64 protein-coding genes and 5 pseudogenes are annotated in these 82,954 nt (G+C 59.5%); 34 read left to right on the top strand and 35 right to left on the bottom strand.

Annotated features, from left to right (window positions below; translation table 11 throughout):
* Positions 1 to 7: 7 nt before the first annotated feature.
* From bcsR to bcsB, 9 genes are all read right to left on the bottom strand, one after another.
* Positions 8 to 205, bottom strand: a complete 198-nt coding sequence (bcsR, locus tag AB4Y44_RS28165; RefSeq protein WP_368701443.1) for a BcsR/BcsP family cellulose biosynthesis protein — start codon at positions 203 to 205, stop codon at positions 8 to 10.
* 11 nt (positions 206 to 216) lie between these two features.
* A complete protein-coding gene (bcsG, locus tag AB4Y44_RS28160) occupies positions 217 to 1,803 on the bottom strand; it encodes a cellulose biosynthesis protein BcsG (RefSeq protein WP_368701442.1) in 1,587 nt (528 codons plus the stop codon).
* 39 nt (positions 1,804 to 1,842) lie between these two features.
* Complete coding sequence (gene bcsA / locus AB4Y44_RS28155; RefSeq protein ID WP_368701441.1) at positions 1,843 to 4,437, bottom strand: UDP-forming cellulose synthase catalytic subunit; 2,595 nt, start codon at positions 4,435 to 4,437, stop codon at positions 1,843 to 1,845.
* On the bottom strand, positions 4,434 to 5,240 hold the full coding sequence (gene bcsQ, locus AB4Y44_RS28150; RefSeq protein WP_368701440.1) for a cellulose biosynthesis protein BcsQ: 807 nt from the start codon (positions 5,238 to 5,240) through the stop codon (positions 4,434 to 4,436). Before bcsQ ends, bcsA begins: the two co-directional genes overlap by 4 nt.
* Positions 5,237 to 5,440, bottom strand: coding sequence for a hypothetical protein (locus AB4Y44_RS28145; RefSeq protein ID WP_069265761.1), 204 nt, complete (start codon positions 5,438 to 5,440; stop codon positions 5,237 to 5,239). Before AB4Y44_RS28145 ends, bcsQ begins: the two co-directional genes overlap by 4 nt.
* A 9-nt stretch (positions 5,441 to 5,449) precedes the next feature.
* On the bottom strand, positions 5,450 to 7,303 hold the full coding sequence (gene bcsE, locus AB4Y44_RS28140) for a cellulose biosynthesis protein BcsE (RefSeq protein ID WP_368701439.1): 1,854 nt from the start codon (positions 7,301 to 7,303) through the stop codon (positions 5,450 to 5,452).
* 72 nt (positions 7,304 to 7,375) lie between these two features.
* Positions 7,376 to 11,509: a cellulose synthase subunit BcsC-related outer membrane protein gene (locus AB4Y44_RS28135; RefSeq protein WP_368701438.1), complete on the bottom strand. Its 4,134-nt coding sequence runs from the start codon at positions 11,507 to 11,509 to the stop codon at positions 7,376 to 7,378.
* Entirely contained in the window at positions 11,491 to 12,699 is a 1,209-nt protein-coding gene (gene bcsZ, locus AB4Y44_RS28130; protein WP_368701446.1) for a cellulose synthase complex periplasmic endoglucanase BcsZ, read from the bottom strand. The genes AB4Y44_RS28135 and bcsZ overlap by 19 nt, the downstream gene beginning before the upstream one ends.
* Positions 12,700 to 12,830: 131 nt before the next feature.
* Entirely contained in the window at positions 12,831 to 15,248 is a 2,418-nt protein-coding gene (gene bcsB / locus AB4Y44_RS28125) for a cellulose biosynthesis cyclic di-GMP-binding regulatory protein BcsB (protein ID WP_368701437.1), read from the bottom strand.
* A gap of 469 nt (positions 15,249 to 15,717) precedes the next feature.
* Here bcsB and AB4Y44_RS28120 point away from each other — a divergent pair, with 469 nt between their 5' ends.
* A complete protein-coding gene (locus tag AB4Y44_RS28120) occupies positions 15,718 to 16,386 on the top strand; it encodes an O-methyltransferase (RefSeq protein ID WP_342923027.1) in 669 nt (222 codons plus the stop codon).
* A gap of 107 nt (positions 16,387 to 16,493) precedes the next feature.
* Here AB4Y44_RS28120 and AB4Y44_RS28115 read toward each other — a convergent pair.
* Positions 16,494 to 17,066: pseudogene (locus tag AB4Y44_RS28115) on the bottom strand (TonB-dependent receptor); the annotation flags it as partial.
* A gap of 368 nt (positions 17,067 to 17,434) precedes the next feature.
* Between AB4Y44_RS28115 and AB4Y44_RS28110 the strand changes: the two are divergent.
* Both AB4Y44_RS28110 and AB4Y44_RS28105 read left to right on the top strand, forming a co-directional pair.
* Positions 17,435 to 18,166, top strand: a complete 732-nt coding sequence (locus tag AB4Y44_RS28110; protein WP_342923025.1) for a PIG-L deacetylase family protein — start codon at positions 17,435 to 17,437, stop codon at positions 18,164 to 18,166.
* Positions 18,163 to 18,858 carry a 4-carboxy-4-hydroxy-2-oxoadipate aldolase/oxaloacetate decarboxylase gene (locus tag AB4Y44_RS28105; protein WP_368701436.1) on the top strand — a complete coding sequence of 232 codons (696 nt, stop codon included), beginning with the start codon at positions 18,163 to 18,165 and terminating at the stop codon, positions 18,856 to 18,858. Before AB4Y44_RS28110 ends, AB4Y44_RS28105 begins: the two co-directional genes overlap by 4 nt.
* Positions 18,859 to 18,962: 104 nt before the next feature.
* Here the strand turns inward: AB4Y44_RS28105 and AB4Y44_RS28100 are convergent, their stop codons facing one another.
* Positions 18,963 to 20,090 carry an alanine--glyoxylate aminotransferase family protein gene (locus tag AB4Y44_RS28100; RefSeq protein WP_368701435.1) on the bottom strand — a complete coding sequence of 376 codons (1,128 nt, stop codon included), beginning with the start codon at positions 20,088 to 20,090 and terminating at the stop codon, positions 18,963 to 18,965.
* A gap of 224 nt (positions 20,091 to 20,314) precedes the next feature.
* Positions 20,315 to 21,457: pseudogene (locus tag AB4Y44_RS28095) on the bottom strand (ATP-binding protein); the annotation flags it as partial.
* A 631-nt stretch (positions 21,458 to 22,088) separates the two neighbouring features.
* On the opposite strand from AB4Y44_RS28095, the gene AB4Y44_RS28090 reads away from it, so the two are divergent.
* Complete coding sequence (locus AB4Y44_RS28090) at positions 22,089 to 22,499, top strand: hypothetical protein (RefSeq protein WP_368701434.1); 411 nt, start codon at positions 22,089 to 22,091, stop codon at positions 22,497 to 22,499.
* A gap of 86 nt (positions 22,500 to 22,585) precedes the next feature.
* On the opposite strand, the gene AB4Y44_RS28085 is transcribed toward AB4Y44_RS28090, so the two are convergent.
* From AB4Y44_RS28085 to AB4Y44_RS28070, 4 genes are all read right to left on the bottom strand, one after another.
* Positions 22,586 to 24,025 (bottom strand): UvrD-helicase domain-containing protein, encoded by a 1,440-nt coding sequence (locus tag AB4Y44_RS28085; RefSeq protein WP_368701433.1) that lies wholly within the window; start codon positions 24,023 to 24,025, stop codon positions 22,586 to 22,588.
* Complete coding sequence (locus AB4Y44_RS28080) at positions 23,988 to 25,691, bottom strand: ATP-dependent endonuclease (protein WP_368701432.1); 1,704 nt, start codon at positions 25,689 to 25,691, stop codon at positions 23,988 to 23,990. The genes AB4Y44_RS28085 and AB4Y44_RS28080 overlap by 38 nt, the downstream gene beginning before the upstream one ends.
* Before the next feature lie 215 nt (positions 25,692 to 25,906).
* Positions 25,907 to 26,170, bottom strand: a complete 264-nt coding sequence (locus AB4Y44_RS28075; protein ID WP_368701431.1) for a helix-turn-helix domain-containing protein — start codon at positions 26,168 to 26,170, stop codon at positions 25,907 to 25,909.
* A gap of 106 nt (positions 26,171 to 26,276) precedes the next feature.
* Positions 26,277 to 26,729: a helix-turn-helix domain-containing protein gene (locus AB4Y44_RS28070; RefSeq protein ID WP_368701430.1), complete on the bottom strand. Its 453-nt coding sequence runs from the start codon at positions 26,727 to 26,729 to the stop codon at positions 26,277 to 26,279.
* A gap of 687 nt (positions 26,730 to 27,416) precedes the next feature.
* Between AB4Y44_RS28070 and AB4Y44_RS28065 the strand changes: the two genes are divergently transcribed.
* The 7 genes and pseudogenes from AB4Y44_RS28065 (at position 27,417) to AB4Y44_RS28035 (ending at position 31,751) form a co-directional block, all read left to right on the top strand.
* Positions 27,417 to 27,905: a hypothetical protein gene (locus AB4Y44_RS28065; RefSeq protein WP_368701429.1), complete on the top strand. Its 489-nt coding sequence runs from the start codon at positions 27,417 to 27,419 to the stop codon at positions 27,903 to 27,905.
* Positions 27,889 to 28,296 carry a hypothetical protein gene (locus AB4Y44_RS28060; RefSeq protein WP_368701428.1) on the top strand — a complete coding sequence of 136 codons (408 nt, stop codon included), beginning with the start codon at positions 27,889 to 27,891 and terminating at the stop codon, positions 28,294 to 28,296. The genes AB4Y44_RS28065 and AB4Y44_RS28060 overlap by 17 nt, the downstream gene beginning before the upstream one ends.
* A gap of 382 nt (positions 28,297 to 28,678) precedes the next feature.
* The gene (locus AB4Y44_RS28055; protein ID WP_368701427.1) at positions 28,679 to 29,239 is read left to right on the top strand and encodes an HAD domain-containing protein; all 561 of its coding nucleotides are present in this window, start codon (positions 28,679 to 28,681) and stop codon (positions 29,237 to 29,239) included.
* Positions 29,240 to 29,659: 420 nt separating this feature from the next.
* Positions 29,660 to 30,076 (top strand): hypothetical protein, encoded by a 417-nt coding sequence (locus AB4Y44_RS28050; protein WP_368701426.1) that lies wholly within the window; start codon positions 29,660 to 29,662, stop codon positions 30,074 to 30,076.
* An 801-nt stretch (positions 30,077 to 30,877) separates the two neighbouring features.
* Positions 30,878 to 31,138 carry a type II toxin-antitoxin system Phd/YefM family antitoxin gene (locus AB4Y44_RS28045; RefSeq protein WP_368701425.1) on the top strand — a complete coding sequence of 87 codons (261 nt, stop codon included), beginning with the start codon at positions 30,878 to 30,880 and terminating at the stop codon, positions 31,136 to 31,138.
* A pseudogene (locus tag AB4Y44_RS28040) lies at positions 31,135 to 31,401 on the top strand (Txe/YoeB family addiction module toxin). The gene AB4Y44_RS28045 and the pseudogene AB4Y44_RS28040 overlap by 4 nt, the downstream one beginning before the upstream one ends.
* Positions 31,401 to 31,751 (top strand): SOS response-associated peptidase family protein, encoded by a 351-nt coding sequence (locus AB4Y44_RS28035; RefSeq protein ID WP_368701424.1) that lies wholly within the window; start codon positions 31,401 to 31,403, stop codon positions 31,749 to 31,751. Before AB4Y44_RS28040 ends, AB4Y44_RS28035 begins: the two are co-directional and overlap by 1 nt.
* Before the next feature lie 78 nt (positions 31,752 to 31,829).
* On the opposite strand, the gene AB4Y44_RS28030 is transcribed toward AB4Y44_RS28035, so the two are convergent.
* Both AB4Y44_RS28030 and AB4Y44_RS28025 read right to left on the bottom strand, forming a co-directional pair.
* Entirely contained in the window at positions 31,830 to 32,480 is a 651-nt protein-coding gene (locus AB4Y44_RS28030) for a hypothetical protein (protein ID WP_368701423.1), read from the bottom strand.
* Positions 32,481 to 33,014: 534 nt separating this feature from the next.
* Complete coding sequence (locus AB4Y44_RS28025) at positions 33,015 to 33,635, bottom strand: hypothetical protein (RefSeq protein WP_368701422.1); 621 nt, start codon at positions 33,633 to 33,635, stop codon at positions 33,015 to 33,017.
* 356 nt (positions 33,636 to 33,991) lie between these two features.
* Between AB4Y44_RS28025 and dcm the strand changes: the two genes are divergently transcribed.
* Positions 33,992 to 35,407, top strand: a complete 1,416-nt coding sequence (gene dcm / locus AB4Y44_RS28020) for a DNA (cytosine-5-)-methyltransferase (protein ID WP_368701421.1) — start codon at positions 33,992 to 33,994, stop codon at positions 35,405 to 35,407.
* A gap of 415 nt (positions 35,408 to 35,822) precedes the next feature.
* On the opposite strand, the gene AB4Y44_RS28015 is transcribed toward dcm, so the two are convergent.
* The 6 genes from AB4Y44_RS28015 to AB4Y44_RS27990 form a co-directional block, all read right to left on the bottom strand.
* The gene (locus AB4Y44_RS28015) at positions 35,823 to 36,983 is read right to left on the bottom strand and encodes an NAD-dependent formate dehydrogenase (RefSeq protein WP_368701420.1); all 1,161 of its coding nucleotides are present in this window, start codon (positions 36,981 to 36,983) and stop codon (positions 35,823 to 35,825) included.
* 187 nt (positions 36,984 to 37,170) lie between these two features.
* The gene (locus AB4Y44_RS28010) at positions 37,171 to 42,822 is read right to left on the bottom strand and encodes an AAA family ATPase (protein ID WP_368701419.1); all 5,652 of its coding nucleotides are present in this window, start codon (positions 42,820 to 42,822) and stop codon (positions 37,171 to 37,173) included.
* 210 nt (positions 42,823 to 43,032) lie between these two features.
* The gene (locus AB4Y44_RS28005; RefSeq protein WP_368701418.1) at positions 43,033 to 43,332 is read right to left on the bottom strand and encodes a hypothetical protein; all 300 of its coding nucleotides are present in this window, start codon (positions 43,330 to 43,332) and stop codon (positions 43,033 to 43,035) included.
* Between the two features lie 187 nt (positions 43,333 to 43,519).
* The gene (locus AB4Y44_RS28000) at positions 43,520 to 44,176 is read right to left on the bottom strand and encodes a response regulator transcription factor (RefSeq protein ID WP_368701417.1); all 657 of its coding nucleotides are present in this window, start codon (positions 44,174 to 44,176) and stop codon (positions 43,520 to 43,522) included.
* A gap of 669 nt (positions 44,177 to 44,845) precedes the next feature.
* Positions 44,846 to 45,232 carry a response regulator transcription factor gene (locus AB4Y44_RS27995; RefSeq protein WP_368701416.1) on the bottom strand — a complete coding sequence of 129 codons (387 nt, stop codon included), beginning with the start codon at positions 45,230 to 45,232 and terminating at the stop codon, positions 44,846 to 44,848.
* Positions 45,233 to 45,443: 211 nt separating this feature from the next.
* The gene (locus AB4Y44_RS27990; protein WP_368701415.1) at positions 45,444 to 46,073 is read right to left on the bottom strand and encodes a response regulator transcription factor; all 630 of its coding nucleotides are present in this window, start codon (positions 46,071 to 46,073) and stop codon (positions 45,444 to 45,446) included.
* Positions 46,074 to 46,469: 396 nt separating this feature from the next.
* Between AB4Y44_RS27990 and AB4Y44_RS27985 the strand changes: the two genes are divergently transcribed.
* On the top strand, positions 46,470 to 51,551 hold the full coding sequence (locus AB4Y44_RS27985; protein ID WP_368701414.1) for an AAA family ATPase: 5,082 nt from the start codon (positions 46,470 to 46,472) through the stop codon (positions 51,549 to 51,551).
* 98 nt (positions 51,552 to 51,649) lie between these two features.
* Here AB4Y44_RS27985 and AB4Y44_RS27980 read toward each other — a convergent pair whose 3' ends face one another.
* From AB4Y44_RS27980 to AB4Y44_RS27970, 3 genes are all read right to left on the bottom strand, one after another.
* Complete coding sequence (locus tag AB4Y44_RS27980; RefSeq protein WP_368701413.1) at positions 51,650 to 52,549, bottom strand: SDR family oxidoreductase; 900 nt, start codon at positions 52,547 to 52,549, stop codon at positions 51,650 to 51,652.
* Between the two features lie 93 nt (positions 52,550 to 52,642).
* Positions 52,643 to 52,813: a hypothetical protein gene (locus AB4Y44_RS27975; protein ID WP_368701412.1), complete on the bottom strand. Its 171-nt coding sequence runs from the start codon at positions 52,811 to 52,813 to the stop codon at positions 52,643 to 52,645.
* Between the two features lie 87 nt (positions 52,814 to 52,900).
* Positions 52,901 to 53,203 (bottom strand): aldo/keto reductase, encoded by a 303-nt coding sequence (locus tag AB4Y44_RS27970; protein ID WP_368701411.1) that lies wholly within the window; start codon positions 53,201 to 53,203, stop codon positions 52,901 to 52,903.
* Positions 53,204 to 54,461: 1,258 nt separating this feature from the next.
* Here AB4Y44_RS27970 and AB4Y44_RS27965 point away from each other — a divergent pair.
* Both AB4Y44_RS27965 and AB4Y44_RS27960 read left to right on the top strand, forming a co-directional pair.
* Positions 54,462 to 56,117 (top strand): hypothetical protein, encoded by a 1,656-nt coding sequence (locus tag AB4Y44_RS27965; protein ID WP_368701410.1) that lies wholly within the window; start codon positions 54,462 to 54,464, stop codon positions 56,115 to 56,117.
* A gap of 322 nt (positions 56,118 to 56,439) precedes the next feature.
* Positions 56,440 to 57,726, top strand: a complete 1,287-nt coding sequence (locus AB4Y44_RS27960; RefSeq protein WP_368701409.1) for an EI24 domain-containing protein — start codon at positions 56,440 to 56,442, stop codon at positions 57,724 to 57,726.
* A 225-nt stretch (positions 57,727 to 57,951) separates the two neighbouring features.
* Here AB4Y44_RS27960 and AB4Y44_RS27955 read toward each other — a convergent pair whose 3' ends face one another.
* On the bottom strand, positions 57,952 to 58,185 hold the full coding sequence (locus AB4Y44_RS27955; protein WP_368701408.1) for an SEL1-like repeat protein: 234 nt from the start codon (positions 58,183 to 58,185) through the stop codon (positions 57,952 to 57,954).
* Positions 58,186 to 58,311: 126 nt separating this feature from the next.
* On the opposite strand from AB4Y44_RS27955, the gene AB4Y44_RS27950 reads away from it, so the two are divergent.
* From AB4Y44_RS27950 to AB4Y44_RS27940, 3 genes are all read left to right on the top strand, one after another.
* Positions 58,312 to 59,406, top strand: coding sequence for an IS630 family transposase (locus AB4Y44_RS27950; RefSeq protein WP_368701407.1), 1,095 nt, complete (start codon positions 58,312 to 58,314; stop codon positions 59,404 to 59,406).
* Positions 59,403 to 59,645, top strand: a complete 243-nt coding sequence (locus AB4Y44_RS27945; RefSeq protein ID WP_368701406.1) for a DUF6429 family protein — start codon at positions 59,403 to 59,405, stop codon at positions 59,643 to 59,645. The genes AB4Y44_RS27950 and AB4Y44_RS27945 overlap by 4 nt, the downstream gene beginning before the upstream one ends.
* A 149-nt stretch (positions 59,646 to 59,794) precedes the next feature.
* The gene (locus tag AB4Y44_RS27940) at positions 59,795 to 60,163 is read left to right on the top strand and encodes a hypothetical protein (protein WP_368701405.1); all 369 of its coding nucleotides are present in this window, start codon (positions 59,795 to 59,797) and stop codon (positions 60,161 to 60,163) included.
* Positions 60,164 to 60,194: 31 nt separating this feature from the next.
* Here AB4Y44_RS27940 and AB4Y44_RS27935 read toward each other — a convergent pair whose 3' ends face one another.
* Entirely contained in the window at positions 60,195 to 60,569 is a 375-nt protein-coding gene (locus AB4Y44_RS27935) for a hypothetical protein (protein ID WP_368701404.1), read from the bottom strand.
* Here AB4Y44_RS27935 and AB4Y44_RS27930 point away from each other — a divergent pair, their 5' ends adjacent.
* The 7 genes from AB4Y44_RS27930 to AB4Y44_RS27900 all read left to right on the top strand — a co-directional run bounded on the left by AB4Y44_RS27930 (position 60,570) and on the right by AB4Y44_RS27900 (position 66,163).
* Positions 60,570 to 60,959 carry a transposase gene (locus tag AB4Y44_RS27930; RefSeq protein WP_368701403.1) on the top strand — a complete coding sequence of 130 codons (390 nt, stop codon included), beginning with the start codon at positions 60,570 to 60,572 and terminating at the stop codon, positions 60,957 to 60,959.
* On the top strand, positions 60,947 to 61,345 hold the full coding sequence (gene tnpB, locus AB4Y44_RS27925; protein ID WP_368701402.1) for an IS66 family insertion sequence element accessory protein TnpB: 399 nt from the start codon (positions 60,947 to 60,949) through the stop codon (positions 61,343 to 61,345). The genes AB4Y44_RS27930 and tnpB overlap by 13 nt, the downstream gene beginning before the upstream one ends.
* Positions 61,346 to 61,627: 282 nt before the next feature.
* Positions 61,628 to 62,281 (top strand): hypothetical protein, encoded by a 654-nt coding sequence (locus AB4Y44_RS27920; RefSeq protein ID WP_368701401.1) that lies wholly within the window; start codon positions 61,628 to 61,630, stop codon positions 62,279 to 62,281.
* A 60-nt stretch (positions 62,282 to 62,341) separates the two neighbouring features.
* Positions 62,342 to 63,010, top strand: a complete 669-nt coding sequence (locus tag AB4Y44_RS27915; RefSeq protein WP_368701400.1) for a hypothetical protein — start codon at positions 62,342 to 62,344, stop codon at positions 63,008 to 63,010.
* On the top strand, positions 63,007 to 64,377 hold the full coding sequence (locus AB4Y44_RS27910) for a hypothetical protein (protein ID WP_368701399.1): 1,371 nt from the start codon (positions 63,007 to 63,009) through the stop codon (positions 64,375 to 64,377). The genes AB4Y44_RS27915 and AB4Y44_RS27910 overlap by 4 nt, the downstream gene beginning before the upstream one ends.
* The gene (locus AB4Y44_RS27905; RefSeq protein WP_368701398.1) at positions 64,378 to 65,730 is read left to right on the top strand and encodes a hypothetical protein; all 1,353 of its coding nucleotides are present in this window, start codon (positions 64,378 to 64,380) and stop codon (positions 65,728 to 65,730) included. It abuts the gene before it with no gap.
* A gap of 10 nt (positions 65,731 to 65,740) precedes the next feature.
* Positions 65,741 to 66,163, top strand: coding sequence for a hypothetical protein (locus AB4Y44_RS27900; protein ID WP_368701397.1), 423 nt, complete (start codon positions 65,741 to 65,743; stop codon positions 66,161 to 66,163).
* A 283-nt stretch (positions 66,164 to 66,446) separates the two neighbouring features.
* Here AB4Y44_RS27900 and AB4Y44_RS27895 read toward each other — a convergent pair whose 3' ends face one another.
* Together AB4Y44_RS27895 and AB4Y44_RS27890 are read right to left on the bottom strand one after the other, a co-directional pair.
* On the bottom strand, positions 66,447 to 67,607 hold the full coding sequence (locus tag AB4Y44_RS27895) for a HoxN/HupN/NixA family nickel/cobalt transporter (protein ID WP_368701396.1): 1,161 nt from the start codon (positions 67,605 to 67,607) through the stop codon (positions 66,447 to 66,449).
* 69 nt (positions 67,608 to 67,676) lie between these two features.
* Positions 67,677 to 68,708, bottom strand: coding sequence for a DUF4331 family protein (locus AB4Y44_RS27890; RefSeq protein WP_368701395.1), 1,032 nt, complete (start codon positions 68,706 to 68,708; stop codon positions 67,677 to 67,679).
* Positions 68,709 to 69,226: 518 nt separating this feature from the next.
* Here AB4Y44_RS27890 and AB4Y44_RS27885 point away from each other — a divergent pair.
* From AB4Y44_RS27885 to AB4Y44_RS27870, 4 genes are all read left to right on the top strand, one after another.
* Positions 69,227 to 69,580: a BON domain-containing protein gene (locus tag AB4Y44_RS27885; protein WP_368701394.1), complete on the top strand. Its 354-nt coding sequence runs from the start codon at positions 69,227 to 69,229 to the stop codon at positions 69,578 to 69,580.
* Positions 69,581 to 70,161: 581 nt separating this feature from the next.
* The gene (locus AB4Y44_RS27880) at positions 70,162 to 70,899 is read left to right on the top strand and encodes an SDR family oxidoreductase (protein ID WP_368701393.1); all 738 of its coding nucleotides are present in this window, start codon (positions 70,162 to 70,164) and stop codon (positions 70,897 to 70,899) included.
* Between the two features lie 432 nt (positions 70,900 to 71,331).
* Positions 71,332 to 72,276: a helix-turn-helix domain-containing protein gene (locus AB4Y44_RS27875; RefSeq protein WP_368701392.1), complete on the top strand. Its 945-nt coding sequence runs from the start codon at positions 71,332 to 71,334 to the stop codon at positions 72,274 to 72,276.
* Positions 72,277 to 72,546: 270 nt separating this feature from the next.
* Positions 72,547 to 72,942 carry a DUF3331 domain-containing protein gene (locus tag AB4Y44_RS27870; protein WP_368701391.1) on the top strand — a complete coding sequence of 132 codons (396 nt, stop codon included), beginning with the start codon at positions 72,547 to 72,549 and terminating at the stop codon, positions 72,940 to 72,942.
* A 196-nt stretch (positions 72,943 to 73,138) separates the two neighbouring features.
* Here AB4Y44_RS27870 and AB4Y44_RS27865 read toward each other — a convergent pair whose 3' ends face one another.
* Entirely contained in the window at positions 73,139 to 75,460 is a 2,322-nt protein-coding gene (locus AB4Y44_RS27865) for an FdhF/YdeP family oxidoreductase (RefSeq protein ID WP_368701445.1), read from the bottom strand.
* Between the two features lie 305 nt (positions 75,461 to 75,765).
* On the opposite strand from AB4Y44_RS27865, the gene AB4Y44_RS27860 reads away from it, so the two are divergent.
* The 4 genes from AB4Y44_RS27860 (at position 75,766) to AB4Y44_RS27845 (ending at position 79,303) form a co-directional block, all read left to right on the top strand.
* On the top strand, positions 75,766 to 76,590 hold the full coding sequence (locus AB4Y44_RS27860; protein ID WP_368701390.1) for an alpha/beta fold hydrolase: 825 nt from the start codon (positions 75,766 to 75,768) through the stop codon (positions 76,588 to 76,590).
* A gap of 57 nt (positions 76,591 to 76,647) precedes the next feature.
* A complete protein-coding gene (locus AB4Y44_RS27855; protein WP_368701389.1) occupies positions 76,648 to 77,154 on the top strand; it encodes a hypothetical protein in 507 nt (168 codons plus the stop codon).
* Positions 77,155 to 77,561: 407 nt separating this feature from the next.
* Positions 77,562 to 78,017, top strand: coding sequence for an MEKHLA domain-containing protein (locus AB4Y44_RS27850; RefSeq protein WP_368701388.1), 456 nt, complete (start codon positions 77,562 to 77,564; stop codon positions 78,015 to 78,017).
* Positions 78,018 to 78,826: 809 nt separating this feature from the next.
* Positions 78,827 to 79,303: a DUF1348 family protein gene (locus AB4Y44_RS27845; protein ID WP_368701387.1), complete on the top strand. Its 477-nt coding sequence runs from the start codon at positions 78,827 to 78,829 to the stop codon at positions 79,301 to 79,303.
* Between the two features lie 382 nt (positions 79,304 to 79,685).
* On the opposite strand, the pseudogene AB4Y44_RS27840 reads toward AB4Y44_RS27845, so the two are convergent.
* Together AB4Y44_RS27840 and AB4Y44_RS27835 are read right to left on the bottom strand one after the other, a co-directional pair.
* Positions 79,686 to 80,154, bottom strand: a pseudogene (locus AB4Y44_RS27840) (IS3 family transposase); the annotation flags it as partial.
* A gap of 553 nt (positions 80,155 to 80,707) precedes the next feature.
* Entirely contained in the window at positions 80,708 to 81,760 is a 1,053-nt protein-coding gene (locus AB4Y44_RS27835) for an alpha/beta hydrolase (protein WP_368701386.1), read from the bottom strand.
* 372 nt (positions 81,761 to 82,132) lie between these two features.
* Here AB4Y44_RS27835 and AB4Y44_RS27830 point away from each other — a divergent pair, with 372 nt between their 5' ends.
* On the top strand, positions 82,133 to 82,363 hold the full coding sequence (locus tag AB4Y44_RS27830; protein WP_368701444.1) for a LysR family transcriptional regulator: 231 nt from the start codon (positions 82,133 to 82,135) through the stop codon (positions 82,361 to 82,363).
* Between the two features lie 122 nt (positions 82,364 to 82,485).
* Here AB4Y44_RS27830 and AB4Y44_RS27825 read toward each other — a convergent pair.
* Positions 82,486 to 82,818 (bottom strand): annotated as a pseudogene (locus AB4Y44_RS27825) (DUF4148 domain-containing protein); the annotation flags it as partial.
* Positions 82,819 to 82,954 lie beyond the last annotated feature (136 nt).

The raw sequence follows: 82,954 nt of genomic DNA, 5'->3' as shown, positions 1-82,954 counted from the left end.
CGCTAACTCAGCCCTTTTCCCCTTCAACCGGCAGCTCCAGCACGGCGGCCACCAGCGGCCAGCGCTGCGCGGCCGTCTGCCAGGCGTCCTCGGCTTGAACGTCGAGATAGCGGTCGCGGTCCACGCCGTCGACGAGACGCGCGAGCGCATCGATATCGCTCGGCAGCGCGGGACCACTGCGCGAACGCCGGCCGGACCCCCACAAGCGCATCGCCATTACTTGCCCTCCACCCACACGCCGTCCGGCGTATGGATCACATAGCCGGTGGGCGTCGTCATCGTCACCGTGCCTTCGTTTTCGCCGACCATGCGCGTTTGCGGCAGGTTGTTCGCATACTGCGCGAGCGGCGGCGCGCCGGTGGCGAACGGGCTGTGCGCCACGAGATTCGACAGCAGCTGCGCGAGCGCGAGATAGCTCGTGGGCGTGTCGATCGTCGTCACGCCGCCGGTGTGCTCGCTGCCGGCCGGCAGGCCCACCACCTTCACGCCCACCGGTACGTGGACGATGTTCGGCGTGGGGATCTCACGCATGCCGGCAATCTGGTTCTCTTCGCCCTGCAGCGCGGCGCCGTGTTCGGGTACGAAGACGATCACCGCCTTGCGGCCCGACTGCGCGACGAGGTCGATCAGCTTGTCGACGTCTCCGAGCAGCCGCTGCAGGCGAATCGGGTAGGACTGCAGGCTCGTGAGCTTGTCGTTCGGCGCGGGCAGCCGGTTGCCGTCGTGCATCGAGACCGTGTTGTAGTAGAGCGCGACTGGCCCGCCTCCAGCGGCAATGCGCTGCTTGTACCAGCGCGAAAGCACATCGTAGTCGTCGGCCAGCGCGGAACCGTCGAACTCCTTCATGAACTCCGGGAAGCCTTCGTTCGCCGGCATCGTCACGCCCGGCACGCCGATTTCACTGATCACCGTGCTGCGGAAATTGTCGAAACGGCCGTTGTGGTTGAGCAGCGCGTTCGGCGTGTAGCCGGCCTGCGCGAGCTGCGCGAACAGATGGCACTCGGCAGGCGCGGGGTCGTAGAGCGCCTTGTGCGGCTCCTGCCCGCAGGTGGCGCGCAGCACGCGGATCGCGGCGGGCCCGCTATAGCTGGCACCCGAGCTGAAGTTCTGGAAGATGTAGTCGAAGCGCGAGAAGAGCGGGTTGTTGCGCATCTTCACGACATCCATGTCGTTCCACGAGAGCGAGCAGATGTGCACCATGATGATGTCGAACTGCGCGCTCGCATCGGTGGTGAGCGGCGTGAAACTCACGTGCCGGCCTTCCTCGTTGGCGCGGAACGCCGCGAGCTGCTGGTCGTAGCTGCCCGACTGCTCGTCGCGCTTCTTGCCGGTGCCGCCGTCCTCGTCGCCGTTGCTGGCGAGTGAAGCGTTGGCGGTCGCATTCGCCACGAACGAGCCCACGCCCTGCCAGACCGGCATGACGACGAGCGCGATCAGCACGAGCGTCGTCACGCGCACCCAGCGGTTGATGAGGAAGTAGAGCAGCACGGCGATCACGGCCGACACGGCCATCGAAAGCGAAATCACGCGCCGCGTGAGCTCGAACATGTACGAGGGCGTGAAGGTGAGGAGCACGGGGATCTGCGAGATCGCCCGGCCGATGTCGGGCATGCTGGACTCGTGGTACGCAATGGCGATGCCCACGATCACGGCGATCCCATTGCGCGCGGTACGCAGCCACCGGTTGTGCAGCGGCACGAGCAGCAGGATGACGAAGGCAAAGTTCATCCACCACTCGGGCTTGAGCGTGCCGATCGAGTAGAGGTACAGCTTGGCGAGGAAGTAGAGATTCCAGAGACCCATAGTGTTTCGCGTTCCAGGGTGTAGCGGTGGTTCCGGTTATCAGGGCTGGCGGACCTGGCCGGCCCGGCGTCGCGTGAAGAAGTTTTCCAGCGCGTCGAAGAACGCGTCGATGAGGCGCATGTAGCCTTGCCAGCTCAGCTCGATCAACTGAATGAGGCCGTGCAGCGGCGCGTCGGAGGGCGGCACATCCTCCCATTCGAGCCACGCATCGGCGCGGCCGAACGTGCATTCCACGAGCTTGCGCTCCATCTCCATCGTCATGCCGACGAAGCGCACGCCGAGGCGCCGGTCGGCCAGACGCGCGACCACGGCGGGGAAGTCGTGCTCCAGCACGCCGCGCGCGAGCGTCACGTTGATGCGCTCACCGGGCTCGAGCTTCGCGACGGCGTCGGCGGGCAGCATGAGGCCGAGGCCGCCCATCGAATAGTTCTCGGTCTTGCAGGCGAGCGTGCGGCCGTCGGGCAGCGTGAGCATGGCGGGCACGCGCAGCGGAATGCGGTGCGCCACGCGCACCTGCTTCGCTTCTTTGGCCACGCCGAGCGCGAGCCCGAGAATGGTGAGATTCACGCCGGCCCAGAAGAGGTTCATGAACACGGTGGCGGGCTCCTCGGACCGCCAGATCGTGAGGCGGCCGATGCCGGCGAGCACAGAGCACACATTGATCGCGAGCAGCACGAGGTAGGGCTTCGAAATCGTCCAGTCGAGATACTCGTGCTCGATATGGCCGCCCTTCGAGGTCACGTTGAACTTGCCGAGCTTCGGATTGATGAGCGCCATGGTGGTGGGCAGCACGATGTACCACGCGAGCACGGACTCGTAGGCTTCGGCCCAGAACGAGTGCCGGTAGCGTCCCTGGATGCGCGAGTTGGCAATCGCGGCAATCACCAGATACGGCACCACGTAGGCGAGGATCACGGGCGCGGGCGTGTTGATCACGTGCAGTCCGAAATACAGGTACGCGCCGGGCATCACGAGGAAGATGAGCCGCGGGAAGCCGTAAAAGAAGTGCAGCATGGCGTTGCTGTAGCACATGCGCTGGAAGAACGAGAGCCCCTTGCCGATCCACGGATTGTCGACGCGGAAGATCTGCGTCATGCCGCGGGCCCAGCGGATGCGCTGACCGATGTGGTCGGCGAGGCTGTCGGTGGCGAGGCCCGCCGCCTGCACGGTACGCAGGTAGGCCGACGTATAGCCGTGTCGATGCAGGCGCAGCGAAGTGTGGGCGTCCTCGGTCACGGTCTCGGTGGCGATGCCGCCAATGTGCTCGAGCGCCGAGCGCTTGATGACCGCGCACGAGCCGCAGAAGAACGTGGCGTCCCAGAAGTCGTTGCCGTCCTGGATCAGCCCGTAGAACAGGCTGCCTTCGTTGGGCACGCGGTGGAACGTGTCGAAGTTGCGCTCGAACGGATCGGGCGAGAAGAAGTGGTGCGGTGTCTGCACCATCGCGCATTTTTTATCGGCGAGAAAGACGCCTATGGTCGTTTGCAGGAAGGAGCGCGTGGGGATGTGGTCGCAATCGAAAATCGCGATGTACTCGCCCTGCGTGAGCGGCATCGCGTGATTGATGTTGCCGGCCTTCGCATGCGTGTGCTCGTCGCGGCGCAGGTAGCCCACGCCCGCCTCGCGCGCGAAGTCGCGGAATTCGTCGCGGTCGCCGTCGTCGAGAATGTAGACGCGCAGCTTATCGCGCGGCCAGTCGATCGAGCTTGCCGCGAACACGGTTGGCCGCACCACCGAAAGCGGCTCGTTGTAGGTCGGAATGTAGAGGTCGACGGTCGGCCAGTCGGCGGGGTCGTCGGGCAGCGGCTGCGGCTTGCGGCGCAGCGGCCAGGCGGTCTGCACGTAGCCGAAGATCAGCACGATCCACGTGTAGAGCTCGGCCGCATAGAGGATGTAGCCGACGATGGCCTCGGCGGGGCTCGAAAGATGCAGCGTTTGCGTGCTGCGCCACCAGACGTAGCGCCCCGTCATGAGGATCGAGAGCATCACCATGAGCATGGTGGCGAGGCGCCCCGGCAGGCGGCGCGCGATCATCACCACGACGTACACGAGCAGGAACAGCAGCACCTGGCCGGCGAACGGCAGTGGCGTCGTGCACACGGCGATCGCCGCGATGAACGCGAGCCACAGGAAGCCCTGGCGCAGATAGGGCACGCTGTCGAGCGCCGCCGAAAGTTTTTCGAGTTGCTGCTCGATGCCTTCCCACGGCACGTCGGGCAGGCGGGCGCCGACTGCCGCGCTCGCGCGCGCGGCGCGGCGATAGATGGGTTCGAGCCGCCTGTCGAGCCACGCGCGCAGCGCGAAGCGATGATGGCCTTGCGGCGCCTTGTGAAGCTTGCGCAGATCGGCGGCGAGACGCTGCCGCGCGCGCCGCGGGCGCAGGAAGATGCGCAGGAGCCAGGCGCCGGCGCTGCGGTCGCGGCCCATGTTCAGCCGCTGGCCGATGTCCTTGCCGAGCCGTGCGAAGGCGAGCGCGGGCACGTCGCGCCGGCCTGGGCGCGGCGGCCGGAAGAAGGCGCGCAGCAGCCACTGGCCACCCGGCGCGTCGGGCGCGAGATTGAGCTCGGGCGCGCTCAGGTGGCGCAGTGCCACCCAGAACGCCGTCCACAGGCCGACGATGCGCTCGCGGATCATGGCGTGCTCCCGCGCGCAACGTGTTGCGCGAGCAGTTCGTCGGGTGCGTCGAGGCTCGCCCCCGTGCTCCAGTGCGAGAGCCACGAAGCGATGCCGTGAAGGTCGTGCGCGGCCTGCGAGCTGGGCGCGCTCGCCGCGGGCACACCGGTGTCGGCATGCACGAGAGATGGCAGCATGGCGGCGCCGAGGCGCGCGCGCAGCAGTGAAACGACGTCCATGTGCAACTGGCGCGCGGGCACGACCGCATTGGCGACGAACACGCTGCGCTTCTGTGCGCGCACGAGCGCGGCGATCAGGCGCGGCAGCGTCGCGCAGGCGGTCGCGCAGGGCGTGAGGACGCCGAGCACGAGGTCGGCGGCATCGATCGCCTGGCGCGCGTGCGCCGAGGGCCACGTGCCCGCGTCGACGAGCGCGATCGTTTGCGCCGGCAGGTCCACGCGGGCGAGCAGTTCGCGCAGCCAGCCGGGGCGCGCGTCGAGCAGCGCGCTGGCGTCGTCGTCGCGCGGGTCGTCGGATGCATGGCCGTCCGCGAGGCTGCCCCACGGCAGCACGAACACGCCGTCGTCGCTTTGCAGCGCGGCGCGCGACCAGGCGTCGTCGGCGCCGGGGCCGCCCGCCAGATGCGTGACGAGCCCTTCGCGCGCGCTCTCGCGCAGCCCGAAATGGAGTGCCAGCACGTTGTGCGGGTCGCATTCCGCGGCGAGCGCAACGTGTTCGCGCGCCGCCAGCAGACCGGCGAGCGCGGCGGTGAGGGTGGTGCGGCCCGCACCGCCCACGCTGGTGACGATGGCGATGGTCTTCATCGGCGCGGCCCCGTCTGGCTGAAGCGGCGCTGGCCGCGAATCAGCAGGGCGTCGACCTGTGGCGGGAGCTGGAGCGGGCGCGAGCGCGCGGGGCGCAGCCACATGGGCACGAAGCGCGCGAGACGCAGGCGCCAGCCGATCCAGTAAAGCGGCACGGCCAGTATCAAGCCCCAGACGAAGTAACCGAGGAAGATGTTCATGTCGCTCTCCTATGCTTTGAGCGGCAGCGGCGCGCGCTGCGGCGCGGCGCGCGGTTTCGCGTTGTCGGTGCGCGCGGCGGCGTCGAGCGCGGGCAACAGGTCGCCGTTTATGGGAGCGATGTTGACGGGCACTGCGGGTTCCGGCACTGCGGTTTCCGTCGTGGCTGCCGTCGCTGCGCCCGGTGCAATCGCGGAAGCCGCCGCTGGCGGCACGGTCTGGCCGTTGGCCTGCACCGAGACGGCCGCGGGCGCGGCGGGCTGCCCTTCGTTGATCGCGAGCCAGCCCGAATAGTCGGGCGGCGGCGTGGTGTCGATTTCGTCGCCGAGCGTGGTCAGCGCCTCCGTGATCGCGCGGCCGTCGCCGTAGCGCTCCTCGCCCTGGAACAGTTCGGCGAGCGGCCGCTGGAACACGCGCTGGCACACGGCGTCGGCGTCGCTCAGGCGGCAGGCGAAGAAGAACACGTAGAGGCTGTCGCCGCTCGCCGTCACGATGTCGCCCGCGCGGCGCAGATGGCACGCCTTGAGCGCATCCACGTGCGCGACTTCCGGCATCAGCGCGAGGCGAATCAGCACGCTCGGCAGCTGGATCACGCGGCTGCGCTCCACCGCTGCGCTCACGAGTTCGACGAAGTGCGCAGCGCCCACGTAGCCGCTCTCCTCGCCATGCACCACGGCGGCGAGCGCCGCACGGTAATCGGCGGGCATGGGCCGCGAATACACCTGGCCCTGCAGACTGTCGACGATGGCCTCGACCTGCGCGAGCGGCGTCTGCCGCGCGATCACGCGGTTCGCGCCGAGATTGAGCATGAGCGACTCGTAGCGCATGGCCACGGCGTCCTCGCGCACGATGATCTTGAGCGCTTCGCCGCACTGCAGGCGCAGCGTGTGCACCTGCTCCGCGAGCATTTCGAGGTCGCGGTTGACGCTGAAATCGAGGATCACCGTGGCCGCGACCGAGGTGCGCGCGGCGGCCACCGCGGCCTCGTTGTTATCGACGATCTGCCAGGCGGGCGGCAGGACGCGCTCGTGCAACATCGCGTCACGCGAGACGATCACGCGGCCTTCGTCGGGCGCGAGCAGGCCCGCCTCGCCGATCTCGGTTTCGAAGGTGCCGCCGGAAACCGTGAGCCGGTGATCGGCGGCGGAAAAGCGCAGCGGTACGCTCTGGCTGCCGTGCACGGCATCGCCCGCGCGCCAGAACGCGACTTCCCAGTGATACTGCCCCTGCACCTGGTGCAATTGCGCGGCGCCCGCGAAGCGCGCCTGGAAGGCGGCGAGTTCGGGATGCTCCTGGTCGTCGCCGAGGCCGGGCGGCGCTGCCACCATCAGCACACCGTAACGATGCTGTGCGCACCAGCCCGCGAGCTGCGCGCCCTGCGCTGCAAGCGCGGCGGGGTCCTGCCAGTTGAAGAACGCCTCCGCGCCTTCGATGAAGAACTGGCTTTCGGGCGCGGCGCACTGCTCGGCGAGCGCGTTGAGCGCTTCGATCAGCACCTGCGCGCCGTCGCGCTCCGGCAGCGGGCGCAGTGCGCATACGTTTGCCCACGCATGCGTCGAACCGCTCCTGTCGAGATCGACGCCATGATCGCGCAGCGCGGCCGCGAGACTCGCGCCGTCACGCGTGGAAAGGACGGTGGCGGGACCCGTGAGCGCGGCAGCGGCGGTTTGCCAGAACAGCGCGTCGCGCGCCGGCGAGGTGCTCGCGTAGACCACGTGCACCTGGCCCGCGCCGAGCGAAGCGAGCGAGGCCGGCAGGCCGTCGATCGCGAGTGGCTCGCGGCGCGCGAGCCGCGAGAACAGCGAGCGGCGCGTATCGCGGCCGGCGCCGGCGGGTGCAGCGGAGAGGGTGGCGGGATCGTTCATCGTATTGCTCGTCTCGCGGATTTCATCGTCGCGGATTTCATCGTCGTCATGCGCGCTCGCTTCGTGGCCATGTCAGTAGGCCGAATAAGGGACGACCGGCCGCGGCGGGAACGGCACCGGCCCCTTCTGCGGCGAGAAGAAGTAGCGCAGGTAAAGCACCCCTACGTTCGGCGCGTAGTCGCGCGAACGGTCGAGCCGGAAGCGGCCGCCCACCACGAAGTGCTCCGTCACGCGATATTCGGCCGCCGCTTCGACCGTATAGCTGAAGCCGCCGCCCGAGCCGCCGCCAAAGAACGGCGAACCGAGGTCGTTGGCGCTCATGAACGCGAGCGCCTGGGCCTGCAGACCTGGCCGCGTCGGGTAGAACGGCGACTCGTTCTCGTTGGTGAACGACATGCCCACCGATCCGTCGATCTCCCAGGAAAGCTTCTTGTAGCGGCCGGTCCAGTCGAGCGGAATGCTGACCGAAAAATAGCTTTGCGGACTGTAGTAGCCGCCGTTACCGAACGTGTAGTTGTGTTCGTTCTTCGAGTACTTCCAGTAGTTGAGCGTGAGGCCGCTCGACACGATCTGGTCGGGCCGCTTGAACACCGACCAGTCGTAGCCGCTGCGAACCTTGAACTCCTGGTTGGTCTCCACGTTGGTGCCGGTCAGCAGCCCGAAGCCGATGCTCGTGAAGATCGTGCCGGGCCCGAAATCCTGCGCGCCGCGCACGGTGAAGCCGTTGCGCACCACGCCGCCCCACTTCTCGCCCGTGACCGGATCGATGCCGCCCGCATAGGAAACGAGGCTGGCGGTCACAGGGCGGCGCGAGACGTCGAGCGAAAGCGACGAACCGCTCGGGAAGTCGTGGCGGTACTGAATGCCGCCCAGCACGCTCGTGATCGGGAAGCCCACCGGCGTGCTGCCGATGTCGGCGCGCCAGCTGTTGTTCGCACCGCTGAACTCGTAGCCCGCCGCGAGCGCGACGCCGGTCGCGGTCTCGTTGACGGATCCGAGCCCGGCGTTGCCGAGCGCGGCGATCTTGCCGTACTTGTAGGCGATGTCGAGGTCGTTGCCGGGCAGCGTGCCCGCGTTCAGATAGACCGTATCGGCGTGGAAGAAGTAGTGGCCCGTATAGCCATCAGGAATGCGAACGTATAGCGGGACTTCGGTGGCGTGCAGCTCGGAAATGCCGGGGTCGCCCGAGAGGTTCGACTGATACCAGCCGGTCGCGACCTGCCCCTGCTTGCGGTCTTCCAGGCCCTGCAGCGCGCGGCCGGCCGACGTCGTGCCGTCGGCGTCGGGCTGCGTGCCTTCGGCCACTTCCTGCGTGCGCGAGGTGCGATAAAGGCTCGCGGCTTCGTTGTAGTTGCCGCGCGCCTGCGCAACGCGCCCCGCCTGGATCGTAATGTCCGGGTTGTCCGGATACTGCTCGCGCAACGGATCGACCACGGCGGACGCCTCGTCGTTGAGTCCGAGCGCGGTGAAGCGCCGTGCCACGGCGAGGCGCGTGTCGATGTCGTTCTCCGCGGTGTCGGCCAGCACTGCGCGCACCATGTCGGCGGCCTCCCGGTCTCGGCCCATGCGCTCCAGCATACGCGCAACGGCGAGACGTGCATCGGCGTCGTCGGGTTGCGTCACGAGCACCTTCTGCGCGGAGGCCATTGCGCCCTTGTAGTCGCCCTTCGCTTCGCGCAGATCGACGTCTTCGAGCAGCCAGCGCTTGGTCGTCTTGAGGCGGTCGGGCACGGCGTCGAGCGTATGGCGGGCGCCCGTCAAGTCGCCCGCCTCGATCCGACGGTCGGTTTCGCGCGCGACGAGGCGCAGCTCCTGGTCGTCGAGGCTGGCCTTCTGTTCGTCGATGAGGCCAGGCTGATCGCGCGTCGCGTCGATCCAGTTCGCCCACGCGTCGTCGCGGTCGGCCGCCGCGAGCAGCTCGCCGTAGCGCACGCGCGCGCCGTTCGCCGCCGGGTCGTCGGGGTGCGTCGCGAGCCAGTCCTGCACCAGCTTCAGGCCCCGGTCCGGCTCGCCGATCGCGATCCACTCGCGCCCGACCGTGGCGAGCATCTGCGGGTCGTTGGCCGCGTTCGCGTCGGCGGCGGCGGAATCGAGCAGCGCGCGCGCCTCGTCTTCCTTGCCCTGCGCGATGAGCTGGCGGGCCTGCGCGATTTTCTTCTGCGCGGCGAGATTGCCCATCAGCTCGCGCATGCCTTCGCTGCGCTGTGCTTCGGGCACGGCGTCGAGTTGCGCGGCGGCCGCATCGACGTCGTCCACGGAATTCAGATAGAGCGCTGTGGCGTAGCGCATGTCGGGCGCCTGCGAGACCTTCAGGCCGTCTTCCATGACCTGGCGCCCCAGTGCGGGCAGGCCCAGATCGCGATATTGGCGCGCGAGCCTGAAGCGCGTCCAGGCGTCGTCGGGCGTGAGGCGCACGGCCTCTTCGAGTTTCGCGATGGCCGGGCTCTTGCGGTTATCGGCGAGCAACTGGTCGGCCTGGATCGACAGCAGTTCGGCATGCAGCTGTTTTTGCTCCGCGCTCGAACCGCTCACGCGTGGCGTCGTGGCGGCGATGAGCGGCTCGATCTCGCTTTCGCGACCTGTTTCGCGCAGCACCGTCACGAGACCGCGCAGCGCGTCCATGTCGGGCTTCGGCGCGTCTACGAGCGGACGCAGCACGGCTTCGGCCTCGGGCCACTTCTTCTGCGCGATGAGCGCGTTGCCGAGGATATCGCTGGCGGTCGTGTTGCCCGGATCGAGCTTGAGCGCCTCGCGCGCGAGCGTTTCGGCCTCTTCCGGTTTGCCCTGCGAATTCGCCTCGCGCGCCTTCGCAATGGTGCCCCAGATGGTGGCCGTCTTTTCGAGGCTGCGCCACTTGCCGGCGTTGTCGGGGTCGAGCTTGAGGGCGCGCGCGAACAGCTCGCGCGCTTCGTCGTGACGGCCTTCGCGGAGCCGCACGAGACCGAGGGCGCCGATCGTTTCGCCGTCGTTGGGGTTCGCGCGCTGCGCATTTTGCAACGAGGTTTCGGCGTCCTTGAGATCGCCGCGATCGAGTTGCGCAAGGCCGCGCGCGCGATCGGCGGCGCCGGGGCCGGGACGGGGGCGTGCACGCGCCTGGGTGGACGCTTTTGCGTTGCCTGCGGCGGCGGCCGGCGGCGCGCTGATGACGGCCGATGGGTTCTGCGCCAGGGCTTGCGCCTGCGCCTGGCCCTTCGCGCCGAGCTTCTTGCCGAGTTCGGCGACGGTCTGCTTCGCGTCGGCGTCGTCGGGCACTTCCTGCAGATAGCGCAGATACCACACGTAATAGGCGGGATCGTCGTGCCCGGCGCTCGCGAGCGCGCGGCGCCACAGCTCGAGCGCGAACGCGCGGTTGCTGTCCTGGCGCTGGTACACGTGATAGATCAGGTTGAGGCCTTCCATGCGCGTATCGGCGCGGTCGGTGAGCAGGTCGCCGAGGATCAGCGCGAGGCGTGGATCGTTCGGATTCTGCTTCACGCGCGTGCGCAATTCGCTGATCGCCTGCGCGCGGCCCGCGCTCGTGCCGGCCAGGATGCGGTAGTAGTCGCCCGCGAGATCGCCCGCGGGTGCGCCGTTCGGAAACAGCTTGAGCAGGCGCGCCGAGGCTTCCTCGCTCTTGCCGGCGGCCGAGAGCAGGCGGATCTGCGCCATCTCCATCTTGCCGCTCGTGGCGACGCGGTAGGCGTCGTCGAGCTCTTTCGTTGCGCTCGCACTGGGCGCGATCTTCTTGAGCTGCGCGAGGATTTTTGCGGCTTCGGCCGGGCGATTCGAACGCAGCTCGATTTCGCCGAGCAACGCGAGTGCCTCGGGCTGCTGCGGGTCGAACAGCAGCGCTTTTTGCACGAGCCCGCGTGCGATATCGGGACGATTCTTGCCTTCCCACATGCGCGCGGCCGAGAGCAGCTGCGCGGCCTGGGCGGCGGGCGTGGCGGCGTTGGCCGCCGGCTGCGGGCCTGTCTGCGCGGAGGCCAGATACGGCGAGGCCGCGAACAGCAGCGCGACGATCGGCGCGAGTTTCGGTGCGAGTTTGGGTACGAGTTTGGGTACGAAATACGGTGCGATGTTCGGCAACAAGCGTTGCCGCGGCATGCGTGAAACCGCCTCGCCTCGCAAGGCGTGCGCAGCCGCGCGCCGCGCCTCACGGCGCGCGCTGCGCACATGGGCGGCGCGGCGGGCAGATGCCAGGGCGTTCAGCGCGGCGTGGGGCATGCGCTCGTCCATGCGGGGGCAACGCGGCCTTGCGCGTCGAAATGGTAGAGCCCGTCGAGGTAGCCGAGCCCGAACAACATCAGCACGCTGCTATAGTAGCCAGGCGGCGACTTCTGCGCGAGCGTGCGGCTGCGCTCGACCTGGGCGTTCGCGAGATCGCTGCGGCCGAGCGCAGCCAGATACGGCGCGACCGCGGCGGAAAACCCGCCGTTGCCCTCGTTGGGCCCCGGTGTGCCCGTGGTCGTGTCGACGCGCTCGGGCGGAAAACCATGCGCGCCGACGAAGTCCGCGAGCGGCTTGAAGGTGGCGAGCGTGCTGGCGCGCAGTGGGTCGTCGCCCGCGAGCATACCGGCCCACAGATACACGCGGATCGCGTTGTAGGCGCTTTCGGCGTGCGTTTGCGCGTCGGGGGCAAAGCCGCCTTTCGCGTGATATTCGACCCAGTCGGGCGAGTAGCCCTTGGGTGCGGTCTCGTTGACGAGTCTCGCCGACGAGGCGAGCAACGCCTTCCATTCGCCCGCCTCCGGCAGCGCGAGCATGAAGCGCCGCATGACCTGGAGCGGCACGTAGCTCGGGTTCAGGCGCCAGCCGTCCTTGCCGATCGTAAAGCCCACGGGTCCCGGCAGCACCGTGCGGCCAAGACCCGGCAGCACGGCGGTTTCCTCGCGCACGATGTTGCGGGCCATCACCGTGCCGAGCGCAGTGTAGCGGCGCTCGTTCCAGAGGCGTCCGGCTTCGAGCAGCGTGTAGGCGATCCAGAGGTCGGCGTCGCTGGCGGGGTTGCTGTCGATCACGCCCCACTGCGGTTCGCCGGCATGCGCGGCGCCCGAGGCTGTGGACGCCGCAACCGGCTTGCCGTCCTCGCCGATGTCGCGCCTCCCCCAGATCCATGCGGGCAGATGCGTGGCGAGGTCGCCCTGGGCGAGATTGTTTTCGGTCCACGTGAGGACCTTGTCGAAGCTCGCGCGGTCGTTCGCGACCAGCGCGAAAAAGAGCGCGTAGGACTGTCCTTCGGAAACGGTCACCTGGCGCGGCGTGCTCGCGTCGATCACGCGGCCATCGGCGCTCAGCAGCGTGCTGCGAAACGCGTTCCACGCGGGCCAGGCGCAGGCCGCGGGGCTGGCGGATTTTGCAGCGCTGGCGCTGGCGTTTGCGGCCGGCGCGGCCGCGTGCGCCGTCGCAGCCGGCATCAGCAGCGCCAATGTTGCGAGCGGCACGAGCGGCGCGCAGGCAAACGCGCCTGCCGCGAGCCAGCGCATGAGCCGGGGCGCAAGCCGTGGCGCCAGAGCGGGCGCGAGCGTAGCCAAACCCGGGCGCATCGTCAGGTCCCGGAGCGGCGGGAGGCCATGCGGCCGAGCGCCCAGAACACGGTGAGCGCAACGATCAGACCGGCCAGAATGCCCGCGAGCGCCATCAGCGCCGGGTAGCGCGAGATAAACACCCAGGCGCGCGCATACCACGGCAGATCGCCGACGAAATAGCGATTGCCCACGCGCAGGCCCTCCACCTGGCCTTCGCGCACGAGCGTGAGATCGCCGTGCATCTGCGAGATCTTGCCGCCGTCCTGGAGCGCGTCGAGCACGTCGCCGAGCTGCGCCGACGAAGTGGCGGCGAGCGCCACCACGCTCCTGCCCGACCTGAGCGGCGACTCGAAGCCGATCAGCGCCGCCATCGGTCCGCCGAGCGTGACGATCGAGCGGCCCGGAGGCGTCGGGTCCTCGTCCTCGGTGCCGCCAAGCCAGCCGGGCCAGCCGCTGCGCTGGTCGCGCGTGGTCACCTCGGTCTTGCCGCGCTCGATGAGAAGCGGCAGGTCATTGCCCCACTTCTCGAGCAGTTGCGCGCCCGAGCCCGAACCGATCACGAGCAGGTTGCTGTCGCGCACGCTATCTACCTGGCTGGCGGGCACGATCGTCAGGCGCAGCGAGGGCAGGCCCGTCCACTGGCCCATGTGGCCGAGCAGCGTGAGCACCGCTTCCTGATCCTTCGTGTCGGGCCGGTCCGGAATCACGAGGGCCGTGTCGGAGAGGTCGGCCATGCGCGTGAACGGATAGCCGCTGTTCGCGAAGTAGGCGAGGTTGGGCAGCGCCGTGTAGTGCGCGAAGCCACTGAAGTCGATAATCGAGTCGGGATCGACGGCCGCGCGCGCGACATCGTTGGCGGTGGAGGTGCACAGCCCCGTCTTCTGCGAATCGATATGAAACTGGAACTGGAACTGGTTGTCGCTGCCCACGCGGAATGCGGGGATCTCCAGGCTGGTGGCGGCGCGCGTGTCCGAGCCTGAAAGCAGCGGCACGTTGATGCGCGCTTCGTCGGAGGCGCGCGTGACGGGCCGCAGCCGTTGCGAGCGCACGAGCTGATCGTTGATGCTCACGTTGAGCACCGAGTCGTTCCACGCGGAAGGCGCCGTGTAGCGATAGCGGATGTCGAGCGGCACGTTGCCCCGCGCCCACGCATAGAGGTCGGCGGGCACGCGCAGATTCACGCGGATCGCGGGCGGGTTGTAGCCCGACACCTGCAGCTGCTGCGGGTCCGTCACCAGCTCGCGGAACAGCACGGGGCGGTCGGTGGGCACCCAGTTCGGCGCGTCGTAGGGCTTGCGCGCCGGGCCGAGATCGATCGACTTCACCATCACGCTGTTGCCGGCCATGCCGGCCTGGCCGAGCGCGACCGCATAGGCGGCGTTCAGCAGTTCCTCGGGCGTGCGCCCCGCGAGCACGAGCAGCTTGCGGCCCGACTGCGGATCGGCGGCCGGGTTCGCCATGACCGAGACCGTGGGGCCCTTGATCTCCGGCAGGTTCAGCCCCTCGGGCACCTGGTCCGGCAGCACGAGCGCGATGGCGTTGGCGTCGGGCGGTACGGTGCGCGAGACCGTGAAGCGCGAGCCGCGATAGCTCGCGAGCGCGCCAAGCCATGACGAAACGACGCCCGCCGCGTGCAGCACGGGCACGCCGGCGTTGGCGGCGAGCACGAACGGCACGCGCACGAGGCGGTTGTCGTGGCGGTCGAAGAACGGCACAGGCAAGAGCCCGAGGTTGTCGGGCAGAACGATGCCCGCCGTGTTGAGCGTGAGCGACGTGTCGGGACTGATATCCGCCCAGAGGCTCGAATGATAGGGATCCTCGCAATGATCGAGCGTGTAGTGCGCGATCATCTGCACGGTGATGCGGTTGTAGTCGGTGAAAAGGCGCGGGTCGAGATCGATCTCGCTCGTCACGAGCTGCCCGGCCGTCTCCTTCACGAGCGGAATCGTCGCGACGACTTCACCGTTCACAAACACCCTGAGATGCGAAAGCGAAAAGATCAGCGAGGGCGAGTAGGTGTAGACGAGCTTGAGCTTCGCGCTGGTCACGACTTCGTCGGTGCGCACGTCTACATTCATGCCGCCGGTGGGATCGAGGCCGCGCAGCGGGATCGGCCCGTACGCACCCATCTGGCGCAACGTGAACGTGCGCGTGCGCGGCTGCCCGAGCGGGTTCGACGTGGCAGGCTCGGGAATGACGGAGCCCGGTGCTGTCTGGATGACAACGGGCCCCGTCACGGCGGCCGAAGCAGCGGCCGCAGCGGAGGCCGTAACTGGCGCTGCGGCGGGAACAGAGGCGGGAACGTCGCTTGCTCCTCCCGCGGCCGCCCTGGTCGTCTGCGTAGCGGCGACAGCCGATTTGTCCACCGCGAAAAGGCTCGCCCCCAGCAGCAATCCGGCGACGAGCGCGCCCAGCCCAACTTGAACGGAGAGTCGCATCGCAACAGCCCTTTGTTTTCTTCGCAGTGGCTGTCTTTATCTTGCAAAGACAGCAGCCATGGATATTGGCGGCGTGGTGCCGCCAGGCGTTATCTCGAAACGGCGTCAATGTGTGGTGGAGTTTAGCGGAGAGCCGTGGATCGCGCCCTATGAATGCACGTGTTTATGCCCGTTGCGTAAAGCGCGCAGATGACGGGCTGGCGCGGCTTCGCGGCCGGTTTGACAGTTGGGCGCACGGGTTGGGCCGGCGGGTCGGAGCGCCTGACAATTCCTGCGCGCGCAACGAAAGGCGGCGGCGTTGCGAGCGCGCAACGCGGGCGTCGGAGATCATGCGCCGAGAGCCAGCCTTCCGGTTCATGTAATTACTAAGGATATCGAATCGAAGAGGCGCGCAACGACCGCGTGCTTGTGCAGTGTCGCGAGCGGGTGAGGTAATCCTGGCGGCTCGATCCAGAAACGGAGCAGGGTGATGAACGAGCAAACGTGGCAGGCAGTGGACGACTGGTTCTGCGACCGGCTGATCCGTCCCGACGATGCGCTCGACGGCGCGCTCGCGGCGAGCGCCAGGGCGGGCCTTCGCGCGATCAACGTGGCGCCGAATCAGGGCAAGTTTCTGCATCTGCTCGCGCGCATCCAGGGCGCGCGGCGCATACTCGAAATCGGCACGCTGGGCGGCTATAGCGCGATCTGGCTCGCTCGCGCGCTGCCCGACGACGGCGCGATGGTGTCGCTCGAATTCAGCCCGGAAAACGCGGCCGTTGCGCGCGCGAACATCGCGCGCTCCGGGCTCGATGCGAAGGTGACGGTCATGACGGGCCTCGCGCTCGAATCGCTCGATGCGCTCATCGCGCAAGGCGTGCCGCCGTTCGACTTCGTGTTCATCGACGCGGACAAGAGCAACAACCCGAACTACCTCGAACGCGTGTTGAAGCTTTCGCGTGCTGGCACGGTGATCGTGGCCGATAACGTGGTGCGCGAAGGGCGCGTGGCCGACCCCGCGCATCACGAGGACGACGTGGTCGGCTTGCGTCGCTACTTCGACATGCTTGGAAACGACAAACGCCTGGAGACTACGGCCGTGCAGACGGTGGGCAGCAAAGGCTGGGACGGGTTTGCGATCACGGTGGTGGGCGGGTAACAAACGTCGAGCGCCCATACACATACCCATGCGCCAAGGACAAAAATGGCCTGGCAGATGAACTGCCAGGCCCTTCGTCCGTCTAGCTACGCGCTGACGATCACCGGTCAGAAGTCCGTCGTCATCGAGAACAGCATGGTACGCGGCGCGCCCATCGTCAGATAACCACCGTTGGTCGACGACCAGTACGCCTTGTTGGCCAGGTTATAAACATTGGCGCGGAACGTAGTCGGACGGCCGAACACGTTCGTCGGATAGCGCGCGCCGATGTCCACCGTGTCCCACGCCTTGATCGACATGGTATTGGCCGCATCGAAGTACTGCGGACCCGTATGCGTCCAGCGCGCCGAAAGCGTGAGGCCCTGCACCCCGGGCACGTCGTATTCGGCGCCCAGGTTGAGCAGGAAGCTCGGCACGCCCACCGGCGTCTTGCCGTCGGTCGAACCCCCTTCGGTGTCGAGCTGCACGGCGTTGATCCAGGTTGCGCCCGCGATCAGACGCACGCCCTTGTACACCTCGCCGAACACCGACGCCTCCACGCCGCGATGGCGCTCGTTGCCGTTGGCCACATAGGCGCCCGCGCTGTTGGTATACGTCTGCGGCTTTTCGAGCTGGAACAGCGCGAGCTGCGCGCCGTACTTGCCGTTGTCGTACTTCGCGCCCACTTCATACTGCTTCGTGATGCCTTGGCGCTGCGCGCAGGCTCCGGGCGAATGGTTATGCTTTGCCGGTCAGACAGGGCTCGCGGATCTGGCCCCATGAGCGGCCCGGGAAAGTATGCGGATTGCGTTGCAAATGAGGATGATTGTTATCTAGTGGGCGCCACGCGGGCGCGCGGCTTCGTCCAGCGTCGTTGCGCGCTCAACCAATGCACCGCGCGACGCTTGCCGCCGCATGGGCAAGACGCGGCATGGTCCGTTTTCGAGGCGCGTTCCATGCGGCGCCGATAAGCAGATTCGATGCCTTTCGGCAGTCCTTTCGTTGGTTCGCGCAGTGCGGCCAAACCTACAATGGGGCTTCGTGATGATCGACGTCTGGTGAACCGGAAATGACTGAAAAATCGATGCTCGTGGTGAGCGCACACAGCGCGGATTTCGTATGGCGCGCGGGCGGTGCAATTGCCCTGCACAAGAAGAACGGCTATCGCGTGAAGGTGGTGTGCCTCTCGTTCGGCGAGCGCGGCGAGTCGGCGAAGCTCTGGCGCAAGGGCCCCGACATGACCATCGAGAAAGTGAAGGCCGCGCGCCGCGAGGAGGCGCTCGCCGCCGCCGGGATTCTTGGCGCGGAATGCGAGTTCTTCGATCTGGGCGATTACCCGCTGCGCGTTTCCGATGAGGCGCTCCTGCGCCTCGTCGACGTCTATCGCGACGTGCAGCCCGCGTTCGTGCTGAGCCATTCGCAGAAAGACCCGTACAACTTCGATCATCCGCTCGCGATGCACGTGGCGCAGGAAGCGCGCATCATCGCCCAGGCCGAAGGCCACAATCCGGGGCAGAAGATCGTCGGCGCGCCGCCGGTCTACGCGTTCGAACCGCACCAGACCGAGCAGTGCGAGTGGATTCCGAACACCTTCCTCGACATCACCGAAGTGTGGGACGTGAAGCGCCGCGCCATCGAATGCATGGCGGGCCAGGAGCACCTTTGGGAGTACTACACGCGTGTCGCGCAACAGCGCGGCGTGCAGGCCAAGCGCAACATCGGCATTACGGCGAAGCGCGACATTCAATACGCGGAAGGCTATATGCGCCTGACGCCCGCGGTGGTGGGAGATCTGTCATGAAACGTGGTGTCGTCGTCACCCAGATTCCGCGCGCCGACGCGCGCCATATCGAAATCCTCAAGGAAGCCGGGACGGCCACCGTGCACGAGGCGCAAAGCCGCCTCGGCCTGCTCGCCACGTATCTGCGGCCGATCTATTCGGGCGCCGCGATTGCGGGCCCGGCCGTGACGGTGCTCATGCCGCCCTCGGACAACTGGATGCTGCACGTGGCCGTGGAGCAGTGTCGCGAAGGCGACGTGGTCGTGGCCGCGCCCACCTCGCCCTGTGAAGATGGCTACTTCGGCGAGCTGCTCGCCACCTCGCTCGCAGCGCGCGGCGTACGCGGCCTGATCATCGACGCCGGTTGCCGCGACGTGCGCGCACTGAAGGCGATGGACTTCCCGGTGTGGTCGAAGGCCGTGTCGGCGCAAGGCACGGTGAAGGAAACGCTCGGTTCGGTGAACGTGCCGGTGGTGTGCGCGCAGCAGATCGTGCATCCGGGCGACGTCATTGTGGCCGACGACGACGGCGTGGTCGTGGTGCCGTTCGCCACGGTCGCGAAGGTCGTGGAAGCGACCCAGGCGCGCCTCGCCAAGGAAGAAAAGACGCGCGCGGTGCTCGCGGGCGGCACGCTCGGCCTCGACTATTACGGCATGCGCGAGCGCCTTGCCGAAAAGGGTCTGCGCTACGTCGACACGCCGGCAGACGCTTGAGTCCGCTTCACACGAGGCGCCAAAACGACAACGAGCGCCGCAAGGGCGCTCGTTTCGTTTCGCGATGTCCTGAGGAAGCGCGTCGCGCCTCGAGGAAACGCGGGTTAGAGAATGCGGTCCAACGCCTTCGCGAACCTCGCGACCGCGCCTTCGATGTCATGCAGTTTTTCGAGGCCGAACAAGCCAATGCGGAAGGTCTTGAAGTCTTCAGGCTCGTCACACTGGAGGGGAACGCCGGCCGCGATCTGCACGCCGGCATCGGCGAACTTCTTGCCGGATCGTATGCCGTCGTCGTCCGAGTAGCTGACCACGACGCCGGGCGCCTCGAAACCTTCGGCGGCCACGCTTCGGAAACCCTTGCTAACCAGCAGCGAACGAATGCGCTTGCCGAGTTCGAGCTGCTCCGCCATCACCTTGTCGAAGCCGTATGCCTCGGTTTCCTTGATCACGTCGCGCAGCGTTGCGAGACTGTCCGTGGGCATGGTGGCGTGATAAGCGAATCCGCCGCTCTCGTACGCTTCCATGATCTGCAGCCACTTGCGCAGATCGCAGGCGAAGCTGGTGCTGGTCGTGGCGTCGATGCGTTCGCGGGCGAGCGGCCCGAGCATGACGAGCGCGCAGCAGGGCGACGCGCTCCACCCCTTTTGCGGTGCGCTGATCAGGACATCGACGCCGCTTTTCTCCATGTCGACCCAGACCGTACCGGAGGCGATGCAGTCGAGTACGAACATGCCGCCTACGGCATGCACGGCGTCGGCTACCGCGCGCAGATAGGCATCGGGCAGCATCATTCCGGATGCGGTTTCGACATGCGGCGCAAAGACGAGATCGGGCTTGTTCTCCTTGATCGCCGCGACGACTTCTTCGACCGGCGGCGGCGCATAGGCGGCCTGCCTGCCTTGTTCGACCGGGCGCGCCTTCAAGACGATCGACTCAGAGGGAATGCTGCCCATGTCGAAAATCTGCGACCAGCGGAAACTGAACCAGCCATTGCGAATCACGAGGCACTTCTTGTTCGTCGCGAACTGCCGGGCAACGGCTTCCATGCCGAAGGTCCCGCTGCCCGGGACGACCACGACCGACTTCGCGTTGTAGACTTTTTTCAGGGAGCTGGAGATATCTCGCATGACGCCCTGAAAGAGCTGCGACATGTGATTGATCGAGCGGTCGGTGTAAACCACTGAATATTCGAGGAGTCCCTCGCGGTCGACATTGGGAAGTAAACCTGGCACGCTCGCCTCCGATAAGGAAATGAATAATCGAATCGACAACCGATTCTAACCAAGGCCGTCTGCAATTGCGGCGACAAGGCGGCTCGCAATGTTGCACGGGTATTAGATCACGCTCATTGCCCGTTCGCGGCAATGTTGGCGAGCCCACTCTTTTTTGCGGAGCAGCAAATATCGACTGGCGCAGGCGCCGCCATCGCGCTCGTGGCGGGTGCAACTGGAGCGTTAGCCGGGAACGCGACACTGACTGCGAGACCGCCGCCGGGGGCTTCGTCGAGTGTAACGCGTGCCTCGTGCACGCGCGCGATCTCCGCGACGATCGCAAGACCCAGCCCGTTGCCCTCTACGTTCTGCGTCGATTCGCAACGGTAGAAGCGCTCGAACACGACTTCGCGCTCGTGCCGGGCGATGCCCGGCCCGTTGTCGGTGACCTCGAGCACGGCACAGGTATGGCGCCGCGCCACTCGCACCGTGATGACCGCGCCGTCTCCCGAATAACGGATCGCATTGTCGATCAGGTTGCCGATCAGTTCCTTCAACAGGTCCCCGTGACCCACCAGTTCGATCGCGTCCTGCTGCTCGAAACCGAGATCGATGCCGCGTGATCGCGCCACCGGCGACCAGTCGAGTGTCACGCTGCGCGCGATCTTGTGCAGCAGCACCGGTGCCCGCTTCGTCGCCTGATCGCAGCCGGCATCGAGCCGCGAGAGCGAAAGCAATTGCTGCACCGCCCGCACCGCCTGGCGTACCGCCCGGTTCAGACGCCGCAGATGCAGGCCGGTGCTGGCGTCGAGGTTGCCGCGCTGAGCTAGTTCCGTTTCCGCCTGAATCACCGCCAACGGGGTCTTCAGCTGATGCGCGGCATCGGCAAAAAACCGCCGCCGCGATTCCTGCATGCGCCGCGAGCGCGAGATGTACTGATTGATCGCCTCGACAAGCGGCATGACCTCGCGTGGCAGGCCCGCAGCCGCCAGTGGCGCGCTGTCGTCCTCGCTGCGCGTCGCGACCTTTGCCGACAGGCGGTTGAGCGGACGCAGACCTCGCCCGACGCCGAGCCAGACGATGCCAAGTGCGAGCACGACCAGCAGCCCCTCCTGAAGCAGAGAACCGATCAGGATCTGCTGCGCCAGCGCCTGACGTGGTTCGATGGTTTCGCCAACCATGATCTGGACCATGCGCGTCTGCGCGGCGGGCACGTCGTGAATGGGCAAACGCAGCAACGCCATGCGCAAGGGCACGCCCCGATAGATCGTGTCGTAGAAGCGGATAGCGAAAGGGTCGAGACGGCGCACCGCCGGCTGCGGCAAGTCTGCGTAGCCGGTTACAGGCCGCGCGTCGTGACCCTCCTCTTCGCGAATCAGGTAGTTAAGCAACCAAAACCAAGTGTCAAACAGCTAACGTGGCTGGGTTGGGGTTTGACATATTTTTCAAGCTTGGGCAAGCCGGCACCGCCGGCGCGTCAGCTGTTCGAGTGTGTGCAACTCTGGAACCGGCCGTAGGTCGGCTGTCCACGCCCTTGTGGTGTGGGCAGCAGAGTTGTGCACACGGGGAAGTGGCACGGCCTAGGTGAACCACCAAGGGGGAGGGGTCCGGGGAGGGGGCGCTCGAGGGCAGATGTATGTTTAAAGCTGCCGGCTACACAGAGGATGACTCCTCCTCTCCCGGCAGCAGATTCCTGCCTTGATGCCAGTGAACTCGCAGACTTGCTCGGTCTTTCCTTGCGCACAATTGTTTTGCGAGCAAAACACCGGCCCTGGCCGCTTCCACTGCGCGCCGAGCTGTATGACCATCAGCTTTTGCGTTGGCGGTTGGACCGGGTCGAGGCGTGGTTGTGCTGCAAATCATGACGAAGCTGCAGAAGTCTGCCCGACCGCGCACTGTCGATATCGTTGCTGCGAAGCAACAGCGCCAGTTGCCTCTTTTTCGCAAATCAGGAATATAGGGTCTGCATTCTGGCGCAACCGAATGCGATACCGACACGCACGCTACAGCGGAGGCTTGATGTTCTCGCTCGGAGTATTGAAGACGCTCAAAGAAAACACGGCAATAGCTATGCTGCCGCTGCTCGCAATCGCAATTTTCTCAGACGTGCCGTTTCAGGGCTCCCCGGAGGCTAGCGCGGCGACAAACTTGGTTGTTCACGCGGTTCTGGCCATTGCCGCAGCGATAATTGCGCCAGTCCTGTTCGACAATGCGCTATTTATTCTTGACCGCTATTTGCCCGAGGATGCAATTTTCGGATTCGCCGCGTTCCTGCTCACGATTTTCTGCCTTTGTGGCGTCACGTTGCTCAATAGCAAATTTCCGCATTTCTCGCTCAATCCAGCATGGTATTTGTCGGCAGGCTGTTACGCGTTCTTCCTGCGCGAGCGCAACGCACTCTTTGCCTCGATAAGGCGGGGCGCCCGCTAAACCAGTAGTGCTTCCGCAGAGTCGTTACCGGGGACGCTTAGCCGCCAAATCTGAAGGGCCCCCGCATTGATTGCCTGCTCGCAACGCTAGGCTTGGAAGTTTACCGTTGGCGACAGGACCCGAACCGACCTTGTGCCACGCGTCAACGCAACATACCAATGATGTCGGTTCTGGCAGGCGTCAGGCGTGATGACCACATGGTCGAATTCGAGGCCCTTCATCAGTAACGTGCTACCAACGGCGCGATTTCGCAGGATACGGCCTCTTTCGCGACGTGCGTTCGCAACTTGGAATGCGGCGTCGTCGAGTTGCAAAGCGGGATTCTCTGCGCATAGTCGTAATGCCGACTTGATGCAGTAGACCAGCTCAGGCCGCACGGCAGTTACACCGGGCTCCTTCTCAACGCATCGGAATGCGTCCAAGACATTGGCGAGCGCATCGTCGACGGCTATGGCTCTCAATGCGAGCTCCGCTGGAGTAGCCGGTGTTCTCAAGCGCTCCGGATTTGCGAGCAGTGAAGCGACGCGTTTTCTCTTGCCGGAAACATCGGCTCCGACGTATGCCGTTCCCATGAGGTCGAGCACCCCGCCAACTCGGTCTGCGCCGGTTCGAGTCCTAAGGCTTTGGTAGAAATTCCGCTCGGTTTTTCCTCCGATAGGTTCTACGGTGGTAGCCCATATGGCCTTGGCGAGGTCCGCTCGTTGAACATCATCGACACTCGAATGGAGAACCGCGAGCGTTTCTCCTTCATCGAGCTTAACTGAGCAAAGTTCCGCGAGACGCTGAGCGCCGACTTTTGGTGCGCAGGCCCGCCATTCGAGACAGGGCGGCGCACCGCGGAAATCAAAAATGCCGGCCTGAAAATTCGCGCGCTGGGCGATGAGCCAAGAACCCAGGGCTGGGTCGCCGGCTTGCATCCACCTTTGAGGCGTTTGCAAGATACCTGCCGCGGGAAACGAAGCAAGCGTGTCCTTATGCCAATCGGCTAGCATCCCTGGACGAAAGCCGAAGATTGCTTGCAAAGGGTCACCGAAAACATAGCAAGGTAGGTGAACCGAAAGAGCGCGTATGAGCCGATGGTGCTCGACAGTAGAGTCTTGGTATTCGTCAACGAGAACACCGTCATATGATGCTCTGAGTATGCTTTGTACTGCGCCGCTCTCGACCAACGACGCGGCGGCGAGCACAACTGCGTCCCAATCCCGCGATATCGCGGACCATCCAGGAGCAAGACCTGAGCCTTGGGGGAATGCACGCGCCCACCGATGAGCCCATGCCGAGAGCGTATCGACTTGAGCCTTGTCGTTGGGCACTTGCAGCTTGGCCAAGCGACGGCGAATCGCGTCAACTCCAGCGACCGTATGCGTGAGGATGAGCCATCTACCCGGCGCCTCTCGTGCGACCAAGGCAATCTGCTCGGTCTTGCCAGTGCCCGCCGGCGCTTCGATAGCGCCGACACGTGAACGGAGCATCTGCTCGACGACTAATTCAAGCATCGCCACAGAGCCACCCGAAGATTTGTCCAAGATGCGCGTCGAGACTGCCGCCGCCTATTAGACCTTGCGGAGCCAGAACGTCGGTACCTATTCTGAAGCAGAGGTCGAAATCCCTCTTAATCCACTTGGACTTGTGCGCAAGATTGCCAATCGTGCGGAGCGTCTCGGGGTTCTGTAGATGCGGGTAGACCTGTTCGAGTGTCTCAAAACTTATCTTCGTCCTACCGGATAGTTCACCAAGCACCTGCGCGAGGCCCACTTCCTGCGCTATCAGCTCCAGTAACTTCGGGCACAAATCGGGCGTTCCCAGAAAGAGCTCTTCCTCTGTACAGCGCGCATCGCCCCATTCGAAGTGGCGGACGTCGCGGGCATGAAGCTGCGCAACGAACGCCGGAGGGATAGGCGCATCGCTGTCGGTTAAGAGTGCCGTTCGATAGCCGAGGGACGCAAAGTGAATAGCGACAGCAGGAGCTGAAGCACCACCACCGTCTATCACAGTTGCGCCGACTTTCTGGAAGTGTGTCTGCGTCCCTTCCGCGTAACCCTTGAGAAGCGCAACTTCCGTCTGCCCCTCGCACACGAGCACGGTCCTTGTGAGCAACGCCTCCCCGAGGTCACGCACGTATCGCTTTGCTTCCAGAGGTGCGGTCGCAGTTGCCGCGGACGGCTTGACCTCGACCTTTCCTGTTGCGTCGCGTCGGCAGACGAAGACCTCGCCGAACCTGACCTCGCGTAGCACGCTTGTTGAGTGCGTCGTCAGAAACAGCTGGCCGCTCGCTTCGACTCGCTTGCGTAGGTGGCTCACCAACAGCGAGATTCGATGAGGCTCGAGGCCGTATTCAATCTCGTCCACTAGCAGGAACTGACGGTGTGCTGACTCGGCGCTCTGCAAGGCCGCAACTGCCAGGCGCGCGGACCCTGTTCCCATACAGCGGAAGGGCACGTTGCCGTCATGCAAAGCAACGCCGCTCGCATTCATGGAGAAGCTCGTGTGGTCAAGGTTTGCCGTCAGCTTGTCACGGACAGGAACGCCCAGGCCTTTGATATCAGGCGAGACCGCATCGATGATGTCACTGAATGTCGCCGCGCTTTTGACGGCAAAAGTATCTCGGGCGGAGCGTAAGAGTTCGTTCAGTTGAGCTGGCAACCGCTCCGGGTGGGCGCCGACGCGCTGCAACGCAGAGCCGCGACCCCAAGATAGATGCCTGTCAGCATAGGCTCCGAGGCGCGCTGGTGCCATCTCCTTGCGTTCGGCGAAGCGAACACGCCTGGATTTGTCGTCTGGGGTGCTACCAAGATAGATTGACCAGATGGGCTCGAACGTCTCATCTACCGTGAGCTCGAGAGCCAGTGCCGGGCCAATTCCTTTGTTCTCGGCTGGCTCCGAATGCCAGTCGAGTGTGGTTGGGTTCCAACCGGACAAATAGAGACCGTAGCGGTCCTCGCGCAAATAATCGGTCGGCAACCCTGCAATGCACGCCCAGATTCTGATGGCGTTCGCTGGATTGCCGTCATAAAAATCAAGGTCGTCGAAGGTGACGTTCTGCCGTTCTGCCAGCAGCAGGTCAATAGCGTCGAGTATGGTCGTCTTACAGCTGTCGCCAGGGCCGATTAGGGCGTTTACGCCCCGGTGGGGGACCAGAGTGAGTTCACGGATGCCCCGGAAGTTGACAACCCACAGCGCTGCAATGTGCACGGCGTTCCTCTGATATGAGGCGCCGCTCAATCGGGTGTTCGGGCCTCAGCCAATCATCTTTCTGCGGCACTTCTCAGAAATCAGCAGAAGCCGGCACCGGCTTCGTCTTCCTTTGCCTTCTGCGGCGAAAAAGTCATCATCGAGCAAGTAAGCGGCGAGGGCCCCACGTTTCCCACCGCAAGAACCTTTCGAAGTGCTTTGTTCCGGGCGGAAAGTCAAAGGAGCGCACTAGGTTTTACGCCTAGCGCCTTCGCGAAGCGCTCCAGCGTCTTCAGGAACATTTTACCTTGCCCGCCCTTTTCGAACACCGATACGGCGTTGGGATACATCCCTGCACGCGTGGCTAGCTCTCTTTGCGTAAACCCGCGCTTCTCTCGAAGAGCAACCACGTTTGCGACCACTTGCGCCGTCGAAATGCCTTCTCTCACGTGGCCGAGGTGAAGCTCATCCCCCTTGCCGTCACTTGGCGCGCAAAGCATCGTCCGTGGCTACTTCCGCCTGGCGCTCAACTTTTTTGACCAAGAACTTCTTCGTTGGCGATATGCCGTGGTCGTGCATTGGCTCGCGAACTCGAACCCGTCCGACTCAGAGTAGGTCCGTCGGCTTGATGCCAAATGCCGCCGCAAGCTTTTCGAGTGTCGCCAAACGAATGGCAACTGCTGAACCGCTCGCGGCCTCGATACGCGATACATGGTTCCGGTCCATTCCTATGCGGTCGCCAAACTCCTTCTGACTTATCTGTTCCACAGTGCGGCGGTCGCGCACATGCTGCCCTACCAATTTGCTGGAAACCGGGGCGCCGGGTGGGCTGTGCGCAAGGTTTTCCTCCACAGGTGTGTCAAGAAGGACCCGGACATCCACGTCCAAGGCGCGAGCCAGAGCATCAGCGCGCTCTATCGTCATTCGCGAAGACGTCCGCTCGTATCGACTGATGGCTGTCCTATCTGAGCCTAAGCGATTGCCTAGCTCCTCCTGAGAACAGCCGAGCGACTCCCGGTAGCGCTTCAAATTTTTGATGAATCGCTCTTGCAGCGACATCTGCGTTATCTAAAGAGAAAAACTAAATTCTCCCGTAGACAACGTAGATGTCTACGGCACTAGCATTGTCTACATTTGAGTTGTCGTCGTTTACATATACAACGCAAGCGTCTACACTTGCGGTTATCTCAACGCTGCCGGTGGCGCCAGCCTCTGCCTCATCCGGCGTTCACCCTAAGAAGTGATTGGAAAGCTGATATGGAAGCACTCCAACTGCGATACGTCCCCGCGACCGTGCGAGCTGTTATGTTGCGCGCTGGGGCACCGGCAACAATGGAAGTAGCTGGTCGTTCGTATGAGCTCAGCCCGGAGGAAATGCCAGGGGAGGTGGAGTGGCGCTTAGAACTGCTTCGATGGCTAGGTCGAAAGGTCTTTTTCTACCTTGCATCCGTGGCACCGGACGACCGCATACAAAAGCTGCTTCGGGTCGAGCACGACCTCATACGCCGCACTTGGCTCCACGCGATAGAAGCTCATGCCGTGGCGGAAGGCGCCCTCGATTCCATCAGTAACCTCACGGACCACGAAGTCGCCGCTCTTGTACGCGGAAGTGTTTATTTCGATGCTCTAACGAAGCGTGAGGGCGAGCGTTTAGTCAGGCGCTTTGAAAGGATGGTTGCGCGGCACTGCAAGCCGCGCGAGTCGGCTTCCCCACCCGAAGCTAACTAAAGCAATATCGGGGAGGGTATGAGTACTTCCGTGTTTGAACAAGGCACTCTGCTACTTGGGGTGCCTGCAGCAGCTGCACTCTTCGGATGGCTAATCGGCCGCTTGATTCGCGGCGGCCGCCCACGTATCGAAGTCGAACATCCGCGCATTGCGATGAGCGCTGCATACCTTCGAGATGCACACAACAACCGGGTCTCCAACCTCACGCGATATCGCTGCGCTTTCGAAGCCTTGTACTTTTGTCTGTGCGAAGTCGCTGATGCACGTGGTGTTGAAATGGAGGGAAGGGCACATCCGAACGACGAAATCTTGCGTGTTGGGCTTACGGCGCTCGGTGCGTCTTCGGAGGACTCTGGCAACGCCGAAAAGCTTGCGAAGTGGGCCGCTGATACTACGCCGGCGCTTCCGGATATCTCACTCCGTGACGCGTGTCGCCTTGCTGTGCGCATGTACGACGACACCGTAAAGCTGTTGCGTTCCAGAGGCTTCGATGCACGTAAAAGATGACTGCCCGGGCCTGAAAATTACGATTCACGAGGGCATTCGGACCGGAAAATCCTCGCTGCTGTGCGAACTTGAGGGTGGTGTTGTGCTCCAGAATGGCGCTCCCCTCACTGCTTGGGAGGAGGCTATGCGAGTGCTGGAACTGTGTGACGACAAGTACTGTACGCCCTGTCCCACACAGCAAAACCTCACCGTTTTTGCTTGGCGAAAAGACAAAGGCAACTTGGCACCATTGTTCAATGTGGATATCGAGCTGCGAAGTGGCACGGCAAAAGCAGTCTCGCGGGAGTTCAGCGGCCAAATCTCAGAGTGTGACGCGGTATTCGAAGCCGATGAGGATGCCGTTGCCATCATCCGCAAAGTGCTGTCGGCAATGTTGCGTGTAGAAAGATGAAGTCATTGACGTGTGTGAGACGGAAGCAGCGTGAACTAATGTCACTGGCTGAGCTGGCGCAAATGCCTTTCGTATCACCACTCTATGGGCGCAAGTGGCGGCCACGTAAGCACATCTTGCGACCAGTCAAGGTGGTGCGTGCGCATAGCTGCTCGTCACGAGAGGAAGCTTGTGCGAGCGACGGAAACGGACGTCGAATTGAGCGCATAAGGCTACGCAGGCTGTTCCGCGGTCAGTTGCGAAAACATACGCCAGACCCGCGCGAAGTACTGCATTGTGAGAGGTACGTGCTGCGCGCAAAAGCCGAAGTCTACTGCCGCAAGCGACGACGGATTTTACTCAGGGGCATGCGCAGACTGGCTCGCGAAGCAGAGGAATATGGATGGTACGAATGCTAACAGGCTTGCCGGGCGAGGCATACCTTATTCCGCCCCCGCGCAGTTGCGGCGGCCTAGTGCTCTATCTCGACTATGACGGCGTTTTGCACCCAGATGCTGTTTGTGTAGACCCCAAGCGTGGGCCAATTCTCGTTAATCGTCCGGGCCATCTCCTATTTGAAAATGTCGGAATACTAATTCAATTGCTCAGCCCGTATCCGGCTGTCAAAGTCGTCCTTTCTACCAGTTGGGTAAGGCGGTACAGAGGCAGCATTCGGCGCGTGTCTCGCGGGCTAACGCCTGCACTTCAGACGCGAGTGATTGGCGGTACGTTCCATAGTCGCATGGACCCCGGGACCTATGCAGCCGCGCCGCGTGGATGGCAAATATGGTCGGACGTTACGCGTAGACGTCCGGCAAGATGGCTTGCGCTTGACGATGATGACGAGTCGTGGCCGGCGTGGTGCCGCGACCAACTTGTGCACACCGACTCGGAACTTGGTATCAGCGCGCCGCGTGTCCGCGACGAGCTACAAGCAAAGCTGGCAGCAATGGTGCGCGAATGAGGAAGATGCACTATAGGACTCGTGTCGATGTCGCACGAGACAGCAGGCGGCTGCGCCGAAGTTTTGTGCGCAAAAATATTCTTTTGGCTGCGGACGAGTTTTGCCGGCGCAAAGGCATTTCACGCACGGAACTCGCGCGACAAGAGCGTTGCCGAGCTGTATTTGCCATCGTAGTCGAAGGTAGCCGACGCTACCCGGCGTTTCTTGCCGAACATTTTCTCAATCGACGTCGGCTTACCAAGCTGCTCCGACGCCTGCCTCCAGTCTTGCCAGCCGAATTGATTTTCGACTTGCTCATAGCACGGAGAGGGTCACTGGGCGACAAATCACCGCTGCAAGCATTACGCCGAGGAGCGCGCTATCGCATTGCGCTGGGTCTCGCTGACAGCCTAACTGACGAGTACCGACGAGGTCGCAATCATGGCACACGACGACGAACGTTTACTTGAAATATCCCTGTACGACGGCGAGTTCCTCGGAATAATGTCACCCTTCGCGAAGATATGCTCCATTGAGGGCGGTGTCACCCCTTGCGGAAGGCCGCCATTCTCTCCGTTGGAAGAGGCGTGGATACTGCTAGAGATGTGTGCCGAGAGGTATACGACGCCGCCCCCGCGCAGCGACTGCTTAACCGTGTTCATTCGTCGCCAAAACCGCGGCGATACCGAGGTCGAGCCGCTGATTCGCCTGGACGTATATGCGCACAATGGCGAAGCGACAGCGACCATTGTGAGCCGGACCCCAGCCTGGGATACCGAACGCGTTCGGTATCAACCCGATGACAGCGCGGTGACCATTGTGCTCAATGTCTTGCGAGCCAACGTGAGTGGCGTGTAGTGCTAGCTAGTAGGCGTCCCGATGCCCGACGACAAACTTCATCCGCAGCCTCCGCCTGAAATAACGGTGTTGGTCCGTGTCGGTTCACACCTTGCACACGACATCGCGGCGTCGATGCCCCTTGTATGCGCCCTAGCGCAACTAGTCTATCTTGCGACGTGAAATGCCTGCTTGCAGCACCACCCCGACGAACTCGGACAACGAGTCGCTTTTTGCGAAGCGCGGCTTCCGCCGCCAATCTGACAGTGGCACTCTCCGAGATGCCGTCGCATCTCGGAGAGTGCCGTGCGCATCGTCGAAACTTCGTTCTCAGCGTTGCCACTTGATGGGACCAATGCGCTGTAGCTCCTGCACTAGCCGGCGCCGGAGGAGGCCCAACAACTTCTGCGCGTCTTCTACGGTTGCATAGTCTTTCTTCAGTCGCCAATAGCCCTCGGCTGCGATGGCCTCAGTTTCGGAGATTGCATAGCGGCCGCACTGCACCTCCAGGGCGAGTGTGCGCACAAGCTCCGACGGGTGCCCATTCCATAGTCTCCGTAGCTCGTCGTCGAGCGGAGTCACAAAAGGGGGGAAGCCCGTATCGGGCGCGCTCAGTGCGCAGTCTGCGTTCACGCTGCCAAGGCAAATCTGGCGCGGGAGGGTCAACGTACGGAGCCACCATGCTGTTGCGGTCACGCTTCGTGTGGTCCAACCGGTAAACGCACATGTCGTACGCATACCAGTCCCCACGCGCCTCTTCGTCTGTTAGCACATGGTAGAGTTGTACCTGTATCGGTACAGGTCAATCGCGAAGGAGGACATATGCGTACCATCCCTTTCACCGACGCTCGCGCCAATCTAAAGCGCGTCATCGACCAGGTTGTTGAGGACGTGGACGTGACCCTCATTACCCGCCGCGACGCACCGAATGCGGTTGTCATGTCCCAAGAGCACTACGATAGCTTGATGGAGACGGTCCATCTTCTGCGTTCCCCGGCAAACGTAGCCCATCTTGAGCGCTCCATTGCGCAGGCGCGCGCGGGTAAAGTACAGCCCCGCGCGCTGGTTGACGACACCGAATGAGCGGCGCTTTGAACGTTATGTGGACTGCCGAAGCTTGGGACGATTATGTCTACTGGCAGGGGCAAGACAAATAGACGTTAAGGCGCATCAATCAACTCATTGGGGACGTGCAGCGCTCGCCCTTCGAAGGTATCGGTAAGCCTGAACCGTTGAAGGAAAACCTGACTGGTTTTTGGTCGCGCCGCATTGATGAAACGAATCGGTTGGTCTACGAAGTAGCAAACACGCAAATCAATATCGTTTCGTGCCGCTACCGCTACTGATGGTCAACACCAAGGAAGATGCGTTGGCGCATCGGATGGCGTCAAGCGAGACCTTCGGCATCGCAGGTCTTTGGCGGGAGTGGGATGAAGGTGAGGAGGGCAAATCACTTTCGCGCACTATGTTGACAGTGGCCTCGAGCGAGCACACCCTCATGCGCCGATTTCACAAACCTGGGGACGAGAAGCGCTCTGTGGTCGTTGTCCGGCCGTCGGACTACGACGGCTGGCTCGCCAGTCGTTCAATGGACGAAGCACGGTCATTTCTGGACTTGTTTCCAGCGGAGTTGATGCGCGCAGAGCCCTGTCCTGCGCCCAGCGTTGGTCAAATAACCGTGGCAGGTCGGACATAAAAAAGCACGACCAAGACGGCCGTGCTTTTCGAATCAGATTGGACGCGAGACTTTCAATCAAAAGCATGAGGGGGGAAATCAGTGTACTCCGCTCGTTCCAGCGTTTCCTCGAGCTGCGATTGTCGGCTTCTCTGAGAAGACTGTTCCTTGAATGCGCGAGATGTACCGCTTTGTTACGAGCACGTTGACAAGAACGTTCTCAAGGCGGACGCCCGGAATGTCGGTGCTCGCATGAAGTTGCATGAATCCGCTTGCAGCAACGTAAGCCAAGTTTTCCCACATCCCATCGGGTTCCTCCGCGCACTGTAGTGTCCGATACTGTCCGATGATTGGTGCATCCGAGCCGATTCCAACTCGACCGAACGCACCCACAAGTCCGCGACCTCCGACTGCCGTCTCAAACGCGTGAGGGAGATACCGCTGTCGATGCCACAGGTCCATTGCGCTCCATACCTCCGGGTCAGTGATATCGGCAAGCCAGTAAATCTGAATGCCACCGACCTGTAGACGAAACGTGAGGAGTCGGTCATCACCTACGCCGATGCTGCCATATCCGAAGCAGACGCCGGTCTTCTGACGCTGAACGGTTGCTAACAGATTCTCATCCAGGGGGCACGTGAGTATCGGCAGGTTCCCAGGCACCTTTCCGGCGAGCTGATTTTCCGACGCAAATTCATGCGCGAGGCGCAGGCCGCCGACGTTGAGAAGAGTGTAGTCAAAGTCTTGCATGTCTATGAGTTCCTGACGGTTTCTAGTTAGCCAGTTGTTGCCAGTTAGTTTGTTCCTTTGCACAGTTCCGCGCACCGTGCCGGATCGGTCGTTAGTTGACGACGCATTCGGACCATGCGTCTTGCCTATATAGCGACTGCATTCAAGGAACATCCTCAACTGAATACATGGAGTCATCCGCCTCGCTTCGAACTGTTGATGTCGATACGAGACGGGCGACGTCTACGTCTAGGACAAGAGTTTTAAATTCCGTCAGTCTCGAAGCCGAAATCTGCGTCTCCGGGCGGCGACAAAATGGATTTCCTCGCAAGCGGTGTGCTGCTCATAAATAACGTTTAAATTCCGGCACCGGCGCTCATTACTCGTTTGACGGCGGTGGGCACCAGTGGGCTCGCTAGTGAATAGCCTCTGGCCGAGATTTTTTTGGTGGAAGACATCTATCGAAAGGGATTGCGAGAAAAACCGTCCAAAGGAATTCAGAAAGCGACATAACCTTTAATGCTGACGTTCCGGGCCTCACTATGATCGGGTTCGCTAGTATCGACACACTTTAAGCTCGCGCCGCTTAGATTCAATCAAATCATTAGCGTCGTACATGCTTCCATACCAGGACGGGCGGCACTTCGCTCGTACAGCCTTGGCGTCGTCAGCTTGCCCTTGAAGACAGTTTTCGTCGCGAAGCGGCCTGTGGTTTTCGCCAGAGGACATCATCGCGCATTGAAGCAGGTCGATGTCAATTGACGGATTCCATGGATACGCAACAAATGTCCACGACCTCTTGTGCACAAAGACCACAGGAAAAGTGCTTTCAAGGGCGTCAAACAACGAAAGCTTCCGTGCGTCCAACTCGATTCTCCCTCCAACCAAGCATACCGTTGCCATGCCCGGAAGATTCGGTCCATCTGTGTTGTACACATCAAAACATTCGACCGTGAGCGGCTCACTGCTCTCATCAAGCTCTGCTGGCGTCGTGATGCAAATGCATGCCACCTCCTCGAGTACGCCTTGAATTTCAGGCGGGAGTTGCGCCGCGGGAACTTGGGCGCACACAAGTCCGCCATTTTCCTGCGCATATCGCCGGATGTAATCCAGTGCCTGCGATGCGGAGCGGCCGGTCAGTTGGATGCAGTTGATGCTGTGAGCTACGTCTGTCATTTCTCTCTCAATTTGATAGGTGCCTAAAGCCTCGCCAGTCTGGACCGGTCGAGGTCTGAATTCATGCCGTCAACTAAAAGTCGGCACTCACCATATAGCGAGCGCTCTGAAATTAGCGCGTGCCAAGGAAACTTTTCTCACGTGCGTTCAGCTGCTCCGACGCACACGGCGTTGCTATGCCTGCGACGAGCGCACGCCCCGATGCCGTCATCCGCATCGACGGAACTTCGCTCGCTACCGAAGTAGCTTCGCGCCATTGTCGAATCCGAACCCTGACCGTCATCTAAAAATTCACCTCGACGGAAATATAAACACGTCTCCCTTGACTGCCCATCGTCCTTCCTCGGAGAACCACGGTGGCAGCAGTCAACACGTCGTACCAGTTTCAGAACCCGCTTCGCGTAGTCGAACTTTTTGCCGGTGTCGGTGGCTTCAGGCTCGGCCTTGAGCGAGTGCACGGCAACCCCTTCGAAATGGTGTTGAGCAATCAGTGGGAACCTGGCAAAAAGGTCCAGCATGCAAGCGCTGTATATCAAGCTCGGTGGCAGGGCGACGTTCACTTGAACGAGGACATCGCCGAGGTACTGAAATCCGAAGCAGGACGCACAGCGATTCGCAAGGCTCGCCCCGACGTCGTCGTTGGAGGTTTTCCTTGCCAAGACTACTCTGTAGCCAAGCCGCTCTCGCAGTCGCAGGGCATAGAAGGGAAGAAGGGGGTGCTCTGGTGGTCGATTGCCGAGCTGCTGCGGCAGCGAATTGCAGACGGCGAGCCAGTGAAGTACCTCGTCTTGGAAAACGTCGACCGTCTCATCTCGTCTCCGGCTGTGTGCCGCGGTCGTGACTTCGCGATGGTGCTGTCGACGCTCTATGGTATGGGCTACGCGGTCGAGTGGCGCGTTGTCAACGCCGCTGACTACGGCTTTCCACAACGCCGCCGGCGAGTGTTCATCGTCGCATACCACGTTACCACCGGCATTGCTGAGCGGGCTGCTAGTCGCGTTAGAGAGGGTGGGGCGACATGGTTCAATCAATCGGTTTTGAGTCGCGCATTCCCCGCAGCACTGGTAAATGAGCTTGATGCATCGGTTCCAGCTTTGAGCTTGCGCGACGAGCCTTTCAGCGAACAACTGACTTACCGGCCGCTTTCGAACGGCAAGAGCTGGTTTGCAAACAGCGGAATCATGGTTGCCGGCAAAGTATGGACGGGTGCCGCGAAGGCAACCGCCATTGACGACTTCAGCGCGTTTACAGGTTCGGTGTGTCCGCTCACGCTCGGAGATGTTGTGCGCAAGACGGGACCTGTGCCGACAGCGTTCTACCTGCGAGAAGGGGATAAGCCGAAGTGGTTGGCTGCAAAAGCGGCGAAGCGGGTTCCTCGCGTCAAGAATGGCTTTGCGTACGAATATGCGGAAGGTGCGATGGCCTTCCCGGACCCGTTGGACCGTCCATCACGCACCATCATCACGTCGGAAGGCGGCTCGACCGCGTCCAGAACGAAGCATGCGGTTAGGGAGGCTTCCGGCCTTGTTCGCCGACTGACTCCTGAGGAGTTGGAGGAACTGAACGGATTCCCCCGTGGCTTCACGGACTGTGCAGGGGCTTCGGACTCGACACGAGCGATGCTGATGGGCAATGCCTTGGTGGTGGGTCTGGTGACAAGGATTGGCGAAGCGCTTTATCACGCGCATGTGAAATCGCTGCGAGTCACATCAACGAGTGGTGCAAGCCCTCGAGCTACTGCGAGAGCTCTTTTGGCTCGGGCTCGTGGCTAGCAAGTCTGCGATTCAACTCCGGCTGCTGCCGGTTGCGCTACGCTTCACGGCAGATCCGTTCATCCAGCCGTGTGCTCTGCAAGCGTCAGGCTCCGTGCCGTAGGGGCGAGGTGAAAATCTGCGGCCCCTTCGGTTAAGAAACCGTCGAGAACCCGAGACGATTTGCACGTTAAAACTCGACACTTGTTTGGCCGACGAGTTGCATACGCCAGTCAATCCGCAGATCCCTCTCCCTGACCGGCAGACCACGTTTACCATCATGCCCCACGCGTAAGAGAATGAGCGAATGGCCCAGCTGAGCCGCTCGCTTCGACAGACGCGAATCTATCGCTCCGTAGGAGGTGGCGCCGAGTTGCCGGACGAACGAAGCCACTTGCTAGCAATCCAAAATTGCCTTTGCGCCTCAGTTATCGGGCTAGCTTAGCTTGTACGAGCCCGCCCCAGCGCCTGCAAGTTTCCCCCCATCGACGATCAAGTATTCCGGACGGATGGGTCGTCCTTCGAGGAAGCACTGCAGAATCTCGAGCGTACCTGCGGCATAGCGGGCTTGCGCAGACAGCGAAGTGCCGGAAATATGAGGCGTCATACCTTCATTTGGCATGCTACGCCATGGGTGGTCGGCCGGAGCAGGTTGTGGAAACCAGACGTCGCCCCCATAGCCCGCGAGTCTGCCCGATTCAAGCGCACGCACGATCGCGTCCGTATCGCATAGTTTTCCGCGAGCACAGTTGATAAGATAAGCTCCCCGCTTAACATGGCTGAGCAACTCGTCGTTGAACATATGTTCTGTTGACGGGTAGAGCGGGCTCTGCAGGTTTATTACGTCACAGACCTGAACCAGTGATTCGGCACTCGCGTGGTATGTCACGCCCAATTCTTTCTCGAGCTCAGGCGAGAGCCGATGCGGGTCGTAATAGTGCAGGTGTACGTCGAACGGCTTCATCCTCCGCAGGATTGCAAGACCGATGCGACCGGCGCCGATCGTGCCGAAGTGCATTCCTTCAATATCGTAGCTGCGGGATGCGCAGTCGGCGATATTCCAGCCGCCACTCATTGCATATCGGTGGGCCGGCAGGTAATTGCGTACCAAAGCGAGTGCGGTCATCACCGCATGCTCTGCAACACTGATGCTATTCGAAAACGTTTCTTCAGCAACGATAATGCCGCGTTCAGCCGCTGCTTGGAGGTCGACGTGATCCGATCCGATGCCCGCTGTCAAGGCAAGCTTCAACGTTTCTGCTTTGGCGATGCGTTCTCTAGTTAAATAGGCCGGCCAGAAGGGTTGCGAAATCACGATATCCGCGTCAGGGAGGTGGCCCTCGAACTCGGAGTCCGGTCCATCCTTGTCGCTGGTCACGACAAGTTCATGTCCGTTGCTCTCTAAATAGCAGCGTAGGCCGAGTTCTCCCGATACACACCCGACAAGCTCGCCAGGTCTGAACCCTAGTGCCCCCTGCGGTGCCGGGAGGCGTTGGCCGCCTGGGTACGATGAAATCGTTGGCACATTCGCGCGAGCATAACTTGGGGGGTAGCCGGTCACCGGGTCGGGATAGAGGACACACAGGACTTTCGCCATTGATCTTTCTCCTTAAGCTGAATTGGGGCGGAGCCATTGGTTACGCGCCGCCCGCAGCTTAAGAAAGACCTCGCTACCATCATTGCGCCCGTGCACGAAATTTTCACATTCGCATGCAAGCGCGTGATTCGCGCGGCACGGTGCATCTTTAGGTGCTCGCTTGCCCGCCAAGTCAGGTCGACCAGCTTCAAGGTTGTAGCCGTGACAAGCCGCTTGCTGCGGGGAGCCTCACCAGGAACGTCGTACCGGCCGTCTGATCCGACAAGACGCGAAGACGGCCTCCGTGAGCTCGGACGATAGAGTGTACAACCGACAGACCAATCCCCATGCCGGTTTCTTTCGTCGTGAAGAAGGGCTCGAAGAGTCGGTCCATATTGGCTGCGGACACACCAGGTCCCGTATCGGATACCTTCATTTCGACTTCCCCGTATTCATCCGTTGACGTATTGATACGCAATTTTCGGCGCCCTTCGTTGACCGCACTCATTGCTTCGATTGCGTTGGCGACTAGGTTGAGCACGACTTGTTGGAGCTGGATTCGATCGCCGCTCACAAGTGGCGGCGGCGACGCGAAATCAGTCTCGATACGGATACCATGCTTTTCGGCGTCGCGTCGTATCATAAATAAGACATCGAGAATAGCGGAATTGATATCAACTCTTTCCTCCCGGGTTGGCGATTTGCGGACAAGTCTCCTAATCCGATCGACGATGTCACTGGCTCGCATGGCGTCTCGCACGATCAGATCGAGGGCTTTGCATGCTCTTTCAGTGTTTGCCGGTTGTGCGGACAGCCAACGCAATGCAGCGTCGGCATTTGCGGCCATCGCAGCGATTGGTTGCTTGACCTCGTGGCTGATCGTTGCGGTCAGCTGGCCGACTGTGGAGACGCGATTTGCGTGCGCGAGCTCGCGTTGCGCTTCACGATAGCGGATCTCCGTCTCGCGGGCCTCCGCCTCAGCTCGCTTGCTTTCGGTCAAATCGACAACGAAGCCGACTCCCTCTTCGCCCCCGGGTGAAAACATCGCGGCACCGAGAAGGACCGGCGCACGACTTCCGTCCTTCCGAAAATATTCCTTTTCGAACGGTGGCAGGACTCCGCTCTCGCGAAGCTGAGGCTCATACAACTGTAAGTCGCGCTGAAGCCAGTCTTCTGGCGTCAAATTTCTCCAATTCAATTGCCCGCGCTCCAGTTCATCCCGACTGTAACCAAGCAGATTGAGGAAGGCGGCGTTCGCGTTAAGTAGCGTTCCGTCGAGCACAAAAATAAATATGCCGATGATGTTTGCATCGACAAGGCGTCGGATGCGTGCTTCCCGGTCAGATAGTTCCTTATAGAGGCGAGCGTTCTCCAAAGCAATCGCTACTTGTGAGGCAAGTAGCTTGAGAGCCGCTACACGGGGCGGTGCAAAGACTCCCGGGGTAACCTTATTTTCGAGGTATAGGGCGCCCGTTAGCTCTCCACGCCGCAGGAGCGGGATACAGAGTACCGCGCGAACTCGATGGGCATCTATATATGGATCTGATCCGAATAACTGGTCGATAGCCGTATCGCTGATGAGTACGGTCTCTTCGGTGCGCAAAACGTAATTGACAACCGCCATCGGTATCTGGCTACTATCAATTGCGGTGCTTACCTGTTCGACAGAAACGGTCTCTTCGTGGACGGTCGCGTCAGCTTCGATTTTCGCGCCACCTCGTGCCGACGAGAGAATCAATAGCGCCCTGTCCGCTCCTGAGTACGGTAGCGCGGCCTGCATGAATGTGTCTATTACCTTTTCGAACACAATCTCTGACGAAACGCGTTGTGACACATCGATTAGCATGTCCGAATCAAAACCAGCGGCATTCGAACTCATCGTGTCACTCGGGTGATTTGTATGGCCGCTCACGCCGACATGAGGATAAATCTCGTCGATTTGGCGAACTTTACCTAGCGCGCCCCAGCGGAGATAACCGTAGCGAGCGTTTCGTAGATAGGCATCAGATATGAGCTCAAAGCCGCGCGAACGATAAAAGCGCGCGGCGAGTTCGCTGGCAAGTGCCTCTTGGTGTGGAAAGCCGTGGGAGCGTGCGGATTGAATGGCACGCTCATACAATCTCTCGGCTTCTAGCACGCGTCCTTCGAGTCGAGCCACCTCGGCGCCCACCAGGGCAGCACGGTTTGCGAAATTCTCAGGGAAATTGGTTGCCAGTATTCCCAATCGTGCATGATGATGGGAAAGCCTGGAAAGCCAGTCGATCCGATCCTTACGCTCTTCGACGGATCCGTTTTCGATGTTCGCAGCCAACGTTAGCGCGGCATAGAAATGAAATTCCGCCTCTTCAAGGAACATCGAAGACGTCCATATTAACGCCTGCGCCTTTGTTAGTGAATTGGTCGCTGTTGCATAGTCGCCCGACAGGTAGCGTGCCTGCATCTTTCGCGTCCAATACCAGCACTCCGCAACAGCTAATCCAGTGCTTCCCGCCAGCTGCAATTCGAATTCGCGCTCATCGAAGTGCTCATCGTCGAACAGTCCGAATAGGCGAGTCTGCCCTTGCATCGAGCGAACGAATGCAAGCTGGGTAGATATGATACTGGTGGCTAGACCATGCCGTGCTTTCTGAGCGAAGATGAGTCCATCCTCTGCTTCGGCTTGAACGCTCTGTAGAGCTTCGCCTGCGAACAGCAGATTCGTGTTTAGACTGCACAGGGAATAGGACGCATAGAGAAGGTCGCCCGCTTTGTTCGCTGCAACGAATGCTCGTCTTAGGATAGGCTCTGACAGGCGAACGTGCTGCGTCCAATGCATTGTGAAAATTACGAACACGATGCAAGTGCTCGCATGAAAACGGTGTTGGGTGTTGAGTTCCGCGATTGCGTAGCCCGCCTGACCAAATCGAATTCCAATTTCGAAATCGCCAAAACGCGGGCCGGCTATTCTACTTAATGTTGCATACGCGACGCAGGAAGCTTCGGAGTTTCCATTTGCAAGGCTAAGGTTGATCGCTTTGCATGTGATCAGCGAGTTGAGATTGAAATCAGTGAAGCAAGCAGCAGATAAAACCCTCGTTAGCACTTCTACGGTCGTTAGCGCGACAGAGTCCGTCATCGGGGGTAGCTTGACGATATCCGCGACCGCAAGACCAGCCACTCTCCTTTGAAGCTCTGAATACTCATCCTCGACCTCATCGTCGCTTGGGTGGGCGCAGCACGGTATGCCAACATACCCAAGAAACTCAAGTGCAACGGAAATGGCGCGGTTGCTTCGGTCTAGTGCCGTATAGACATCCATTCGCATGACCGCGACTTTGCCTCTGTCAACTAGCCTGTAGAGGCCCGTCGAGAGCGTCGTCAGGCGGAGCTCAGCGGCTAATAGCTTGCCTGTGAGGAATTCGCATTCTGCAAGCTCCACTTCAAGCTGGAAGCGGATGTCGGAGTCGCGATCGCGCTGGTTCTGTCCGAGAATGGCTGCACCAGCATTGAGGTAACGTAGGGCGCCCTCGTAGGCTGCGGACAGTTTGGCGCGTATGCCGGCACGTAAATTTATCTTTGCAACGGCTGCGCGCTCGTCGTCTGAAGTGATGCCACTCAGTGCGCGATTATATTGGCCGGCGATTTCGAAGAGTCCATCATCATTCTCGTCAGAAAGAGCGGACGACAAAAATCTGGCAATCGTCAGGTGTGTTTTGACACGAGCCGATTCGGGAGTAAGCGCATAGGCTGCCTCCTGAACACGGTCGTGCGAGAATCGATAAGTGTTACCCACGCGCTCGACGAGTTCCAGCTGAACCGCACTTCGCAGCTTGCTGTGTATCGCATTTTTGGACGATTGACGGACGAGTGCTAGGCTTTGGGCGGTAGCGCCGTTGCCGAGGCATGCTAGCTCGCGAAGAACTTCCCGACAATCGTGGGGTAGGCGTTGGAGCCGCGCGGTCATTAGATTGGCCACGTTTTCGGTGTAGCTGGCGCTTTGTATGGGCCGGAGGTCCCATTGCCAGCGACCCGCAGCTTTATCCAAAACAAGCACGTGCTCTTCGGCGAGTGTGCGGAGGAACTGGATTGTAAAGAACGGGTTGCCGGCAGTTTTTGTATGAACAACGTTCGCCAGTGGTTCCACGAGCTTGTTGTTCGAGCGCAATATGTCGCTAACCAGTGATACAACTTGCTCGGCCTCGAGTGGCGCCAGCTTAATCTCCTCAATAGTGGCGCCGGTCGCCTTCACCGCGACAATTTTCAGCGCGAGCGGATGAGATTCGTTGACTTCGTTATCACGGTATGCCCCAACTAGCAGGATGTGGCGCATATCAGGATGTCCCACAATGTCGCCCAATAGTTCGAGTGTAGCGGCGTCCGCCCACTGTAGATCGTCGATGAAAAGGACTAGCGGGGTGTTTTCGCGCGCAAAGACCTGGATGAAGCGACGCAGCACAAGCTGAAATCGACTCTGAGCCTGTTGCGACGGTAGCTCAGGTGCCGGAGGTTGGTCACCCAAAACGAGCGTCAACTCCGGCACAAGTTCCGTGATGAGCCTCCCGTTCGGCTCCACGGCTTCACGTATTGCATCGCGCCAGTTTGTCAGGACGTCGTCGTGCTTGGTAAGCAGCGGCATGACGAGTTGCTTAAGAGCGAGCGCTAGCGCGGCATACGGCATCTCCCCGTTTTGCTGATCACACTTTCCCGCTGCAAAGGTCACCTGAGAAACGCTTAACGTTCTTTGCAGCTCGTGCACCACAGAAGACTTGCCTACGCCGGAGTAACCGGAAACAAGGATTAGTTCTGGTGCGTCGCCACGCAGCGTTCGCTCGAATGCCTCAACCAGCCGCTCGGCCTCCGTTTCGCGGCCGTATAGTCTGGACGGACCGCGAAATCTGTCGGGTAGGTCAGCCTCGCCCAGTTCAAATGGGCAAATCGCGCCTTGTTTGGCCCAGTCCTTCATGCACCGTTGAAGGTCACTTTCGAGGCCCGCAGCGCTCTGATAACGATCCTCGGGCGCCTTCTCGAGCAACTTCAGGACGATCGCCGAGAGCTGAAACGCAACGGATGACGAACGTACGTGCGGGGCGATCGGCTTTCGCGAAGTATGACCGAGTATCCATTCCGTCGGGCCATTAGCCACGAATGGCAATTTCCCCGTCAGCATCCGGTAGAAGATGACGCCCAAGCTGTACAGGTCACTACGAGCGTCAACGGAGCGACTTAGGCGTCCCGTTTGCTCCGGTGACATGTATGCCATAGTTCCAGTGACACTCCCTGCGGGAGCCGCGGGACTATTCCGGTGTGGAATATCGGAAGCGATACCGAAGCCGGTGAGCCTAACGGTGTTATTGGCCTTATCGACATACAGGTGGGCAGGCTTCAGGTCTCTGTGCACGATGTTTTCGGCGTGCATTTGGGCAACAGCGGCCGCAGTACTAATAGCCAGTTTCAAGAACCATTCACCGGATAGGGGGACAGTCAGTAGCTGCTCGAGCGGTTCACCACCTGTATCCTCAAGGAGCAGAACGGCTCGGTCGCTTTGGCGCTGCATCTCAATTGGGCGTATGGCCCAATGCCCCTTGAGCCTGTCCCTTAACCGGTATTCGTTTTGAAGTCGTTCGAACGTCGCTATATCGAGCGCGTCGCTTTTTGGTCGGACTACCAAGAGGGAAGTCTGCTTTCCGTCTGAGCCCGCGGCGAAGGCTCTGCAGTGGATAAGCTCGGCATCTTCATAGACGATATCGAGGGGCCTATTCAAAACAAACTGTGTAGCCTGCGTGATCGCACCATCAGTGTAGCTGCGCGGCGTCGCGTTTTCCGGATTAGAAGATGCCGGCTCAACGCTGGGCGATGAAGAACTATTCGCAGTTTTTTTCATGGCACTTGCGGATTCTGGTAGATGTTTCCGACGCTGCATCTTCGGAAAAGTATTGGAAGAAACCGATGTCTACCCATCACGAATATGTGAATTCGGGAGGTGGGTAATGCTTTGCTTGACGACATGTCAGCTCACCCTTATGAGGGTATCGAACTCAGAGCGTCTCGTCTGATCCGCAGCTTTTCCAAGCGGAGCTTGGAGGAATCATGGTCACGAGTCAAGCTCTTCGTCCGGAGTCCGGCGCATCGAAGCCTCGTCCGAAATATAGCTCCCCTGGATGTCCACGGCGCCGCCGGAAAGGGGCACGGCGTCTTTACCGAAGGGCTGGGTACGCTGGCTGGTGACTTCTTCTGCATCTGCCCGACGCCAGAACTCAATGGTCCCCTCGAGAAGGGGACTCGGAGAAGTGTATGGAGTGCGGGCCGCCACACTGGGAAACCAAATGAACAGAGCGCGCATCGATTTGGTTTTCGGCGCGAGCGCAAACTCCAGGCGTTGTCCGAAGTCCACGGGAGACGATTCTCAGGGAGGGGGGTTATCCGTGACTTCGTCCCAGCTTGGGTAAAGGTAACGAGTCCCGACCGCTTCGACGATATTTGAGGCACGGCATGGCCTTATCCGTGGGGGCCATGCTTTGACGAACGACGCTCACCGTAGCGAAGTGCGATTTCCGCAAGCTCGTACTACAGTTGACACGTCACGCGCGTGCCGACGGGCTATCCGGGCGCTTGACCAAGCCCAATGCTTCCGCCTTCAGGACGAAGTCGGCTATAGACTGCGATTCCATTTTTTTCATCGCTTGGCCGCGATGAAGCTTCACGGTGATTTCACTCAGATTCAGCTCAGCCGCAATCTGCTTGTTTAGAAGCCCCCCGGCGACCAGTTCCATCACCTTCCGCTCCCGCGCTGTCAACGACTCGTACAACGCGCGCAGCGCTGCTGCAGATCGCTCGCTCAGGCGCCTTAGCCGATCTACTTCCAAGGCGGAAGTCACAGCTTCGACCATGTCCTGTCCGCGAAAAGGCTTCGCCAAGAAATCCACAGCGCCGGCTTTCATCGCTTGAACCGACATCGGTATGTCCCCATGAGCCGTCATTAATATTACGGGTAGGCGCAATCGACGCACTATGTTCTCTTGAACGTCGAGACCGTTTTGCCCTTTAAGCCGGACGTCCAAGACGACGCAACCCGGCACGTCGGGCAACTCTAGAGCGAAAAATTCGGTGGCTGCCGCAAACAGCTTGACAGTCAGGCCCACCGATCCGAGCAGTGTTTCGACAGCCTTACGCATCGCGCTATCGTCGTCGATCACATAGACGATTGAATCGATAGCGTCATCCGGCGCATCATTCATTTGTTCCCCGGCTCTGTGTTAAAAAATGGCGGCTGATCCCAATTATTGGAAAATGGCGCGGCCTGGAGCTTCGCCGTCTATTTTAACTAAAACACAGTGCTGGAGTTCCAATGTATCCGTCTACTAAGTGCACGTGCGCGCCACCATGGGATTGTTCGTGGGGCACCACAACGCATCAGTCGGCAAATGTCGCGCCATACTTCGCTGTGGTGGTGTTCGCAACCTCGCGCACACCGGCTTGGCGTTTGACCCTTGCACAACAGTAGAGGCCGTTCGAACTATGCACCCGCAACCGAAGTTGGGCCGCCGGACGCGAGAAGCGGCGCGCACGCCACAAAGAGGCGGCGAATCGGCGACATCGATCGACCGAGACCATTTTGGTTTGCAAACCCATAGCGCTGCCGCGCCCGCTCTCCCTGTTACCGCCCGCGGGCGCTTCGTGTCAGCCAGGTCTAAGAGATAGAGAATGCGGATCAGCACAGAGGTGCCTTTGGCAGCGCACCAGGGTAAACTCTGAGGGCTACCGGCAAATTCGTCTCTCTCCGATACAGGGTCCGGCTCCGGTGAGATGCATTCGGGCTGATTCGTTGTGCACGCAAGGACCATCACTTGTGCGGTCAAACGGAGGTTGGTGGGTGAAACCCTGGCCCGCGATCATTTAAGAAGCGACTAAAACGACGACGGGCCGACGATTTGCTCCACGCGAACCAACAATTTGGCCTCGTCCAGCGGTTTTGAAAAAACCCCTGCCCCTCCTATTCTCCTGCACCGATTTACGACGTCCTGCGTTGCGTAGGCGGTAACGAAGACCGTCGGAATCGCCAGTTGGCGAGTTGCTACCTCTTTTACTAATGCAATCCCGTCGAGATCTGGCATCTGGACATCTGCAATCAACAAGCAAATCTCCAACCTGTCGAGTTCAGAAAGAAACGCTGCGCCCGAATCGTAGGCTCGCACAACCCAGCCGAAAGACCGCAATAAACTCGCTATTCCCAATCTCATTGACTGATCGTCGTCGACAATGGCGATGACTTTAGACCGCAAGATGGTGTCCATTGTGCACGATGCCGCTGGGTCGAACCGCGTTATTGGGGCTAGCAATGGAAGCGAACATACCGTATTCGCGCCGGCGTCGCAATAATACGTTCGCGTTAGCGCGATCGCACCTCATGCGTATTCAAGGCGGACCAGATGTCAACGCGGCTCTCTTCTCGATTGCACTTTGGGGGTTACGCGGTAGAGCTTTTTTGGGGACCACTGGCGTTCTTCAACTACTCACGGCAGGAACGTGCTGCAGCATCTTTACGAGTTCAGCCACGGACCGAGCTGACAGTTTCCTCATCGCTTGGGCGCGGTGTATCTTTACGGTCACTTCACTCAACCCCACGCGGTCGGCAATCTGCTTGTTCCGCAGCCCCTCTGCGACAAGGAAAATGACCTCTCGTTCACGGGGTGTCAACATTGCGTAAAGACTACGAATCCTGAGCGCTTGATAATCTTGTGAGCGCGTCTCCTCACTTCTTCTGAGCGCGCCGGCGACGGCGTCGAGAATATCCTGTTCTCTGCATGGCTTGGTAAGGAAATCGAACGCGCCAGCCTTCATCGCTTGGACCGTCATGGCGATATCACCGTACGCCGTGAGGAAAATAACGGGCATGTGAATTCCTGCCTGAAGAGCGTTCTGTTGTATCGTCAGTCCACTCATGCCACGAAGGCGTACATCGAGAATGAGGCAGCTGACAACATCAGGAATCTCCGAGTTCAGAAATGTGTGCGGTGAATTAAAAGTACGCACCTCCAAGCCCTCCGAGCGAAAGAGGCTTTCGAGCCCACTGCAGATGCCGGGATCGTCGTCAACGACATAAACTATCGCTCCAGGTTCTAGAGAGTTCCGCATAGTTACCTTGTTCTCCCCAGAGAATTGCACTTACGTTTACCTAAATCTTGGGTCTCTGTAAGCATAATGCGCCACCCGCGTTGCCTCAATCGTGAGATCGCCTCGAGAACGATAGCAATGGTCTATTGGAACTATACTTTCGTATAGCCAACGCGTAAAACGCGCGCTCCGCGCGTACTTGGACGCGGAGTTTGGAATACGATTCCGATAGCAACCTTCGCATCCCTAGGTAGCAGAACTGGGGGCTCACGTGTATGCGAAGCCACGATCACTCGCGTTAGGGAGCACATCCTGACCATTCTTTTCGAGCAATTTTCCAACTTGAGTGGTGCGACGGTCACTTTACTGCGCGACGGTCCGATACAACTATATAGAGTGCGGAGATCGCACTCATCTGTGCTGGCCGCGATCCCCTTATCCCCGGTGCAAGACGGCGCACTAAATCAATTGCGCTATGAATACGGCATTAGGAGCAAGCTGCAGCGGGGATTTGCGCTAGTCCCGGAGCAGTTAACCATTCATCAACAGAATCCCGCGATGTTGATGGAAGATCCTGGCGGCCTGATGTTGTGTGAGCTAGTCGGGGACGCCATGCCCTTGGGTAAGTTCATTTCGCATGCCAAGGAAATTGCGCTTTCTTTGGCTTTGGCCCACGAATCAGGTCTGGTGCATGGCGCCTTGGCGCCTTCGAATGTTATGGTTCATAGCACAGGTCTGCATGCGTGGCTGACAGGCTTTCGTCCGCCACATGCGGATTCCATCGACACTGTCTCGCCAAACGGTTCGATTCTGATGTGCGAACGGGAGTTGTTGCACTACATCGCGCCGGAAGCGACGGGGAGAATAAATCGTGTTGTCGATGCGCGGTCTGATCTATACTCTCTGGGCTGCATTTTCTATCAGATGCTCACCGGGAGCGTTCTCTTTCCCGATCTCGCCCCGTCGGAGGAGGTGCACGCACATCTCGCAAGACAACCAATGGATGTCGCCAGATTTATGGCGACACCATTGGTCGGCGTGGCTGCAAAGCTCAGATCAATTTTGCACCGTCTGCTCGCCAAGGACCCTGAGGAGCGCTACCAATCCGCGACAGCGCTAGCCCGAGACCTCCTGGTTTGTCAGGACCACGGGATCGATAAATCCACCATTAGCCCATTTGTGCATGTGCGTTTCGCGCTGCCCACTCCTGATTCCTTGGTCGCGCGGGAGCACGAAGTCGAAACTTTGCTTGAGTCATTACGCGACGTTTCCGAGGGAGAGCCGAGTCCATTGGTTCTGCTGGAGGGCCCAGCCGGGATTGGTAAGACGGCGCTTGTGCAGCAATTGAGGCGTCAACTAGGAAACACGGATCACGAGTTCGCAGTCGGAAAGTGCGAACAGGCTGACGGGGCAACTCCATACGCGAGTTTGGCACGCGCGCTTCATTTCCTGATGAAAAGTGCACTGGGACTTCCACCTGTTCGGTATGAAGCCTTGCAGCAGAAACTCAGGGAGACGTTGGCAAGCGATGTGCCGGTTGTCACCGCGAACTTTCCAGAGCTGACTCGTCTCCTAGGCGAGCATGTCTATCGACCCGCCGTTTCCGTTCACGCGGAACGGCCGCGGTTTCTTAACGCCATTACTAAACTGCTGGGCGCATTTTGTGAGCGCGGGCGACCACTCGTATTTTTCCTTGATGATCTTCAATGGGCCGATGAAGGAACCATCGAGGTACTAACATACGCTATTCAAAATCCGCCGAACCCATTCATTTTGTTTGTGGGAGCAATGCGTGAGCAGGAGATAGCCTCTACAAATGCCTATGCCTTTGCACTGTGTGCTCCAGAATACAGCAGGCGTGTACGGTTGCGTGCCTTGTCGAGCGACAATGTCGAGACACTGATACGGGAGTTACTTCCCGGAAAAGTGCGAGAAATAGGCGAACTGCGAGATGCTATCTTCGAACATACTGGCGGGAACCCGTTCTTCGTAATTCAATTCGTGAGATCGCTCGTCGAGGAAGGGATGCTGGAATATAACGAGACGGAACGCGAGTGGTGCGCGAGAGTTTCGACAATCGCGAAGCGAGTTGTCAGTCCGAGCCTGATCGACTTGCTGGCAGTTAAAGTCAATGCGTTATCGGTAGAGGCAAGAAATGCACTTCGATGCCTCGCGTTGCTCGCGCGGCCAGCATCGTCTTCGACGCTTGCCGCGGCAATGTCGTTGCCGCAAAACAAGGTCTTCGAGGGGCTCAAAGAGGCTGTTGATGTACAACTGCTTGATTTCGATGAGGCATTGTTCTCGTTTCGTCATGATCGTATTCGCGACGCGGTTTACGACGGCATGAGCTACGCGCAACGTCAATCAGCTCATCTCAGAGTCGGCCTAAATTTGCTTGAGTGCGCGCAGGTCCTGGAATTGCAGGACGGCATTTTCATAGTCGTCAATCAACTGAATATGGGTGCATCGCTAGTCGGGGCGGCAGAGGAGCGGTACCGGTTCGCAATGGTCAATCTCGAGGCGGCGAACCGCGCCAAGGAGGGGACGGCTTATGCGTCCGCGGTTTCATATCTGTCGTACGCGTACACGTTTGTCCATGAATATCCGGAGTATGCGCACCTCGTTGCGTTGATTGAATTGCGCAGGGGAGAATGCGAATTTCTATCTAAGAAAGTGGTTGCGGCTGCTTATCGTCTCAAGGACGTCAGAGCGGATTTGCTGGCCTTCAATGACAGGGCTGAACTCGCCAGACTCCGTGTAGCCCTATACGTTACGCTCGACGACCCTGAAATGGCGCTTGAAGTTGGGCTGCACTTCCTTGCAGTAGAAACCGGGATCGAGATCCCACGTCTCCCGAGTGATGACGACATTGACGAAGAATACGAGCGATTCAAAGTGCTACATGCGGAGCGCGGCACCGATGAGTTGATTGCGTTACAGATGGTACAGAATGAAAAAGTTCGAAAGGCGATGTATGTGCTAGCTGATTTGAAACCTGCGGCCCTCTTTACGAACCGGAGGTTGTCGGACATGGTCATTCTCCGCATGACGACATTGAGCCTGGAATATGGGCATTGCGATGCGTCGTGCTATGCCTATGTTTGTCTGAGCATGGTCGTCGGGGCCAAGTATGGCGATTACTCTACAGTCGCACGTTTTGGTCAATTGGCGATGCGGCTACCAGTTGAGCGCGGCCTCACGCAGTTCCAGGGCCGGGTACAAATGTGCTATGGGACGCTAAATTTACCTTGGACCGGACCGTTGGCGTCGGCGAGGCGTCACATTGAACAGTCGACGCTCCTGACAGAGCAACAAGGTGACGTTACCTTCGCGGTTTATTCCCGACGACACCTCGCGACTAATTTGATCTTCTCCGGCGCGCTGCTTTCGGAGGCACAAGAGGTGGTCGAAGTTGGTATCAAGATTGCGCGGCAGGTTGGCTTCCCACTCGTAGTTGATGCTTGTATTGCTCAAGCCTGGTTTATTCGCTCAATGAGAGGCGCCCCGGTTGATATTGGGGGATACGATTTCGAAGGTGATTATAGGTTTCTGCTCGATGATTGTCTCAATGGAAAATTTCATCGGGATATCGCGGCGTTCTCGTATTGGACATACGAGATCCAGATCAGGTACCTGTATTTGGACTACGCGGTCGCATTGCACGCTGACGAGCGCGCGGAGCGCGCCGCGTGGGCATCTCCGGCCTTCCTTGAGATGGCGGAATTTGTATTCTATGGTGCACTCCTTCGATTCACACTGAGCCGGAAATCCAGTGGTGACGAGCGCAATCGTCATCTAACCATAGCGAGAAAGCGTCTCGCGTTGCTCGCAAAATGGTCTAGCGAGTCCCCGGAGAATTTTCTTTCACGGGAGCGCTTGGTTCGCGCGGAGCTAGCGCGCACCATTGGCGACGTCACATCGGCGCAATCACTCTACGAGGAGGCGATTGCATTGGCAGAAAAGACGAGCCAGCTGCAGATCCAAGGTCTTGCGAAAGAACTAGCGGCACGTTTTTGCATCGACATGCGGTGGCAATCGGCAGCTCAGGGCTACCTGCGGCAGGCATGGAGTACCTACAAATTATGGGGTGCGGACGCGAAGGTAGTTCAGTTGGAGGAAGAGTTTCCTGAGTTGAACGTCGGCCGACGGGTTACTCCTGGCGGTGTGCTTGGAGGAGCAGGTGATAATGCGCATCAATTCGATGTTTGGGTCGTTCTAAAAGCGGCTCAGGCGTTATCGAGCGAAATGTCGCTTGAAGCACTTATGCAAGTCCTTCTGGATACCGCGCTACAGTACGCGGGCGCCGATTATGTCGTCTTGTGTCTACTCGTGGACGGTGGACTTAACGTTGTTGCAAGAGCTACCGTTACCCACGGAGCGACTGAGATGAATCTTGAAAGCGAGGCGATCTCGCCGAAGCTGGTTCCAATCTCACTTGCTTACTCGGCACTTAGAACCAAAGAGTCGATCGTTCTTGACGACGCTCGTAGAGATACGCACTATGGAATCGATCCATTTATCAGGGAACAACAACCTCGATCCATTATGTGTGTGCCGTTAGTTAAGCACGGAATGCTGACGGGATTGCTTTATTTGGAGAATAGGCAGATAGCCGGAACATTTACAGCTGCCCGCTTGCAAACGCTGGAGGTACTTGCGTCGCAGGCTGCAATTTCGCTTGAGAATGCGAAACTATATAGAAACATCGAGAATGAGCATGAGAGGCGCGCGGCTGCGGAACGGCATCTTCGAGATATTCAGGCTACGCTCGATAGAGCGTCAAGGCTGACCGCGATGGGCGAATTGGCTGCATTCATAGTTCATGAGGTTAGCCAACCAATTGGCGCGATGGGCACGTGTTCGCGGGCGGCGACAAGTTGGCTGAGGCGTGACAACCCGGATGTTGCGGAGGCTCTCGCCATGCTCGACCGCATTTCAATCGATAGTCGCCGCGCGGCGGATATTGTCGAAAGTATCAGAACTATGGCGAGGAAATCTTCACCGACCATAAGAACTGTCGATATTAATGAGGCGATACGCGAGGTAGTTGGTTTGCTAGGCGATAAAATCGCGGGTGGTGGCGTTATTGTCTTTGGCAACTTTGATGACGGATGTTTGAACGTGCGCGGTGATCGGATACTACTGCAGCAGGTAATTATGAACCTCGTTTCGAATGCCCTTGCGGCTTTGAGCGAAGTTACCGGTCGGCCGAGGCAAATCAAAATCGATACCTCGGTTGACTCGTCTCGCGTCCTGTGGGTGACGGTCAGCGATACTGGACCTGGTATTTCAGAGGAGATGGCCAGGCATATCTTTGACGCGCTCGCTACGACGAAGCAGGCGGGAATGGGCCTAGGTCTGTCGATCTGCCGATCGATTGTCGAGGCACACGGTGGGAGGATTGAGGCCGTCACGACCCAAGACGGTGGCGCTTGTTTTCGATTCTTTATTCCCCAAGAAGACTCTAACGGCGCGCCGGATCTTGGGTCCGCACATTGACTCACGCATTCGTCGACGTGCGGACCGCTCCTGCTGTCCGCCGGTGGGCAGTGGACCTAGGGAAGTTCAGGGACGACTACAGCTCCGTCCCCGTCAGTTCATTTCAGCGATCGAGGTTTCAGCAAGTCAGCGAGGCCGACGCGATGCAGCATCTCAGCACGCAGGCGGTCGAGCACCGTGAAGCCGACATTTGCGCCGTCTTCCGTGGGATCGATGTGTACTCGGAAGGGGCGTTTGCCAAACGGGGCGTCTACAACATCGACAACTGCTTTCGCCACAAGACTTGCGTCCGCATCGACAGGGACTATCGCAGCGAACGCCTCTTGGACTTGGGTGCCGAAGCCTTTGTATGGACCACTGTCGTATTCGTCCGCGCAGGCCTCGTCGCCCGGGCGACTCGCGTGTGCAAAATGGTTTGTGCCCTTCGTGAATGCGCCCGGGACGATGATAGAAGTATCGATGCCCCACCGCGAGAGCTCGCGTGCGTATTGCACGGCGATGGCGTCCATCGCCGCCTTGGCGCCAAAATAGGGCGCCAACCAGGGCGGCGTACCTCCAGCGGAACTACTGCTTGAGACCCACACCAACAAGCCTTCCTTTCGCTCCCGCATGTGGGGTAGTACTGCCCGGTTAACACGCTGCGTACTGATGACGTTCACGTCGTAGAGTTCTGCATACTGCTCGGGAGTGAACGCTTCAGCAGGTCCGAATACCATGTGGCCTGCGTTGTGAATGAGGACATCCAGCTTGCCGGCTGCGTCAATGACCTTCGAGACAGTAGCTTTCACGGAAGCGTCCGATTGAACATCCATTTCGGTGGGGCGTAGATTGATGCCTTCACTTCCCGCAAGCGCGGTCATTTGCGCGGCAGCTGCCGTGTTACGTCCATTGATATCTCGCATCGACGCATAGACGGTGTGTCCTGCTCGCGCAAGTGCTTCGGCCGTGAGGCGTCCGAACCCGCTGGATGCGCCAGTGATAAGTATCGTTTTGCTCATGATGTTCTCCGGATATACGGGGACGCAAGGCTTGAGATCAAATAGCCATGCAACTTGATGGGTGCCGCACCGTCAGGAAATGCGGCACGACGATCATGTCCCACCGAGCAGGTGAGCAAATGTGCGCAAACGCCATTTTTTCGGATTCGAACGCGAATGGCGAGACCACGCGGAAAACGTGTCTTTCGAGTCGGCTTCGAGAAGCGCTAGTGTCGCATCGTTTGCATCGGCAAACGAACGCAGGCGGCGCAGCTCTTCGATCATTTCGAGAGCAGCGTCGCGTCGCACTCGACCGGTGACAATGATAGGTGCCGGCCGCTCCCTCTCGGATTGCTGCGATGGACTCCGCGGTTACCCCGGGCGCATTTCGCTGTCCAGTTCGGAAAGCAGTGCGGTGGTGTATCGATAGCCGGCGGCTGCGCCGTTAGGAACGGCGCGCGCGATACTGGCGAGATCCTCATCGTTCAGTTCGATGTCGACTGAACCGAGTGCTTCGCTCAACCGCTCACGCTTGCACGCGCCAACTAGCGGAACAATATCAGGACCCTGAGCGGCGACCCAAGCGATTGCGATTTGTGCATTTGTGCAGCAGAAATGCCCTTTCGATCCGCGACGCCGCGCAAAGCCTCGACTAGCGCCAATTGTGCGCGGCATTCTGACCCTTAAATCGCGGACTGAGTGCGCGAAAATCCGTCGTGGGTGTGTCCGTTTGACCGCTAATCAGGCCGCGCGAGAGAAGGCCGCACGCCGTGATGCCTATGCCAAGCGAGCGGCAGGTAGGCAACCAGAAGTGCTGACGTGTGTGGCCTTCCGCACGCATTCGCAACGTCCGCTTTCTGGAATGTCGTACGTCTCCGCAGGGTCGGTTCATGCCTTTTGCATAGCTCGCGCGCCCGAGACGATCGTCGCGGTCGTTCGTCGGGCTCTAGTCGGCCCGCGAGCCGCCGCAGGGCTTCAGGCGATGCCAGTTGCACTACTCTGTCGCAGAGTCGCAAAACTGTTGCGCCAGTTGTGGGGCACCTCGTGCACGGCAATGAGGTGCGTCGATTCGAAAGCGGACTAAGCGCTCTCGAAGCGAGGCCGACGGACTCAGTCAGAAGGCGAACTGTCGCCCCAAGTGCATGCTACGTTGCAGAGCACTGGTGATATTTGCGAAGCCGGACGTGACTGCTGCCTGCCCAGAGCGCCAGAGCATTCGCCTATAAATGGCGTATGGATGGTCGATTGAGCGGTAGTTGAGTCCAGCAAAAAAGTTGGCGTCGCCCACGGCTTTACCTTTCGCGATCAACTCATTGACCACGCCCCTTTACGTCTGTGGAATGGGCGGAGCAGTGTCGTCTCGTCCGACCGCATCGGACACATCGAGGAGCACGCAATTTTCCTTGGTTGTTGTCAAACCGCGCCAGCTGAGCCGAATAGTTTGTGGGCCCAATGCAATGATCGCAAATATCGGGCGGAACAAGCGATTTCAGTGACTTGCGCAACGATACTGGCGCTAATCTCTTAAGACCTCTCCGATACCTATCAGCAAAGGTTTTTCTCGTGACGCGGCGGGTTAGCGAGGAGGTTGATTATCGGCATGTCGCCGCCTACCATCCTTGCATGCTGGTCGTTTTTCGATATCGAAGATTTCATTGTGCGAGGCGCATACTTCGCATGCTTTGCATGGTGAGACGTCTGTATTCCACTTTCCTCATTTCATGCGCGTGCCCTGCACGGCATAGATCGTTGGGCTGGCAATTCTACGGCGACTGCTTCGCATCGCGCACAGCGGTTTAGGTCCACCCTTACTTTTTCCGGGTGCCACTGACCCAACCAAAGAGCGGTTGTTCAAGGCTTTCCAATCCCTATCGCTTCCAATATGTGACAACCGTGACGTGGCCTATTTAGGAATTTGAACAGGAGTGTAGCCATGCCGACCATACCCATTCCGACTATTGACTGGAACAAGCTTTGGCCGATCTTCACGCGGATCAACATCCTTATCGTTTTGGACGGACGCCAAGGTTCATCGCACTACGCAACCTTCGGCGAGGGCGATCAAACGCCCGGGATTTACGGGGACGCGTATTTTGGTCTCTCGGAAGTGATCGACGCGCTCACGGGAATTCCGATCTTTTCCCGCTTTCACATCACCAAGGCTCATCGTGATACAGACGTGCGAGGCGCGGCCGACATCGAGCACTTCCATTTCGATGAACACGACCTGTCCGTTTATGACGAGATCTGGCTGATTGGTGTTGCACCACGCGGCGGGACCGACACAACGATGTCGGAAAGCGAACTCTTCGCGATCGCAACGTTCATGGATGGCGGTGGTGGCGTGTTCGCTACGGGTGACCACGAGGATCTTGGCGTTGAACTGTGCGGGCAGATTCCTCGAGTCCGGTCAATGCGGAAATGGTATTTCCCAAACCCCGGCCCGCACGGCGAACCTAAAGCTCCATCCGCATTGGATGCAGATCGGATCGATACAACACAGCCAGGGCACAACGACCCCCAAAAAGGGACCGTGTTATTCGACGACCAGTCGGATGACATCCCGCAGCCGATCAATCTTCGTTGGTACACTCAGTCAGCGAGCGTCTTTTCGCGCTGGTCCTATCCGCACCCACTGCTCTGTGGACCGCAAGGCGCTATCACCGCCTTCCCGGACCACATGCACGAAGGTGAGGTAATTGTGCCCACGGACCTCTCGGCGACGTTCACGTTCAAAGGAAAGCAGTTTGTGGAGTATCCGAAGACGGGGCTTGTCCCGACTTCGCCGGAGATTGTGGCATGGGGTAAAGTACTTCCCGAAAAGAATGTTGTCCCTTCGGGCGAGCCACATACAGGCTCAGATGTATTTGCCGAACCCCGAATGTTCGGAATCGTCGGGGCCTACGATGGTCACCGGGAAAGAGTTGGTCGAGTCTGCGTGGACTCAACGTGGCATCACTTTTTCGACATCAATCTTATCGGCGACCCGGCCGCCCCACCACCGAAGACGCTGGGTTTCAAGGCAAGCCCGACCGGACAGGCGTACCTGGAAAATATTAAGAACTACTATCGCAACATCGGCGTGTGGCTCGCGCGGCCTGCAACTCTTTCGCGCCATTTTGCCGCGGGCGCATGGGCGGCGCTGAACACGCAGCCCCTAAATATCATGGTTCGTCGCGGCGATTATTCCCTGACGGAGGTGCTCAAGTTTGGCTATCTGGCCCGGGATGCCCTGCTGCGTACAGTACCGCCTTGCTCGGTCCTTGTGTTTATGTGGCCTCAATTCGTCGATGGTCCGGTTCCTGTCATACCGCCAGATCCGTGGGCGGGCCTGTCCAAAGGCGACCCGGTCATTGATCCACAGGTTCTGCTCGCTGCGGCGTTGGGCAGTGCTGTCGTCGGACTCGCGCAGGAGCGTGACCGTATTGTTGCGCTAGGGGTCGAGGAAGCAGTTCGCGCGATATCAGAGTCAGTTCGTACCAGCGTCGTGAAAAGCCAGCACCTTCTGGCGAAGGAGTTGAGGGACTTCGGCGAGGGTCTCGTCGGACGCGCAAAGGAAATGGAAGGAGAGGCAGGGCGCGGTAATTGACCGGCGCGGGGCGCGGTCCGTAACGGCCATGCGGTCGCCGCTGGCGGACCGTATGCCTACATTCACGTGCGATGTGGCGCACCAAATGGTTCTTTTCGACACGGGTCTTTATGGTGCCAGGCCGAGGTGCGTTCGGTGGAAACTAGGGCGTAGGGAAGTTGAATCCAGCCGGTGCAGTGCGGGGCGCCTGCGGTTTTCTCGGTGGCCGGATGGTCGCGCGCGAACTTTATGATTCACGAAATGAGGGGGACCGCACAGACACCGCAAAACGCGAGGGCCGCTCGCCTAGACTGTTGGCGATCAGGGTCCAAAGGAAAATAAGATGCCCGCCACACAGCCTCTCATGACCGTTCAGCAGCGGGTAACCGAATTTCGACTGCAGGTTACGGCCATTAATGATGTTCTCCGTCAACTGGATAGTGCGGTCGCGGCCGCGGTAGCGGCGACAGCGGCGCCCACCGGGCAGCCTCCCATGGACCAGTTGGTAGACACATTTCGAAGCCGGGTTATAGCCATCGAAAGCGCTGTTGGTCCATTGCGCGACGCGGCCGCTGCGCTTGATCCGATCGACGCCCACCGGGCACTCGACTTGAGGGACCATGTCGAGGACATTCCTACAGTCGTTGTCCCCGAATTGCGTGCAGCCGCCAATGCACTGGCTGGGGCGCAGACCACACAGGAAATTGCAGGCGCGAAGGCCGCTGTCCGACGACTGGAGGCCGCGGTCGCTGCACTCGGTCAATTGCTCGGAAACGAATTCAGAAACCGGCTAATGGAAGTTCAGGAACCTCTCCGTCAACTAGAGCTGGCGGCCGACGCAGCACTTGGTCAGGCGCTTCCGGAACCCGACCCAACTCGCTTTGACATTTATCCGCCGTCGACCGTGAACGCGCCGCGATGGGTTGTGGCTATCGGGCGGGCGCCCGCGTGGGTTTGGATAGTCGTGGGGTTGGTGATTGCGGCGCTCGTTTTCGCTGTCATCGGGGTGCCGGCGTTTTGGTGGGTTGTGCTGGCGGTAATTTTTGGTCCCCTCGTGGCGGCCCCGGTTCGGGATCGCCTATGGCGGCTCGCTGGGCAGGTTCGGGTGCACCTGGGCTGGATCCCGGCGCGGTGGTGGCTTCGGTTTTTTGCGATTGTCTCTGTCGTTGCGTTGATATACACATTGCTTGCGGCGTGGTTCGCCCCACCGTGCCGGCCACCCGTTGGGCTGTTCATACTTGCAGTTTTTTGGGGCGTCGTGCCCCCGCTATTCTGGTGGTTCCAATGGTTCTACGTGTTTCCCAAATATCGAAACGAGCACAGGCTGGAGACCTTCAAATATGGGGCGCAGTCTGCGCTGGCCATTTGGGCGGCTGTCGTGGTCGCCCTTGCCGCCTATTCCACGAGTGATTTCTTCAAGCCGGCGGCGCCCGATAAAGACAAACCAGGTCAGCCGGGTTTGTGCCTGTACGAGGCGCGGCAGTTTCACGGTCGGTGGTCGCTCCGGGACGCATCAACGTGGTCTCTTTCCGCCGATGTTCCCGTTCAAGCGCCCAGTGCTGACGCTCAGGCGTCGGACGCGCAATGCTCGTTTCCGGCGAGCTGCTTTCGGACGCCAATGAGCCAATAGGAAAGACGTCGACGCGTTGCGCGGCCTGGTCCGGGTCTTCAGGAACGTGAACTCATGGCCGCGCATTCCCCTTCAGGGTCCGGCCGGTTCACCTACAAACCCATAGGTAGCGCCGACCGGACAGGAGGGCTAGCGGCCGACGGCTGCATCGGTCGCACTGATCGTTGCGCGGAGCGGGCAGCGGGCGTCCTTCTCGGTGCGCGGTCTGCACAACGGTCGAACTGATCACTCTTGTGCGCGGCTGCTTTTCGGAAGCGGCGTCCCCGCCTGCAACGCGCTCGATAGTTTTTGGGCCTTCGCCACCTCGCTCGCGGTCATCTCCTCACGCAAGCTAGATTTCGCGCTCTTAGCGTCGTCGTAAAATGTAGAGGCGAGATCGAACAAGGCGTAGGCCAAGACTTTATCTTGTCGTGTGCCCTGTCCGCGCCGATATAAGTCGCCGAGGTTATTCTGAGCCACGGCTATACCTTGCTCGGCGGCTTTGCGATACCACTTGAGCGCTAGTGTCCTGAGTTAAAAATTCATTGAATGATCCCGACCGCGTACTAAAGTGTTCTGTGTGGTACTTGATGCGAGGAGGCAGGGATGAGCGGACGGCCCAAAGGGGAACTGGTGCTGAGCGAATCGGAGCGCAAAGAACTGCAAGCACTGACATTGCGACGCAAGACCGCACAGGCCCTCGCATTGCGGGCGCGCATCGTGTTGGCCTGTGCCGATGGACTGGACAACAGGAGTGTCGCGGCGAAACAGCGGGTCACTCAGCAAACGGTGTCGAAGTGGCGGGCGCGGTTCGTCATGGATCGTCTGGACGGACTGCTCGATGCGCCTCGGCCCGGCGCGCCGAGAACGATTGATGATGCGCGCGTCGATGCGGTTATTGCGAAGACGCTTGAGTCCGCGCCTGTCGGCGCAACTCACTGGAGCACGCGCACGATGGCTCGTGAGATGAAACTGTCGCAAACGGCGGTCACGCGGATCTGGCGTGCTTTTGGTCTGCAGCCGCATCGGCAGGAAACGTTCAAACTCTCCAGTGATCCGATGTTCGTCGACAAGGCGCGAGATATCGTCGGGCTTTACCTGGATCCGCCGCTTAAGGCCATGGTGTTGTGCGTGGACGAGAAGAGCCAGATTCAGGCGCTCGATCGCACGCAACCCATGTTGCCGTTGGCACCCGGCATCGCTGAACGACGCACGCACGATTACATGCGTCACGGCACGACCACGCTGTTCGCGGCGCTGGACATCGCGACTGGCGAGGTGATCGGCGAGGTATATCGGCGCCATCGCAGCAGCGAATTTGTGCGCTTTCTGCGCACCATCGAAGCCAGTGTGCCGTCGCACCTGGATGTGCATCTGGTGATGGACAACTATGGCACGCACAAAACGCCCTCGATCAAAGCCTGGTTCGCCCGTCATCCCCGCTTCCATGTTCACTTCACGCCCACCTCGGCGTCGTGGCTTAATCAGGTCGAACGATGGTTTGCCTCGCTCACTGAAAAATACCTTCGACGCGGTACGCATCGCTCGGCACGTCAACTCGAAGACGCGATCCGTCAATACCTGGAGATCTATAACGCCAATCCACAGCCGTTTTCTTGGAGCAAGTCGGCTGATGAAATTCTGGCCAGTCTCGAACGGTTCTGTATGCGGGTCACGAAGGCCGCGGGCGAAGCATCATGAAGATCAACACCGACGCAATTGATGAAGTCGCACTGGCACTTCTCTACCTGACCCTGCATGACCGATACCGTGCATGGAAGGGTTTCGACTGGGATGTACTGAACCGGCTCTACGAACGAGGTTTCATCGAAGACCCGGTCAACAAGACGAAGTCCGTGATCTTTACCGAAGAAGGATTGCGCGAGTCCGAGCGGCTCTTTAATCAACATTTCGTCATTCCAGAAAGACCGGGAAATTGATTCAACGAACTTCTAACTCACGACACTAGAGCACCTGTGGGCGGTCGGCTCGCTCGCCGACTGGCGGGGGGCGTCCGCCCTCGGTTAGTGTCGCGACGCGGAGTCAATCAGATGGGCGTAACAAGAGAGCAAGCAAGCGAAGGACATTAATGGCAGAGCACAAGGCAATTACCGACCGACATGGGCGGACGATCGACTTGTATTTCGACGAAGACAATCTTTGGTGCACGGCGAAAGACGGGGCAACGGTGATCGGCAGGTTCGAGTTCGATGAAATAGAAGAGGAACACACGAGAGCTGCACTCCTGCTGCTACGGGAATGTTTCCTCGACAACACACCCGGTTACACGCACTGTGGAATTGGCACCGCGATCATCGAGTTCGTCGCCGAATATGGCTACACCGTCTTGATGCGTGAGCACGACGGGAACGAACGGGGAGACGGATCGCACCTTATCGGAGACGGGCCGGGTTTCGCCAGCGCCCTTGAGCGCAGAAACCTCATCGCGCGGTATTAACCGCCGGCCGCAATCCGCGGCCATCGTGCGGCTACTGCATGCCGAGGGCGCGGCGCATTTTTTGCGTGATGCGCTGCCGGACATGCCAGTAGTCGTGCCAGGCGTCCATGCCGAATCGGCGCTGGCGGGCCACCGCCGATCGCATGTCCCATTCGTCCGCGCCGCGCAGCGTCGGCAATTCATCCCATCGCACTGGCATCGACACGCCCATCCCGGGGCGCGCGCGCAGGGAGAACTCGGCAGCAGTCGTAGCGCCGCGAGCGTTGCGCAGGTAATCGATGAAAATCCTGCCAAACCGGTTGCGTGGGCCCGAGGTGGCGGTAAATCGTAAGCGGCCGGCCAATCCATCTTGAGGATCGGTAGAGCTCTTGGGAGTATCGTGTCCACCTAACGAATAAGCGGACACGTGAACACTATCGTCGAAGAAGGAATGCCCTCCGAACGCCGCCGCCGGCGACGCTACAGCGAGGAGTTCAAGGCCAAGGTCGTAGCTGCTCGCCACGGAACCGGAGTATCAGTCGCAGCGGTCGCGCTGGAACACAGGCTCAACGCGAACCTGCTGCGACGCTGGATCGATCAGGCAGAGGGCAGGCTTCCGAAGGGCCTAGCGGGCCGTCCGGCAGATTTGCAACCGGCAGCCGCGCCGGCATTTGTGCCGATTGCACTGGAAACCCGGAACACGCATTCGGCAGAGATTCGTATCGAAGTGCGCCGGGGAGATCAGACGGTCACGGTAAGCTGGCCGATATCGGAGACAGCCCAGTGTGCAGCCTGGCTGCGCGAGTGGCTGCGGTGATCCGGGTCGACGAGATCTGGCTGGCAGTCGATCCGCTGGACATGCGCGCGGGCTTCGACACGGCACTGGCCCGCGTGGTCAAGGTGTTCGGCGCCGCGCACCCGCACCACGCCTATCTGTTTGCCAACCGCCGGGCCAATCGGATGAAGGTGCTCGTTCATGACGGGATTGGCATCTGGCTGGCAGCACGACGCCTGAATCAAGGACAGTTCGTCTGGCCGCACGCCGGCAGCGAGCCGAAGCAGCACGCGCTGACAGGTGGCAAGGGCGCGCGACCCTTGGAACGGAAGAAAATTTCGGCTTCCAATGTGCGGTGGCGCACACGGAGGAATGCTTTCGAAGCCGAGGTGGGCAAGTCCGGCGTTGCGTCGAACGGAGTCTGTTGATATCTTCCGCATTCAAAGCTATAGATGCGTGCACCAACAACCACACATCTTACAAAAGTGACAGCAGAACGCTTTTCCGCCCCAGCGAATATGAATGTATTCGCCGCTGCCCTGTGTATTGGCTAACCGCCAATAGTCCTTAAGGCGATAGCGAGCGCACTCATTCGGCTTTCAATAACCTTTAGGTAGTTGGTGCGTCTTTGATTTTCTTGGAAATTCATCCTGACGTGAGCGGTATGAATGACGATCAGGGCGAAACAGGTCGACGCTTCCAGGAGAGCAGTGCTGAAAGCTTTTATCCCGGACTGGTGTGGTGAACTTGAAACGGCAAAGATCTCAACTACACTCCGTGTACGGTTAACGACTTACGATAGAACGCGGGGAGAAAAAATGGCCCGGGTAGTCGTTGTTCTCTTGCTCATTGCAAGTCCGAACGCGTGGTGCGACGCACCACCCCCGCAAGTCCAACCCGCACACACCGACCTGTTTGTCCTTGGAGTGATTGTCCTGACCTACTTGGTCACGCTGTTCAGCGTATTTAAATTATGGGCGCAGCTGAATAAAGATGGCGGCTGGTCATGGAGTAAGGCGCTATCAGACGAGGCGATTGTAAGCAAACCACCGACTGAACCCACCACTACTGTCGTCAAAGATCCAAACGGCACAACCACTTCTGAAACAACCTCCTACGAGCCGTCTGACTACTCTGAGCTTACTGGAAGCACAAGCCGCGTCATTGCGATATTCGGAATGGTCGTCATCCTGTTTATGTTCCTGGGGATTGGCACCGTTGCGATGTGGCGCTATGCATACTTTGGCGATGCACAAAACGCGATGGACATGATGAAGCTCCTATTTGCAGGGGTAGCTTTGTTCGTTCCTTACGGCTTCAATCAAATTCAAAAGGCGGTTTCTGCATTTAGCTCGCAAAAGTGAAGAGCGTCCCAAGGACGTCAATTTCTCCAAGCTACCCACATTTGCGCAGTAGGAGGATAAATGTCTGTCGGTGCCTTCCCGCTTCTGCGGCGAGCTGCTCTATCGGCCGCGTTGGCTGCAATGGCATGCCTGCAAGCCTGCGGCTGCCTGCGGAGCGACGGACCGATCTCGAGTTACCACTTCTCGGTGCTCCACCCAAGAGCAGTGGTGGTCTATAAGCCGGTCGATGGTACTCCCCCCGAAACCGATGTCGCGATCATCTATTTGGCTATACAAAACGATAGCGAGGGACCTCAATCGATGTGCTTCGCGTGCTACAGCAAATCGAACAAAGACTGGTACCGTTGGTTCTCTCATGATGTGGTGCCGGCCGTACAAGTGACATCCGTGAACGCGCCAATCGTTGGCGCTCCAGAAGTTCGGGTGTACGGGGCCAGCGGCGAGACCGTCGGCCCTGGACGGCGCTTCCCCGATATCATCCCGGACCCCTCTGAGTTTCCGCTGAACGAGGCACACTACCGACGTGACTTCGCGATCGTCGTACACCCTGACCGAACTCGAGCTGGCGATGCAGGCGGCGAGCTAGCGGTGACTGTGACCTTGACTCGTCCAAAGGAGCCACGGCCTGATGACGGCCACGCTCAGATCGCCACATTTCGCATACCGGTGAAAATCATCTCTGACCAGTGGCGACCTGAAACTATGACCATAGAGACTTCACAGCCATGAGTGCAAACGGCGGATTCGGCGTCGTGCTGGAACTGAGCGAATCTGCGCTTCAGGCGAGCCTTGATGCCTTTGTCGCGGCGGTCGACCAGCAGCTCAGTCATCAGATCACCCGCCCGATCCCGCTGGCAGAGTTCGCGATGCGCGAGGACATAAGCTGGGTTGTGACACTGCAGCAGCCCGAAATCCACCTTGAGCATGATCGGACTATTGGACTGGCGCTCGGAGTGCTGGTCAAGGGAACGGCTCAGACACGTCTTGATCCGCTACCTGGCGGCGCCGTTCCGCGTCAGCCGCCAACTTTAACCGTCGCCTTGAGCGGGAATGTTGCCATCGAGGTCGGCGCCGTGCGGACCAGTGTTGCAGGAAAGCCTTGCCTCGCCCTGGACCTTACTGCATTGCGCGTAACTAGTTTTGATCTGGACATCGGCGACACGGATTTGAGGCTCTCGACCGCGGGACTTACGGTACTCAGTGCAATCGTGCGTAGGGCCGCCGTGTACATCCTCGCTCACCAAGTGTCGTTGATTCCCATCGGTTTCACCATCGACGCCCAGGTACCCATCCTCGGCGATCTGCACATCCCGATAGTTATCGACTACAAGGTTGTCAAGGCGGGCGACGGGAGCGCGGCTCTTGCCATCCTGATGCAAGTAATGAACGAAAAAGTCGACTGGAATGAGGTCGGCTATGCCATCGCGGCGGGTGCGAGCTTCGCGATCTTGATGTCGCTGCCGCTAATCCAGTATGCACTGGACAAGACGTGCGCGTCGCTTCAGGGATACCGAGTCTTTCCGCCCTCCGGAGGATTGAAGGGCGACCTGATCTTCGAGGATGCGCATATGCATGTTCAGCCAGGGCGGTTCGTGCTCGATGGAATCAAGGTTCAGTCAAGTACGCTCCAGCAAGTTGAGAATACTGTGACCGAGACGATCTGCACCGTCGTGGACCCATTTAACCTGTGTAATCAGGTTTGCAACGCGGTGACGAAGACCGTCATCGACTGGGTTCAGCTCGACGAACTCGGACATGCGTCGGGGGACTTTTCGCCCGGAATTAAGGACGGAAACTTTGTGACCGACGCTAACAACATTAACGTGGACATCTCTCTACCGGTGAAACTGCTCATTTTCACTACCGCTGATGCCCTGTTGCCGGTCGGCGGATTCGTAAGCGTGGTGTTAATGATTGTCGGGAAAATTCTCGCCGATCGGGCCGTCACCGGCTTTGTCGACAATGAGACAGAGACAGGTGTTATCGATCGCCCCATTCCGGGTACGCAGCTTCAGTTTCGCGCCGCGGCGACCAAGATTGACTGGCCAGATGGCTGCTTGGCTCTTTACGGCGACTTCAGTGTGGAGCATGCCTAAATGCCAGGCCAACAAGCATCGCCAGTGGTTCCCGCGCCCGCGCGGTCACCGGAATACGATATCCAGGTCGCCGTTACAGCGGGGTTCCTCAATCACGCGATCGCGCTTGCCTTCAGCACCGGTGTGCTGCCTTCGAAGTTCCACCTAAAATTTGGGGCCGCCGAGGACCCTTTAGGGCTCTCCACAAGCGTGGATGTTGATCTCTCGGTGTCGGATGTCGCGCTTTTTACCGAAGCCGGCGAAGCCCAGCTAGTGGGTCTTCGCGCGAAATGGTCGGGGACTATCACGATACATGTGTCGCTTGCTGATTGGACCATCAAAACTCCGGGTGGCGACTACATCGAGCCAGGAGTGGACCAGAGCTTCACCGTGCCGTTTGAGGGAGACTTCGCAGCGACAGCGAAAGTCATATTGAAGCAGTTGGATGATAACTGCATTTTGACAATCAGCTTTGCCCAGCTGGACCAGTTGGACCTCGCACGCATCGGCTCGCTAACGCCCGGAGCCGATTTCACGGAGGTGATAAGGGCGACGATTGAGCGAATCGCCGTTGTTGCGCTAAGAAAGAGGATCACGCTGCCGACGCTCAACGGCCTACCTGGCTCCCTCGCTACGCCAGCGCAAGCCCTGCTCGATGCCCAGTCGGCCCAAATAGGTGCCACGGATTTCAAGGTCACGTCCAGAGCAGACGCAGAGTCACCCGACGAACTGCAGTTGCTGCTGCAAGCCACACAAAACCTTGGGCAGCAGAGTTACCAGGCTGTCGTTTCGGTTGGCGAATCCGGAAGTGACGTGGCGATCGCGCTGAGCGTGCGGTTCCTGACCCAGATCCTTCAGGATCTATGGGTTGGGGGCGTTATCCCGACCCAGTTCGACGACAAAGGGCAGCCCAGCCGTGATGGACCGAACTGGATCGAACGGCTTAGCTTTAGTGCTACGGACTCCGGTAAGTTGCAGTTGCGTGTGTTCGCGCAGCGGAAGGTTATCGGGCTACCAATTACGGTAAATGTGACCCTTGAGTTCAAGCCGGTCATCTCTTCCGGTGGAATCTTCGCAAACGACGTGACGGTGGATCTCGACCTCGATGTCGGTTGGGCGAGGGCCACTGCGGGCTCGGCGTTGTTCTTCTTCCTCTATCAATGCCTTGCCAGCGTACTCATCCGGAGCGTTGCGGATGTCCTCGAGCCATGGGCGGACGCCATGCTGGCGGACTTCCTGAATGGAAAAGGGATTAGCCTGAAGCGTAGTGTTTCCTGGGATGGTACGCCGTTCAAGTTCGACTTCTCGCCGTCTTTCGTTAACGTGTCCGCGCCCGAGATCAGCTTCGGGGTTGCACTGAATCTACACGCCTAAGGGGTTGTTCATGAAGCAGGTATTCAGCGCTGATGCGCCGTCCGGCCTACCGGATGGGTTCTACATCGGAATGATGTGCTCACCGATCTTGAAGACCAAAGTCACGGTTACCGTCGTGTTCTACAACAATACGAACACAGACGTTGATGTCGCGTGGGCGAATTCTCACCTATACAAGGTCACCGTTACAGACAATGAGGGAACAGTATTCGATCTGGAAAAGCTACTGCCTGCACCGCATCCTGATCAACCTCCAACGCCAGTGCCTGCGACGCAGCAGCACAGGATGGTTTTCCCTGTGGACACTTCGCTTGCTCCATACGCCGGGGTATTTTCATTCGATCCGGCCAAAGGTCCTTATACATTCAGGCTTGTTTTGAATTCGCCGAGTCATCCGTACACCCTGAGTGAGACAGTGCCTGTCTTGAGTTAGCGCCGACGGGCGCGGTGTGAAGATGTCCTCGCGAAGGTTCTCCGGCCAACGATGCATTAGGCAAATAGTGGGGGTTCCGAACGGGCGGATTGGTGCCTGGTCTGCGTGTCAGCCGCTGTTTTTCCTTCTTGACTTTCCCGGGCTTTCCTGGCTGGACGTTCTACAGCTTCTTCACTGAGGGGTTCGATACCGCTGACCTGCTGGAGGCCAAAGGACTGCTCGATGAGCCCGAGCGACGAAACCGTAGGGGCGTGCTGCCCCAGAGTGCGCGATTTCATCACGCTCATTCCTGTGAATGGGATGCGAAGGATTCGGTCGGAGCAGTAGCGGTACGCCTCTCTGCGGGGGTCCATTTCTGCTCTACACGACCGACCTTCCAGATGACGACCGAAACGAGCCACGTCGCGATGAACATAGCGACGATTGCGAAGCCTAACTGGCTGAGATCGAGTCCGACAAGGCTATTAAGGATCCCAATGTGGAAGTCGAGTGAACCGTGAAAGAGGCTTATGATCTCAAGTGAGCCTATAAACATTGCAACTGCAATAGAGAGCGCTGTGACCACTATGTTGTAGTAGATTTTCCTTACCGGTCTGTCTAGTGCCCATCCGTATGCAACGGTCATGAAGGAGCCGTCAAGCGTATCGAAGAACAGCATGCCGGCGGCAAAAAGCACTGGCAGACACAGGATCGCATACCACGGCAGCCCGGACGTCGCGCTTGAGCCGGTCAGCACTAAAAGCGCGATCTCTGTTGCTGTGTCGAATCCGAGCCCGAACAGTAGACCTACGACGAACATTTGCGTGGGCTTGCGAATGATCTTCATGAACGGAGCGAGTAAACGATTGATGAAGCCTCGCCCGTCAAGGAGCGTTTCGAGCGACGCGTTGTCGTATTGACCGCGACGGAGACGCTTGAATGCCTTCAAAACGTCAACGAGGGTAACCAGGTTGAATCCCGCTATCAAAAAAAGAAATATGCCGGAGATGCCTGTCCCGATAATGCCGGTCAATGCGTGAAACGGCGAATCAGCTCGGCCGATACGGCTCGCGATCGTATGCACCCCGAGTGCGACCAGCAGCGTCAGACCGAAGACGATGGTTGAATGGCCGAGTGAAAACCAGAATCCTACTGCCCCTGCGGCTTTACCTTCCCCCACGAGCTTGCGGGTAGTGTTGTCGATCGCAGCTATGTGATCAGCATCGAATGCATGTCGCATTCCGAGAGTGTACGCTGTTAGCCCAACGCCAATGCCGAAGGCTTTGGAGCCGACACTGAGATGCAGGGGGGCGACAAACAGGGTAAGCGTGCCCCAACCGAGCGCATGTAGGAGCGCGATGAAGGCGAAGATTGGAAGCAGCGCTCTCCCTCGGCCACGAAGAAGCGGCGGCGTCTCAATGGTTGTCTGCTGCAGAGGAAGCAACTGTTGGAACTTCTTTGGCATGGACATTTCTCCATAGGAGAACCGGGGAAGGTGGCGAACGCGCCGCCGCCGGCGCGTTCGCGCCGTACGTCAGACCTTGGGCACGTATGGGAAGGTCGCGGTTGGTCTCGGGTTCACGGATTCTTTGCCGATATGCAGGCTGATAGGGGTGTTCGCCGCAATCGTGAACATTACGTCGGGCGCGTTATCTATTAGCGACCGGCCATTCCAGTCAGCCATACCGAACACCGCAGGCGTACCCACCGTATACGGAAGAATATTCGGGAGAAATCGGTGAGCGACTCTGGTTGCATATCCTTCCGGATCATCAGCAGTTCCGTTAGCGGTCACCGCGCCAGCGATGGATTTGATGAGTGTATTGCCGTAGGTAGAGAAGTCCTCGGAAGGACGGCCGGCATTCAACCGGTTACCAAGATCCTCGTTGAACTGAGTGAAGAGCGGGTGAATCATCGGCAGCCCCACTCGGTTGATCGAGCGCCAGCCGCCGGCGTCAGTCGCAAGGGTAGCGACGGCCCAAACACCGATGCGGCGGTCGGCACCAATTTCCGCGAGCAATTCAGCATCGGGAATCTCGATGACAATCGAATACACCGTGTGGCCAGCGAAAAGGTTGCGCGCATTCTCCGGGGTCCAGTCGCCGAGATTGAGAACAGTGCCGTCCTGGAACGCGTGCCCAACAGCATGCAGTACGTACGGTTCGATCCAGAAGGGATCCCCAGCCTTGCCAGCCCAGACACGAATACCGGTCTCTGTGGTTACGGCCGTGTCCGTCTCGCCACGAGTGATGACTTCGCCTTGTGCGTTGGGATCGACCGCGTCGGCCCCCGAGACTCGGCGTAGAACGAAGCGCTGCTTGCCTTGCGCGTCGCGCTCATCGAACGTGAGGCGGTAAGTAATGTCTTCGATGGAGTCGGAGTTCGTATCAACCTTGAATTCGTACATGCCCTCCGGGTGATAGCCCGGAACCGGAACATTGCCGGTAATCGAATGACAGACGTTGATGACGAGCACGGTACCTGTCTGACCGCGGAAACAGTACAGATCAGTGATATCCAGGCGGATGTCCTGGCGTGCGAGCGGGGAATCCAGATGATGAGACATGGTTCGATCCTTTGCTGTCGTGATGTGGTTTCGGCGTCCAGCGTTCTGGCTTGCGAATATGCCTGAATGGTGGGTGGGGGCGTCAGCCTGAATGGGGACTCTCGCGGGCGCGGGGCCGTCCTCCCTGATGCGCTATAGCGACGGGTAGCGACGGGGACAGCATGCCTTCGCATGCAACGGCGGGATGTCGAAAACTGCTTCAGATTTCGGATTCGCACGCTCCCATTGGACTCGTCATGCCATCAAGCTGAACTGAGACGGTCACATCTAGACCAACGTATAGCGCGCACGAACCATCGTAGGCTGGTGTGAGATGCTCGTGCGATGTAGCTTCGTGTACGGATGCGAGTTCACGTCACGCAGATGGTTTGGTCAACTGGGCAGTCAGCTTAAATGACACGGACCGCATTCCGCTTTGCCTTTGTCTGGTTGGTCGCAGAGTATCAGCCACCCAGATCGAACATTCTTAACGCTTATTATGAGGTGGCTACCATATGCCGCCAGGACAGGGAAAAATCATGTACTCGAAACTGTTGTTTGTCAGAACGGCTGGTATCGCGCTTTGCGTGTCGTTAAGTTTTGGATTTGCCGAGAGCGGCGCATGGGCACAACAGCCGTCCAATGCAACGAACACGGTGAAGTCAGAGCATGCCGCAGACCGGGCGCTAGCGCGCAGCGTGCGCAAGGCGCTCGATCGCCAGAAGGGTCTCGACATCGATGATGTCCGCATTCTGGCTAAACATGGCGAAATCGGGCTCGACGGGACGGTGCCGGATGGCAGTCAACTGCAGACAGTATCGTCAGTCGCTGCCTCCGTTCCAGGGGTAAAGGCGGTTCACAGCTACCTGTCGGTTCGGGAGGAGGGAAACTAACGCATCCGCCGCTGGTGCGCGCTAGCCAGTGGGCATGTCGTGGGGGCGACGTCATACGGCGTGCCTCCGCTTTCTCGCTCTAACCGCCTATCGGCTCGCACTGTAGAAAATCAGAGACTGCACGCGTCGTGCGCCCTTGTCGCCTGCGTTTTCAAGTGTCTTTTCCCTCGCGATCTTCTCGTTAACGTCATTGGTATGGAGCGCGGTCTACGAGGCCAATGCACCCACTGATTCAGTGTGTTTCGTGTTCTTCCCAAAAGATCGCTCATTTTCTCGTAATGGTGAGCGAGCGCCTTGTCACGGCACTCGGACACGACCGATCGTCGGTGCGCTATATGAGAACGAGAGCTTTTAAATCCTTAAATCGACGGAAAATGATACTAAGGTATTCAAGCGCAAAGGCGAATATTTAGAAAAATGAATGCGTGAGTTCGTGTATGCGTGTCGGGGGAACTGATTGGGTGAGATCCTGCTAGGCGAAGCGCCATGGAGTGCGAATACGAAAACGAAGTTCATTCGGAAAGGTGAAAATGTCTGGCGCTGTCGTCGTAGCGTTATTTAACCTTTTCCAGGAGCATCAAATGTCAGAGTCGATTAAGGTTGCGTTGGTAACGGGCGCATCGGGCGGAATTGGCAAGGCGGTCGCGCAGCGACTCGCAAAGGACGGTTTCGCCATAGTGGCGAACTATGCTGGTAATCCGGTGCATGCAGACGAGCTGGTTTCGGAGATAGTTAGTGGTGGCGGGCGTGCGATATCGGTGGGCGCTAACGTAGCCGACGCAGACGGCGTCACCGAACTGTACCGCCGGTCGCTGGCCGAGTTCGGTCGTCTCGATGCAGTTGTCCATTGCGCCGGCATCATGCCGCTCAACCCTATCGCATCCGGCTCTATCGAGTCCTTCGACCGCGTTATCGACGTGAATCTGCGCGGTAGCTATTTGGTTATGGCGCATGCCGCAGAGTGTCTTGGCCCAGGCGGGCGCATCATCGTGTTTTCCAGCAGCGTACTTGCGAAGTCCTTTCCTGGTTACGGTGCGTACATTGCTTCGAAAGCCGGTGTTGAGGGGCTTGTGCGGGTACTCGCCAATGAGCTGCGTGGCAAGGGGATCACTGTGAACGCTGTGGCGCCGGGGCCCGTTGCGACAGAGTTGTTTCTAAAAGGGAAGACAGAAGCGCAGATCGAGCAGCTAGCGCACCTCGCGCCGCTCGAACGCCTCGGCGAGCCAGCGGACATCTCGCGTACGGTTGCTTTTCTCGTAGGCGAGGACGGTGAATGGGTCAACGGTCAGGTGTTGCGCGTCAACGGCGGATTTGCCTGAATCCGTAGCTAGCGGACTGGCGTTTCGCGATCACCACACGGCGGTGCACTTACGCTTGCCCTTCCGATTGGCGGTCGTAAGACCGCCACTTTCATCGCCGCCTGCAAGCGCTCCAGAGCTGTTTCTCCGGACTTGAGAGCGCTTTGTATCAGTGGCCTATACCGAAGTATAGAAAAACTACCTTGGAGAGCGGTTTTCGAGAGGAAAAAGTGAGGGTCGTGAGGGATCGGTTCCGCTTAACCGTGCGATAGGATGAAGAATGACCCTTTCCATTAAACGTCAGTATGGGAGGCCCCAGCGGGCTCGCGGTGTCGGCCAAGCCATCGTAGGTCTGGTGGCGGATGATTCCGTCAGCTACCGTTAAGCCAACGGGGTCCAACTGTCTTCGCGTTGCTCCAAAACGGGAAGTCGACGAAAAATGGAAGGAAGATCATGAATAACCCGCTTGACTGTCTCCAGCCTGTCTTCAATAAGCCTTATCGTCTCGCGCGTCATCCAATTGACACTGAAATCGAATGGCGAACCCCTGCGCCGAAGGATCAGAATGCGTCGGACGCGCTTGTGCTGCACTGGACACACAAGGCAAATACGCCACTCCATGTCGCGAACGACGGACACGAGTCGCTGCATTGTGTCGCGCTGAACCTGAAGTGTACCTCGCTGAGCTTCGACTACGCCGGGCGCCCGCTGATTCGTGGGCGGGTCCCTGCGGGTGTAGCGCATATTGGCGCGCCGTGCGTCGCAGCACGCGCTAGCTTCTCGATGCCATGCGACGTACTGCATCTCTATATTTCGCAGAAGGTGCTCGGCGAGTGCTATGCGGACCTCTTTGGGCGCCCACATTCGGGTGATCTAATCCTGGGAGACGGGCGACTGCTGCGTGACCCAGCGATTGAACGTCTGAGTCAGGCACTCGCTGTATCGCGGACAAACGACGCGGCGCTCGGAAAGGTCTTTACCGATAGCGTGAGTCTCGCCATCGTCTCTCGTCTTGTCAGCCGACAGTACGCAGGATCGTCGCGCAGAGTACGCATTGCGGCGGAACTGCCAAAATGGCGTTTGGCGCGGGTGATGGAATACGTCGACGCCCATCTCGGGGAGCCCATCGGCCTTGCCGAGATGGCTGAAAGCGCGGGGCTTACACGTATGCACTTTGCAGCTCAGTTCCGTCAGGCGAGCGGGCTCCGGCCACATGAATACTTGCTGAGAAGACGAATTGAGCACGCGCAGTCGCTGCTGCTGGGTTCGCGGCGCAACGCACTGGATATTGCATTAAGTTGCGGGTTTCGCTCGCAGGCTCACTTTACGACCGTATTCAAGCGTTTTGTAGGAGAGACGCCTTGCTTCTGGCGAAAAAAAAATGGCGGACTTCGATAGGATTTTGCAGCACTTTCTTGAGCGTAGCACGCGTTACTTGCTTGGGATCGAGAATCATCAGATTCCGAAGGTGTCCGTGGTACCAGCGCCGGACTCCGTGCGCCAGACATGCATTGCGCAAGCGGGAGCTTCCGCATCCGCGACCGGGGTCTTATCGGTTGTCCCTGGATCGCTCGATAGCAACAGTGCCGCCCTCACATAGCGGCTTTACTCGGACATAGATATTAAAAGAGTGCAAGAAAGCACTTTAAAATAACGTTAGGAGTCCATATGATATCGCAGTGTTGTACAGCAGACCCATGGGCGATGACAGTCGGCTTACTTGGCCAGCTTTCCGGTGCACAACTCGCGGACTGCGTCCTGTCCTCTCACGCACGGCACATGTCGAGAGCACGCCACGGCATCAAGGAACAGTTTTCGGGCGTGACTGTTCATGTGATCGAACGCTCGACTGCGACGAGGATCACGCTCGCATGGCGCGATCCCTCGCGGTGCGCATATGGCGATCAAGAGTGGTATCTCACGCGTGCACGCCGCTCGGGCGTTTGCGCAGTCAGCGGGCGGCCAATTCGGCGAGGAGAGTCCGTCTATCGCCCGAGGCCCATGCGTCCGCAAGCGCTTAATGCTGACGCAATGATTCACACTGCGGTCTTCCAGGACGACTAGTTCGCTTGACGGAAGGGCGGGATCGTGTATGCACACGCCCCGCCCTTCGTCACTGGTGCCTCTCTTCCCCTTTCGTTGACGGCAATGACTGCGCCAAGTCAATCACCGTTCATTATTCGTGGCATTCATTTTGCCTCCGGCGGCCGTAGTGGGATGGCGCCTTCAGCGCAAATTGCACAATTGAAAGACTTGGCGTTCAAAGCTGCCAATGGTCACCGCTTTGCGATTCGAAATCGTCGGCCCGCCTGATCCCCACAGGCACACCTTTGTATGAAGGCGTGCGGCTCTTCGGGTCGAACGCGTAGAGCGGCACAAGTGGATTGGCTTCAGGGTAGTAGGCGCCACAGCAGTTGTCGGGAAGAGCGTGCTCAACGACCAGGAAGCCACGCAAGATGCGCTCGATGCCATCGCTGGAAAGCGAAACAATGTCCACGCGGTCGCCGGCGCGCAGGTCGCGCTTGCGCAACTCGTTGCTGTTTATAAAAACAACGTCTCGTTGACCAAAAACGCCCCGGTAGCGATCAGAGTGCGAATACAACGTGGTGTTGTACTGGTCGTGGCTGCGCATCGTGGTGAGCCAGAGCGCGTCGGTGTCTCGGTTTGCAAGGTCTACTTCGAAACCAGGAAGAACGAGAAAGTTCGCCTTGCCGGTCAACGTCGCCCATATGCGATCACGCGCAGTCGAGCCGAGGTGAAAGCCGCCGGGAACACGTATACGGGCGTTGTATGCCTCGAATGCTGGAAAAACTCGTTCGATTGCGTCTCGAACACGATCGTAGTGGGCAATCAGGTGTTCCCAAGGCACACGGGATCGCGTGCCGAGCGTAGCGCGTGCAATGCCGGCGACGATTGCAGGCTCACTGAGCAAATCCGGCGATGCAGGTGCATTCCGGCCTGCGGAAGCATGCACCATTGACATTGAGTCTTCTACTGTGATTGACTGCGGCCCTTCGGCTTGCAGGTCGATTTCCGTGCGCCCGAGGCATGGCAGTATCAGTGCGTCCTTTCCATGGACGAGGTGGCTGCGGTTCAGTTTCGTCGATATTTGCACAGTCAGCGCCAATGAGCGCATGGCAGCTTGTACACGCGGCCAGTCAGGCACCGCTGCTGCGAAGTTGCCGCCGAGCGCGACGAATACCTTTGATTGTCCTTCCAACATTGCGTCGATTGTGGCGACGACATCGCGCCCGTGCGCAGTCGGGGCGCGGAAGCCGAAGGCGCGTTCGATGCCATCTATGAGGGCGGCGCTCGGTTTCTCGGTGATCCCCACAGTGCGGTTCCCCTGCACGTTGGAATGTCCGCGGACAGGACATACCCCGGCGCCGGGCCGTCCGACGTTGCCGCGCAGTAGCGCGAGATTGGCAATCTGCTGCACAGTAGCGGTGCCGGACTGATGCTGTGTGATTCCCATTCCGTAAACGAGGATCGCATTATCGGCGCGAGCGTAGATACTCGCGGCTGACTCGATATCCGCTTTGGCGAGACCGCTGTGTGCTTCGATCTCTGTCCACTTTGTTGCTCGGAGGTCAGTTTCGAGTTCGTTAAAGCCTGTCGTGTGACCAGCAATGAATTCGGTGTCGAGTACTCGAGGCTGGTCGTCGACTCGCGCCTTGTCGTCCATCTCAACTAGTGCCTTCATCATCCCCTTGAGGACGGCTGCGTCACCACCCACTTTCACTTGGTAGAGGCAGGTGCTGATTGCAGTGGATCCGAGCGTCGCCATTTCGACGGGATCTTGTGGCGAGGCGAACCGTTCCAGCGCGCGCTCCCGGAACGGGTTGAATGAAATGATGCTGGCGCCTCGCCGGGCTGCGGCACGGAGATCACTCATCATACGGGGGCTGTTCGTGCCGGGGTTCTGCCCAAAAATGAAAATAGCGTCCGCGTGCTCAAAATCTTGAAGCAGCACGGTCCCCTTGCCGACGCCGATGGATTCTGGCAGACCGACGCTCGTGGCCTCATGGCACATGTTCGAGCAATCGGGGAAGTTGTTCGTGCCGAACTCGCGAACGAATAGCTGATAGAGAAAGGCAGCCTCATTGGAGGTTCGCCCCGAGGTATAGAAGTCTGCCTGATGCGGACTTTCGAGAGCGTTCAAGTGCTTTGCGATTAGCTTGAATGCTTCTGGCCACTCGATAGGTACATAGTGGTCGCTTGTGGCGTCATATCGCATCGGATGTGTAAGCCGGCCCGACATCTCGAGGTCGTAGTCGTTCCATTCAGCTAGCTCCGTGACGCGGTGCTTCGCGAAGAATTCCGGCGTGCAGCGCTTGTGTGTCGCCTCCCACGCTACGGCTTTGGCGCCGTTTTCGCAAAACTCGAAGGAGGATGTGGGTTTTGGGTCTGGCCACGCACATCCGGGACAGTCGAAGCCCTCTGGCTGGTTCATATGAAGCAGGGTCCTCGCGCCAGAGATGGGCACGCCTTGTACGGCGAGCGCCTCCCCAGTAGCACGCAGCGCGCCCCATCCTCCCGCTGGATCCCTGTAGATGCGTATGCTTTTCTTTTCAATCGCCATGTCCAATTCCTTCACGGCGTAGAAAGAGGCCGCGTTGGTGCATGCTGCAATGGTCAAGCGCGCGCGGCTTTCTTGTTCCATGCAGCCATTGCGGTTTTGCACGTTAATATCGAGAGTCGGCAGTAGGCTTGCAAATCATGTCTTATCAGAAACGTGCGGATCCTAAAAAAAGTTTGGGCATCGAAAGCCGCGTGTCGGATCAGATTGCAATACTACAACTGTGCGCGGGGACTACCGGCCCTCTTGAGCGGCGATCCTGACGGCGCCCACTATTTCGCGGACACCCCAAATACGGAGTAGCAAGCATGGCAAAGCTGACGCTGAAAGACGGCACTGAACTCTTTTACAAGGACTGGGGCACCGGCCAGCCGGTCGTTTTTTCCCACGGCTGGCCGCTCAACGCCGACGCGTGGGATGCACAGATGCTATTTCTGGCTACGCGCGGCTACCGGGTCATCGCGCATGATCGCCGCGGTTATGGCCGATCGAGTCAGCCTTGGGACGGCAACAACATGGATCGCTACGCTGACGATCTCGGCGAGCTGGTTGAACATCTCGATCTGCACGACGCAGTGCTCGTCGGACATTCCACGGGGGGCGGTGAGGTCGCGCGCTATATCGGTCGCCATGGTACGGGACGCGTATGCAAGGTCGTATTGATTGCGGCAGTACCACCGCTGATGGTCCAAACCGAAGCAAATCCTCGTGGCCTGCCGATAGCCGTCTTTGATGATATCCGCAAGGGCGTACTCGCAAACCGCTCTCAGTTCTTCAAAGACCTGGCTTTGCCGTTTTTTGGCTTCAATCGCGAAGGGGCAGCGGTGTCGAAGGGCACCATCGATGCGTTCTGGCTGGCAGGCATGCAGTGCTCGATTAAGAGCGCGTACGACTGCATCAAGGCGTTTTCGGAAACCGACTTCACCGACGATCTGAAGAAGATGAATGTGCCAACGCTCGTGCTGCAAGGCGACGGCGACCAGATAGTGCCCCTCGACGACTCCGGCCGGCTGTCTGCGGAACTCGTCCCGAATAGTTCACTGGTCGTCTATGCTGGTGCGCCGCATGGCATGTGCACGACACACGCTGAGCAGGTCAATGCAGACCTGTTGTCGTTCATTGAGGGCCGATAAGTCTAGGATTTTGCCGCCGGCCTGAGGGCGTCGCGGCGGCGCCTTGGAGAGGTAGCGATGGGCCACGACGAAAGCACGACGCAGCTAGTACCAGACACAGCGGGGTTGGTTGACCCGCCGGATTATGCTGAAATTTCGCATTGGCTTCAATCAAACTCGTTAGTCGGCGCGTCGGAGGTGAACAACATCGAAGATCACGGTGTCGCGCACACGCCCGTTCTCGCCGGCCGGTGGACGAGATGCCTCGTGAAACTGTCTGGGGCTTGGGCGCTCATAGAACTGCCGGTAGAGTACTGGGGCGCACAGGACGGCATCGAGAGAATCGCTTTGACGCTCACCGCTGCACTTTGGCTGGCAATCATATCTCTTGTATTGCGGGGTAGTCAGCTGGCACGCGGGGTCTTCGTATTCCTTTGTGCGCTGGGAGTCCTGGCTGTCGCGCCAGCGCTTCCTGCCGAGTTCGCATCGTGTCGCCTCGCGTTCTGCCTGTCGCTCATAGAGTGCGCTGTGAAATCTATGCTGTTTATCGCATTTGTGTCGCGCTACATCCTGATGGAAGCGTGACACTCGTGGACGCAATCCGTCGGTTGGCCAACGCTGAGGCGAGCAGAATCAGGCCCGATATTTCCGCCTTGTACATGGATCGCGGGTGTCCATTCCAAGCGAATGGCGCGCTTGGTAGCGGGGTGCGTGCGGTCCTGATATTTCTCCAGCGGCTGTGTCATTGGGTCCGCCGATTCGTGCGTCCAATGCGATCGGGTGGTTAAGGGTATTGTGCCGTGATGGGCACAACGTTGCTTTCAAACTCGCATCTCACGGATGATGGGTGCACTTCCGAGAGTGGACTGAGTTCATCACCGCGCGCGAGTCTGCCTCTTGCGCGTTGGCCGGAATGCACCTCTCTGCCTGAGGTAAGTTAGCGCCAGCGGGCGCCACCGTGGCGCGAACCTCGAAACAAGGAGTACAACTCGATGCCCTCGAGCACGGATGCTGAATTCTTTCGTCTTCTCTCGGGCAGCTATCGACGCCTGGTCGGCGAGCCGCTCATACCCCAAGGTATGAGCGACGCCGAAAGTGCGCTCTGGCTGTACGAAGCGGCGCCATTTGGCCTGCTTGCTCACAACACCCAAGCCGATCCGGTCTTTACGTATGGAAATCGGCGTGCGCAGGAGATTTTCGGCTATAACTGGGACGAGATCACGGCGTTGCCGTCGCGGTTGTCTGCAGAGGCGCCGCAGCGAAGCGGGCGACAAGCGTTCCTCGACAAGGTGACGCATGACGGCTTTGTGACTGGCTATCGAGGCATACGCATCACGAAATCTGGCCGACGTTTCTGGATTGAGCATGCAACCGTATGGCAGCTCGTCGATGGAGCCGGTGTACTCCATGGGCAAGCAGCAATGATCCCTCACGTCACACAATGCTAAAGCGCTGGTGGCCCGGGCCTGCGTAGTGCGTGATTGAGGTCACCTGGAGAGATACGCCTGAAAGAAACGATTCGGGCCCCGCGCATTCGCGCGGGGCGCGCTGCGCGACTCGGGTGGCGGCTGCCGCCGCCGCAATGGGCGCCGTGCCACCGAATCCGTCCTGGCCATCTTTCTCATGGGCGGACTTCGCTTCCGCAATTCGAAATTCGGATGGATACGTGGTGCTGTCGTTTGCAGCCGGATTCTAGCCTGCCTTTCCACGCCGACGGGATTGACAAGTACTTCTGCGCGCGTGACAGGGACGTTGCCTTGTCTACGGCATCGGACGGTGCTCGAGAGGGTGAAGTGGAACTTTGAAATTCAAAGCATTTCCGATATTGAATCGGTATCAAAAGAGTAGTGAAAAATCAAAACCCAAGGTTTACTCTCGTTATGTCGGCCAGGCCACTCGCGAGCGCGCTTGCCAAATTCGTGGTGCGACGTGGTACCGTCATCGGCTGTGTTCGGGCAGGGGAGGGGGCAAAAGCGTGAGAATAGCATCGATCGCCGGCGCGATGCCTCTTGCCTAGACGATCTCGGCTAGTCATTTTACACACATGGATTGTCTCACGATTGCGTTTGATTTGTGCTTTTAGAAAATGCACGTGAATTTAATTTCGAGTGTGACGATGGCGGAATTCACGAATAAGATATGTGGGTAGTCCCGGGAGGATTGGTGGCGGGGGAAAGACAGGGGAATGTCAAAACGTCACCAAGACTCGAACAACTATGCCGTATTCCATAACTATGGAAATTGATGGAGATCTACAATGGATACAAGTGACGTGAAACCGCCCCTCCCGCCGTTTACTCACGAGACCGCGGTTCAAAAGGTGCGGATTGCAGAGGACGGCTGGAACAGTCGTGACCCGGCGAAGGTGGCGCTGGCGTATTCGGTCGACAGTCGTTGGCGCAACCGCGCAGAATTCCCCCGCGGCCGTGAGGAGATCATTGCATTTCTGACGCGGAAATGGCGACGCGAGTTGGATTACCGATTGATCAAAGAGATCTGGGCTTACGAGGGAAACAGAATTGCTGTCCGCTTTGCGTATGAGTACCATGACGATTCCGGTCAATGGTTTCGTGCCTACGGCAATGAAAACTGGATGTTCGACGAGCACGGGCTCATGATCCAGCGTCATGCAAGTATCAACGAGTCGCCGATCAAGGAAGATGAGCGGCGATTTCACTGGCCCTTGGGACGTCGCCCGGATGATCATCCGGGGCTCAGTGATCTCGGGCTGTAATTCCGCCCGACGGTAGGCCGTCTTTTGCCATGGCGCGTATGCGCAACAGGCTTTGGATGGTGGAGGGGGCCCGGCGTGCGTTTAGCTTCGCTGCGGTTCCACGGGCCTCCTCCGTGCTTTCATTGACTGCATGTCAATTTGGACAATTTCCGAACCGCATTAATTTTCGGAAGATGTTTCTCGCGGAGCAAATGAGTCTCTTGCGAGCTAAGAAAAGTAGCACCGTAGTTTGGCCCGATGGAGGCTCAGCATCTCACATTCAGTTTAGATCGATGACCAGCGGCGCGATGAGTTGATAGTGCCCATGACGTATTACACCGTATCTCTGTCCGGATGGCGCAAGCATGTTGAACCGCCCCGTGAATCGTGGAGACTGGTTGGTTTAAGTCGAGAGCGGCACAGCGGCGGTATTGCTGAGTCGCCGGTAGCAGTTTGCCTCAGCTTCTCTGAGGCGGGATATAGCCGAAAGTTCCATCAGCCGATGATGGTTGACCAGACCACCGATCCCGGCGTCGCCAGTTCGACAGACTCACGCGTTTTCTGCGGCGCACGACGATGAATCAGTTCTGCCTTGTGCAGGCCGTTGCGGTTTCAGCCAGCGCGTTGTCGTCGCTGTCTCCCCGGCTCCCGACCGATGGCTCGATACCGGATTCAGCCGACCGTGCACTGTCGCGAATGCTGAGGTATCGGGCCCCTGTCGGAGTGATGGATTAGCGTTGGTCGTTGTCTGGCTGGCGAGCGTACAGCGCCTGTTCAAGTGCATCCAGAACAATGTCTGTGGTCATCGACGAACCGACGCTCCAGCCGACGATGCGTCGGACGAACACGTCGATCGGGAGCGCCACATCGAGCCCAGCCCCGCGCTGTCGAAACTCGATTTCTTCTGGATTGACGCACCCCAGCAATGTCTGGCTCGTGCAGTCGGACTGGGGCGCTAGATTCGATAGCCGCCAATTGTGACGGATATTCCTCGCGATGCTTTCGCACCATGCGGACTGCGCTCTCCCGAACTTCAGCAGATCATTTTTTCGACTTTTTCATGGCTCCCTTCTCTCAAGAGTTGGAGCCTCCATCAAACTCCGGGCAGTTCGTGAATTGGATTTATAAATGCTGGTGGCGTAGAGATACAGCCGGGAAATGTATTCTAGCCTTTGTCTTTGTCTTTGTCTTTGTCTTTGCCTTTGCCTTTGCCTTGGAACTTGGAACTTGGAACAGACGCCAAGCCGCCTAGTTAAATAGTTTTGCAGACTGATGAACTGGTTCCAGAAAAAGCGTGGTCGCTTCTGAGACGTAAATAGCCCGGGTTGATGCCAATCCCGCTATTTGAGTGCGGTTGCCCTATAGCTGCCGAGCCCCGGCCAGGCGGAGCAGGGCTGGCCGGGTTTAATGACTTACTGTTTCTTGTTACTTGCTGAGATGCTCTCGGATTGCTTCGCTGATCTGTTGAAGTGCAGCTTCAGTGGATGGGATGTTCCGGAGGGCATTGAGGGCTACAAAATCGTGGATGGTTCCGTTGTAGCGAACGGACACGACGTTTACGCCGGAATTCATCAGTTTGCGCGCATATGCCTCGCCTTCCTCACGGAGCGGATCGTTCTCGGCAGTGACGACGATTGCTGGTGGCAGGCCTTTGAGTTCCTCAGCACTCGCTCGGAGCGGGGAAACATACGGATTAGCGCGCGTTTTTGCGTCTGGCGCATACATATCCCAACCGTATTTCATAAACGATCGAGTCAGGAATCGGCCGGTTCCGTATTCCTTGTACGAAGCGGTGTCTACGCTCGCATCGGTTGCGGGAACCATCAGTGCCTGGAAGCTAATCTTGGGCCCATTTCGGTCTTTTGCTATGAGCGTAAGAGCGGCGGTCATATCACCGCCTACCGAATTTCCCGCAATGGCAATGCGTGAACCATCGGCACCGAAATCAGCAGCGTGCTCCGAAGCCCACTTGAGTGCTGCGTATGACTCTTCCAGCTGAGTCGGGAACCGCGCCGCAGGAAGCGGAGTGTACTCTACGAACACACCGACTTGTCCGGAGCCAACGACCAGATCGCGCAGCAAGCGCTTATGGTTCGCGAAATTACCGACGATCCATACACCGCCGTGGACAAACAGCAGAACGCCCGGCTTGCCTTCGGTATTCTCGGGTTTCATGATGTAGATCTTAACCGAGTGACCATCTTCGTTGATTGTTTGTTCCGTCGTCGTAACGCCAGACATGTCAACAGCAGTCTGCTCTTGGAGCTTTGTGAGGATGTCTTGGGGCTGCGGTTGCGGCAATTCCCAAAACGGACTGCTGTTTTTGTTCAACTGGTCAAGAAACTGGCGGATCAGCGGTTCGATGTGCGGGTCGGTTGCAGGATTCACGACCGTTTGGGCTGTTGCAGGTTGCGCACAGATAACCGCTGCGATCGCGAGCATGGCAGCAGTGGCTAACTTGATGGTTTTACTGTTCATCGTTGTTCCCAAGGGTAGATCGAACTTTGGTTGATTTGCAGGCTATGCCTCGTACGCCTGCGCGCTCAAAAGATGCGCCTTCAGGTGACAAGCGATGAGGCTGCGCTGATCGTACAATTGCGCGGTAGGTATCGTTCACGCGGAAGAGGGGATTTTTAGAATTCGAACGATCGCAGCGCCGCGAGTGTAGACGGGATGAACTGGTCAACCTGTATAGCTCACGGGGATCTGCCTGCGCATTCGCTGGGTGGGAACCTCTTCGCGGTTCGAAATCTACCGGCCGTTATCCGAGTAGCGCCACAGTTACTCGATTTTCTCGGATAAGTGGCTATTGAAACGACGCGGTGCAGGACATAGGTAAACGCAAATTGTATATGGCGCGTTCCTACTGAATCGGACACAGGAGATAAGGCTGGTGAAAATCGGGAATTAAATTTCCAGCGCCCTCGCTATTTCTATGAAGGTTTGGTCCACGGTTCGATCCGTGGAACTGCTGAGAGTCTAAATACGGCGCCTTCGGTCATCGCGAGACACGTAAAGCTTCTGGAGGACGAGCTGGGGACCAACTCTGCTCGAGAGAGACGCAACGGGAGTGAAGCCTAAAAGAAGTGGCGTCACATCTTCTAAGACTTTTGGCAAGGCTACCGTCGACTGGCCCGAACGCGTCACTTCGCCGACGTGAGGCGACACTCTCATGGGCGCCGCCCCTCACGTCCAAAGGTCGTTTAGCTGCCGAAGTAAATCGGATGCATTCCGTCGTTCTCGAACACTCCGGGCGCCTTGCGCAGCGGGGTGCGCGAAGCGCCCGAATCGCTCTTAGTGTCCCGAACTCCGCCGTATGCTCGCCCGGTTTCGCGTTGATGGCCATGACCGACGCGAAGTTCCGCTGCCTGCATGCCATAGGGGTACGTATCTCTGTCCGCAGACGGTGTGTAGCCGGTTTGCCGGAGTTGAGTGAGTTCCCCGCGTACCTCTGCACGTGTCCGAGCCGATCGTTGAGTCGCAACGGGCGACTGCTGGTGCGGATAGTGCACATCACTATCTGCGAAGGCGGGGGCGGCTACAGTGTAAGCGGCTCAGCTGGGCCGTTTGTCTAGGCGCGTGCGCGTGAGGCATGATGGTGAACTGGAGCCACCGGTCAGGTAGCGGGATTCGGCGGACTGGTAGGCGTGTGCAGCTTGTCAGCCACACGCC

Origin of the sequence: Paraburkholderia sp. BR10937, assembly GCF_040965695.1 — a bacterium.
In the GTDB taxonomy this organism is placed as follows: Bacteria; Pseudomonadota; Gammaproteobacteria; order Burkholderiales; family Burkholderiaceae; genus Paraburkholderia.
Note: the sequence above shows the minus strand (reverse complement) of the source record. Positions and strands in the feature narration are given on the sequence as shown.

What these genes read in the sequence shown, in the direction of transcription:
- AB4Y44_RS28010 (WP_368701419.1), bottom strand. Translation starts at nt 42,822, where the DNA reads ATGAAAAAAACTGCGAATAGTTCTTCATCGCCCAGCGTTGAGCCGGCA.
- AB4Y44_RS27950 (WP_368701407.1), top strand. Translation starts at nt 58,312, where the DNA reads ATGAGCGGACGGCCCAAAGGGGAACTGGTGCTGAGCGAATCGGAGCGC.
- AB4Y44_RS28055 (WP_368701427.1), top strand. Translation starts at nt 28,679, where the DNA reads ATGGTACGAATGCTAACAGGCTTGCCGGGCGAGGCATACCTTATTCCG.
- AB4Y44_RS28135 (WP_368701438.1), bottom strand. Translation starts at nt 11,509, where the DNA reads ATGCCCCACGCCGCGCTGAACGCCCTGGCATCTGCCCGCCGCGCCGCC.
- AB4Y44_RS27860 (WP_368701390.1), top strand. Translation starts at nt 75,766, where the DNA reads ATGGCAAAGCTGACGCTGAAAGACGGCACTGAACTCTTTTACAAGGAC.
- AB4Y44_RS28025 (WP_368701422.1), bottom strand. Translation starts at nt 33,635, where the DNA reads ATGACAGACGTAGCTCACAGCATCAACTGCATCCAACTGACCGGCCGC.
- AB4Y44_RS27900 (WP_368701397.1), top strand. Translation starts at nt 65,741, where the DNA reads ATGAAGCAGGTATTCAGCGCTGATGCGCCGTCCGGCCTACCGGATGGG.
- AB4Y44_RS27990 (WP_368701415.1), bottom strand. Translation starts at nt 46,073, where the DNA reads ATGCGGAACTCTCTAGAACCTGGAGCGATAGTTTATGTCGTTGACGAC.
- AB4Y44_RS27890 (WP_368701395.1), bottom strand. Translation starts at nt 68,708, where the DNA reads ATGTCTCATCATCTGGATTCCCCGCTCGCACGCCAGGACATCCGCCTG.
- AB4Y44_RS27870 (WP_368701391.1), top strand. Translation starts at nt 72,547, where the DNA reads ATGATATCGCAGTGTTGTACAGCAGACCCATGGGCGATGACAGTCGGC.
- AB4Y44_RS28120 (WP_342923027.1), top strand. Translation starts at nt 15,718, where the DNA reads ATGAACGAGCAAACGTGGCAGGCAGTGGACGACTGGTTCTGCGACCGG.
- AB4Y44_RS28090 (WP_368701434.1), top strand. Translation starts at nt 22,089, where the DNA reads ATGTTCTCGCTCGGAGTATTGAAGACGCTCAAAGAAAACACGGCAATA.
- AB4Y44_RS28050 (WP_368701426.1), top strand. Translation starts at nt 29,660, where the DNA reads ATGGCACACGACGACGAACGTTTACTTGAAATATCCCTGTACGACGGC.
- bcsQ (WP_368701440.1), bottom strand. Translation starts at nt 5,240, where the DNA reads ATGAAGACCATCGCCATCGTCACCAGCGTGGGCGGTGCGGGCCGCACC.
- AB4Y44_RS28000 (WP_368701417.1), bottom strand. Translation starts at nt 44,176, where the DNA reads ATGAATGATGCGCCGGATGACGCTATCGATTCAATCGTCTATGTGATC.
- AB4Y44_RS28060 (WP_368701428.1), top strand. Translation starts at nt 27,889, where the DNA reads ATGCACGTAAAAGATGACTGCCCGGGCCTGAAAATTACGATTCACGAG.
- bcsE (WP_368701439.1), bottom strand. Translation starts at nt 7,303, where the DNA reads ATGAACGATCCCGCCACCCTCTCCGCTGCACCCGCCGGCGCCGGCCGC.
- AB4Y44_RS27855 (WP_368701389.1), top strand. Translation starts at nt 76,648, where the DNA reads ATGGGCCACGACGAAAGCACGACGCAGCTAGTACCAGACACAGCGGGG.
- AB4Y44_RS27980 (WP_368701413.1), bottom strand. Translation starts at nt 52,549, where the DNA reads ATGAGCAAAACGATACTTATCACTGGCGCATCCAGCGGGTTCGGACGC.
- AB4Y44_RS28065 (WP_368701429.1), top strand. Translation starts at nt 27,417, where the DNA reads ATGAGTACTTCCGTGTTTGAACAAGGCACTCTGCTACTTGGGGTGCCT.
- AB4Y44_RS27910 (WP_368701399.1), top strand. Translation starts at nt 63,007, where the DNA reads ATGAGTGCAAACGGCGGATTCGGCGTCGTGCTGGAACTGAGCGAATCT.
- AB4Y44_RS27905 (WP_368701398.1), top strand. Translation starts at nt 64,378, where the DNA reads ATGCCAGGCCAACAAGCATCGCCAGTGGTTCCCGCGCCCGCGCGGTCA.
- AB4Y44_RS28075 (WP_368701431.1), bottom strand. Translation starts at nt 26,170, where the DNA reads ATGCTTTGCGCGCCAAGTGACGGCAAGGGGGATGAGCTTCACCTCGGC.
- bcsZ (WP_368701446.1), bottom strand. Translation starts at nt 12,699, where the DNA reads ATGCCGGCTGCGACGGCGCACGCGGCCGCGCCGGCCGCAAACGCCAGC.
- AB4Y44_RS28110 (WP_342923025.1), top strand. Translation starts at nt 17,435, where the DNA reads ATGACTGAAAAATCGATGCTCGTGGTGAGCGCACACAGCGCGGATTTC.
- AB4Y44_RS27875 (WP_368701392.1), top strand. Translation starts at nt 71,332, where the DNA reads ATGAATAACCCGCTTGACTGTCTCCAGCCTGTCTTCAATAAGCCTTAT.
- AB4Y44_RS27965 (WP_368701410.1), top strand. Translation starts at nt 54,462, where the DNA reads ATGCCGACCATACCCATTCCGACTATTGACTGGAACAAGCTTTGGCCG.
- AB4Y44_RS28070 (WP_368701430.1), bottom strand. Translation starts at nt 26,729, where the DNA reads ATGTCGCTGCAAGAGCGATTCATCAAAAATTTGAAGCGCTACCGGGAG.
- AB4Y44_RS27960 (WP_368701409.1), top strand. Translation starts at nt 56,440, where the DNA reads ATGCCCGCCACACAGCCTCTCATGACCGTTCAGCAGCGGGTAACCGAA.
- AB4Y44_RS27895 (WP_368701396.1), bottom strand. Translation starts at nt 67,607, where the DNA reads ATGCCAAAGAAGTTCCAACAGTTGCTTCCTCTGCAGCAGACAACCATT.
- AB4Y44_RS27945 (WP_368701406.1), top strand. Translation starts at nt 59,403, where the DNA reads ATGAAGATCAACACCGACGCAATTGATGAAGTCGCACTGGCACTTCTC.
- AB4Y44_RS28045 (WP_368701425.1), top strand. Translation starts at nt 30,878, where the DNA reads ATGCGTACCATCCCTTTCACCGACGCTCGCGCCAATCTAAAGCGCGTC.
- AB4Y44_RS27915 (WP_368701400.1), top strand. Translation starts at nt 62,342, where the DNA reads ATGTCTGTCGGTGCCTTCCCGCTTCTGCGGCGAGCTGCTCTATCGGCC.
- AB4Y44_RS27970 (WP_368701411.1), bottom strand. Translation starts at nt 53,203, where the DNA reads ATGCCGCGCACAATTGGCGCTAGTCGAGGCTTTGCGCGGCGTCGCGGA.
- AB4Y44_RS28105 (WP_368701436.1), top strand. Translation starts at nt 18,163, where the DNA reads ATGAAACGTGGTGTCGTCGTCACCCAGATTCCGCGCGCCGACGCGCGC.
- AB4Y44_RS27880 (WP_368701393.1), top strand. Translation starts at nt 70,162, where the DNA reads ATGTCAGAGTCGATTAAGGTTGCGTTGGTAACGGGCGCATCGGGCGGA.
- AB4Y44_RS27865 (WP_368701445.1), bottom strand. Translation starts at nt 75,460, where the DNA reads ATGGCGATTGAAAAGAAAAGCATACGCATCTACAGGGATCCAGCGGGA.
- AB4Y44_RS27835 (WP_368701386.1), bottom strand. Translation starts at nt 81,760, where the DNA reads ATGAACAGTAAAACCATCAAGTTAGCCACTGCTGCCATGCTCGCGATC.
- AB4Y44_RS27975 (WP_368701412.1), bottom strand. Translation starts at nt 52,813, where the DNA reads ATGATCGAAGAGCTGCGCCGCCTGCGTTCGTTTGCCGATGCAAACGAT.
- AB4Y44_RS28030 (WP_368701423.1), bottom strand. Translation starts at nt 32,480, where the DNA reads ATGCAAGACTTTGACTACACTCTTCTCAACGTCGGCGGCCTGCGCCTC.
- AB4Y44_RS28145 (WP_069265761.1), bottom strand. Translation starts at nt 5,440, where the DNA reads ATGAACATCTTCCTCGGTTACTTCGTCTGGGGCTTGATACTGGCCGTG.
- AB4Y44_RS27885 (WP_368701394.1), top strand. Translation starts at nt 69,227, where the DNA reads ATGTACTCGAAACTGTTGTTTGTCAGAACGGCTGGTATCGCGCTTTGC.
- bcsG (WP_368701442.1), bottom strand. Translation starts at nt 1,803, where the DNA reads ATGGGTCTCTGGAATCTCTACTTCCTCGCCAAGCTGTACCTCTACTCG.
- AB4Y44_RS28015 (WP_368701420.1), bottom strand. Translation starts at nt 36,983, where the DNA reads ATGGCGAAAGTCCTGTGTGTCCTCTATCCCGACCCGGTGACCGGCTAC.
- AB4Y44_RS28035 (WP_368701424.1), top strand. Translation starts at nt 31,401, where the DNA reads ATGGTCAACACCAAGGAAGATGCGTTGGCGCATCGGATGGCGTCAAGC.
- AB4Y44_RS27995 (WP_368701416.1), bottom strand. Translation starts at nt 45,232, where the DNA reads ATGGACACCATCTTGCGGTCTAAAGTCATCGCCATTGTCGACGACGAT.
- AB4Y44_RS27940 (WP_368701405.1), top strand. Translation starts at nt 59,795, where the DNA reads ATGGCAGAGCACAAGGCAATTACCGACCGACATGGGCGGACGATCGAC.
- bcsA (WP_368701441.1), bottom strand. Translation starts at nt 4,437, where the DNA reads ATGATCCGCGAGCGCATCGTCGGCCTGTGGACGGCGTTCTGGGTGGCA.
- bcsB (WP_368701437.1), bottom strand. Translation starts at nt 15,248, where the DNA reads ATGCGACTCTCCGTTCAAGTTGGGCTGGGCGCGCTCGTCGCCGGATTG.
- AB4Y44_RS27845 (WP_368701387.1), top strand. Translation starts at nt 78,827, where the DNA reads ATGGATACAAGTGACGTGAAACCGCCCCTCCCGCCGTTTACTCACGAG.
- AB4Y44_RS27850 (WP_368701388.1), top strand. Translation starts at nt 77,562, where the DNA reads ATGCCCTCGAGCACGGATGCTGAATTCTTTCGTCTTCTCTCGGGCAGC.